At 69.7% G+C, this 114,767-nt stretch carries 94 protein-coding genes, 1 pseudogene and 1 riboswitch (2 of these 96 running past the window's edge); of the genes and pseudogenes, 49 read left to right on the top strand and 46 right to left on the bottom strand.

Annotated features, from left to right (window positions below):
• On the top strand, positions 1–199 hold the 3' end of the coding sequence (gene proC, locus FOZ74_RS08845) for a pyrroline-5-carboxylate reductase (protein WP_146912722.1). It extends 638 nt beyond the left edge of the window; the window shows 199 of its 837 coding nt (coding positions 639–837); the start codon falls outside the window, past its left edge; its stop codon occupies positions 197–199.
• 188 nt (positions 200–387) lie between these two features.
• Here the strand turns inward: proC and ubiA are convergent, their stop codons facing one another.
• From ubiA to recG, 4 genes are all read right to left on the bottom strand, one after another.
• Positions 388–1,260 (bottom strand): 4-hydroxybenzoate octaprenyltransferase, encoded by an 873-nt coding sequence (gene ubiA, locus FOZ74_RS08840; protein ID WP_186764690.1) that lies wholly within the window; start codon positions 1,258–1,260, stop codon positions 388–390.
• Positions 1,261–1,336: 76 nt separating this feature from the next.
• Positions 1,337–1,864, bottom strand: a complete 528-nt coding sequence (locus tag FOZ74_RS08835; RefSeq protein ID WP_146912720.1) for a Dps family protein — start codon at positions 1,862–1,864, stop codon at positions 1,337–1,339.
• Positions 1,865–1,977: 113 nt separating this feature from the next.
• Complete coding sequence (locus FOZ74_RS08830; RefSeq protein WP_146912719.1) at positions 1,978–2,940, bottom strand: LysR substrate-binding domain-containing protein; 963 nt, start codon at positions 2,938–2,940, stop codon at positions 1,978–1,980.
• 66 nt (positions 2,941–3,006) lie between these two features.
• Entirely contained in the window at positions 3,007–5,100 is a 2,094-nt protein-coding gene (gene recG, locus FOZ74_RS08825; protein WP_186764559.1) for an ATP-dependent DNA helicase RecG, read from the bottom strand.
• 83 nt (positions 5,101–5,183) lie between these two features.
• Between recG and FOZ74_RS08820 the strand changes: the two genes are divergently transcribed.
• From FOZ74_RS08820 to queA, 3 genes are all read left to right on the top strand, one after another.
• Complete coding sequence (locus FOZ74_RS08820; protein WP_146914143.1) at positions 5,184–6,449, top strand: HD-GYP domain-containing protein; 1,266 nt, start codon at positions 5,184–5,186, stop codon at positions 6,447–6,449.
• 36 nt (positions 6,450–6,485) lie between these two features.
• Positions 6,486–7,712, top strand: coding sequence for a cyclic di-GMP phosphodiesterase (locus tag FOZ74_RS08815; protein ID WP_146912717.1), 1,227 nt, complete (start codon positions 6,486–6,488; stop codon positions 7,710–7,712).
• A gap of 69 nt (positions 7,713–7,781) precedes the next feature.
• Positions 7,782–8,876, top strand: a complete 1,095-nt coding sequence (gene queA / locus FOZ74_RS08810; protein WP_146912716.1) for a tRNA preQ1(34) S-adenosylmethionine ribosyltransferase-isomerase QueA — start codon at positions 7,782–7,784, stop codon at positions 8,874–8,876.
• On the opposite strand, the gene FOZ74_RS08805 is transcribed toward queA, so the two are convergent.
• The 5 genes from FOZ74_RS08805 to trpE form a co-directional block, all read right to left on the bottom strand.
• Positions 8,877–10,706, bottom strand: coding sequence for a sensor domain-containing diguanylate cyclase (locus tag FOZ74_RS08805; protein ID WP_146912715.1), 1,830 nt, complete (start codon positions 10,704–10,706; stop codon positions 8,877–8,879). It abuts the gene before it with no gap.
• Positions 10,707–11,972: 1,266 nt separating this feature from the next.
• On the bottom strand, positions 11,973–12,773 hold the full coding sequence (gene trpC / locus FOZ74_RS08795) for an indole-3-glycerol phosphate synthase TrpC (protein WP_146914142.1): 801 nt from the start codon (positions 12,771–12,773) through the stop codon (positions 11,973–11,975).
• Positions 12,774–12,778: 5 nt separating this feature from the next.
• Positions 12,779–13,813, bottom strand: coding sequence for an anthranilate phosphoribosyltransferase (gene trpD, locus FOZ74_RS08790; protein ID WP_146912713.1), 1,035 nt, complete (start codon positions 13,811–13,813; stop codon positions 12,779–12,781).
• Between the two features lie 158 nt (positions 13,814–13,971).
• A complete protein-coding gene (locus FOZ74_RS08785; RefSeq protein WP_146912712.1) occupies positions 13,972–14,544 on the bottom strand; it encodes an anthranilate synthase component II in 573 nt (190 codons plus the stop codon).
• An 85-nt stretch (positions 14,545–14,629) separates the two neighbouring features.
• Entirely contained in the window at positions 14,630–16,129 is a 1,500-nt protein-coding gene (gene trpE, locus FOZ74_RS08780; RefSeq protein ID WP_146912711.1) for an anthranilate synthase component I, read from the bottom strand.
• A gap of 294 nt (positions 16,130–16,423) precedes the next feature.
• On the opposite strand from trpE, the gene FOZ74_RS08775 reads away from it, so the two are divergent.
• The 3 genes from FOZ74_RS08775 to FOZ74_RS08765 all read left to right on the top strand — a co-directional run bounded on the left by FOZ74_RS08775 (position 16,424) and on the right by FOZ74_RS08765 (position 22,552).
• A complete protein-coding gene (locus FOZ74_RS08775; protein ID WP_432417455.1) occupies positions 16,424–16,885 on the top strand; it encodes a DsrE family protein in 462 nt (153 codons plus the stop codon).
• A gap of 106 nt (positions 16,886–16,991) precedes the next feature.
• Positions 16,992–18,617 carry a ShlB/FhaC/HecB family hemolysin secretion/activation protein gene (locus FOZ74_RS08770; RefSeq protein WP_186764558.1) on the top strand — a complete coding sequence of 542 codons (1,626 nt, stop codon included), beginning with the start codon at positions 16,992–16,994 and terminating at the stop codon, positions 18,615–18,617.
• A 20-nt stretch (positions 18,618–18,637) separates the two neighbouring features.
• Complete coding sequence (locus FOZ74_RS08765) at positions 18,638–22,552, top strand: two-partner secretion domain-containing protein (RefSeq protein ID WP_146912709.1); 3,915 nt, start codon at positions 18,638–18,640, stop codon at positions 22,550–22,552.
• A 44-nt stretch (positions 22,553–22,596) separates the two neighbouring features.
• Here FOZ74_RS08765 and gph read toward each other — a convergent pair whose 3' ends face one another.
• The gene (gph, locus tag FOZ74_RS08760) at positions 22,597–23,334 is read right to left on the bottom strand and encodes a phosphoglycolate phosphatase (protein WP_146912708.1); all 738 of its coding nucleotides are present in this window, start codon (positions 23,332–23,334) and stop codon (positions 22,597–22,599) included.
• A gap of 84 nt (positions 23,335–23,418) precedes the next feature.
• Here gph and FOZ74_RS08755 point away from each other — a divergent pair, with 84 nt between their 5' ends.
• Entirely contained in the window at positions 23,419–23,775 is a 357-nt protein-coding gene (locus tag FOZ74_RS08755) for a hypothetical protein (protein WP_146912707.1), read from the top strand.
• Here the strand turns inward: FOZ74_RS08755 and rpe are convergent.
• Positions 23,765–24,448, bottom strand: a complete 684-nt coding sequence (gene rpe, locus FOZ74_RS08750; protein WP_146912706.1) for a ribulose-phosphate 3-epimerase — start codon at positions 24,446–24,448, stop codon at positions 23,765–23,767. The two genes, FOZ74_RS08755 and rpe, sit on opposite strands and share 11 nt — an antisense overlap.
• A gap of 64 nt (positions 24,449–24,512) precedes the next feature.
• On the opposite strand from rpe, the gene FOZ74_RS08745 reads away from it, so the two are divergent.
• From FOZ74_RS08745 to FOZ74_RS08730, 4 genes are all read left to right on the top strand, one after another.
• On the top strand, positions 24,513–25,775 hold the full coding sequence (locus FOZ74_RS08745) for a cation:proton antiporter domain-containing protein (RefSeq protein WP_146912705.1): 1,263 nt from the start codon (positions 24,513–24,515) through the stop codon (positions 25,773–25,775).
• Positions 25,772–26,887, top strand: a complete 1,116-nt coding sequence (locus tag FOZ74_RS08740) for a YbdK family carboxylate-amine ligase (protein WP_146912704.1) — start codon at positions 25,772–25,774, stop codon at positions 26,885–26,887. The genes FOZ74_RS08745 and FOZ74_RS08740 overlap by 4 nt, the downstream gene beginning before the upstream one ends.
• A gap of 8 nt (positions 26,888–26,895) precedes the next feature.
• Positions 26,896–27,891: a thiamine-phosphate kinase gene (gene thiL / locus FOZ74_RS08735; protein ID WP_146912703.1), complete on the top strand. Its 996-nt coding sequence runs from the start codon at positions 26,896–26,898 to the stop codon at positions 27,889–27,891.
• Between the two features lie 112 nt (positions 27,892–28,003).
• Complete coding sequence (locus FOZ74_RS08730; protein WP_146912702.1) at positions 28,004–29,029, top strand: helix-turn-helix transcriptional regulator; 1,026 nt, start codon at positions 28,004–28,006, stop codon at positions 29,027–29,029.
• A gap of 15 nt (positions 29,030–29,044) precedes the next feature.
• On the opposite strand, the gene FOZ74_RS08725 is transcribed toward FOZ74_RS08730, so the two are convergent.
• A complete protein-coding gene (locus FOZ74_RS08725; protein ID WP_146912701.1) occupies positions 29,045–30,655 on the bottom strand; it encodes a D-alanyl-D-alanine carboxypeptidase/D-alanyl-D-alanine-endopeptidase in 1,611 nt (536 codons plus the stop codon).
• A gap of 73 nt (positions 30,656–30,728) precedes the next feature.
• On the bottom strand, positions 30,729–33,608 hold the full coding sequence (locus FOZ74_RS08720; RefSeq protein ID WP_146912700.1) for a hypothetical protein: 2,880 nt from the start codon (positions 33,606–33,608) through the stop codon (positions 30,729–30,731).
• A 179-nt stretch (positions 33,609–33,787) separates the two neighbouring features.
• Here FOZ74_RS08720 and FOZ74_RS08715 point away from each other — a divergent pair, with 179 nt between their 5' ends.
• From FOZ74_RS08715 to FOZ74_RS08695, 5 genes are all read left to right on the top strand, one after another.
• A complete protein-coding gene (locus FOZ74_RS08715) occupies positions 33,788–35,395 on the top strand; it encodes a DUF4139 domain-containing protein (RefSeq protein ID WP_146912699.1) in 1,608 nt (535 codons plus the stop codon).
• A 3-nt stretch (positions 35,396–35,398) separates the two neighbouring features.
• On the top strand, positions 35,399–35,920 hold the full coding sequence (locus FOZ74_RS08710) for a phosphatidylglycerophosphatase A family protein (RefSeq protein WP_432417454.1): 522 nt from the start codon (positions 35,399–35,401) through the stop codon (positions 35,918–35,920).
• A 5-nt stretch (positions 35,921–35,925) separates the two neighbouring features.
• Positions 35,926–36,441: a CinA family protein gene (locus FOZ74_RS08705; protein WP_146912698.1), complete on the top strand. Its 516-nt coding sequence runs from the start codon at positions 35,926–35,928 to the stop codon at positions 36,439–36,441.
• 191 nt (positions 36,442–36,632) lie between these two features.
• Positions 36,633–37,433, top strand: a complete 801-nt coding sequence (locus FOZ74_RS08700) for a hypothetical protein (RefSeq protein ID WP_146912697.1) — start codon at positions 36,633–36,635, stop codon at positions 37,431–37,433.
• Positions 37,434–37,489: 56 nt separating this feature from the next.
• Complete coding sequence (locus tag FOZ74_RS08695) at positions 37,490–37,879, top strand: MAPEG family protein (protein WP_146912696.1); 390 nt, start codon at positions 37,490–37,492, stop codon at positions 37,877–37,879.
• Between the two features lie 39 nt (positions 37,880–37,918).
• On the opposite strand, the gene FOZ74_RS08690 is transcribed toward FOZ74_RS08695, so the two are convergent.
• Both FOZ74_RS08690 and FOZ74_RS08685 read right to left on the bottom strand, forming a co-directional pair.
• Positions 37,919–39,109: an ABC transporter substrate-binding protein gene (locus FOZ74_RS08690; RefSeq protein WP_146912695.1), complete on the bottom strand. Its 1,191-nt coding sequence runs from the start codon at positions 39,107–39,109 to the stop codon at positions 37,919–37,921.
• An 86-nt stretch (positions 39,110–39,195) separates the two neighbouring features.
• On the bottom strand, positions 39,196–39,885 hold the full coding sequence (locus FOZ74_RS08685) for a lipoyl protein ligase domain-containing protein (protein ID WP_255437533.1): 690 nt from the start codon (positions 39,883–39,885) through the stop codon (positions 39,196–39,198).
• Between the two features lie 88 nt (positions 39,886–39,973).
• On the opposite strand from FOZ74_RS08685, the gene hemB reads away from it, so the two are divergent.
• Positions 39,974–40,981: a porphobilinogen synthase gene (hemB, locus tag FOZ74_RS08680; RefSeq protein WP_146912694.1), complete on the top strand. Its 1,008-nt coding sequence runs from the start codon at positions 39,974–39,976 to the stop codon at positions 40,979–40,981.
• A gap of 7 nt (positions 40,982–40,988) precedes the next feature.
• Here the strand turns inward: hemB and FOZ74_RS08675 are convergent, their stop codons facing one another.
• Positions 40,989–43,322 carry a hypothetical protein gene (locus FOZ74_RS08675; protein ID WP_146912693.1) on the bottom strand — a complete coding sequence of 778 codons (2,334 nt, stop codon included), beginning with the start codon at positions 43,320–43,322 and terminating at the stop codon, positions 40,989–40,991.
• A gap of 319 nt (positions 43,323–43,641) precedes the next feature.
• Between FOZ74_RS08675 and FOZ74_RS08670 the strand changes: the two genes are divergently transcribed.
• The 10 genes from FOZ74_RS08670 (at position 43,642) to FOZ74_RS08625 (ending at position 60,944) form a co-directional block, all read left to right on the top strand.
• Positions 43,642–45,618, top strand: coding sequence for a multicopper oxidase domain-containing protein (locus FOZ74_RS08670; protein WP_146912692.1), 1,977 nt, complete (start codon positions 43,642–43,644; stop codon positions 45,616–45,618).
• Between the two features lie 119 nt (positions 45,619–45,737).
• The gene (locus FOZ74_RS16465) at positions 45,738–47,462 is read left to right on the top strand and encodes a methyl-accepting chemotaxis protein (protein WP_284698415.1); all 1,725 of its coding nucleotides are present in this window, start codon (positions 45,738–45,740) and stop codon (positions 47,460–47,462) included.
• Positions 47,440–50,316, top strand: a complete 2,877-nt coding sequence (locus FOZ74_RS08660; protein ID WP_146912691.1) for an EAL domain-containing protein — start codon at positions 47,440–47,442, stop codon at positions 50,314–50,316. The genes FOZ74_RS16465 and FOZ74_RS08660 overlap by 23 nt, the downstream gene beginning before the upstream one ends.
• Before the next feature lie 80 nt (positions 50,317–50,396).
• Positions 50,397–50,879: a MarR family winged helix-turn-helix transcriptional regulator gene (locus tag FOZ74_RS08655; protein WP_146912690.1), complete on the top strand. Its 483-nt coding sequence runs from the start codon at positions 50,397–50,399 to the stop codon at positions 50,877–50,879.
• A 95-nt stretch (positions 50,880–50,974) separates the two neighbouring features.
• Entirely contained in the window at positions 50,975–52,228 is a 1,254-nt protein-coding gene (locus FOZ74_RS08650; RefSeq protein WP_146912689.1) for an HlyD/EmrA/EmrK family protein, read from the top strand.
• 303 nt (positions 52,229–52,531) lie between these two features.
• Positions 52,532–54,100, top strand: a complete 1,569-nt coding sequence (locus FOZ74_RS08645) for a DHA2 family efflux MFS transporter permease subunit (RefSeq protein WP_255437532.1) — start codon at positions 52,532–52,534, stop codon at positions 54,098–54,100.
• 59 nt (positions 54,101–54,159) lie between these two features.
• Positions 54,160–56,055: an MASE1 domain-containing protein gene (locus tag FOZ74_RS08640; protein ID WP_146912687.1), complete on the top strand. Its 1,896-nt coding sequence runs from the start codon at positions 54,160–54,162 to the stop codon at positions 56,053–56,055.
• Between the two features lies 1 nt (position 56,056).
• Positions 56,057–56,674, top strand: a complete 618-nt coding sequence (locus tag FOZ74_RS08635; protein WP_146912686.1) for an ANTAR domain-containing response regulator — start codon at positions 56,057–56,059, stop codon at positions 56,672–56,674.
• 261 nt (positions 56,675–56,935) lie between these two features.
• Entirely contained in the window at positions 56,936–59,206 is a 2,271-nt protein-coding gene (locus FOZ74_RS08630; RefSeq protein WP_146912685.1) for a putative bifunctional diguanylate cyclase/phosphodiesterase, read from the top strand.
• A gap of 73 nt (positions 59,207–59,279) precedes the next feature.
• Positions 59,280–60,944 (top strand): methyl-accepting chemotaxis protein, encoded by a 1,665-nt coding sequence (locus tag FOZ74_RS08625; RefSeq protein WP_284698414.1) that lies wholly within the window; start codon positions 59,280–59,282, stop codon positions 60,942–60,944.
• 18 nt (positions 60,945–60,962) lie between these two features.
• Here the strand turns inward: FOZ74_RS08625 and FOZ74_RS08620 are convergent, their stop codons facing one another.
• Positions 60,963–61,652 (bottom strand): dienelactone hydrolase family protein, encoded by a 690-nt coding sequence (locus tag FOZ74_RS08620; RefSeq protein ID WP_146912684.1) that lies wholly within the window; start codon positions 61,650–61,652, stop codon positions 60,963–60,965.
• Positions 61,653–61,750: 98 nt separating this feature from the next.
• Between FOZ74_RS08620 and FOZ74_RS08615 the strand changes: the two genes are divergently transcribed.
• The gene (locus FOZ74_RS08615; RefSeq protein ID WP_146912683.1) at positions 61,751–62,386 is read left to right on the top strand and encodes a MarC family protein; all 636 of its coding nucleotides are present in this window, start codon (positions 61,751–61,753) and stop codon (positions 62,384–62,386) included.
• Between the two features lie 12 nt (positions 62,387–62,398).
• On the opposite strand, the gene FOZ74_RS08610 is transcribed toward FOZ74_RS08615, so the two are convergent.
• From FOZ74_RS08610 to FOZ74_RS08595, 4 genes are read right to left on the bottom strand one after another with little or no spacing between them, the layout of a single operon-like run.
• Positions 62,399–63,100: an ABC-type transport auxiliary lipoprotein family protein gene (locus FOZ74_RS08610; protein ID WP_146912682.1), complete on the bottom strand. Its 702-nt coding sequence runs from the start codon at positions 63,098–63,100 to the stop codon at positions 62,399–62,401.
• A complete protein-coding gene (locus FOZ74_RS08605) occupies positions 63,100–64,089 on the bottom strand; it encodes an MlaD family protein (RefSeq protein WP_146912681.1) in 990 nt (329 codons plus the stop codon). Before FOZ74_RS08605 ends, FOZ74_RS08610 begins: the two co-directional genes overlap by 1 nt.
• Complete coding sequence (locus FOZ74_RS08600; protein WP_146912680.1) at positions 64,089–64,916, bottom strand: ABC transporter ATP-binding protein; 828 nt, start codon at positions 64,914–64,916, stop codon at positions 64,089–64,091. Before FOZ74_RS08600 ends, FOZ74_RS08605 begins: the two co-directional genes overlap by 1 nt.
• Entirely contained in the window at positions 64,913–66,034 is a 1,122-nt protein-coding gene (locus tag FOZ74_RS08595; RefSeq protein WP_146912679.1) for an MlaE family ABC transporter permease, read from the bottom strand. The genes FOZ74_RS08600 and FOZ74_RS08595 overlap by 4 nt, the downstream gene beginning before the upstream one ends.
• A gap of 197 nt (positions 66,035–66,231) precedes the next feature.
• Here FOZ74_RS08595 and FOZ74_RS08590 point away from each other — a divergent pair, with 197 nt between their 5' ends.
• Together FOZ74_RS08590 and FOZ74_RS08585 are read left to right on the top strand one after the other, a co-directional pair.
• Positions 66,232–67,899 (top strand): GMC family oxidoreductase, encoded by a 1,668-nt coding sequence (locus FOZ74_RS08590; RefSeq protein WP_146912678.1) that lies wholly within the window; start codon positions 66,232–66,234, stop codon positions 67,897–67,899.
• A 216-nt stretch (positions 67,900–68,115) separates the two neighbouring features.
• Positions 68,116–68,874, top strand: coding sequence for a sulfite exporter TauE/SafE family protein (locus FOZ74_RS08585; protein WP_146912677.1), 759 nt, complete (start codon positions 68,116–68,118; stop codon positions 68,872–68,874).
• Between the two features lie 5 nt (positions 68,875–68,879).
• On the opposite strand, the gene mrdA is transcribed toward FOZ74_RS08585, so the two are convergent.
• Genes mrdA through FOZ74_RS08565 form a run of 4 tightly spaced genes read right to left on the bottom strand, consistent with a single transcriptional unit; the run spans position 68,880 to position 73,353 of the window.
• Positions 68,880–70,823: a penicillin-binding protein 2 gene (mrdA, locus tag FOZ74_RS08580; protein ID WP_146914136.1), complete on the bottom strand. Its 1,944-nt coding sequence runs from the start codon at positions 70,821–70,823 to the stop codon at positions 68,880–68,882.
• A complete protein-coding gene (gene mreD / locus FOZ74_RS08575) occupies positions 70,823–71,341 on the bottom strand; it encodes a rod shape-determining protein MreD (RefSeq protein WP_146912676.1) in 519 nt (172 codons plus the stop codon). Before mreD ends, mrdA begins: the two co-directional genes overlap by 1 nt.
• On the bottom strand, positions 71,338–72,294 hold the full coding sequence (gene mreC / locus FOZ74_RS08570) for a rod shape-determining protein MreC (RefSeq protein ID WP_146912675.1): 957 nt from the start codon (positions 72,292–72,294) through the stop codon (positions 71,338–71,340). The genes mreD and mreC overlap by 4 nt, the downstream gene beginning before the upstream one ends.
• A 15-nt stretch (positions 72,295–72,309) precedes the next feature.
• Positions 72,310–73,353, bottom strand: a complete 1,044-nt coding sequence (locus FOZ74_RS08565; protein ID WP_146912674.1) for a rod shape-determining protein — start codon at positions 73,351–73,353, stop codon at positions 72,310–72,312.
• Between the two features lie 204 nt (positions 73,354–73,557).
• Here FOZ74_RS08565 and gatC point away from each other — a divergent pair, with 204 nt between their 5' ends.
• The 3 genes from gatC to gatB are packed head-to-tail and all read left to right on the top strand — an operon-like array spanning position 73,558 to position 76,794.
• Positions 73,558–73,857, top strand: a complete 300-nt coding sequence (gatC, locus tag FOZ74_RS08560; protein ID WP_146912673.1) for an Asp-tRNA(Asn)/Glu-tRNA(Gln) amidotransferase subunit GatC — start codon at positions 73,558–73,560, stop codon at positions 73,855–73,857.
• Between the two features lie 4 nt (positions 73,858–73,861).
• The gene (gene gatA, locus FOZ74_RS08555; protein ID WP_146912672.1) at positions 73,862–75,352 is read left to right on the top strand and encodes an Asp-tRNA(Asn)/Glu-tRNA(Gln) amidotransferase subunit GatA; all 1,491 of its coding nucleotides are present in this window, start codon (positions 73,862–73,864) and stop codon (positions 75,350–75,352) included.
• Positions 75,349–76,794 (top strand): Asp-tRNA(Asn)/Glu-tRNA(Gln) amidotransferase subunit GatB, encoded by a 1,446-nt coding sequence (gene gatB, locus FOZ74_RS08550; RefSeq protein ID WP_146912671.1) that lies wholly within the window; start codon positions 75,349–75,351, stop codon positions 76,792–76,794. Before gatA ends, gatB begins: the two co-directional genes overlap by 4 nt.
• 34 nt (positions 76,795–76,828) lie before the next feature.
• Here gatB and FOZ74_RS08545 read toward each other — a convergent pair whose 3' ends face one another.
• Positions 76,829–77,515 carry a DUF4124 domain-containing protein gene (locus FOZ74_RS08545; protein WP_255437530.1) on the bottom strand — a complete coding sequence of 229 codons (687 nt, stop codon included), beginning with the start codon at positions 77,513–77,515 and terminating at the stop codon, positions 76,829–76,831.
• 14 nt (positions 77,516–77,529) lie between these two features.
• The gene (pyrE, locus tag FOZ74_RS08540) at positions 77,530–78,228 is read right to left on the bottom strand and encodes an orotate phosphoribosyltransferase (RefSeq protein WP_146912670.1); all 699 of its coding nucleotides are present in this window, start codon (positions 78,226–78,228) and stop codon (positions 77,530–77,532) included.
• On the opposite strand from pyrE, the gene FOZ74_RS08535 reads away from it, so the two are divergent.
• The gene (locus tag FOZ74_RS08535; protein WP_146912669.1) at positions 78,227–79,039 is read left to right on the top strand and encodes an exodeoxyribonuclease III; all 813 of its coding nucleotides are present in this window, start codon (positions 78,227–78,229) and stop codon (positions 79,037–79,039) included. The two genes, pyrE and FOZ74_RS08535, sit on opposite strands and share 2 nt — an antisense overlap.
• A gap of 32 nt (positions 79,040–79,071) precedes the next feature.
• Here the strand turns inward: FOZ74_RS08535 and FOZ74_RS08530 are convergent, their stop codons facing one another.
• The 16 genes and pseudogenes from FOZ74_RS08530 to FOZ74_RS08460 form a co-directional block, all read right to left on the bottom strand.
• The gene (locus FOZ74_RS08530) at positions 79,072–80,109 is read right to left on the bottom strand and encodes an aldo/keto reductase (protein ID WP_146912668.1); all 1,038 of its coding nucleotides are present in this window, start codon (positions 80,107–80,109) and stop codon (positions 79,072–79,074) included.
• Between the two features lie 25 nt (positions 80,110–80,134).
• Positions 80,135–80,656 carry a hemerythrin domain-containing protein gene (locus FOZ74_RS16315; protein ID WP_255437847.1) on the bottom strand — a complete coding sequence of 174 codons (522 nt, stop codon included), beginning with the start codon at positions 80,654–80,656 and terminating at the stop codon, positions 80,135–80,137.
• Between the two features lie 111 nt (positions 80,657–80,767).
• Positions 80,768–81,448 (bottom strand): annotated as a pseudogene (locus tag FOZ74_RS16310) (ABC transporter ATP-binding protein); the annotation flags it as partial.
• The gene (locus tag FOZ74_RS08520; RefSeq protein ID WP_146912667.1) at positions 81,441–82,193 is read right to left on the bottom strand and encodes an ABC transporter ATP-binding protein; all 753 of its coding nucleotides are present in this window, start codon (positions 82,191–82,193) and stop codon (positions 81,441–81,443) included. The pseudogene FOZ74_RS16310 and the gene FOZ74_RS08520, both read right to left, overlap by 8 nt.
• Positions 82,190–83,239, bottom strand: a complete 1,050-nt coding sequence (locus FOZ74_RS08515; RefSeq protein WP_146912666.1) for a branched-chain amino acid ABC transporter permease — start codon at positions 83,237–83,239, stop codon at positions 82,190–82,192. Before FOZ74_RS08515 ends, FOZ74_RS08520 begins: the two co-directional genes overlap by 4 nt.
• Before the next feature lie 9 nt (positions 83,240–83,248).
• Complete coding sequence (locus FOZ74_RS08510) at positions 83,249–84,103, bottom strand: branched-chain amino acid ABC transporter permease (protein WP_146912665.1); 855 nt, start codon at positions 84,101–84,103, stop codon at positions 83,249–83,251.
• Positions 84,104–84,138: 35 nt separating this feature from the next.
• Complete coding sequence (locus tag FOZ74_RS08505) at positions 84,139–85,317, bottom strand: ABC transporter substrate-binding protein (RefSeq protein WP_146912664.1); 1,179 nt, start codon at positions 85,315–85,317, stop codon at positions 84,139–84,141.
• A 37-nt stretch (positions 85,318–85,354) separates the two neighbouring features.
• Positions 85,355–87,247 (bottom strand): FAD-dependent monooxygenase, encoded by a 1,893-nt coding sequence (locus tag FOZ74_RS08500; RefSeq protein WP_146912663.1) that lies wholly within the window; start codon positions 87,245–87,247, stop codon positions 85,355–85,357.
• A gap of 56 nt (positions 87,248–87,303) precedes the next feature.
• Complete coding sequence (locus tag FOZ74_RS08495; protein WP_146912662.1) at positions 87,304–88,260, bottom strand: Gfo/Idh/MocA family oxidoreductase; 957 nt, start codon at positions 88,258–88,260, stop codon at positions 87,304–87,306.
• Positions 88,261–88,304: 44 nt separating this feature from the next.
• On the bottom strand, positions 88,305–89,177 hold the full coding sequence (locus FOZ74_RS08490) for a class III extradiol dioxygenase subunit beta (protein WP_146912661.1): 873 nt from the start codon (positions 89,175–89,177) through the stop codon (positions 88,305–88,307).
• A gap of 1 nt (position 89,178) precedes the next feature.
• A complete protein-coding gene (gene ligA / locus FOZ74_RS08485; RefSeq protein WP_146912660.1) occupies positions 89,179–89,619 on the bottom strand; it encodes a protocatechuate 4,5-dioxygenase subunit alpha in 441 nt (146 codons plus the stop codon).
• An 11-nt stretch (positions 89,620–89,630) separates the two neighbouring features.
• Positions 89,631–90,548 (bottom strand): amidohydrolase family protein, encoded by a 918-nt coding sequence (locus tag FOZ74_RS08480; RefSeq protein ID WP_146912659.1) that lies wholly within the window; start codon positions 90,546–90,548, stop codon positions 89,631–89,633.
• Positions 90,545–91,477 carry an NAD(P)-dependent oxidoreductase gene (locus tag FOZ74_RS08475; protein ID WP_222434163.1) on the bottom strand — a complete coding sequence of 311 codons (933 nt, stop codon included), beginning with the start codon at positions 91,475–91,477 and terminating at the stop codon, positions 90,545–90,547. Before FOZ74_RS08475 ends, FOZ74_RS08480 begins: the two co-directional genes overlap by 4 nt.
• Before the next feature lie 5 nt (positions 91,478–91,482).
• Positions 91,483–92,166, bottom strand: a complete 684-nt coding sequence (gene ligK, locus FOZ74_RS08470) for a 4-carboxy-4-hydroxy-2-oxoadipate aldolase/oxaloacetate decarboxylase (RefSeq protein WP_146912657.1) — start codon at positions 92,164–92,166, stop codon at positions 91,483–91,485.
• 73 nt (positions 92,167–92,239) lie between these two features.
• The gene (locus FOZ74_RS08465) at positions 92,240–93,268 is read right to left on the bottom strand and encodes an amidohydrolase family protein (RefSeq protein ID WP_146912656.1); all 1,029 of its coding nucleotides are present in this window, start codon (positions 93,266–93,268) and stop codon (positions 92,240–92,242) included.
• A gap of 30 nt (positions 93,269–93,298) precedes the next feature.
• Complete coding sequence (locus tag FOZ74_RS08460; RefSeq protein ID WP_255437529.1) at positions 93,299–94,000, bottom strand: substrate-binding domain-containing protein; 702 nt, start codon at positions 93,998–94,000, stop codon at positions 93,299–93,301.
• 119 nt (positions 94,001–94,119) lie between these two features.
• Between FOZ74_RS08460 and FOZ74_RS08455 the strand changes: the two genes are divergently transcribed.
• Positions 94,120–95,031, top strand: a complete 912-nt coding sequence (locus FOZ74_RS08455; RefSeq protein WP_146912655.1) for a LysR family transcriptional regulator — start codon at positions 94,120–94,122, stop codon at positions 95,029–95,031.
• 18 nt (positions 95,032–95,049) lie between these two features.
• Here the strand turns inward: FOZ74_RS08455 and FOZ74_RS08450 are convergent, their stop codons facing one another.
• Positions 95,050–95,835 (bottom strand): IclR family transcriptional regulator domain-containing protein, encoded by a 786-nt coding sequence (locus tag FOZ74_RS08450; RefSeq protein WP_146912654.1) that lies wholly within the window; start codon positions 95,833–95,835, stop codon positions 95,050–95,052.
• A gap of 134 nt (positions 95,836–95,969) precedes the next feature.
• Here FOZ74_RS08450 and pobA point away from each other — a divergent pair, with 134 nt between their 5' ends.
• Together pobA and FOZ74_RS08440 are read left to right on the top strand one after the other, a co-directional pair.
• Positions 95,970–97,157: a 4-hydroxybenzoate 3-monooxygenase gene (gene pobA / locus FOZ74_RS08445; RefSeq protein ID WP_146912653.1), complete on the top strand. Its 1,188-nt coding sequence runs from the start codon at positions 95,970–95,972 to the stop codon at positions 97,155–97,157.
• Between the two features lie 26 nt (positions 97,158–97,183).
• Complete coding sequence (locus FOZ74_RS08440; RefSeq protein WP_146912652.1) at positions 97,184–97,822, top strand: MBL fold metallo-hydrolase; 639 nt, start codon at positions 97,184–97,186, stop codon at positions 97,820–97,822.
• Positions 97,823–98,065: 243 nt separating this feature from the next.
• On the opposite strand, the gene FOZ74_RS08435 is transcribed toward FOZ74_RS08440, so the two are convergent.
• Entirely contained in the window at positions 98,066–99,010 is a 945-nt protein-coding gene (locus tag FOZ74_RS08435; RefSeq protein ID WP_146912651.1) for a helix-turn-helix transcriptional regulator, read from the bottom strand.
• A 158-nt stretch (positions 99,011–99,168) separates the two neighbouring features.
• Here FOZ74_RS08435 and FOZ74_RS08430 point away from each other — a divergent pair, with 158 nt between their 5' ends.
• The 10 genes from FOZ74_RS08430 to FOZ74_RS08385 all read left to right on the top strand — a co-directional run bounded on the left by FOZ74_RS08430 (position 99,169) and on the right by FOZ74_RS08385 (position 111,739).
• On the top strand, positions 99,169–100,311 hold the full coding sequence (locus tag FOZ74_RS08430) for an ABC transporter substrate-binding protein (protein ID WP_146912650.1): 1,143 nt from the start codon (positions 99,169–99,171) through the stop codon (positions 100,309–100,311).
• Entirely contained in the window at positions 100,308–101,258 is a 951-nt protein-coding gene (locus FOZ74_RS08425; RefSeq protein WP_186764556.1) for an alpha/beta hydrolase, read from the top strand. Before FOZ74_RS08430 ends, FOZ74_RS08425 begins: the two co-directional genes overlap by 4 nt.
• Positions 101,255–102,292, top strand: a complete 1,038-nt coding sequence (locus FOZ74_RS08420; protein WP_146912648.1) for a FecCD family ABC transporter permease — start codon at positions 101,255–101,257, stop codon at positions 102,290–102,292. The genes FOZ74_RS08425 and FOZ74_RS08420 overlap by 4 nt, the downstream gene beginning before the upstream one ends.
• Positions 102,289–103,101, top strand: a complete 813-nt coding sequence (locus tag FOZ74_RS08415) for an ABC transporter ATP-binding protein (RefSeq protein ID WP_146912647.1) — start codon at positions 102,289–102,291, stop codon at positions 103,099–103,101. Before FOZ74_RS08420 ends, FOZ74_RS08415 begins: the two co-directional genes overlap by 4 nt.
• Positions 103,098–103,421 carry a DUF2218 domain-containing protein gene (locus FOZ74_RS08410; RefSeq protein WP_146912646.1) on the top strand — a complete coding sequence of 108 codons (324 nt, stop codon included), beginning with the start codon at positions 103,098–103,100 and terminating at the stop codon, positions 103,419–103,421. Before FOZ74_RS08415 ends, FOZ74_RS08410 begins: the two co-directional genes overlap by 4 nt.
• A 37-nt stretch (positions 103,422–103,458) precedes the next feature.
• A complete protein-coding gene (locus FOZ74_RS08405; RefSeq protein ID WP_146912645.1) occupies positions 103,459–105,636 on the top strand; it encodes a TonB-dependent receptor in 2,178 nt (725 codons plus the stop codon).
• Between the two features lie 61 nt (positions 105,637–105,697).
• A riboswitch (TPP riboswitch) is annotated at positions 105,698–105,808 on the top strand.
• Positions 105,809–105,886: 78 nt separating this feature from the next.
• On the top strand, positions 105,887–107,767 hold the full coding sequence (thiC, locus tag FOZ74_RS08400; protein WP_146912644.1) for a phosphomethylpyrimidine synthase ThiC: 1,881 nt from the start codon (positions 105,887–105,889) through the stop codon (positions 107,765–107,767).
• 77 nt (positions 107,768–107,844) lie between these two features.
• A complete protein-coding gene (gene nadC, locus FOZ74_RS08395; RefSeq protein ID WP_146912643.1) occupies positions 107,845–108,726 on the top strand; it encodes a carboxylating nicotinate-nucleotide diphosphorylase in 882 nt (293 codons plus the stop codon).
• Between the two features lie 4 nt (positions 108,727–108,730).
• Positions 108,731–109,870 carry a quinolinate synthase NadA gene (gene nadA, locus FOZ74_RS08390; protein WP_146912642.1) on the top strand — a complete coding sequence of 380 codons (1,140 nt, stop codon included), beginning with the start codon at positions 108,731–108,733 and terminating at the stop codon, positions 109,868–109,870.
• Between the two features lie 57 nt (positions 109,871–109,927).
• A complete protein-coding gene (locus FOZ74_RS08385; protein WP_146912641.1) occupies positions 109,928–111,739 on the top strand; it encodes a chorismate-binding protein in 1,812 nt (603 codons plus the stop codon).
• A 71-nt stretch (positions 111,740–111,810) separates the two neighbouring features.
• On the opposite strand, the gene nadB is transcribed toward FOZ74_RS08385, so the two are convergent.
• A complete protein-coding gene (nadB, locus tag FOZ74_RS08380) occupies positions 111,811–113,400 on the bottom strand; it encodes an L-aspartate oxidase (protein WP_146912640.1) in 1,590 nt (529 codons plus the stop codon).
• Between the two features lie 290 nt (positions 113,401–113,690).
• On the opposite strand from nadB, the gene FOZ74_RS08375 reads away from it, so the two are divergent.
• Positions 113,691–114,767: the 5' portion of a SulP family inorganic anion transporter gene (locus FOZ74_RS08375; protein ID WP_146912639.1), read on the top strand. It continues 588 nt past the right edge of the window; only the first 1,077 of its 1,665 coding nucleotides appear in the window; it begins with the start codon at positions 113,691–113,693; its stop codon lies off the right edge, out of view.

Raw genomic sequence — 114,767 nt, 5'->3', positions numbered from 1 at the left:
CAGCGGTGCCACCGAATTGGCACGGCGCTCCGACGAAAGCCCCGCCGAGCTGCGCGCGCGCGTGACCAGCCAGGGCGGCACCACGCATGCGGCCATCACGCACCTGCAGCAGCAGCAGGTGGGCGAGCACTTCATCGCGGCGCTCAAGGCAGCGCAGGCAAGGGCCGGGGAGCTGGCCGCGGAATTCGGGAAAGACTGAGCCTGAAAACGGCAGTTGACCGCTTGCTGGTGTCAACAAGGCGTCGTTGACCTAGAGTTTGTCGGCTTCGGCGTGAGGTACCTGTTGGGTGGCAGCGCTCTGCATTCGCCAGCGCCATGCTCGGTGCACCATGTGGCGTTGTTCGTCCTTGCGCACAGGAGGCCAGGAGCTTGCAAGGCCATTGCCGCTCAAGCCAGCGCAAACCCAAGCGCCACCCCGGCAAACAGGCAGGCCCCCATCCAGTGGCTCTGGCTGAAGGCGGTGAAGCAGCCGGCGCGCTCGCGCCGGCGGATCAGCGTGTAGTGCCAGAGCACCTGCGCGGCCGCCGCCAGCCAGCCCAGCCAGAAGGGCCAGCCCAGGCCCAGGGACGCGAGCAGCCAGGCGGTGAGCAGCAGGCAGGCGCTGTAAAAGCCGATGACGCAGGCCACGTCCCAGCGGCCGAAGGTGATGGCCGAGGTCTTGATGCCTATCTTCAGGTCGTCGTCGCGGTCCACCATGGCGTATTCGGTGTCGTAGCCCAGCACCATGCCCATGTTGGCCAGCAGCAGCAGCCAGGCCAGGGCGGGCACGCCGCCCGTCACCGCCGCAAAGCCGATGACGATGCCGAAGCTGAAGGCCACGCCCAGCACCGCCTGCGGCACTGAAAGAAAGCGCTTGGTGAAGGGATAGACCACCGCCACCGCCACGCCGACCGCCGCCCAGGCCACGGCCTCCCGGCGCGTGGTGAGCACCAGCGCCAGCGCCAGCAGCGTGAGCACGACGCCGACCATGCCGGCCTCGGCCACCGGCAGCTCGCCGGTGGTCAGCGGGCGGTGGCGCGTGCGCTGGACGTGGCGGTCGAACTCTCGGTCGGCGATGTCGTTGATCACGCAGCCGGCCGAGCGCGTGAGGATGGTGCCGGCCACGAAGACCGCCAGCAGGTGCCAGCCCGGAAAACCGCCCGCCGCCACCCACAGCGCCACCAGCGTCGGCCACAGCAGCACCAGCCAGCCGGCCGGGCGGTTGAAGCGGATCAGATCGAGGTAGAGCGCCAGCCGCGTGCGGGGCGCACGGGCGGGCAGGGGCAGCGCGGAATCGGTCATGGGGCGAAATTGTCCGCAAAAGCCGCGCCGGCTGCATGCGCAGCAGGGCGCGCGCTCACTCCTGCAGCAGCGCGCGCAGCATCCACGCCGTCTGCTCATGCACCGTCAGGCGCTGGGTGAGCAGGTCGGTGGTGGGCTCATCGTTGGCATCGTCCACCAGATCGAGCATGCCCCGGGCCGTGCGGGCCACCGCCTCATGGCCTTCGACGAGGATGCGCACCATCTCCAGCGCCTTGGGCGGGGCAGCCGGCGCGTCCGGCAGCGAAGACAGCTTGCCGAACGCGGCGTAGGAGCCCGGCGCCACGTGGCCCAGGGCGCGGATGCGCTCGGCGATCGGGTCCACCGCGTTCCACAGCTCGGTGTACTGCTCCATGAACATCAGGTGCAGGGTGTTGAACATCGGGCCGGTGACGTTCCAGTGGAAGTTGTGCGTGGTCAGGTACAGCGTGTAGGTGTCGGCCAGCAGGTGCGACAGGCCGTCGGCGATTGCGGCGCGGTCTTTTTCGCTGATGCCGATGTTGATCGGCAGGCCGGCGCTGCTCTTGCGTGCGGTGCGCGATGAGGGGTTGGGCGTCTTGGCCATGTGGACTGCTCCTTGCTTGAGGTGAAACGACTTGCCGAAGACGATAGCAGCAAGCGCCGATTTTTCAAGGGTTCGCCCATGGTTTCTGACTATCGCCCGGATAGCCATGCGCTTCAGGTGAGCATGCGCACCCCTGGCAGCTTGCAGGCGTAGATGGAATTGCGCAGCGCGGCGATCGCCTCGTAGCGCGTGAAGCTGCGCCGCCAGGCCAGCACCACGCGGCGGCTCGGTACCGGCACGCCCGGCGCGTCTTCCAGCGGCAGGTAGCGGATGGAGGGCTCGTCCGAGCGGCGCCGGCGCACGGGCGAGAGCGCCTCCTGGGGCACGGCCAGGCGCGGCACCAGCGTCACGCCCATGCCGGCGGCCACCATGTGCTTGATGGTTTCGAGCGAGGAACCCTCGAAGGTGCGGCGTATGCCCTCGGCATTGGTGGCAAAGCGCGCGAACTCGGGGCAAACCTGCAGCACGTGGTCGCGAAAGCAGTGGCCCGTGCCCAGCAGCAGCATGGTTTCGTTCTTGAGCTCCAGCGCCGACACCGCCGCCTGGCGCGCAAAGCGGTGGGACGCGGGCACCGCCGCCAGGAAGGGTTCGTCGTACAGCGGCGCCAGCGCCAGGCCGGTGTCCGGGAAGGGCTCGGCCAGGATGGCGCAGTCGATCTCGCCGGTGCGCAGCATCTCCAGCAGGCGCACGGTGAAGTTTTCCTGCAGCATCAAGGGCATCTGCGGCGTGCGCCGGATCGACTGGTGCACCAGCTGGGGCAGCAGGTAGGGGCCTATGGTGTAGATGATGCCCAGGGTCAGCGCGCCGGCCAGCGGGTCCTTGCCGCGCTTGGCGATCTCGTGGATGGCAGCGGCCTGCTCCAGCACGCTCTGGGCCTGGCGCACGATCTCCTCGCCCAGCGCGGTGAGCGTGACGTCGGCGGCGCTGCGCTCGAAGATCTTCACCTCCAGCTCTTTTTCCAGCTTCTTGATGCCAACCGACAGCGTCGGCTGGGCCACGAAGCAGGCCTCGGCGGCGCGGCCAAAGTGGCGCTCGCGCGCCACGGCCACGATGTATTTGAGTTCGGTCAGCGTCATGGGCGGGCCTGCCAGGTGCAATGGGTCGGGGGTCGGGGGTCGGGGGGTCGGGCGCCCGGGGCGCGCTCAAGCCTTGAGATATTCCGATTTTCCCCCGAGCCAGCGTGCAATGTGGGCGCGCGCAAGCTCAGGGTATTCGGCGAGCATGCGCGGCGCGGTCTCGCGCGCCCACTGCAGCAGCGCGCCATCGGTGGCCAGGTCGGCAAAGCGCAGCATCGCGTCGCCCGACTGGCGTGCGCCGAGGAATTCGCCGGGGCCGCGGATTTGCAGGTCGCGCCGCGCGATCTCGAAGCCGTCCTGGCTCTGCACCATGGCCCGCAGCCGCTCGCGCGCGCCCGGGCCGAGCCGCCCGCCCTCGCCCGTGCCGTAGAGCAGCACGCAGGCCGACGCGGCCGCGCCGCGCCCCACGCGCCCGCGCAGCTGGTGCAGCTGCGACAGGCCAAAGCGCTCGGCATGCTCGACCACCATCAGGCTGGCGTTGGGCACGTCCACGCCCACCTCGATCACCGTGGTGCAGACGAGCAGCGCCAGCTCGCCTGCCTGGAAGGCCTGCATCACCGCCTGCTTCTCGGGCGCCGGCATGCGCGAATGCAGCAGGCCCACGCGCACGCCCGGCAGCTCCCCGGCCAGCTCCGTGTGCGTGGCGGTGGCATTGCGCAGGTCCAGCGCCTCGCTTTCCTCGATCAGCGGACAGACCCAGTAGGCCTGGCGCCCGCCCGCGACCTGCTCGCGCAGCCGGGCTATGACCTCATCGCGGCGGCTGTCGGCGATCAGGCGGGTGACGACGGGCGTGCGCCCGGGCGGCAGCTCGTCGATGGTGGAGACGTCCAGGTCGGCGTAATAGCTCATCGCCAGCGTGCGCGGAATCGGCGTAGCGGTCATCATCAGCAGGTGCGGCTCCGCGCCCGCCGCCGCGCCGGGCTTCTGGCGCAGCGCCAGGCGCTGGGCCACGCCGAAGCGGTGCTGCTCGTCGATCACCACCAGGCCCAGGCGCGCGAGCTGCACCTGCTCCTGGATGACGGCGTGCGTGCCCACCACCAGCGCGGCCTGGCCGCCGGCGATCTGCGCGAGCATGGCCGCGCGCTCCTTCTTCCTCTGCCCGCCGGCGAGCCAGGCCACGGCCTGCCCGCGCGCTTCGAGCAGGGGCGCGAGCCACTGCACCAGCTTGGCAAAGTGCTGGCGCGCCAGGATCTCGGTCGGCGCCATCAGCACGCACTGCCAGCCCGCGTCCATGGCCTGGCAGGCGGCCAGCGCCGCCACCACCGTCTTGCCCGCGCCCACGTCGCCCTGCAGCAGGCGGTGCATGGGCTGGGCCTGCGCCAGGTCGGCGGCAATCTCGGCGCCCACGCGCTGCTGCGCCGCGGTGAGCGCGAACGGCAGGCGGGCAAGCAGCGCGGCATGCAGCCCCTCGCCGGCCCGGGGCAGCGCCAGCACCGGCGCATGCTGGCGCGCGCGCTGGGCACGCGCCGTCGCCTGCGACAGCTGCTGGGCCAGCAGCTCTTCGGCCTTCAGGCGCTGCCAGGCGGGGTGACTGTGGTCCTGCAGCGTGGCCAGCGCCACGTCGGGCGTCGGGTGATGCAGGAAAAGGAGCGCTTCGCGCAGGCCCCACAAGCGTTTACCCTCATTTTTGACCTGAAACTGCGGCAGCGGCGGCAGCAGCGCCTCGGGTACGGTGTCGGGCAGCGGCACGCGCGCCAGCGCCGTCGCCACCGCGCGGCGCAGATAGGCCTGGGGCAGCTGCGCGCTGGCCGGATAAACGGGGGTGAGCGCGGCGGGCAGCGGCCCTTGGGCCTTGCGAAACGCCGGGTGCACCATCTGGCGCCCCCAGAAGCCACCGCGCAGCTCGCCGCGCGCGCGCAGGCGCTCGCCCACGGCCATGGTCTTTTGCTGCGAGGGATAGAAACTGAAGAAGCGCAGCTCGCAGCGGCCGCTGCCGTCGTCCAGCACCACCACCAGCTGGCGGCGCGGGTGCAGCTGCACCTCGCTGTGCACCACCACGCCCTCGATCTGCGCCACCTCGCCCTCGCGCGCGCTGCGAATGGCGGTGATGCGGGTTTCGTCCTCGTAGCGCAGCGGCAGATGCAGCGCCAGGTCGATGTCCCTGAGCAGGCCCAGCCGGGCCAGCGCCTGCTGGGCAGGGCTGCGCCGCGCAGTTGACAATTTCGCTGGATTGCGGGGTGCCTCGCTCACCCAAACAGGCTACCATGGCCGCCATCCATTCCAGCCTATCTGCCGCCCGGGGCATGCTCAAGCGCATACACGTCCGCCATCTTGCCGCAGGCATGTATATCCACGAGTTCTGCGGCTCGTGGATGGAGCACCCGTTCTGGCGCACGCGCTTTCTGCTCAGGAGCGCGCAGGACATTGCCCGCATCCGGGACAGCTCCATCCAGGAGGTCTGGATCGATACCGCCAGGGGCCGCGACGTGGCCGAGGCCGCCGAGCCGGTGCTTGCGGACGAGGCCGAGGCACAGATCCAGAGCGCGCTGGCCGAGCTGCAGCCCGAGCTGGCGCCCACGCCGCTGCCGCTGGCCGCGCCGCTGGCCGACCTCTCGCCCACCAGCACCAGCGAAGAGCTGCAGCGTGCGCGCACGATCTGCGACCGCGCGCGCGAGCAGGTACTGTCGATGTTCGAGCAAGCGCGCATGGGCCAGGCGATCAACGCCCAGGGCGCGCAGGCGACGGTGGACGAGCTCGCCGGGTCGCTCGCGCGCAACCCCGGCGCGCTGATCAGCCTGGCGCGGCTGAAGACCGCCGACGAATACACCTACATGCATTCGGTGTCGGTCTGCGCACTGATGATGGCGCTGGCGCGCCAGCTGCAGCTCGACGAGGCCACGGTGCGCATGGCGGGCCTGGCGGGGCTGATGCACGACGTGGGCAAGGCGCGCATCCCCGACGCCATCCTGAACAAGCCGGCGCGCCTGAGCGACGAGGAGTTCGACATCATGCGCAGCCACCCGGCCTTCGGCCTGGAGATCCTGCGCGTGAGCAAGATGCCCATGCAGGTGCTCGACGCCTGCCTGCACCACCACGAGAAGATGGACGGCAGCGGCTACCCGCACCGCCTGATGGGCGCCGACATCCACCTGCTGGCGCGCATGAACGCGGTGTGCGACGTGTACGACGCCATCACCTCCAACCGGCCCTACAAGAACGGCTGGGACCCGTCGGACGCGCTCAGGCGCATGGCCGAATGGACGCGCGGGCACTTTGACAGCCGCATCTTCCAGGCCTTCGTCAAATGCATGGGCATCTACCCCACGGGCTCGCTCGTGCGCCTGGCCTCGGGGCACCTGGCGGTGGTGCAGGAGCAGTCTCCGGGCACCCTGCTGGCGCCGCGCGTCAAGGCCTTCTACAGCCTGCACACGGGCGAGCGCATCACGCCGCAACTGATCGACCTGTCGCGTGCCGCAGCCGGGGACCGGATTGCCGCGCGCGAAGACCCCGCCCGGTGGGGGTTTTCCGATTTGAATACCCTCTGGTCGGGCCTGCCCCTGCCTCCCTGAACGCCGCGGTGCGCAAGCACCCTTTTTTTCTGCGCAATGCTCAAGCGTATTTCCGTTGATGACCTCGCCCTCGGCATGTTCGTGCATGAGTTCTGCGGCTCCTGGATGGACCATCCGTTCTGGCGCTCGCGCTTTCTGCTGGACAGCGCGCGCGACCTCGAACGCATCCGCGCCACGCCCATACGCGAGGTGATGATCGACATCGCGCGCGGCAAGGACGTGCAGCGCGCGCCCGCCAACACCGCTGGCAGCGCGCCGGCAACCGTCCCCGAACCGCCGCCCGAACCCGGCACGGCGCAGCGCAGCCCCACCGGCACGCGGGACGAAATGCGCCGCGCCGCGCTGATCTGCAACAAGGCACGGCAGGCGGTGGTGTCCATGTTCAGCGAGGTGCGCCTGGGCAAGGCGCCCGACACCGTGGTGGCCAGCGGCCTGGTGCAGGAGATTTCGGATTCGGTGATGCGCAACCCCGGCGCGCTGATCAGCCTGGCGCGGCTGAAGACGGCCGACGACTACACCTACATGCACTCGGTGGCGGTGTGTGCGCTGATGGTGGCGCTGGGGCGCCAGCTCGGCCTGGACGAGGCCCAGCTGCGCACCGCCGGCATGGCCGGGCTGCTGCACGACCTGGGCAAGGCGATGATGGACCAAAGCGTGCTGAACAAGCCGGGCCGGCTCACCGACGCGGAGTTCGAGCACATCAAGACCCACCCGCACGAGGGCTGGAAGCTGCTGCACGAGGCCGGCAGCGTGGACGCGGCGGTGCTGGACGTGGTGCGCCACCACCATGAGCGCATGGACGGGCGCGGCTACCCCGACGGCCTGAGCGGCGAGCGCTTTTCGCTGCTCGCGCGCATGGGCGCGATCTGCGACGTGTACGACGCCATCACCTCCAACCGCCCCTACAAGCGCGGCTGGGACCCGGCCGAATCGATACGCCGCATGGCCGAATGGACCAAGGGGCACCTGGACCCGGTGGTGTTCCAGGCCTTCGTCAAGAGCCTGGGCATCTACCCCACCGGCTCGCTGGTGCGGCTGAACTCGGGCCGCCTGGCGGTGGTGCTGGAGCAGTCGCGCGAGACCCTGGTCGCGCCGGTGGTCAAGGCCTTCTATTCGACCAAGTCCGAAATGCGCATCGCGCCCGAAGTCATCCACCTGGCCGCACCCGGCTGCCGCGACGGCATTGCCGGGCGCGAGGAGCCCTCGAAGTGGAATTTCCCCGACCTGGATGAACTCTGGACCGAGGCGGCAGTGAGCGCCTGAGCGCGCGACAATCAGGCTCTTGCACACAGACCATGCGCGGCCCCTTTTCGCGGCAGCCACGCGCCCCCGATGACGTTCCCTGCGGACCATGCCTACACCCTGGGCGACTTCGACTTCGCCCTGCCCCCCGAACTGATCGCCCAGCACCCCGCGCCCGAGCGCAGCGGCTCGCGCCTGCTGGACGGGCGCCGCTGGCCGCCGGGCGAGCTGATCTTCAGGCAGCTGCCCGCGCTGCTGGCGCCTGGCGACCTGATGGTGTTCAACGACACCCAGGTGGTGAAGGCGCGCCTGTTCGGCGAGAAAGGCACCGGCGGCCAGGTGGAGCTCTTGATCGAGCGCGTGCTGGCCGACGGCCAGGTCCTCGCCCACATGAAGGTCAGCAAGAAGCCCGCGCCAGGCGCGAGGCTGCACTTTGCCGGCGGCGCGGCGCAGGGCGGCTTTGACGCGGTGCTGCTTGCGCGCTGGCCCGACGCCCGGGGGCCGCTGTTCCGGCTGCGCCTGCAGGGCGGCGCGGGGGAAACGCCCTGGGAGCTGATGCGCCGGCACGGCCACCTGCCGCTGCCGCCCTACATCCGGCGCGAGCAGGCCGGCGGGCACGACCGCCACGAGGCCGAGGACAACGAGCGCTACCAGACCATCTTCGCGCACACGCCCGGAGCCGTGGCCGCGCCCACCGCCGCGCTGCATTTCGACGAGGGCGTGCTCGCCGCCCTGTCCGAGCGCGGCGTGCAAAGCGCGCAGGTGACGCTGCACGTCGGCGCGGGCACCTTCCAGCCGGTGAAGACCGAGAACATCGCCGAGCACCACATGCACAGCGAGTGGTATTGCATCCCGCCCGAGACGCTCGCTGCCATTGCCCGGTGCCGCGCGCGCGGCGGGCGGGTGCTGGCCATAGGCACCACCACGGTGCGCACGCTCGAATCCTGGGCGCGCACGGGCCTGAGCAGCGCGGACACCGACATCTTCATCACGCCAGGCTTCGACTTTCGCGTGGTCGACCTGCTGGTGACCAACTTTCACCTACCCAGGAGCACGCTGATGATGCTGGTCAGCGCCTTCGCCGGCTACGGGCACGTCATGCGGCTGTACCGCCACGCGGTGGCGCAGCGCTATCGCTTCTTCAGCTACGGCGACGCCATGCTGCTGCAGCGCGCCGCGCCCTGATCAGCCCCCCGCCACCCGGTTGCGCCCCTGCTGCTTGGCCAGGTACAGCGCCCGGTCGGCCTGCGCCACCAGCTGCTGGGCATCGCCCAGCTCGTCGGGCAACTGCGCGGCCACGCCCACGCTGACGGTGACCACGCCGGCCACGTTCGAGCCCTCGTGCACCACCGCCAGGTCCTGCACCGCCTGGCGCAGGGTTTCAGCCTTGCGCAGGCCACCGTCGAGGTCGCACATCGGCAGCACGCAAAGGAACTCCTCGCCGCCGTAGCGGCCCACCAGATCGTGCGCGCGGCTCAGGCCCGCGCGCAGGGCGCCGGCCACCGCCGCCAGGCATTCGTCGCCCTCCTGGTGGCCGTAGAGGTCGTTGAAGGCCTTGAACAGGTCGATGTCGATCATCAGCAGCGCCAGCGGCTGGCCGCTGCGCCGGCAGCGCCCCCACTCGGCCTTGAGCGTGAGGTCGAGCTGGCGCCGGTTGGCCACGCCGGTGAGCGCGTCGATGTAGGCCATCTCGCGCAGCATCTCGCTGCGCGCGTGCTGCTCGGTCTGATCGACGAAGGCCAGCAGGTAGTGCTCGCCGAAGGCCATGCCGCTCACCGACATGATGCGCTGGCCCGAGCTGCGCGTCCACATGCGCGCATCCCCCGGCAGGATGCGCCCCCCGTGCTGCGGCGCATTGGCCTTGGCGTCGTTCCACTGCCGCCACATCTGCGCGCGATAGTCTTCGTCCGGATAGACCTCGTGCCACCAGCGCTCGCGCGTGATCACCTCCTCGGGACCGTAGCCGAAGTACTGCTCGAAAGCGCGGTTGCGGTAGTAGAACAGGCCGTCCTGGTCGACCATGCACAGCGCCACCGGCATCTCGCGCATCAAATGGTCCAGCAGTTGCTGCGCCTCCTGCAGGCGGCTGGCCTGGGCGCGCGCTTCGGTCACGTCCTGGGCATAGCCGTGCCACTGCACCGCGCCGCCTGGCAGGCGCTGGGGCCGCGCCTGGGCGCGCACCCAGCGCTGGGGCTGGCCGGGCAGGTTGACCCGGTAGTCGTGGCTCCACAGCGTCAGGTCGCGCGCGGAAGCGGCGAGCTTTTGCATGCCGCTGTCAAAGTCGGCCCGCTCGAAGCGCGCGAACACCGATTGCGCGTCGCTGCACATCTGCTCGGGCGTCACGCCGTACAGCGCAATCGCGCCCTTGCTCGCATAGGCGAAGTGTTTGCGCCCGTCGGGCTCCAGGCGCGACTGGTAGAGCAGCCCGGGCACGTTCTCGACCAGCATGTCCAGACGCTCGCGCAGCGCGTGCTCCTGCGTCGTGTCCCAGAGATAGCCGCTCCACAGCGTTGCGCCACCGTCCGCGCGCCGCGGCTGCGACATGCCGCTGATCCAGCGCTCCTCGCCGCTGGGCAGGAGCACGCGGTAGGAATGGCGCCAGGGCGTGAGGTTCTGCACCGACACCAGCAGGCTGCGCAGCAGCGGCGCCACATCCTGCGGATGCACGCGCTTGAGCAGGTGGCCGGCGCTTTGCCTGAGCTGCGCCGGCGTCAGCTCCAGCAGCTCGCTGATCTTGTCGGTGCAGAAGGGGAAGCTGTCGCGGCCGTTCGGATCACGCCGGTATTCGAACAGTGCACCGGGCACGCCGGCGCTCAGGCGTTCCAGCCGGGTTTCCAGCTCGCGGCGCTGGCTGATGTCGCTCTGCACCCCGGCGACGCGCAGCGGCCGGCCGGCGTCGTCGCGCTCCACCACGCGCCCGCGCACCTCCACCCACTGGTAGCTGCCGTCCTTGCGACGCATGCGGTGCACGTTCTCGAAGAACACTTCCTCGCGCTGGCGAAGGAACTCGCGCAAGCGCCCCAGCAGGCCCCCCGATCGTCCGGGTGCAGCAGACTCGCCCAGGCATGCCAGCTCGTGCCGAATTCATGTTCCCCGTAGCCCAGCATGGTTTGCACCGCCGGCGAGTAGTACACCCGCCGCGTGCGTTGATCCCAGTCCCAGATGCCGATGTGCGTGGCATGCAGCACCGCGTTCCAGCGCGCCTGCAGGTTGTGCAGCTCCTGCCTCTCGTGCTGGCGCTTCGCCTGGCGCCTGCGCCGGCGTCTGCGCACCCAGAGCAGGCCGCCCAGCGCGGCCATGGTGCTGAACAGATACAAGAGCCCCAGCGCCCTGGCCAGCGCGAGCCAGTTGTCCATGATGGCGCGCGTGCTGCGCGCCACGCTCAGGGTAAGCGGCCGGTCGGTGACCACGCCTGGCAGGCCCAGGCTTTGCACCGCGGCGAGCAGCTCGGGCGACTGCCCGTGGACAGCCACCTGCTGCACGCTGGCAGGCACCCCCAGGGCCCGGTGGCGCATGAGCGCCAGGCCCTGGGCGGTAGGGTCCAGGGCAGCGCCCGCGCTGTCGTCGCCCAGGGGGATGAGCATGGCCTGCTCGCCATAGATGAGCTGCGCCACCGCGTCGGGCGCCATCCGGACCTCGGCGAAACTGCGCTTGAGCAGCGACAGATCGAACGCCGCCGATACGACGCCAAGCAATTGCGCGCGCGGCGAGACGATGGCGCGCGAGAGCACCAGCGCATCGCCCATGAGGCCTTGCCGGTGCGGCGGTCCGAGGTAGAGGGTTTGCGCCGACGGTGCGCGGCGAAGCGGCTCGAAGAAGGGCTCGCCGTCATGGCGCGTGCCGATGAGCGCGCCGTCGCTCGCCGCAAGCACCACGCCCTGCCCGTCGAGCACTGCCACGATGCCGCCCGCCAGGCGGGCCTGCGCCTGCACCTGGCGCAGCAGCCAGCCGCTGCCCGTGGCCGCTTCCTCGCGTGTGTGTTCGGGGGCGTCGGCCAGCACCGCCAGCATGCCGTCCAGCGTCACCATCTGCTGCGCCAGCAGCGAGGACAGCATGCGCGCCTGCTGCGCCAGCAGCGCGCCCTCGCGCTCCTGGACCTGCCCTTTGACCAGCCACAGCACCCCGGCCAGCAACAGACCCACCAGCAACCAGACCAGGGCCAGCCAGCGCAGTTCACCTGCCGGGAGATTCAGCGAGCGGGTGCCAGCATCCGCCATGGCCGGCGCAGGGGAAAGACGAGCGAGTACATGATCGGTCCGCGAAAACGTAACCGATTGCAATTTACCCGAACAATTGCCCCAAAGCCAGACCCGGATCGTCCGAGCGCATCAGCGTTTCCCCTATGAGAAAGGCCTGAATTCCAGCCGCGCGCAGGGTTTGCACGTCCGCGCGCGTGGCAATGCCCGATTCGGCCACCAGCAGGCGGTCGGGCGCTACCTGCGGGCGCAGGCGCAGCGTGGTCTGCAGGCTGACCTCGAAGCTGCGCAGGTTGCGGTTGTTGATGCCGATGAGCGGTGTCTTCAGGCGCAGCGCGCGTTCGAGTTCGGGCGCGTCGTGCACCTCCACCAGCACCGCCATGCCCAGGGCGTGCGCCAGCGCCTCCATGTCGGCCATCTGGCCGTCCTCCAGGCAGGCGGCGATCAGGAGGATGCAGTCCGCGCCCATGGCGCGCGCCTCATGGACCTGCCAAGGGTCGATCATGAAGTCCTTGCGCAGCACCGGCAGCGCGCAGGCCGCGCGCGCCTGCTGCAGATATTCGGGCGCGCCCTGGAAGTAAGGCGCGTCGGTCAGCACCGACAGGCAGGCCGCCGCCAGCGCGCCGTCGCCGCGGGCGTAGCTGCGCGCAAGCTGCGCGGGCTGAAAGTCGGCCCGGATCACGCCCTGGCTGGGGCTCGCCTTCTTGATCTCGGCGATCACCGCCGCCTGCCCCGCGGCGATGCGTGCGCGCAGGCTGGCGACGAAGTCGCGCGCCGGCGCGGCGGCTTCGGCCCGGGCGCGCAGGGTGGTGAGCGGCATGCGCGCCTTGCCGGCGGCCACCTCCTGGGCCTTGGTGGCGCAGATCGCCTGCAGGATGTCGGGCACCGCGCTCATGCCTTGCAGCCCTGGGTGAAGGCCACGAAGGCATCGAGCCTGGCGCGCGCAGCGCCGCTGGCCACCGCCTGCTGCGCGCGGCGCAGGCCGTCGGCGATGCTGTGCGCCACGCCCGCGGCATAGAGCGCCGCGCCCGCGTTCAGGCAGACGACGTCGTGCGCCGGGCCTTCCTCGCCCTGCAGCACGCCCATCAGCATGGCCCGGGATTCCTCGGGCGTCTCTACCTTGAGCGCCCGGGTGCCGGCCATGCGCAGGCCGAAGTCCTCGGGGTGGATCTCGTATTCGCGCACCACGCCGTCCCTGAGCTCGCCCACGCGCGTGCCCGCGCCCAGACTGATCTCGTCCAGGCCGTCGCGCCCGTAGACCACCAGCGCGTGCTCGGCGCCCAGGCGCTGCAGCGCGCGCACCTGGATGCCCACCAGGTCTTCGTGAAACACCCCCATGAGGATGTTGGGCGCGCCCGCCGGGTTGGTCAGCGGCCCGAGGATGTTGAACAGCGTGCGCACACCCATCTCGCGGCGCACCGGCGCGACGTTCTTCATCGCCGGATGGTGGTTGGGCGCGAACATGAAGCCTATGCCCACCTCGGCCACCGAGCGCGCGATCTGCTCGGGCGTGAGCTGCAGGTTCACGCCCAGCTGCTCCATCACGTCCGCGCTGCCCGACTTGCTGGAGACGCTGCGCCCGCCGTGCTTGCTCACCCGGGCGCCGGCGGCGGCAACGACGAAGGTGGCGCAGGTGGAAATGTTGAAGGTGCCGGCACCGTCGCCCCCGGTGCCCACGACATCCACCAGATGGGTGGTGTCGGCCACCTGCACCTTGGTGGAGAACTCGCGCATCACCTCGGCCGCGGCGGTGATCTCGCCTATGGTTTCCTTCTTCACGCGCAGGCCGGTGACGATGGCCGCCGTCATCACCGGCGAGAGCTCGCCGCGCATGATCATGCGCATCAGGTGCAGCATCTCGTCATGGAAGATTTCGCGGTGTTCGATGGTGCGCTGCAGCGCCTCCTGTGGGGTGATGGGGTTCATGATTGCTCCATTTTTCATAGCTCCTTGCGCTTGATGGACAAGCGTTTGAGGCCGATTTGATTCAAATTTTCGTTTTCGCGGCCGATGCCGCTCCCACAGGCCATCCAGGAACCACTCCGATGGGGTGGGAGCGGCCTGGGCCGCCCATGCCCGTCCGATCAGTCGCGCAGCTCCAGGAAATTGCGCAAGAGCGCATGCCCGTGCTCGCTCAGGATGCTCTCGGGGTGGAACTGCACGCCCTCCACGGCCAGCTCGCGATGGCGCACGCCCTGGATTTCGCCGTCCTCGCTCGTGGCCGTCACGATCAGGCATTCGGGCAGGCTGGCCCGCTCTATCACCAGCGAGTGGTAGCGGTTGACGGTGAACTGGCGCGGCAGCCCGGCGAACACGCCCTTCTGGTCCGTGGTGATCACGCTGGTCTTGCCGTGCATCTGCCTGCCCGCGCGCACCACCTGGCCGCCAAAGGCTTCGCCTATGGCCTGGTGCCCCAGGCACACGCCCAGCAGCGGCACCTTGCCGGCAAAGTGGCGGATGGCCGCCACCGAAATGCCCGCCTCGCTCGGCGAGCTCGGCCCGGGCGAGACCACGATGCGCTCGGGCGCGCGCGCGGCAATTTCCTGCAGGCCAATCTCGTCGTTGCGCACCACCTCTACCTGCGCGCCCAGCTCGCCCAGGTACTGCACCAGGTTGTAGGTGAAGCTGTCGTAGTTGTCGATCATCAAGACGTTCATGCTGCCCCCACGCTGCTCACTTGGTGTACTGCGCTGGCCCGTGAGGGGACCGTGCCTTGCCTGGGGCCATGCGGCGCTGCGGCATTCATTGCAATCCCTCCTCGACGAGTTCGGCCGCGCGCAGCAGCGCGCGCGCCTTGGCTTCGGTTTCCTTCCATTCGAGCTCGGGCACCGAATCGGCCACCACGCCGGCCGCCGCCTGCACGTAGAGCACGCCATCCTTGACGATGCCGGTGCGGATCGCGATGGCCACGTCCATGTCGCCGGCGTAACTGAGATACCCGCAGGCCCCGCCGTACAGGCCGCGCTTGGTCGGCTCCAGCTCGTCGATCAGCTCCATCGCATGCACCTTGGGCGCGCCGGTGAGCGTGCCCGCCGGAAAGGTGGCCCTGAGCACGTCCATGCTGCTCAGGCCGTCCTGCAGCAGGCCCTCGACGTTGCTCACGATGTGCATCACGTGGCTGTAGCGCTCCACCACGAAGGCCTCGGTCACCTGGACGCTGCCCACCTGCGCGATGCGCCCGATGTCGTTGCGCGCCAGGTCGATCAGCATCACGTGCTCGGCGCGCTCCTTGGGGTCGGCCAGCAGCTCCTGCTCGGCCGCCTTGTCCTTCTCCGGCGTCGCGCCGCGCGGGCGGGTGCCGGCGAGCGGTCGGATGGTGACCTTGGTGGCGCCCTCCACCCGCTCCTGGCGCACCAGTATCTCGGGGCTGGCGCCCACCACCTGAAAACCGCCGAAGTCGTAGAAATACATGTAGGGGCTGGGATTGAGCGAGCGCAGCGCGCGGTACAGGGACAGGGGCGACTCGGTATAGCGCTTGTGGATGCGCTGGCCCACCTGCACCTGCATGAATTCGCCGGCGGCAATCAGCTCCTTGGCCTGCTGCACCGCGGCGATGTAGTCCGCCTTGGCAAAGCTGCGCTCGGCCGGGTGGCTCTCGCTCGCCCTCACCTGCGGCGCGCTGACGGAATACTTGAGCTGCTCCTTGAGTTCGCGCAGGCGCTTCTTGCCGCGCGCATAGGCCTCGGCCTGCGCCGGGTCGGCCCAGACGATGAGGTAGAGCTTGCCCGAGAGGTTGTCGATCACCGCCACCTCTTCGCACTGCAGCAGCAGGATGTCGGGGCAGCCGAGCTCGTCGGGCGGGCAGGTCTTTTCGAGCTTCTTCTCGATGTAGCGCACCGCGTCGTAGCCGAAGTAGCCCGCCAGCCCCCCGCAAAAGCGCGGCAGGCCGGGGCTGAGCGCGACCTTGAAGCGCCGCTGGTAGGCGGCGATGAAGTCGAGCGGATTGCCGCTGGCGGTTTCCACCACCACGCCATCGGTCACCACTTCGGTCTTTGCCGCGGCGCCAAAGCCGCTCGCGCGCAGCAGGGTGCGCGCGGGCAGGCCGATGAAGCTGTAGCGCCCGAAGCGCTCGCCGCCCACGACCGATTCGAGCAGAAAGCTGTTGGCGCCGTCGCCGCGCCCGCGCGCGAGCTTGAGGTAGAGCGAAAGCGGTGTTTCCAGGTCGGCGAAGGCTTCCGCGATCAAGGGAATGCGGTTGTAGCCCGAGCCGGCCAGGCTCTTGAATTCCAGTTCCGTAATCACGGGGATCTCCCAGTTCCGGCGGCGTACCTGCACGGGCCGCCGGGTTCATCTCGTGGGGAGGACCCCGCCCTTCAGGGCAAGGTCCGCGGGCACCCTGGGAGGTGTGCCCGGGGTGCGTTCAGCACAGGTGCATGCAGTTGCGCCAGGGCCAGGCTCCCCGGTCGCTCAGACCTGCAACGAACGCGCGATGGATGAACATGCGCGCCAGTGTAGCAAAGCCGCGCCGCGGGACGCGGGCCGACGGGGCCGGCCATTCGGCGCCACGCTGTGGCCTCAACGACACCAGGAGCCTCCATGCAACAGCTACCCACCCGATCGTCCGTGCGCCGCACCCTGCTGGCTTCGGGCATTCTGGCCGCCGCGGCCGGCGCCATGGCCCAGGACGCCAAGGACGGCCAGGACAAGGTGCTCTACCACATCGACGATACCGCCGCCCAGGCCACCAAAGGCCTGCGCAACATCCGCAACCACCTGGACGTCGCACCGCAGACGCGCATCGTCGTGGTGACGCACGCCAATGGCGTGGACTTCCTGATGGAAGGCGCCAAGGACGCGAAGAACGCCGACATCGACTACGCCGCGCTGGTCAGCGCCCTGAAGGCGCGCGGCGTGCGCTTCGAGGTGTGCGAGATCACGCTGCGCAACCGCAAGCTCAAGAAGGAGCAGTTCATCATGGATGCGGACTTCACGCCCTCGGGCGTGGTGCGCATAGCCCAGTTGCAAAACCGCGAGCAGTTCGCCTACATCAAGCCCTGAGACCAGGCCCTGAAGGCTGCCGGCGCACGCTGCGGCCGATGGCTTGCCCTGGACGGGCAGCTCCGTGAGAATGCATGACACGAGGGCACACACGGAGGGAGACCGCATGGGCAGTGCTGAGACGGCGCACACGGCCGCAGGCGCATTCTGGCGGGCGCTGGCCGCCGCGGCGATGCTGGCCTGGGCGGGCGCGGCGCATGCCGAAGGCGAGGCCACGGCCATAGAGCGCTTTGAGGTCGGCGGCAATACGCTGCTGGAGAGCGCCGCCGTCGCTCGCGCGCTGGGCCCGGCGCCGGGCAGCATGACGGTGGCGCAGATGCAGGCCGCCGCCCAGCGCCTGCAGGACGCCTACCGCGCGGCCGGCTGGGGCGCGGTGCTGGTGCTGCTGCCCGAACAATCGCTGAGCGACAAGGTGCTGCACCTGCAGGTGGTCGAGGGCAAGCTGCGCCAGGTCAACGTGACCGGCCAGCAGCGCTATTCGCGCGAGAACGTGCTGCGCAGCCTGCCCTCGCTGCAACCGGGCACGACGCCCTCGCTCGCCGACCTGGACCGCGAACTGCTCATGGTCAACGACAACCCCGGCAAGTTCGCCCGCGTGGTGCTGCAGCCGGGCGAGGCCACGGGCGAGGTGGATGCGCTCGTGAGCGTGCAGGAACGCCCGCTGCTGCCCTGGCAATGGAGCCTGGACAACACCGGCGCCCCCGGCACGGGCGCGCTGCGCGCCACACTGCTCTACCAGAACGCCAATGTCGCCGATCGCGACCTCGTCTGGGGCGTGCGCGCCGCCACCTCGCCCACGCACCCCTCGCGCGCCAGTGCGCTGGGCACCACGCTGCGCTTGCCGCTGTACGCGCAAAAGCTCGCCATCGAGGGCGCGCTGATCGCCTCCAACACCAGAAGCGCCAGCAACCTCACGCCCGCGGGCGAGCTGCGCTTTTCCGGCTCCGGCTTGTCGGCGGGCGCGCGCGCGGTGTGGATGCTGCCCTCGCTGGGCGAGACCAAGTCGCAGCTGGCGCTGGGGTTCGATGCCCGCGTCTATCGCACACGCTGCGGCCTGGGCGAATTCGGCGCGGCCGGCTGCGGCGACACGCTGAACAACACCATGCACGCGCTGCCGCTGACGCTGTCCTGGACCGCGCACAAGCTCGGCAGCTACCTGCTGCGCGCGCAGTGGGTCGCCAACCTGCCCGTGGGCAGCGCGGGCCGCGACGCCGACTACGAGGCCAACCGCCCCGGCGCGCGCAGCCGCTACCAGCTCTTGCGCCTGGACGGCGAGGCGCAGGCGCGCCTGGCCCCGCGCTGGGCGCTGGGCGTGCGCGCCAGCGCCCAGTACGCCCCGCGCGCGCTGGTGGCGGCCGAGCAGTTCGGCATCGGCGGCATGGGTAGCGTGCGCGGCTACGCCGAGCGCGAACTGGTCGGCGACGCGGGCCTTGCCGCCTCGCTGGAGCTGCGCAGCCCCCTCGGGGCCTGGGTGTCGGGCGGCGCCAGCGGCAGCGAACTGCTGCCGGTGCTGGCGCTCTTCGTCGACGCCGGCCAGGTCTCCAACCACCTGGACACCCAGTGCCTGGCCGCTCGCACGCGCTGCAGCCTGTGGTCGGCCGGCGCCAGCGCGCAGTGGTCGCTGAACCAGCGCGGCCTGCTGCGCATCGACCTCGCCCGCGCGGGTGCCGACGCGCGCGACACCCGCAAGGGCGACTGGAAGCTGCACTTCAGTCTGTCCTATTCGCTGTGATTTCCCCGGAGGGCCACACCATGGCGCAATCCACCACCCCCCTGCCCCGCTCCCCGCTCTGGCTGGCGGTCCAGGCGCTGTGCCTGATGGCGCTCGCGCCCGCCGCCGCGGCGCAAGCCGGCGCGCCGCTGCCCACCGGCATGAGCGTGCAGGCCGGCCAGGCCAGCAGCAGCACGCTCGGAAACACCTTGCAGGTCAACACCGGCAGCGAACGCACGGTGCTGAACTGGCAGAGCTTTTCCATCGACCGCAGTTACGGGGTGAACATCGTGCAGCCCGGCGCCGGCAGCCAGACGCTCAACCGCGTGACCGGGCAAGACCCCTCCGCCATCTACGGCACGCTGCAGAGCAACGGCCGCGTGTGGCTGCTCAACCCCAATGGCGTGCTCTTTGGCCCCGATGCGCGGGTGGACGTGGGCGGCTTGGTTGCCTCGACGCTGACGCTCGATACCGCCGACTTCCTCGCTGGCCGCCTGCAGTTGCGCGCAGACCCCGCGCACCCGGGCGCCAGCGTGGTCAACCAGGGCCAGTTGCGCAGCAGCTACGGCGGCAGCATCCACCTGATCGGCGATGCGGTCAGCAACAGCGGCAGCGTGCAGGCCCCCGGCGGCCATGCCGCGCTGCTGGCCGCGCGCGAGGTGGACCTGGTCGATTCCGCCCTGCCCTACGTCACGCTGCGCGTGGTCGCCAGCGAGGGCGCGGTGGTGCACGATGGCAACCTGCTGGGCGCGCGCCTGGACCTGCAGGGCGCCGTCGTCAACCACAGCGGCCTGATCGACGCGAGCCAGCTGGAGCGCGGCGCCAACGGCGAAATCACGCTGCGCGCCACGCGCAGTGTGCAGACCGCGGCAGGCAGCAGCACGCAGGCCGAAGGCGGACGCATCCGAATCGACGCGGGCGGCGACGCCACGCTGGCCGGCCGGCTCGACGTGTCTTCCGCCGACGGCACGGGCGGGCAGATCGACGCGAACGCCGCGCAGACCCTGCATCTGGCCGACACCGCCGAGCTGCGCGCCGACGGCGCCCGTGGTGGCGGGCAGATCGCGCTCGGCGGCGAGCCGGCGCGCGGCGACACCCTGAGCAGGCGCCTGTGGATGGATGCCGGCGCCCAGGCCAGCGCCAATGCCACAGTGCAGGGCGACGGCGGGCGCATCACCCTGTGGTCCAGCGAGAACACCACCGTGCTGGGCCGGCTGCAGGCGCGCGGCGGGACGCAAGGCGGCGACGGCGGCTTCATCGAAACCTCGGGGCTGCGCGGCCTGCAGGTGGCCCATGCGGCGGATGCCAGCGCCCCCATGGGTCAGGCTGGCACGTGGCTGCTGGACCCCGCCAACGTCACCATTCAAGCGGCGGGCCCCGACACCAAAATCTCGGGCACTCCCAACCACGTGGCCAACGGCGAGAACGCCATCGTCACCACCAGCACGATCGAGACGGCACTAACTGCCGGCACCAGCGTGCGCATCGCCACGGGCGGATCCACTGTCGGAGCCCAAGACGGCGACATCACGTTGGTGGACCCCATCGCGGTCAGTCCACCCACCACCGGCACCACACTGACGCTGGACGCGGACCACGACATCGTGCTGAACGCCGACATCACCGCCAGCGACAACCCGCTGGGCTTGGTGCTCAACGCCGGGCTGAGCGGCACCGGCGGCAACGTGAACCTCAATGCAAGAACGCAGCTCAATGGCGGCACGCTCGCCATCGACGGCAACCTCGTGCAGATGGGGTCCACCAGCGAAACCTATGTCGATGCAGTCACCATTGCCAACGCCACGTCAATGGAAAACCTGGGAACGATCCACGCCAGTCAAATCACCTTGGACAGCGCTACGAACCTGAACAACTTCGGGACGATCGCCCTGGTGGCTGGTGCGGGCAGCGGCATCACCGGGGGGGCGAACATCTTCAACGGAGGGACGCTGAATTTCAACGGGGTTAATGCGCCCGTCGATGCACCCGTCCACAACTACGCCAGCGGCCAGGTGAACCTCAACGGGTCAACGGCACAGTTCAATGCACCATTCACCAACGAAGGCACCATCGCCGTCGATTCCGGCTCTTTTGCCGAATTCCAGGCGGACTACACGCAACAGAGCGGGTCGATCGCCATCGATGCCACGTCGACCGCCATGTTTTACGGCAATTACACGCAGAACGACGGCGCTTTGAACCTGGGCGGCAGCAGCGCCCGGGCGGAGGCTGCCACCTTCACCATCAATGACGGCACGGTAAGCGGCAGCGGCGTGCTCGAAGGCGATGTGATGGTCTACGGTGGCACGATTGCGCCTGGTCTGTCCCCGGGCAAGCTTGAGATCCAGGGCGGCCTCCTCATCGGCCCGGACGCGCGGCTCGAGATCGAAGTCGGCGGCGCCAATCCCGGTATTGATCTGGACGCCATTGAGGTCAGCGGCGCTGTCACGCTCAACGGCGGCTATGTGGATTTCACCCAGAGCGGTGGCTACGTGCCGCCCGCAGCCAACACGCCCCACACCTTTCTCACCGGCGGATCCGTCAGCGGCACGCTCAACCCGGGCTACGCCCCGCCGGTAGACACCTGGACGCCCTCGCTGGCGCATGGCTCCACGGACGTGACGCTGATGGCCGGGCCGCCAGTCGTCACACCGCCCGTGACACCGCCGGTCACGCCCCCCGTGACACCGCCGGTCACTCCGCCACCTCCCCCGCCGCCGCCACCACCCCCGGCGCCCGAGCCGCCACCGGCGCCCGCCCCGACGCCTGAGCCGCCGCCACCGGCACCCGAACCACCCCCCACGCCGGAGCCCGGCAGCGCCGCCAGGGACCCGGGCTGGTCCGACTGGGAGCAGGCCGTGGCTGCCGCCGGCATCCCCGTGGACCGCCGGGGGCCGATGCGGCTGCAGGGCGCGTCCGCAGCCATCCTGGACACGGTGCCCCAGCCGCCCGCGCCCGCGGGCGACAAGACGGGCTGGAGCGACGGCGGCTTTCTCACGCCCCAGGCCGATGGCACGCAGTACTTCCGCGTGCTGCCGGTGGCCGAGCTCTCGCGCCCGCAGCTGGGCGAGCTGCTGCGCGCGCGCACGAGTTACAAGGACGCGGTGTTCTTCGACGCCATGCGCGCCTTGCAGGTCAACCCGGCGCTGGCCGACCTGCCCGCCTGCGACGGCGGTGGCGCGGACGCGGGCGACTGCCTGCTCGGTCCGCGGCCGGATACCGGCGACGCCGACCGCCCGGCACGCCGCATGGCCGTGCTCTTCGGGCTGGACCGCTATGGCGACGCGCGCATTCCGCAGCTGACCAACCCGGTGGCCGACGCCCGCGCGGTGGCCCGCGTGCTGGAGCGGCACATGGGCTACGAAGCCCGGGTGATTGCCAACGCCGACAAGGCCGACATGGTGCGCGCGCTCAACCGCCTGATTGCCGAAGCCGGGCCGCAGGACAGCATCGTGGTGTACTTCGCCGGCCACGGCATGGTGGGCCAGGACGGCATGGGCTACTGGCTCGCCTCGGACGCCAGCAGCAGCGAGCCACGCGGCTGGATCTCCAACGCCGACGTGAGCCGCGCGCTCTCGCACACGCGCAGCCGCCAGATCCTGGTGCTGGCCGACAGCTGCTATTCGGGCACGCTGGCCAGTGAAGCCTGGGTGGGGCAACTGGGCAGCGACGCCGACGTGCAGGCGCTGCTGCGCCAGCGCGCGGTGACGGTGATGGCCTCGGGCGGCAACGAGCCGGTGGCCGACGGCGGGCGCGAAGGGCATTCGCTGTTCGCCTGGAGCCTGGCGCGCCAGATCGAGGGCGCGCGGGGCTGGCTGCCCGCGTCCTGGGCGTACAACGCGGTGCGCGACGAGGTCACGCGCGAGATGCCGCAGACGCCGGTCTATGGCGGCGCGCTCAGCGCCGGCCACGAGGAAGGGGCCGAGTACCTGCTGCGCGGCGGTCAGGGGCAGTGAGTCTCGGCGCACGGCCCGCGCAGCTGCGGCGGGCGCCGGCGTGCCTATGGGCCAAGCAACTGCGTGAGCGAATCGAGGTAGCCGTCGGCCGGCACCTCGCGCACCGGCCGGCCGTGGTTGTAGCCGTAGCCGAGCAGTACCACCGGGCAGCCCGCGGCCCGCGCGGCCTGGGCGTCGTTGCGCGAATCCCCCACCATGAGCGTGCGCCCAGGCAGGGTGCCCAGCCATGCGCAGGTCTCGAGCAGCGGCAGCGGGTCGGGCTTCTTGCGCGCGAAACTGTCGCCGCCGAACACCGCCTCGAACGACGCCTGCAAGCCCTTGGCCGCAAGCAGCGCCAGGGCATGCACGCGCGGCTTGTTGGTCAGGCAGACCAGGCGCAGGCCGCGGCGGCGCAGCCCCGCCAGGCCCTGCTGCACGCCCGGATAGAGCGTCGCGCGGCTGCCGTTGACAATGCCGTAGTGGTGCTGGTAGCGTAAATGGGCCCGGGCGTAGAGCGCCTGGGCGCGCGCTGCGGCGTCGACGTGCCCGGCGCGGCTGCAGGCCCAGAGCAATACCGATTGCAACAGATGTTCCGAGCCCTTTCCCACGCGCAGCGCGATTTCGTCCGCGGGCATGGCGGGAAGTTCCAGCTCGGCCAGCGTGTGGCCGAGGGCCAGGGCAAAGTCGCCCAGCGTGTCGACCAGGGTGCCGTCGAGGTCCAGCATCACCGCGTCCACGGTGGCAAGGGAGATCCGGGGCGCAGGCAGCGCCGCGCCCGTCGGGGCGGTTACGTTCGTTGACATGCTGCGGCACCCCGATTGCCGGCGAGGCATCCAATGCATTCATCCGGCCGGAACTGGTTCCGGAGCACTAGAAGGAGTTTGAACATGCGCAATTTTCGTCTTTCGGTTTTTGTCGGTAGCGCCCTGCTGGTCTGGGGCGCACAGGCCCAGGCTGCCGGCCCGAGCGCGGCCCAGCAGTGCGCCGACAGCACCCAGGTCAGCCACGCCGCCTGCGTGCGCGAGGTCGGGGCCGCCGCCCAGGCCGCACGCCGGGGCCAGTTGACCAGCGAGGATGCGGCCACCTACGAGCGCAACGCCATGGCGCGCTGCTCGGTGTTCAAGAACGCGCAGGACCGCGCGGATTGCGAAAAGCGCATGGGCCCGTCGGCGCGGCTCAGCGGCTCCGTGGACGGCGGCGGGCTGCTGCGCGAGGAAACCACCACCTACACCATCACGAAGTAAGGCGGGCACGCATCGCGCCTATCACGGCGGCGTAGTCGGGCTGGCCGAAGATCGCGCTGCCGGCCACGAAGGTGTCGGCGCCCGCATCCGCGACGGCGCGGATGTTGGCCGCCTTGATGCCGCCATCGACCTCCAGGCGGATGTCCCGTCCTGAGGCATCAATCCGCTTGCGCGCCTCTTGCACCTTGCGCAAGGCGCTATCAATAAAGGACTGGCCGCCAAATCCCGGATTCACGCTCATGATGAGCACGAGGTCGATGTCCTCGATCACCCAGTCCAGCACGTCCAGGCCGGTGGCCGGGTTGAAGGCCAGTCCCGCCTTGCAGCCCGCGGCCTTGATGGCCTGCACGCTGCGGTGCACGTGGGCGCTGGCCTCGGGGTGAAAGCTGATCAGATCGGCACCGGCGCCGGCAAAGGCGACGGCCAGCGCGTCCACCGGCTGTACCATCAGGTGCACGTCGATCGGCACGGCGCTGCCGTCGCTGCGCCGTGCGTGGGGCCTGAGCGCCTGGCACACCATGGGGCCGAAGCTGAGGTTGGGCACGTAATGGTTGTCCATCACGTCAAAATGGATCCAGTCGGCGCCGGCGGCGATGACGCTGCGTACTTCTTCGCCCAGACGGGTGAAGTCGGCCGAGAGGATGGACGGGGCAATGCGGTAGACGGGATTCATGGCGGCGATTGTCGCAGCGCCGCCGCCCGCAGTACGACTGGCCCCGCCAGAACAAGGACAAACGATGGTTGGATGGAGAGAATGGTGGGCGCAGTGGCTGCCCGCCGCAACCGGGCTGGCCACGGTGCAGTGGGCCCTGCTGCTGGCGCTGGCCGCGGCGGCGGGCTATCTGGTGCAGCGGCGCATCGGCCTGCCCAAGGTGGTGGGCTATGCGCTGGTGGGTTCGATCGCCGGGCTGCTGGGCTTTGATGGCAGCGCCTGGCCGCTGCAGGGCACGGGCCTGTTCGTGGTGGAGCTGGCGGTGGCGGTGGTGCTGTTCGAATGCGGCGGGCGCCTGCCGCTGCGCTGGCTGCGCCACAACCCCATGGTGCTGGTGCAGAGCCTGGCCGAATCGGCACTGACCTGGGGTGCGGTCTATGCACTGATGCTCTGGCTCAAGGTGCCCGAGCAGGCGGCGGGGCCGCTGGCGCTGGTGGCGGTGGCCGCCTCGCCCACGATCCTGATGCGCGTGGTCACCGATTCGCGCGCGGCCGGGGCGGTGACCGAGCGCGCCATCGTGCTGTCCACGCTGTCCACGCTGTACGTGCTGGGCCTGGGTGCGGCGCAGGCGCAATGGCTGGGGCGCCCCGAAGCCGGCGCGGGCGCGGTGGCCGAGGCGGTGCTGGCTGTGCTCGGCGCTTCGGTGCTGATCGGCGCGGTGCTGGCGCTGGCGCTGCGCGCGGCGCTGCGGGTGATGAGCCCGCTGAGCGAAAACACGGCCATCGTGGTGCTGGCACTGATTGCCGCCACCACCGCGCTGGCGGCGCGCGTGGGCGGCTCGGCGCCGCTGGCGGCGCTGCTGGCGGGCATGCTGCTCAAGCACTTCTACCCGCGCCCCTGGGCCTGGCCGCGCCAGGCGAGTTCGGCTTCGACCATGCTGGCGATCGCGATGTTCGTGCTGGTTTCCACCGTGGCCGCACAGACTCCCTGGAACGTGGGCGTTGCGGCGAGCGTGATCGCGCTGGTCCTGGCGCGGCTGCTGGCCAAGGCGGTGGGCGTGGGCCTGGGCAACACCGGCAGCGGCGCGAGCTGGCGCCAGGCGCTGTGGACCAGCGCGGCCATGGCGCCGATGGCGGGCGTGGCGCTGCTCGTGGCCACGGGCTTTGCCTCCGCGGCGCCCGAAACCGGCGCGCTGGTTGCGCAGGTGGCGCTGCCCGCCATCCTGCTGATGGAGCTGCTGGGTGCGGTCATTGCCACCTTTGCGCTCTTTGGCGCGGGCGAGAGCATCCGGCCGCTGGCGCACCAGATGCGCGCGCGGGCGGCCGAACAGGTCAAGGAGCAGCCATGAGCCTGGAAGCCTTTCACGACTCCGAAGCGCTGACGCTGGGCGTGGAGCTGGAGCTGCAGCTCGTCAACACCCACGACTACGACCTCGCGCCCTATGCCGAGGACATGCTGCGCCTGATGAAGAAGACGCCGCTGCCGGGCTCCGTGGTGCCGGAGATGACCAGCGGCATGATCGAGGTCTCCACCGACATCTGCCGCTCCAGCAGCGAGGTGCTGAGCCAGCTCACCCCGATCCGCGACGCGCTGGTGCGTAGCGCCGACAAGCTCAACATCGCGGTGCTCGGCGGCGGCACGCATCCCTTCCAGCAGTGGCACGAACGGCGCATCTACGACAAACCGCGCTTTCACGAGCTGTCACAGCTGTACGGCTACCTGTCCAAGCAGTTCACCATCTTCGGCCAGCACGTGCACGTGGGCTGCCCCGACGCCGACGCGGCGCTCCTGATGCTGCACCGCCTGAGCCGCTACATCCCGCATTTCATCGCGCTGTCGGCCTCCAGCCCCTACGTGCAGGCGCACGACACCCAGTTCGACTCGGCGCGGCTCAATTCGGTGTTCGCGTTTCCGCTCTCGGGGCGCGCGCCCTGCGTGCTCACCTGGGCCGAGTTCGAGCAGTACTTCGACAAGATGACCGGCACCGGCGTGGTCAAGAGCATGAAGGATTTCTACTGGGACATCCGGCCCAAGCCGGGTTTCGGCACGGTGGAGATCCGCGTCTTCGACACGCCGCTGACCATAGAGCGCGCGGCGGCGCTGGCCGGCTACGTGCAGTCGCTCGCGGCCTGGTTCCTCGCCGAGCAGCCCTTCACGCCGCAGGAGGACGACTACCTCGTCTACACCTACAACCGCTTCCAGGCCTGCCGCTTCGGGCTGGAAGGCGAGTACGTGGACCCGGTGAGCGGCGAACACCTGCCGCTGCGCGAGCACATCCTGCGCACCATGGACCGCATCGCGCCCTTCGGCGAGGCACACGGCGCCACCAGCGCGCTGCAGCTGCTGCGCGCGGAGACCCTGGACGGGCAAAACGACGCGCGCTGGCTGCGCGAGCTGATGGGGCGCGAGCAGCTGCTGGCCGAGGTGACGCGCCGGGCGGCGCTGCGCTTTCGCGGCTGAGGCCTGCCATGGGCGAATTCGAGCTGATCCACCGCCATTTCACCCGCCCCGTGCGGCGCGCGGCGCTGGGCGTGGGCGACGACTGCGCGCTGCTCTCGCCCGCGCCGGGCATGCAGCTGGCCATCTCCAGCGACATGCTGCTCGAAGGCCGGCACTTCCTGCCGGGCACTGACCCCGAGCGGCTCGGGCACAAGGCGCTGGCCGTGAACCTGTCGGACCTGGCCGCCTGCGGCGCGCGGCCGCTGGCCTTCACGCTGGCACTGGCGCTGCCGCAGGCGCACGAGGCCTGGCTGGCCGCATTCGCGCGCGGCCTGTTCGCCCTGGCGGATGCGCACGGCTGCGAGCTGATCGGCGGCGACACCACCCGGGGCCCCTTGAACATCTGCATCACCGTCTTCGGCGAACTGCCCCGGGGCGACGCGCTGTTGCGCAGCGGCGCCCGCGCCGGCGACGACCTCTGGGTGAGCGGCGCACCCGGCCAGGCGCGCCTGGCGCTGGGCGCGCTGCGCGGCGAATGGCCGTTGCCGAGCGCCGTGCTCGCCGCCGTGCGCGCACGACTTGAGCGCCCGACGCCGCGCGTGGCCCTCGGACTGGAGCTGCGGGGTCTGGCGACGAGCGCGATCGACGTCAGCGACGGACTGCTGGGCGACTTGGTGCACGTGCTCAACGCCTCGCAGGTGGGCGCCACGATCGCTGCCGATAAAACTTCACATTTGATAGCTGCCAACACTTGTCAGCAAAGCCCTGATGCCGTATTTGAACTGAAAACCCTGGCGCTTTCCGAAGCGCAGCGCCAGCGCTGCGTGCTGGCCGGGGGCGATGACTACGAGCTGGTGTTCACCACGCCGCCCGCGCGCCTGGATGCGGTGCACGCCGCTGGCGCGCGAAGCCGCACGCGCGTGACGCGCATCGGCCGCATCGACGCCGCACCGGGCCTGCGTCTGGTCGACGGCGGCGGCCAGCCACTGCAAGGCGATTTCGCATCGTTCGATCATTTCGCCTGAGTGCGATGCGGCGGGGCGCGGCGGCCACCGGGCCGCTGCAATTTCCCCACAGATGTGTAACACTTTTGCCAAGCGCGGCGGCAGGGCTGCCACGCTTGACGAAGGGGTTCTCATGGTCAGGCACACGCCCATTCCCGACACGCCTCGGCGCACCTGCACGCTGGAGCATCTGTCCACCGACGAGATCGAGCCGCGACTGCGTTTTGAGGCCTGGCGCACCCGCGCGCATCGACTGGTCGATCTGCAGCCGCCGCGCTCTGGCAGCACGCTGAACGCCGAGCTGACCACCCTGCGCGACGGCCAATGCGACTTTGGCGCCGCGCGTTCCAGCGACTACGCCACGTTGGCCGACCCGCGTCACCATCCGGCATGCGCGGGGATGACGGTCATGACCTTCATCGTGGCCGGCACGGTACGGGTGTGCGATGCCAGGGACCACCGCCAGCGCATTGCGCCGGGCTCGCTGGCCTTGTATGACGTGACGCGCCCCGCGCGCTACGACTGGAACGGCCCCTCGCGCGAGCTTTACCTGGCCTTGCCGCGCGCCGACGCCATGGCGGCCATGGGCGGCGGCCGCCGCCCCCTGATTGTGCCGCTGGACCAAGGCGCGCTGGCGCCTGCGCTGCGCAGCCAGTTGGCCGTGCTGGCGCGGCTGGCCTTGACCTCTTCGCCCGAGGAATGCGCGGGTCTGCTGGTGGGCGCGCGTGCGCTCGCGCTTCTGGCCCTGCACCAGGCAGCCAGCCAGGAGGCCTGCGACGACAGCGCCGACGATGCCTTGGACAGCCTGGCGGCAGGGCGGCGCGCGGCGGCCCTGCATTTCATGGCGCAGCAGGCCCACCGCCCGGGGCTGGACGCCGACGACATCGCGCGCGGCACGGGCTGCTCGCGCACGCGCCTGTATGCGGCCTTCGCCGAGCACGATGAAACCGTCATGAGCGCGCTGCGCGAACTGCGCCTGCAACGCGCGCGAGCCGCGCTCGATGAAGGCCAACGGGTGCACCTCGGGGCGCTGGCCTGGCGTTGCGGGTTTGCCGATCCATCCCAATTCAGCCGCGTGTTCAAGGCCCGTTTTGGCCTCACGCCCACGGCATGGGCGCGGCGGGCGCAGGCGGCGCGGCGGGCGTCGGTGCCCCGCTGAACCCGCCTGGCTTCGTCAATAGTCACGCCAGAGCATGGCGGAAATCAGGCCCTCGTCCTGGAACACCTGCGCCACCCCATCGATGTCCGCCGCCCGCGCATGGTTGACGACCACGGTGTAGATCAGCTCGCGGCCGCTCCTGGCGTGGATGTAGCCGCCAAAAGCCTGGCCCTTCACCAGCAGACCCGCCTGCGTGCCCTCGACGTTGGTGCCGGTCTTGGCGCGCACCTGCCCCGTGGCACCGGCCAGCGTCGGATCGGGAGCGTAATCCCTCACGAAGGCCAGCGACCCGTCCGTGCCGAGGATGGGCAGCGCATCGAAATAGGTGTCGAAATGGGTGCTCTCGCGCATGCGCGCGAGGAAGGTGGTGACCGCACGCGTGCGCGCCTTGGTGTCACCGCCGCCGCTGCCGTTGAAAAATTCGTATTCACTTTCCGGCACGCCGTAGTGGCGCGCCAGATGCCCGCGTTCGACGGCCAGCGTCGCGTCCATGTTGTCCACGCCTTGCGTCTTGCCCCACAGCAGCAGGCTGGTGTCGGCGCCCAGGTTGTAGCTCACCTTGAGGATGAGCCGGGCGTAATCCGCATAGGGCATGCCCACGAGCTGCGCCACCCTGGAACTGGCCGGGTACACGCCCTGGGGCGGCAGCAGCTGCACCGGGTTTTCCTTGACCGCTGGGGCATCCACCGCCACGCCGGCCGCTTGCAGCGCCTCGATGAATACCGTGCGGGCATAGTTGTCCGGCCGGGTGATGCGGATCGACCGGGTCAGCGGGAAGACACCCGTGAACTGCGGCTTGAAATCAACGGGAATGGTGCCCGAGACCTGCGCGGCGCAGCCCGGCACGCCGATGCACGGCAGGAATTCCGGCGCCAGATCGAACGAAAAAACACTGCCCGCCACGCCCGTCAGCAGCCCGTTGCCGACGCCCAGCGCCGCCGATTTCGGCCGCCAGTCCAGCGCCGCCGGCTGCCCTGGCTGCGTCGGGTTGATCGTCAGGTCGATCACGTCGTCATTGACGAAGATCGGCCGCAGGTCGAACTCGCCGCGGTAGGGGAAGGGCTGGAACAGACGGTCGTCGATGACCACGTCGCCCGCGACGCGGGTGATGCCCGAGCGGGCGACCTGCGCCGCCAGCGACCGGTAGCCCGCCAGGGGGTCGGGGCGGGTCTGCACCGCATTGCCCAGGCTGTTGGCCTCGTTGTGGTCGTAGTCGCTGATGGCGATCGAGCCGTCCGGATTGGTGCGTCCGCCCATCGTCAGATCGCCCGACGCCACCAGAACCAGGTTGCCCTGCAGCACCCCGTCCGCCACCGTGCCCTGCGCATGCACGGGGGTGTCGTCGTGGTGGTCGGGGCCGACCTGGTCGAGCCGCTCGCCAACCGAAAAGAGCTTGCGCACCGAGCCGATGAAGAACGCCTCATCGGGCCGTTCGTCCAGCACGACGTCGCCCGTGCTCGCATCCACCACGCGCAGGCCCCAGGTGGCTCCCGCGTAGCGCGGCTGGTTCATCACGGCGCGCACGTCGGCGGAGATGCCGCCATCGGCGCTGCTTCCCGCGCCGCAGCCCATGAGTGCACCGACCGCAGCCAGCACGGAGAAGGCGACGCGTACCGAAGATTTCATGAACGCGCTCCCGCCCGCCGCGGGTCCATGTTCTTGGCGAACGAGTCTGAAAAAGGCCGCGGGAATGAGGTTGTCATTGTTGTTTGCCGTAGTAATCGACCGGCTCCGGAAAGCTCAGGAAATTCTTGATGACCTGCGCCTCTTTTTTCTCTCGTTTCTGGTTCGGATTGGCACCGCGGCACCATTCTTTTGATTTTGACGCTTCCTTGCCATTGCGGTCGATCACGATGCAGCTTTCCTGATCGACGATGCGCTCCTTGTTCGTCGGACATTTTGAATCGTCCAGATCGGCCGGGCACGTCGCGAAGGGTTCGTTGACGCGCAAGGTGTATACGTTGTCGTCCAGGTCGGTAAAGCGGATTTTCAAGGGGTATCCGCTGTGCGCGCCCGACTTCACGGTCCCGACCCGGAACCCCGAAATCTGGCTGTTGCCCGGCATGATCACGTCCTGATGGATGTTCTCGCATTGCGGGTCGCTCGCCGATCGGTTCAGTACGCACACGCCATAGCGTTTGAGCAAGGGCTGGGTGGGGTTGCGCTCGAGCAGGGCCGTGACGCCGATGGCCACCGAGAATCCATCGGAATAATTGAACTGCTCCTGATTTTCCAGCCCATTGGGGCTGCCGACCGCAAAGATCAGGCCATCGCCCAGCTCGGACATGAAGCCCACGGCGTCATCGACCGAGAAGCTGTAGGCGCTCATGCCCAGATCCTCGTGAATCAGCCTGACATAGGGATTGAACTGCCACTCGGGATGATTTGCGTAGGCGGGATTCAGGTAGTTGTATTGCAGATCATGGATGTACATGAACTGTATTTTTGCGTGATCCCATCCCGCGATTTTGGTGTGCACCAAGGGATTGGCGTCCGCGCCGCAACCTTCATTGAACGGCACCCAGCCGTAGATGTGCCTGATGGCGTCCCAAAAATTGAACACCGGTTTCTCTGGCGTCGCTCCGCTGCATTTCCCCTGGCGGTACATCTGCAGGTAATCGGCATGGTTTTGCGCGAAAAACCGCTGCACCGCGCCCATCTTATCGAGCAAGTTGCGCAACTGCGGCTTGCTGCAATCGATGCGGGCCGTCACATACTGCGTCATATCCTCGGCGCCCCAGTCCAGGCACGAACCCCACAGGTTCTGCATGTTTTGCACGGCAGCGCCGAAACGAAGCGTGGTCTTTTGCCCATCCGTGCACTTGCCCTGAAAGCATTCCAGCACGGTCAGCACGGGGGGAGAGCCCGCAGCCGGCAGCACCGGCAGATCGGCATTGGGCGCCAGCACGTCTTTGCGCTCTTCAAAGATGTTGTAGCCGCCGGGCAGGCGCAACTGGTTCATGTTGTACACCGGCCAGCCCTGCCCGGCCGGGCTGGCCAGGAACGCATGCAGCGTGTTTCTGAAACTCTCCAGCGAGCGGGCGGAGCCGCTGTAGCCGATGTAGGGATTGTTCTTGACCCCTATGGCCACCGGCATGTAGACGTGGTCGACGTACGAAATGTTGTACCCCACGTTCTCCGGCTTGAGCAAGCGCTGCGCCTGGCCCGACACTTCGACCGAATCGCCGAAGGTGTATTCGGACAGTTGCGCGTAGATGTTGACGGGCAACCCCGCCGCGTTCGAGTACGTGCTCAGGCGGCAAGTGGTGGCGCGGCCCTGGCACGACACGCCCTGTGGCGTGGCCTGCAGCTTGTGGTCGGAGGCCTGTTGCAACCTCGTGCTGTCGTCGGCCAGGATGACGCGCCCTCCATTCCACCACGTGATGTGGCCCTGCTCGGGCGCCGCCAGCTCGCTGTACAGCGGCAGCGTGATCGTGACCGACGTCTGGGGCGCAAGGCCCGTGCCTTCATTGACGAACAGTTTGTAGACATGGCTCTCGGCATGGGGTTGGCTGGTGCGCAAGCACCCCTGCAACCATTGATCCACGGTGGACTTTGCGCCCACGGTCAGCACGGGGTAGATCACGCCTGGCGAATTGTTGTAGAGCGTAATGGTCTTCGGGGGCACCGCCACGGGTTTGCCGTTGTAGTCCTTGCACTGGACGGACGCGCCTGCGTCGAAGGGCGCCGAGTCGATGTTGAGCGTCACCTGCTCCAGGGCCAGCGCCTGCGCTGGCCCGCCACCACCCAGGACGGTGGCGGCGTAGCTCAGGGTGCGGGTGGAGGCGTCGTACTGCGGCGCCCCGAGGGTGAGGAAGTACAACTGCACCTGCCCCGTTCCGGTGCTGCCGTAGTACGCGGTGTTGGGCGCGCTGCCTGCAAAGCTCTCATTCCACGCGGCGCTGAAATCGGCCGTGGAGCGTCCCTCGCTGTAGCGGCTCGGGGCGCTGGCAACCAGCAAGGTGGTGTCGACGACCCCATCGAGCACCAGCCGGTATTGGCCGCTAGCCCCTTCGGGCTGCAGCGACGCCTGCCCAGCGTGCTGCAGGTAGAACGCCGCGCCCTGGTCGTCCACGGCGTTGTTGAGCACCTGCAGGAACAGGTTGGCGATGTTCAGCGCCCCACCGTCGGTCTGCACCGAATTGGCATGGATGGTGAGCGGCACCCGCAGCTGCCGCGCCGCCGCGTCGTAGGCGGGGCGCCCCAGGGCCGCGTAGAGGGCCTGCAGATCGGCATCGCCCGACTTCTGGAAGTGCAGCGTGGCGTGCGGCGCGATCGAGCCATAGACCCGTGCCCAAGTCGTGCCGACGTAATCCGCCAGGGCCTGCTCGCCGCTGCCTCGCAGCGGCCGGTCCTCGAACCAGAATGCCGAGGGCTCGGGCTGATCGAGCACCAGCGTCCACTGCGTGGGTGAATCGCCGGGCTGCAGTTGCCCCGACGCAGCGGCCAGCATGTAGATGCGGCTGGACTCGTTCCCCGCCGGAGCCGGGGTGCTCGGTCCGTCACCACCGCCGCAGGCGGCGAGCAGCAGGGCCGCCATCGCCACCGTCATCCCGCGCATCCATGTCAGGGGCTTCATGGCTCTCTCTCCTCCGGTGTTTCCCACGCGCATCGCGCAATACCGATTCAGTCTAGGCCTGCGCCCCGGCGACCGGACGGCGTTTTCATGTCCAGGCGTCCCAGGTCTCGGCCCCGCGTCCCGCTCTGGTCTTTCATCGCTTTTCCCCGGCCAACGGCCTCTGGTGCACACTCGCGGCCATGAAACACCACACCCTGCTCACCCTCGCGGGCGCGCTGCTGGCGGCGCCCGCATTCGCCCAGACCAGCGCGCCGGCGCCGGCCTCACGCATCAGCGCGGTGACGCTGTACCCGGGCAGCGCCACGGTGGAGCGCGTGCTGCACCTGCCCGCGGGCGCCACGCGAGCGGTCTTCGGCTGCCTGCCGGCGCAGCTCGATGCGCGCACGCTGCAGGTGAGCAGCCCGGCCGAGGTGCGCATCGGCGACGTCAACGTGCAGACGATGGAGCGTGCCGTCGCCAGCGGCTGCGCCGGCGCGCTGGACGAACGCATCCGCGCGGCCGAGGACGAACTGGCGCGCGCGCGCGCCGAGACCGACGCTCTGGAACTGGCCCAGACCTGGCTCAACACCCAGGCCGGCACGCCGCCGGTGCACACGCGCGACAGCCTGGCCCCGGCGCAGATCGCCGCCACGCTGCAGGCGCTGCGCCGCTCTTCGCTCGACACCCTGACCGAGCTGCACCGCGCGCGGCGCGCGCTGCAGGAGCGCGAGCTGGCGCTCAAGCGCCTGCAGGCCGAACAGGGCAGCGCCCAGGCGGCCAAGGTGGCGGTGGTGCGCGTGAGCCTGGCCACGCGCAGCGGCGGCGAGCTGCGCCTGAGCTACCAGGTGCGCGGCCCGAGCTGGTCGCCGAGCTACCGCGCCAGCCTGGACAGCGACAGCCGCCAGGTGCAGCTCGAGCGCCTGGCCCTGGTGGCGCAGACCACCGGCGAGGACTGGAGCGGCGTGCAGCTCACGCTCTCCACCGGCCAGCCGCTGGCGGCCACGCAGGGGCCGCTGCCCCGCCCCTGGACGCTGGACGTGCAGCCCAAGGAGCCGCCCCCCGTGCCCAAGATGGCGCGCAGCGAGGGCGTGGCGATGATGGCCGCGCCGGCGCCGCCGGCACCGGCGCTCGCCGCCGAGCCCGATGCCGAGCCGCTGCCGAGCTTTGAGGCAAGTACCCGGCAGGGCACCTACGCCACGCAGTTCGTGCTGCCCCAGCGCGTGAGCGTGCCCTCGGGCGGCGAGCGCGTGACCCTGTCGCTGGGCGCGCAGCAGCTCGCGGCCACGCTGCTCACGCGCACCACGCCGGCGCTGGATGCGCACGCCTGGCTCGTCGCCTTGCTCGGGCCGCTGCAGGGCAACTGGCCGGCGGGGCCGATCGCGCTGCAACGCGACGGCGCCAGCGTCGGCCAGGGCCGCTTCGATCCCATGGCCAGCGACTTCGCCCGCCTGGGACTGGCCTTCGGGCGCGACGAGAGCGTGCTGGTGAGCAGCGAGCCGGTCAAGGAATTTACCCAGAGCGCGGGCTTCACCGGTGCCCGCAGCGAACGCAGCGTGGAGCGCAGCTACCGCGTGGAAAACCGCCACCGCCAGGCGATCACGCTGCAGGTGCTCGACAGCGCCCCCGTCTCGCGCAACGAGGCCATCACGGTGCAGTCGCGCTACGAGCCCAAGCCGCAGGACGACAACTGGGGCGGCAAGGGCGGCGTCGCCTGGCAGCAGGAACTCGACGCGGGCGCCAGCGCCGTCTTCAGCGCGCGCCACGTGATCGGCCACGACAAGGACGTGCGCGTGCGCGAGGGCCACTGAGCCATGGTGCAGGCCGGCCCCGCAATGGCGCGCCCCGACGTGCGCTTCATGCTCGCCCACCCGGCGCACCTGCTGGCGCTGGGTTTCGGCAGCGGCCTCTCGCCCGTCGCGCCGGGCACGGTGGGCACGCTCTGGGGCTGGCTCGCCTTCGTGGTGGCGCAGCAGTGGCTCACGCCGCTGCAGCTGGGCCTGGCCACGCTGGCGGCGCTGCCGCTGGGCTGGTGGGCCTGCACGCTCACCGCGCGCCACCTGGGCGTGGCCGACCCGGGCGCGGTGGTGTGGGACGAGATCGTGGCCATCTGGCTCATCCTGCTGCTCATCATGCCCACGGGCCTGTGGGGCCAGGGCATCGCGTTCGCACTGTTTCGCTTTTTCGATGCGCTCAAGCCCGGCCCCGTCGCCTGGGCCGACCGGGCCTTCAAGGGCCTGGGCTGGCGCGGCGGCTGGGGCATCTTGTTCGACGACCTGGTCGCGGCGCTGTGCACCGTGGTGGTGATCGCGCTGTGGCGCCATTTCGCGGGTTAATGGCCATGTCACTCTCAAAACTGGAGCTGCCAGCGCTGGACACACAAGGGCTGGAGCCATTTTTGTTGCATATTTCCCAAGCCTTGCCGGCGCGCGCTCAGATGCTGGCCACGGCGGAAAGCTGCACCGCCGGCTGGATCGCCGCGGCCTGCACCGCGCTGGCCGGCTCGAGCCGCTGGTTCGAGCGCGGCTTCGTCAGCTACTCCAACGCCGCCAAGAGCGAGATGCTGGGCGTGAACGCCGCGCTGATCGAGGCCGAAGGTGCCGTCAGCGAACCCGTGGCCCGCGCCATGGCCGAGGGCGCGCTGCGCCACGCCCACGCGCAGGTCAGCCTGGCGGTGACCGGCGTGGCCGGGCCCGGGGGCGGCAGCGCCGACAAGCCCGTGGGCACGGTCTGGTTCGCCTGGTGCGTGGACGGGCGCACCCACAGCCAGGTGCGGCACTTTGCCGGCGACCGCGCCGCCGTGCGCGCGGCCACGGTGCGCCACGCGCTGGCGCAACTGGCGCACCATCTGGCCTGACACGGTTTTGCCTGCGCGCGCGCGACAAGGCGCGAAGCCGCAGAGCGCGCTGCAGCGCAGGCCCACGCAGCCATCCGCTTGAAGGCGAAGCCCCGGGAGAGCGCCGGCGCGCGCAAGACCCCGGCGCCCTTGCGGTGGCCGCGGGCGGCGCCAGCCGGCCGGGCGGCGCTGCACTACCATCGCCTGCGAACATGACCCCGGTCGCCACCGATCCCGCCGCCTTCCTCGCCCGCCAGCTGCCTGCACAGCAGCTGCCGCTGGCGCGCTACCGGCTGGGCGAGGAGTGCACCGTCTGGCTGCGCCGCGCCCGCCCCGGCGCGCACCCGCTGCAGCGCCGGCTGTGGGCGCTGGCGGCGCGCCTGTCGCGCGTGCCCGCGCTGCGTCCCCTGCCCATGGCCGGCGCTGCGGCCTGCGCCGCCGCCCAGGCGGCGCGCCTGCGCGAGTTTGCCGGGCAAGGGCTGCCCGTGGCCCAGGTGCTGGCGCAGCAGGGCGACGGCCTGCTGCTGGGCGATGCGGGCACCACCTCGCTGGCGCAGGAGCTCGCGCAGGCGCCGCACGCCGAGGCGCTGCTCACGCTGTGGCAGCAGGGCCTGGCGCTGATCGACGGCGTGCATGCCCACGGGCTCAGCCTGGGCAGCGCCCTCCCGCAACACATGGTGCGCGGCCCTGAGGGTGCGCTCACCCTGGTCTATTTGCCGCCCGACCCGGCCGCGCTGCTGCCGGCACCGCTGTGCCAGGTGCGCGACGCGCTCAGCTACCTCTACGCCAGCGCCATGCTGCTGCACGCCGGCGGCGCGCGCGAGGCGGCGCGCCCGCTGTGGCAGGCCTGGCTCGATGGGCCGGCGCGCGCGCCGGGCTTTCGCCAGGCGCTGCAGGCGCAGCTCACGCGCCTGAGCTGGCTGCGCTACCTGCCCCCGGACGCCCGCTGGGGCCATGCGGCCTGGCAGCTGCGCGCGGCCTATGAACAGGCGGTTTCACTACAATACAAGTAGCTGTCCGCGCTTGATGGACGGGCGTTTGATCGACTTTTTACTTGAAAGGAGCAGGCATGAACGCGATCCACACCGTGGCCCTGCTGGCCGTGGCTGAGTACGTCGCCTTCAGTGCGCTGGTCGGGCGCGCCCGCATGCGCGGCCGCGTGATGGCGCCGAGCACCAGCGGTGACGAGGCCTTCAACCGCGCGTTTCGCGTGCAGCAGAACACGCTGGAGCAGATCGTCGCCTTCCTGCCGGCGCTGCTGCTGGCGGGGCGGTACTTCCCGCCCGCGCTGGTGGCCGGCATCGGCGCGGTCTGGCTGGCGGGGCGCCTGCTCTACCGCCAGCAGTACGTGAGGAACCCCGCGAGCCGCGCGCCGGGCTTCATCCTCACGCTGCTGCCCACGGTGGTGCTGCTGCTGATGGCGCTGTGGGGTGCGCTGGGCGCTCAGGCAGCGCCCTGAGCGCGCCGCGGCGCCCGCGCGCCACGGCGGCCTGCGCTCTTACTTGACCAGCGGGCACTTGCTCTCGGACAACGGGCGCGTCACCAGGCTTGCGGGCAGCGTGGAGACGACCTTGTAGTAGTCCCAGGGCTGCTTGGACTCTTCGGGTTTCTTGACCTGCACCAGGTACATCTCCTGCTCGACGCGACCGTCCTTGCGCACGGTGGCGCCGTCGGCAAAGAAGTCCTTGACCGGCATCTCGCGCATCTTGTCGGCCACCTTGGCGCCGTCGGTGCTGCCCGCGGCCTTCACCGCCTTGAGGTAGTGCAGCACGCCAGAGTAGGTGCCAGCCTGCACCATGCCGGGCATGCGTCCGGTCTTCTCCATGAAGCGCTTGCCGAAGGCACGGCTTGCGTCATCGCGGTCCCAGTAGTAAGGGGTTGCGGCCACCAGGCCGTGGGCGGTCTTGAGGCCCAACGAGTGCACGTCGCTGATCACCATGGCCAGGGCCGCGAGCCGCTGGCCGCCCGCCATGATGCCGAACTCGCCGGCCTGCTTGATGGCGTTGGTCATGTCGGTGCCGGCGTTGGCCAGCGCAATCACATCGGCCTTGGAGGATTGGGCCTGCAGCAGAAAGGAGGCAAAGTCGGAGGTGCCCAGCGGCGCGCGCGCGGCACCCACCACCTTGGCGCCCTTCTTGTTGATGGTGTCGGTCAGGTCCTGCTGCATCGCGTGGCCAAAGGCGTAGTCGGTGGCCAGGATGAACCAGTTCTTGGCGCCGTCGTCGATCATGCCGGTGGCCACGCCGCGCGGCGCCGCGTAGGTGTCAAAGGTCCAGTGAAAGCCTGTGGGCGAGCACGATTCATTGGTCAGCGCGGACGAAAACGGCCCGGTCGCAATGGTGATCTTGCCCTTGTCCTTGGCCAGGTTCTGCACCGCCAGCGCCACCGCCGAGTTGGTCAGGTCGGTGATCATCTCCACGCCCTCGGTGTCGAACCACTTGCGCGCGACCGAGGCCGCGACGTCGGGCTTGTTGGTGTGGTCGGCATCGATCACCTCGATCTTGCGGCCCAGCACCTCGCCGCCAAAGTCCTCCACCGCCATCTTGGCTGCGGTGACCGAAGTCTTGCCGCCAAAGTCGGCGTAAATGCCCGACTGATCGTTCAGCACCCCGATCTTGAGCGTGCCCTGGGCGTGGGCGATCTGACAGGCGCCGAAGACCAGCGCGGCGACCAACCATGGTGTTTTCATATCGTGTTTCCTCCGGGTTGAAAAAACCGATCATGGCAGCGCGTGGGCGCGCAGGCAATCGGTTTTCGCCCTGAGAGAGCCGCGCGTCAGACCGCGAGGGCCTCCGCCAGCGCCTCGCGCAGCAGCGCGGCGTAGCGCGGTGCAGCGACAAAACCCGGCGCGAGCTGGCTGCACGCGACGGTGCGCCGGCGCATGGCCTCTTCGTCCGGTGCGTGGCCCATCGCGGTGCACAGCAGCGCCCAGTCGGGCGGCGCCACCAGCGTGCCCGCCACCAGCAGCACGCCGCTGCGCTGGCGCCGCTGCGCCAGACCGACGAGCTTGCGCCCGCCGCCCGCATCCACCACTTCCCAGGAGGCGAGCGAGCCAAAGCAGGCCCAGGGCAGCTTGGGGCCGAGCAGCGCGTCGGCCTGGGCCACCTGCTCGGGCGCCAGCGCGCGCGCCGCCACGCCAAGACGGGCGAGCAAACCCACGTACAAGCGCCCCAGGCCTTCGTAGCTGGCGTTGATGCGTCCGCTCACCCACGGGTGTTCGAGCGGCAGCGCCACCGAGCTGCTGACCATCCACGGCCCGGTGAGCACCGCCCCGCCGCCCGACGCGCGCACCAGCGTCGCTACGCCCGGCGCTGCCGCCTGCAGCCCGGCCAGATACTGCTGCTGCGAGCAGCCGAGCACGATGGCTGGTGCCTCGTGCGCCCAGACGGCAAAGGCCGGCTGGCGCACCGGCTCGGCCAGGTGGGCCAGGTTCCACTGCTGTTCCTGTTGGGCGATGGTGGGCATGCGTTGCGCTCAAGAAAACGCCGGCTTCGGCGCAGGCGCAAGCCTAACAGCGCAGCAGGGGGCGCGGGGCTGTCGCACAATCGGCGCCATGCACCTGTCCAGCCCCACCCCGTTTCCCCAGAACCGCCCGCGCCGCCTGCGCCGCGACGCCTTCTCGCGCAACCTGGTGCGCGAGTCGCGCCTGTCGGCGCACGACTTCATCTACCCGGTGTTCGTGCACGAAGGCACAAACCGGCGCGAGGCCGTGCCCTCCATGCCCGGCGTCGAGCGCCTGAGCCTGGATCTGCTGCTGCCCGTGGCCGAAGAATGCGCAAAGCTGGACATCCCGGTGATGGCGCTCTTCCCCGCCATCGACGCGGAACTGAAAACCCCCGACGGCAGGGAAGCGGCCAACCCCGACGGCCTGATCCCGCGCGTGGTGCGCGCGCTGAAAAAGGAATTCCCGCAGCTCGGGGTGATGACCGACGTGGCGCTGGACCCCTACACCAGCCACGGGCAGGACGGCGTGCTGGACGACACCGGCTACATCCTGAACGACGAGACGGTGCAGGTGCTGGTGCAGCAGGCCCTGGCCCACGCGCGGGCGGGCGTGGACATCGTCGCGCCCAGCGACATGATGGACGGGCGCATCGGCGCGGTGCGCCGCGCGCTGGAGGCCCAGCAGCTGATTTACACCCGCATCATGGCCTACAGCGCCAAATACGCGAGCAGCTTCTACGGGCCGTTTCGTGACGCGGTGGGCACGCGCGGGGCGCTGGGCAAGGCCGACAAGAACGTCTACCAGATGGACCCGGGCAACAGCGACGAGGCGCTGCGCGAGGTGGCGCTCGACATCGCCGAGGGCGCGGACATGGTGATGGTCAAGCCCGGCATGCCCTACCTGGACGTGCTGCGCCGCGTGAAGGACGAGTTCCGCATGCCCACCTTTGCCTACCAGGTGAGCGGCGAGTACGCCATGATCAAGGCGGCATCGGCCCAGGGCTGGCTGGAGCACGACGCGGTGATGATGGAGGCGCTGCTCGCGTTCAAGCGCGCCGGCGCCGACGGCATCCTGACCTACTTCTCGCTGGACGCCGCCCGCCTGCTGCGCGGCTGAACACGCTTCAGTGCACGCCGGCGCGCAAGGCGCCGATCTGCTCCTCGTACACGCGCCAGGGCAGCAGGGTCTTCTGCAGGGCCACGGGCACGTCGGCCACCGGGAAGAAATGCGGCACCGGGTAGTGGGGGTTGTTCTTGCCGATGTATTCCAGCGCGGTGTAGCTGCTTTGCAGCGTGCCCAGGTCGTACTGGGCGGCGCGGAAGGTCCAGGTGGCGATCCAGCTGCCCACAGCCCTCGGACCCATGTCGTTGCGCAGGATCACCGCCAGCGGCGTGCGCGGCGCGTCCTCGCGGAAGAAGCACACCACGCTGGGGATGGCGCAGTGCTCGGCGAAGGCGTGCCAGTTGAAGTACCTGGTCGGGCTGTTGAACTCCGCCAGGTAGCCGTGCTTGATGTAGTCGCCGAAGGAGTCGTCCATGTTCTTCTTCGTCGGCAGCCGCCATTCGAAGGCCTGCACCAGCGCGTCGGTGATGCTGGCGTCGGCCAGCGCGCTGGCGCTGTCCACGCAGGGCGCGTCGTACTGCACCCGCATCAGCCGGCCCAGCTTGAAATCGCGCGGCCCCCAGGGCACGTCGCGCGGGTACCAGACGTCCTCGGGCACCATCTCGGGCAGGCGCGCGGGCTGGTTGCAGCCGCCCACCCAGGCCAGCTGGAATTGCACGTCGATGAACAGCTTGGCGCTGAGCAGGCGCTGCGGGCGCAGGCGCTCTATGGCCAGCGTCTGGCGCTGCAGCTGCTCGCGCATGAGCGCGACCTGGTCGGCGTCGCGCTGCCCGCCCAGCTGCTGCACGGTGGCGTAGGCGTCGAACAGGTAGTTGCAGATCCGGGCATTCCACAGTGCGTACCAGTCCAGCAGGTCGTTGTACTGCTTCTCGACCACCGCGGTGTAGTACTTCTTCTTGCGAAACACCGTGCACCAGCGGTAGAGCACGCCATCGTTGCCCACGGGCCCGAGGCCGACGAACAGCTGGTGGGCTTCCATGAGCCGGGGGTAGAGCACGATCAGCCTGCGGCTTTGCTCCAGCACGTAGTCCTTGTAGAGCTGATCCTGCTCGGCGGTGGTGGCGCCCACGTGGCGCCGGCGCCGCTCCTGGATCAGCTCGATCAGCGCATTGAACTCGGTGAACACGCCGATCACCCGGTCGAGCGCGCGCTTGTGCTCGGCCATGGACACCATGGAGGCGATCTCGTCCACCTTGGAGGCGATGCGCGAGAGCTCCACCTGCATGGTGGCGAGCGCCTTCTGCACCGGGTCGTCGGTGGGCAGCGCGCGGTCGAGGATGAAGTTCAGCCCCGGCTCCAGGAAGTCGGTCCCGGTCAGCGCCATCGCCTTGGCAAAGGCCATGCCCAGCACGGCCTTGCCCGCGGCGGACCAGAATTCCGCCAGCTCGCGGCCCACCTCGATGGGGATTTCCTGTGCCCAGGGGCCGAAGTCCGGCGGCGGCGGGCAGGCGCTCGTCGCCTTGCGCACCAGGGCCTGGCCCTGGAGGGCGGGTGTCGGCGCGAGCGCCTCGTCGCCTTCTTCTGCGTCGAGCATTCGCACGACCGCATCGGCCAGGCGGTCCAGGTAGTCGGCCACGCGCAGGCCAGAGTCCCGCGCCTGCTGGCGCAGGGCTTCCTGGTCCAGGCCCGTGTCGAAGGGATCGATGTCGCTCAGGTTGGTGCTGTATTCCAGACCCAGGAAGTCGTTGATCACGAACTCCACCTGGCTGGTATCCACCGACAGCCGCTGGAACACCTTGTAGAGCAGCGTGCCCGCCAGATTGACGTCGATGACGGGGTTGATCTTGACGCCGCCGTTGTATTCGAGCCCGTAGAGCAGGCCCTCTGCGGTCCGGGCCTCCGCCAGCAGGAAGCGCCGTCCGGTCTGCGCCGACGCGTACACGCCATCGGCGTCGGTGCTGCCTTCGTCCACCTGGGCACCGTGGATGTCGAGCACCCGCACCGGCGCGCTCGCCAGCAGCTCGGCGCCCATGGCCACGCGCACGCGAAAGCTCAGGCCCTCGGTGGGCTGGGCCAGCAGTTCGTTGCTGCGCGGCTGCACCGGCGGCAGGGTATGGCGGCCCTGCTGGTGCTGGTAGCCGTCCTCGTCGTGGCCGATCTCGGGGTCCAGCGGCTGCAGCGCGCGCGGGTCCGAGAGGCTGTCGCCGCCCTCCTGGCCATCGCTGCCACCACCGCAGGCGGTGGCCACGCTGGCGACCGCGCCCAGCAAGGCGCCGCGCAACAGGGTGCGGCGCGCCAGCGGCAGGCGGTCCGCCATCGGGGCAGGGGCGGGCGACGCGGGCAGCGTGCGGGTCAGGGCGTCGGTGTGGCCGGCATCGCGATCAGAGCGGGGCATGGCGGTTCCCTTGAAGGGCAGCGCGGTCGCGCGGCCCCAGGCAATGGGGTTTGAAGAAAGAGGGGGGCCGCGGCGCGGGGCTCGCGGCGGCGGGGGCCGGCACGCGACGCGGCGCAGCAGGAAACCCGGCTGCGCATCCTGCCACAAATGTTTGCAATTCGTTGCGCCTGCGCGGGAAAAAACCGGCGGGCAGCGATGGCGAAGGGGTGCGCCGGCCGCGGCGTCCGGCTTGCCATGCCCCTTGCCGCCGCAGGCCCCTACACTATGGCCTGTCCTTGAAGTCGCAGGCCCCGGGCCTGCTCCGAGTCAGGAAGCATTCATGAGTACCCAAACCCCAACCAGTCCGGCTCCAGATACCTGGCCGGCGCTTTCCACCGCGGCGCTGCGCGTCGCCTTCGGCATCATCTGGATCGTGAACGCCGCGTTCACCTGGATGCCCAGCTTCGCCGACAACTACGCGGGCTATCTGCGCAACGCCGCCGACGGCCAGCCCGCATGGTCGGCCTGGTGGTTCGACACCTGGATCGCCATCGTCGAGCCGCGCGCCGACACCTTTTTGTGGCTCACGCGCATCGCCACCACGCTGCTGGCGCTCGCCCTGCTCTTCGGCTTCGCGCGACGCACGGTGTACGTGATCGGCGCGCTCTACAGCCTGCTGATCTGGAGCACCGCGGGCGGCTTCGGCGGCCCCTACACCATAGGCGCATCCAACACCGGCGTGGGCATCATCTACGTGCTGGTCTTCGCGGTGCTGATCGCCATCAACCACCGCAGCGGCACCAGCCCCTACAGCGTCGACTACTTCATCGAGCGCAAGTGGCCGGCCTGGAGCTGGATCGCCGAATGGCGCGAACGGCGCCTGTCGGACGCGCCGCGCGTCGCGTGGTGGGCGCAGACCGGCATCCTGCTGGGCGTGGCCGCCGTCGTCTTCTTCCTGGTGGCCGGCCTGCAAAGCAGCATGAACGTGAAGGCGCCCACCCCCGCTGCAGCGGCCGCGGCGGTGTCGCCGCTGCAGCTGATGAGCAAGGAGCCGGTCAAGAAGGCCTTCGACGCGACGCTGCCGCCGCTGACCAGCGACAAGGAAGTGCTGGTCACCATCGACGTGACCGACGAGGCGGTGGAAATCGCCAGCGGCGTCAAGTACCAGGCCTGGCCCTACGGCGGTACGGTGCCCGGCCCGGTCATCCACGTCAAGCAGGGCCAGATGGTGCGGGTGGTGCTGGCCAACAAGGCTTCGATGCACCACTCCATCGACTTCCACTCGGCCTTCACCCCGCCCAACACCAGCTTTGCCGACATCAACCCGGGCGAGCAGATCGAGTTCACCTTCGAGGCCAAGGTGCCCGGCACCTTCGTCTACCACTGCGGCACGCCGCCGGTGCTGCTGCACATGGCCAACGGCATGTACGGCGCCATCATCGTCGACCCTGCCGACGACCCGCGCCCCAAGGCCGACAAGGAATACGTGCTGGTGCAAAGCGAGTGGTACACGCGGCAGATTTCGGGCAACCTGATGGGTCCGGATTTCGGCAAGATGGAGAGGATCCAGCCCGACATCGTCGCCTTCAACGGCGTGGCCTTCCAGTACCAGGACCATCCGCTCACCGCCGAACCCAATGAGCGCGTGCGCCTGTACGTGGTCAACGCCGGCCCGAGCCTCTGGAGCGCCTTCCACGTGATCGGCGCGATCTTCGACAAGGTCTATCCGGACGGCAACCCGAAGAACGCGCTCAGCGGCGTCTCCACCTACAGCGTGGGGCCGGGCGAGGGCATCGTCTTCGACGTGGTGATTCCGGACGTGGGCAACTACGTCTTCGTGGACCACTCCTTCGCCCACCTTGAAAAGGGCGCGGCCGGCTCGCTGCGCATCGGCAACCCGGACAACTTCGTCAAGCCCAAGATTTCCAAGATCGAAGGCCACGCCAGCGCCGCCGCGGCAGCGCCACCCGCGGCCGCGGCCGGCCCCTACAAGTTCGACGCAGAGCGCGGCGCGCAGCTCTACACCAGCACCTGCGCGGCCTGCCACCAGGCCAATGGCGAAGGGCTGCCGGGCGCCTTCCCGCCGCTGATCAAGAACCCGGCGGTGCTGGCTGCGGACGGCACCAAGCACATCCGCGCCATCCTGCACGGCGTGAGCGGCGAGGTCATCGACGGCGTGAGCTACCCCAGCCCCATGCCGCCGTTTGGCGGCGCGCTGTCGGACGCCGACGTGGCCGACATCGCCAACCATGAGCGCACCCAGTGGGGCAACAAGGCCAAGCTGGTGACGGCCGACGAGGTCAAGGCGCAGCGCTGAACGCCCTCTCTCGCAAAGGCCACCCCAGCGGTGGCCTTTTTCGAGCCGATTCATTGTCATGTCAGACATTTCGTTCGCGATTTGTCAAAACTATCGAAAATCCAACAGGGGAGACCTGCATGAGAGACATGAAAATCACCACCCGCCTGGCCCTGGGCTTTGCACTGATGGCGCTGCTGCTGGTGGTCACCGGGCTCGTCGCGCTGTGGAAGGCCACGCCGGTGGAGCAGAGCTTCAAGGCGGTGACGCAGGAGCGCGTCCCGCGCGTGCTGGCGCTGCATGAGGTACAGCAGCAGATCAATCTGATCGCCCTGGCCATGCGCGACATGCTGCTGGAGAGCGACATCGAGGCCTTCCAGGACGCCAAGAACCAGGTGCCCGCATCGCGCCAGCGCATCGCCGAGATACTGGACGAGCTCAAGCAGCAGATGCGCGCCCCGCGTGCGCAGGAGCTGCTGAATGCGGTCTTCGCCCAGCAGGCGCGCTACGCCCAGGCGCAGGAGCAGTTCTTCGAGGAATACACCAAGGCCGGCGCCGGCGCGGCCCAGGGCTTCCTGTCGGAGCAGGCCAAGGCGGTGCGCAGCGACTACCTGAAGGCGATTGCCGACCTGCAGGCCTTCCAGCGCCAGGTGCTCGAGGGCGACAGCCGCGCGGCCGGCGAGAACGTGCGCGCCATCCAGACCGCCGTGGCCATCACCCTGCTCATCGGGCTGCTGGCAGCGGTGCTGCTGGCGCTGTGGATCATCCGCGCCATCACCCGCCCGCTGAACCAGGCGGTGCGCGTGGCCGAGGCCGTGGCCGCGGGCGACCTGTCGCTGCAGATCGAGGCGCGCGGCCGCAACGAGACCGCACAGCTGCTGCGCGCGCTCGCGCAGATGCTCGACGGCCTGCACCAGGTGGTCGCACGGGTGCGCGGCAATTCGGAAAGCGTGGCCACCGCAAGCGCCGAAATCTCCCAGGCCAACCTGGACCTGAGCGCGCGCACCGAAGAGCAGGCCAGCGCCCTGGAGCAGACCGCCGCTTCGATGGAGCAGCTCAACGCCACGGTGCGCCAGAACGCGGACAACGCACGCCAGGCCAACCAGCTGGCGCAGGGCGCTTCCACCGTTGCGCGCGAGGGCGGCGACGTGGTGGGCAACGTGGTGCAAACCATGCGCAGCATCAGCGGCGACAGCCAGAAGATGGCCGAAATCATCACCGTCATCGACTCCATCGCGTTCCAGACCAACATCCTGGCGCTCAACGCGGCGGTGGAGGCGGCACGCGCGGGCGAACAGGGTCGGGGTTTTGCGGTCGTCGCGAGCGAGGTGCGCCAGCTCGCCGGCCGCTCGGCCGCCGCGGCCAAGGAGATCAAGCAGCTCATCGACGACAGCACCCGGCGCATAGGCGAGGGCACTGCGCTGGCGGACAAGGCCGGCGCCACCATGGAGCAGGTGGTCTCGGGCATACAGCGCGTCTCCGACCTCATGGGCGAGATCAGCGCCGCCAGCCAGGAGCAGAGCCAGGGCGTGACCCAGGTGGGTGAGGCCATCGCCCAGATGGACCAGGTGACGCAGCAGAATGCGGCGCTGGTGGAGGAGATGTCCGCCGCTGCGGCCAGCCTGCAAAGTCAGGCGCAGGAGATGGTCGGCTCGGTCGCCACCTTCAAGCTGCAGCCAGGCAGCGCCTCCGCGCCTGCGGTGCGCATGCAGCGGCCGGCCACTGCGGCTCCCGTTCAGGCGCCCGTGCAAGTGCCGATGCCAGCGCCCGCGCCCTCTGCCCGACCGCTTGCCGCGCCCGCCCCTGCGGTGCGCCCCAAGGCCTTGCCGGACAAGGGCAGCGATGCCGAATGGGAAAGCTTCTGAGCCAGCGGCGCGCAGGCGCCTGAGCCTGCCCGCGAGTCTGCGCGGCAAGGCGCTGCTCGCGCTCGCGCTGATCGGCCTGATCGCGCTGGCCAACGTGTTGACGGTGCACGCGTTGCTGCGCCGCTCGGAGAACATTGCCGCCACGCTGAATGTGGCCGGCAAGCTGCGCATGCTGGGGCAGCGCGCCGCCCTGCAGGCCCTGGCCGCCCCCGGCGCCGATCGGGCGGCGGCGCTGCGCGAACACGAGCGGGAGTTTGCCGCTGCCTGGGGCGCGCTGCGCTCGGGCGGCAGCGCCTTTGGCCTGCAGGTGCCCGCGCTGCAGGGCGCGCTGCAGCCGGCGCTGGCGCAACTGCAATCGGCCTGGCAGGACTACCGGCGCCTGATGGCCGAGGTCGTCCCGGCCCCGCGCGCGAGCGGCGCGCAGGCCGCGCAATTGCTGCAGGCCAGCAGCCTGATGCTGGCGCACAACGAGGCGCTGATGGACGCGCTGGTGCAGGAATCGGCGCGCGTGCAGCGCAACGCCATCGCCGCCAGCGCGCTGCTGTTCGCGCTTGATCTGCTGCTGCTGGCGCTGGGCTACGCGCTGTTCATGCGCCATGTGCTGGCGCCCATCCGCGCGCTCACCCGCCAGGCGCGCGCCATGGGCGAGGGCCGCTACGTGACCGAGGTGGTGGTGCCCGCCGGCGCCGAATTCACCGAGCTGGCGGGCGCGCTCAACGCGTCCTCGCAGCGCATCGCCGAGCTGCTGGAAGAAGTGCGCGGCGAGCGCGCGGCGCTGGCCCAGATGCAGGCCATGTTCGAAGGCCTGGCGCAAAACGACGTGGCCGGCATCTACATGGTCAACGCCGACATGCGGCTGACCTACGTCAACGCACGCTTTGCCGAGCTCACCGGCCATGCACGCGAGACGCTGTGCGCGCATTTCGAGGTGCGGCGCCTGTACACCGACGCCACCTGGCCGCAGGCTGCGCGCAGCATGGCGCAGCGCCTGAACGGACAGGCGCGCAGCACGCGCTACGAAAGTCGCATACGGCGCGCCGACGGCCGCGACATCGAGGTCGAGATCTTCGGCTCGGCCATGCGCCTGGGCGACGCCCCCGCCACCATAGGCCTGCTGATCGACATCAGCCAGCGCAAGCGCGCCGAAGCCTCGATGCGCCGCGCCAACATCGTCTACCAGAGCACGCGCGACGCCATCGTCGTAACCGACGCCGACGGCGTGGTGCAGGACGTGAACCCCGCCTTCACCGCGATCACCGGCTATGCGCCGGCGGACATCATCGGGCGGCGCATGAATCTGCTGAGCTCGGGCAAGCAGGACCGGGCCTTCTACCACGCGATGTGGCAAAGCCTGCACGACAGCGGCAGCTGGAGTGGCGACATCCACAACCGGCGCAAGAGTGGCGAGGAGTTCATCGAGCACCTGGAAATCTCCACCGCATACAACGACGACGGCAGCGTGAACTGCCGCGTAGGCCTGTTTTCCGACGTGACCGAGGAGCGCGTGCGCGAAGCGAGCATCTGGCGCCAGGCGCACTTCGACCACCTCACGGGTCTGGCCAACCGCCAGATGTTCGAGCAGCGCCTGGCCACCGGCATGGAGCATGCGCGCACCACCGGCCTGCCGATGGCGCTGGTCTTCCTGGACCTGGACTTCTTCAAGGAGGTCAACGACACCTTCGGCCACGACGAGGGCGACGCGCTGTTGCAGGAGGTGGCGCGCCGGCTGCTGGCCTGCGTGCGCTCATCCGACCATGTGGCGCGCCTGGGCGGCGACGAGTTCACGCTGATCCTGCAGGACGTGCAGCACGAGAGCGACGTTGCGCTGGTGTGCGAGAAAGCGCTGCACAGCATCGTGCAGCCTTACGCGCTCAAGCAGAACACGGTGCACATCTCGGTGAGCGCCGGCATCGCCTTCTACCCGCAGGACGCCAGCGACAGCGCCCAGCTGCTGCGCCATGCGGACCTGGCGATGTACGCCTCCAAGGAAAAGGGGCGCAACCGCTTTTCCCGCTTCGCGCCCGAGATGCTGCACGAGGAGCAGTGGCGCCTGCAGCTGCTGCACGAGCTGGAGAAGGGCCTGGCGCGCGAGCAGTTCATGCTGCATTACCAGCCCATCGTGGACATGGCCAGCGGGCGCACCGTCAAGGCCGAGGCGCTGCTGCGCTGGGAGCACCCGCTGCACGGCGTGCTGAGCCCGGGGGAATTCATCCCGGCGGCGGAGGAATCGGGGCTGATCGTGGCGCTGGGCGACTGGGTGTTTCGCGAAGCCACGCGCCAGCTGGCCGAATGGCGCCACCTGGCTGCGCCGGCGTTCGAGCTCAGCGTCAACGTCTCGCCGCGCCAGTTGCACGCGAGCGAGCATGCGGTGCAGGACTGGCTCGACTGGCTGCAGCAACTGGCCCTGCGCAGCGACAGCCTGACCGTGGAAATCACCGAGGGCGTGCTGCTCGACGGCGACCAGGCCACGGGCGCGAAGATGCTGGCGCTGCAGGGCGCGGGCCTGAAGGTGGCGCTGGACGACTTCGGTACCGGCTATTCGTCGCTGTCCTACCTCAAGCGCTTCCCCATCGACTTCCTCAAGATCGACCGCAGCTTCGTCAGCAAGCTGCCCCAGTCCCAGGAAGACCGCGTGCTGTGCAGCGCCATCATCGCGATGGCGCACCAGCTCGGCATCGAAGTGGTGGCCGAAGGCGTGGAGACGCGCGAGCAGCACATCTTCCTGCGCGGCCAAGGCTGCGACTACGGCCAGGGCTACTGGTACGGGCGGCCGATGAACGCGCGCTCGCTGGGCGAGCGCCTGCAGGCCGAAGCGGGGCAAGCGGACCCGCTCGGCGCAGCACCGGGCCAATGAGCGGCGCGCCAGGCGCCCCGCTCGCGCTGCGAACCCATTCCTTGCAACGGCAATTACTGCCAGCGCAAATATAATCGGGCATGCCTTGCCATCCGCCCTCCGACGCAGCCGCGCCCGTGCGCTACGACAGCCGCGCCAGCCTGGGCATGCAGCTGCGCCGCGTGGTCACGCAGCTGGTGGCGCGCATAGAGCGGCGCATGGAGCCCCTGGGACTGACCGACGCGCAGTGGCGCCCGCTGCTGTGCCTGAGCGAGGGCTCACCCGTCACCGCCACGGACCTCGCGCGCCGCTGCAACCTGGACACCGGCGGCCTCACCCGCCTGGTAGACCGCCTCGCCGCCAAGGGCTTGTGCGTGCGCGAGCGCTCGGAGCTGGACCGGCGCGTGGTGCATGTGTCGCTCACCACCGAAGGCCTGCGCGTGGCCGAGCAGCTGCCCGCCGTGCTCTGCGCGGTGCAGCGCGAACTGCTGGCCGGCTTCAGCAGCGAGGAAGAAGCCCAGGTACGTGCGCTGCTGCGGCGCATGGAGTGCAACGCCGCCGCGCCGGACGACCCGCTGCATTGAGATAGAAATCCGCCTCAAACGCTTGCTGCACAAGCGCCAAAAGCTTCTTTTTTCATAGTCACTTCGGTACCCGGATCACCGGATGCCACCCCGCCATGACCGCTCCTGAAATTTCCACCGCCGCGGTGCACGCCAAGGCCCGGCGCCGCAAGCGCCTTGCTGCACTGGTGCTCGTCGCCCTGGTCGGCCTGATCGCCTGGGGCGGCTACGACGCGCTGATCGCCAGCCACGAGGAAAGCACAGACAACGCCTACGTGCAGGGCAACATCGTGCAGATCACGCCCCAGGTCGGCGGCACGGTGATGGCCATCTTCGCCGACGACAACGACTTCGTGCGCGCCGGCGCGCCGCTGGTCAAGCTGGATCCGGCCGACACCGGGGTGGCGCTGCATCAGGCCGAGGCGGCGCTGGCGCAGACCGTGCGCCAGGTGCGCCAGCTCTACGCCAACAACGCCACGCTGGCCGCGCAGGTCAAGCTGCGCGAGACCGACGTGGCCAACGCCGACGCGCTGCAGGCCCAGGCCAGGGCCAATCTGGAGCGCGCCGAGCAGGACGTGCAGCGCCGCCTGCAGCTGGGCGCCAGCGGCGCGGTATCGGGCGAAGAGCTCAAGCACGCGCAAAGCGCGGTGGACACGGCGCGCACGCAGCTGGCCGCCGCCAGGGCGGGCCAGGCCGCCGCCAAGGCGGGCGTGGCCGCGGCGCGCGAGCAGCTGGCCAGCAACCAGGCCCTGACCCAGGGCGTGCAGGTGGCCGGGCACCCCAGCGTGCAGGCCGCCGCCGCCCAGCTGCGCCAGGCCTGGCTGGCCGCGCACCGCACCGAACTGCCCGCGCCGGTGGACGGCTACATCGCCCGGCGCAGCGTGCAGCTGGGCCAGCGCGTGGCCGCGGGCACGCCGCTGATGGCCGTGGTGCCGCTGCACGGCGTGTGGGTGGACGCCAACTTCAAGGAAACCCAGCTGCGCAATCTGCGCCTGGGCCAGCGCGCCACGCTGACGGCCGACCTCTACGGCAGCCAGGTGCGCTACACCGGCACCGTCGCCGGCCTGGGCGTGGGCACGGGCGCGGCCTTTGCACTGCTGCCGCCGCAAAACGCCACCGGCAACTGGATCAAGGTGGTGCAGCGCATTCCGGTGCGCATCGCGCTGGATCCCGAACCGCTGGCCCAGCACCCGCTGCGCCTGGGGCTGTCCATGCTGGTCACGGTCGATACGCGCGAGCACGGCGGCGCCACGCTCACCACTGCCGCTCGCACCGAGCCGCTGGCCGAGACCAGCGTGTATGCGCTGCAGGACGGCGACGCCGACGCCGAAATCGCGCGCATCATCGCCGCCAACGTCGGCACGCCATGACCCAGCCGCACGAGCTTCGGTTTTCTCCCCTTCCCCCTTTGGGGGAAGGCCGGGATGGGGGCTTGGGCCTCGATGAGGCACCGCCCTTGGCCACGCCCGTCGCCCCCACCCCAACCCTCCCCCAAAGGGGGAGGGAGCACCCGCCCCGCCACGCGATCCGCCTTCCTCTCCTTCCCCCTTTGGGGGAAGGCCGGGAGGGGGGCCAGCGCCCGACCGCATGAAGACCTGCCTTCTGCGCAGCCCGTCGGCCCCCGCCCCCACCCTCCCCCAGCGGGGGAGGGAGCAATCACACCAGCCACCAACGTGACCTCCGCCGCCCATACCCCTCCCGCCGAACAGCAACCCCTGAGCGGCTCGGCACGCGCCTGGGGCACGCTGGCGCTGTCGGCGGCCACCTTCATGAACGTGCTGGACACGTCGATCGCCAACGTGTCCCTGCCCGCCATCGCGGGCGATCTGGGCGTCAGCCCCAACCAGGGCACCTGGGTCATCACCAGCTTTGCCGTGGCCAACGCCATTTCGGTGCCGCTCACCGGCTGGCTGGCGCAGCGCTTCGGGCAGGTGCGCCTGTTCGTGGCCAGCGTGCTGCTGTTCGTTGCCGCCTCCTTCCTGTGCGGGCTGGCGCCCAGCATGCCACTGCTGATCGCCGCGCGCGTGCTGCAGGGCTTCGTCGCCGGGCCGATGATTCCGCTGTCGCAGGCGCTGCTGCTCTCCAGCTACCCCAAGGCGCTGGCGGGCCTGGCGATGGCGATGTGGTCCATGACCACGCTGATCGCGCCGGTGATGGGGCCGCTCCTGGGCGGCTGGATCACCGACAACATCAGCTGGCCGTGGATTTTCTACATCAACATCCCCGTGGGCATCGTTGCCGCCATCGGCACGATGGCGATCTACGCCGAGCGCGAGACCGCCACACGCAAGCTGCCCATAGACGCCATGGGCCTGGCGTTGATGATTCTGGGCGTGGGCAGCCTGCAGATCATGCTCGATATCGGCAAGGAGCACGACTGGTTCTCGTCGGGCCTGGTGATCGGCTTTGCGGCGGCTGCGGTTTTCGGCCTGGTGGCCTTCGTGTTCTGGGAGCTGGGCGAAGAGCACCCCATCGTTGATATCTCGCTCTTCAAAATTCGCAATTTCTGGGCCGGCACCATCGCCACCGCCGTGGGCTACGGCATCTTCTTCGGCAACGTGGTGCTGCTGCCGCTGTGGCTGCAGCAGTACATGGGCTACACCGCCACGTCGGCGGGGATGCTGATGGCGCCGGTGGGGTTCCTGGCGATGGTCCTCTCGCCCATCGTGGGCAAGAGCATAGGCAAGGTGGACCCGCGGCGCTACGCCACCGTGGCCTTCTTCGTCTTCGCGCTGGTGCTGTGGCTGCGCTCGCGTTTTGCCACCACGGCGGACTTCGACACCATCATGATTCCGACCATCGTGCAGGGCGCGGCGGTGGCCTTCTTCTTCGTGCCGCTGGTCACGCTCACGCTCTCGGAGATTCCGGCGCACCGCATCCCCGCCGCCTCGGGTCTGACCAACTTCGTGCGCATCACGGCGGGCGCCGTGGGCACCTCGGTCACCACCACGCTGTGGGAGCGGCGCGCGACGCTGGCGCACGCCAACCTGATCGAGCACCTGCACGACGGCAACGGCCCGCTGGCGCAGACGCTGACCCTGCTGCACTCGCTCGGCCTCACGCCCGAGCAGGCGCTGGCGCAGGTGGAGCGCCTGGTCACCCAGCAGGCCTTTACGCTGGCAGCCAACGACGTCAACTGGGCCTCGGCGCTGCTGTTCCTGCTGCTGGTGCCGCTGGTGTGGCTGGCCGACGCACCCCGGCGTGGCGGCCCCGGCACGGGTGCAGCGGCGGGCGCGCACTGAGGACATTCTGGGGGGGGCGGCTTCGCCCCCTATGATGGACGCAGCACGCCCTGCGCTCCATGACCGAAGCCACCGCCCTGCCCAGCACTGCCCCGCAGCCTTCTGCGCTGCATCTGGCAGCCGCTGCTCTGATGGTGTTGCTTGCGGGCCAGTTTGTCGAGCGCATCCTGCCCGGCCCCGGCCCCATCCTGCTCTTTCTGCCGGCCAGCGGACTGGCGCTCGCGCTGGTGCAGATTGGCGGTGCCAAATGCCTGCCGGCCATTTTCGTCGGCATGCTCGTGAGCAGCCTGCTGACGGGTCAGCCGCTGGTGCAGGCTTTGCTGCAGGCGGCAGGCCTCGTTGCCATGGCGGGTTTTGTGGGCTATCGGCTGCAGCGACACCCGGACTTCCACCTCAATCAGCCTTCGCTCAATGTATTGCCCCAGTTCCTGTTCTGGGGCTGCCTGGTCGGCGGCGGCATAGCTGCTCTTTTCTGGCTCTGCGCCGGCTTGCTGTCCGGTGCGTGGGCGGGCGGCCATGCCATGCCGATGTTCTGGCAGGCCTGGATGGGACATGCGCTGGGCCTGCTGCTCGTGGCGGTATGGGTGCTTTCGTGCCGGCTCGCCCTGCAGACCAGGCAAGCGCCCGCGCGCTGGACCGAAGGCGCACTGGTCTGGCTGCTGAGCATCGCTTTCAGCCTGTTCATCTTTGGCCGAGACAGCAGCGAGTTCGCGCATACGCCGCTGGCCAATGCCTACTGGATTTTTCTGTTCATCGGCTGGTCCAGCCTGAGGCTGGGGCTGCTCTCGACCTCCAGCCTGCTGTGCCTCGTGGCGCTGCTGGCGCTGCGCGGCACTCTGCTTCAGCAAGGCTACTTCAGCCGCGATCTGGCCGATGCCAATGGCTTCGGCTACGGGTCTTACATGACGATTCTGGGCACGATGGCGCTGGCGCTGTCCGTCTACGTGCATGAGCACCGGCGCCAGCAGACGGGGCTGCGCATTGCGGCAACCGCCTTCGAAACCCAGAAGGGGCTGTTGATCACCGAGGCATCGGGCCGCATCCTGCGGGCCAACGCGGCGGCCCGGCAAATGACGGGTGCGCCGCTGCAGGAGCTCGTCGGCAGGCGGCCGCACTTTCTGTATCTGCGCGGCGGCGGCGCGGTAGACCCTGCCTGGTTCACGCCCGGCGACTACCGCCAGGGACCACTGCAGGTGGTGCATGCGGACGCATCGGTGACCGCCGTCTGGGCGATCGTCTCGCCCGTATGGGATGAGCACGGGGCCATAGGCCACTACGTGATTTCACTGGTGGACGTCAGCGACTTCGAGGCAGAGCAGCAGCGCCTGCGTAAAGCCGAATGCGCGCAGCGCGACGCCCTGGTACGCGAGGTACACCACCGCATCAAGAACAACCTGCAAGGCATCGTCGGCATGCTGCGCGCGCTGGTGCACGAGCATCCGCAACTGGGCGACGCCATAGGGCAGGTGGCCGCGCAGGTGCAAAGCATTGCCATCGTCCATGGCCTGCAGGGCAAAGACGCGCGCGAACAGGTTTGCCTGGCGCAACTGCTGCTGGCGATTGCCCATGGTCTGAAGCAGACGCGCAACGCAGACATCGAGATCAGCGCAGACGCCGCCAGCGCCCGCCTGCAACTGGCAGCGGCGGAAGCGGTTGCGGTGGCCCTGGTACTGCACGAGCTCATGACCAATGCGATCAAGCACAGCCCGCCGGGGCAGGATACGGTGCGGGTCGCACTCGCGGGCGATGCAAACGGCGCGGACATCACCATCACGAACCGCGGGGACTGGCCCACGGCAGGCGCGGACACCGCAGCGCCGCCGGGCCAGGGCCTGGATCTGGTGCGGCTGCTGCTGCCGCGCGAGGGCGCTGTGCTCACGCACAACACCCACGGCGGCTGGGTGTTTGCGCGCCTGGCGCTGTCTGCGCCCGTGGTATACATCACGAATGACTGATATGAACGCTGCCCTACCCCGGCTGCTGCTGGTGGACGACGACCGCCTGGTGCTTGCCACCCTGGCGCGCGGCATGGCGGCGCAGGGCTGGCAGGTGAGCTGCGCGGATTCGGCGGAGGACGCGCGGGCGCAGCTTGCGGCGGGCCTGCGCCCCGACATCGCGCTGCTGGACGTGCGCCTGCCGGGGGACGATGGCGTCACGCTGGCGCGCGAGCTTGGCCAGCGCTACCAGTTGCCCTGCCTCATGCTCAGCGCCTGGGGCGACGAGGCCACCGTGGCCAGCGCGAGCGACAGCGGCGCCCTGGGCTACCTGGTGAAACCGCTGGACCCGCTGCAGCTCGGCCCCATGCTGCGCACCGCGCTGGCGCGTGCGCGCGAGCAGGCGAACCTGCGCCAGAACAACGAACAGCTCGAGCAGGCACTGCAGCAAACCCGCGAGATCAATGTCGCGGTCGGCATTCTCATGGTGCAGCACCGCCTCAAGCGCGACGCCGCCTTCGAGCTGCTGCGCAAGGCCGCGCGCTGCCAGCGTCGTCGGCTGGCAACGCTGGCACAGGAAGTGATCCAGGGCAGTGAGCTGCTGCATGCCCCGTCGGCGCGCGCGCTGGCGGATTCCTAGTGCTACCCGGGGTTTACCCGGGTTGCCGTCCACCCACAGGCAGGATTAACTTTCCCGCTCCTGCCGCGGTGGTGCCTCTGCCCCGCCCCGCTGCGGCCCCGGGCCTCGAACACGCCCCATGCCACGCACCCGCCTTTGCGCGCGGGTGCCGTTTTGGTCATTGGATTTCGTGTTGCAGCGCCCCACCACTTCGATTGAGACGTTTTTCGGGCATGGGCCGCGCGCCCCGCTGAGGCCAGCAGTCCGGGAGCCCGGCCTTTGATGCCTTGGCCGCATTTGGGCGCCGGCGCGGCGCCGGCCGGGCGCGCGCCGCTGCCGGCCCGCGCGCCGCGCCGCTGGCCGGGCCGTCTGCTGGTGCGCTGGACCATAGGCACACGCTTGCTCGCGCTCATGGCGCTGGCCGCTACCATCGGTATTACGCTGACGGCCAGCGGGCTGCGCGGCATGGCCGACACCGCCGCCGAGCTGCAGCGCGTGCACGACGAGCGCATGGTGCCGGTGCGCACGCTCTCGCAGATCGCCCAGTTGATGCTGCACAACCAATACCAACTGCAACTGGTCCTGGCCCGTGCTTCCATCGCGTCCGATGCCCGCTCGCATCAGCCGGCGCTCGACGCCGCAGCCGCCCGCTCTGCAGCCGAGGCCATTGCCGGCAACGCCAGGCAGATCACCGCCTTGTGGGAGGGCTATGCCGCTGTGCTCGCGCCCGATGGAGCGGAACACGCGGCAGCACGGGCATTTGCGCTCGAACGCGACGCCTACCTGCGCGAGGGCATCGCCCCGGCGCTCAAGGCGCTGAACGATCTGGACGCAGCCCAGGCAAGCGAGCGCGCGCAAGCAGCGCGCCGGTTGTACACGCAGGCACAGAGCCGCTTGCAGACGCTGGTGGCGCTGCAGTTCAGCCATGCACAGGCCGCCTATGAGCTGGGCATGCAGCGCTATCGGCGCACGCGCAACTGTGCCCTCCTGGCGCTGCCCGTCGCCATCGTGTTGCTGGGGCTGCTCGGCTGGGGACAGATACGGGCCATCACCGCACCGCTGCGCGTGGCGCGCTCGGTGTTCAAGCGCATCGCCCGGGGACAGTTCAACACGCCGATCGACATCAGCGGACGCGACGAGATCAGCGCGCTGCTGCGCGACCTCTCAGGCCTGCAGGCGCGGCTCGCCGACAACGAACGCGAGCTCGATCACCTGGTGCATTACGACCAGCTCACCGGCCTGCCCAATCGCCGGCTGCTGCGCGAACGCATTGCTCAGGCGCTCAATCCGCGCGCACACGCCAGCGGCCAGCGCGCGCTGCTGCTGCTCGATCTGGACCACTTCAAGACCATCAACGACACCATGGGCCACGAGGTGGGCGACCGCTACCTGCAGGAGATGGCCAGGCGCCTGGATTCGGTGGCGCAGCCGCGGCACTTCGTGGCGCGCATCGGCGGCGACGAGTTCGTGGTACTGAGCGGGCCGCTGGGCAGCGACGCCGGCGCCGCGCTGGCACAGGCGCGCGAACTCGCGCAGGAGCTGTTGCAGCGTCTGGGCGCGCCCTGGCAGGCCCGCGAACAAGTCCACCACGGCAGCGCCAGCATGGGCATGTACCTGTTTGGACCAGGCCAGGGCGACACCACCGAACTGCTCAAGCGCGCGGACCTGGCGATGTACCAGGCCAAGGCCCAGGGGCGCAACCAGTGGTGCCTGTTCGACCCACAAATGCAGATACAGCTTGAGCACCATGCGGCGCTCACGGCGGCGCTGCGCGACGCGGTAAGGCTGGAGCAGCTGGCGCTGCATCTGCAGCCGCAGATGAACGCCGCCGGGCAACTGGTGGGCGCCGAGGCGTTGCTGCGCTGGCGGCACCCGGTGCACGGCCAGGTGGCGCCCGACCTCTTCATCGCGCTGGCCGAAGCCGCCGGCACCATCGTGCCGATAGGCAACTGGGTCTTGCAGCAGGCCTGTCTGCAGCTGCAGGCCTGGAGCCGGCAGCCCGAATTGCGCGGACTGAAGCTCTCGGTCAATGTCAGCGCACGGCAATTCAAGCAGGCGGACTTCAGCGCGCGGGTGCTGCGGCTAATGCAGCGCCACGGGCTCGATGCCTCGCGCCTGGTGCTGGAGCTGACCGAGAGCATGCTGATCGACGACATCGACGACACCGTCGCCAAGATGCGCGCCCTGCACCGGCACGGCGTGCGCTTTGCGCTCGACGACTTTGGCACCGGCTATTCCTCGCTGTCGCTGCTGCGTGAGCTGCCGCTGCAGGTGCTCAAGATCGACCGCAGCTTCGTGCGCGACGTGGCCGGCGACGAGGGCAGCGCCACTCTGGTGCGCGCCATCGTCGCGCTCGCCGGCAGCCTCGGTCTGCAGACCATCGCCGAAGGCGTGGAAACCAGCGCGCAACAGGCCGCGCTGCTCGCCCAGGGCTGCCACGGCTACCAAGGCTATCTGTTCGCGCGGCCCATGCCGGCCCTGCGTTTCCTGCGCTGGGCACGACTGCGGGCAAGACGGGCCGCGGCTGCACCCGACAGCTCCACGGCAGCCTAAGGCACAGGCCCGCCGCCGCTGAACATCCCCAATGAACGATTTTTCAATTGCCAACCGTCAGGAGAACACCCCCATGAGCAACACGCAAGCCGCCCGCATGACGGTGGGCAAATCCCTCGCACTGGGCTTTGCCCTGGTCATCGTGCTGGGCGCCTTGATCGCGCTGGCGGCCAGCCTGCGCCTGAACAGCGTCACCGAGGCGGTGCGCGTCCTGGTGGACTTTCGCATGGTCAATGTCACGCTCGCCAACCAGATCAAGGACAACATGAACCTCCAGGCGCTCAGCGTGCGCAACATGCTGCTGCTGCACGAAGCGGCAGAGCTGCAGGCGCAAAAACAGCGCATCGACGAGGTGCGCGCCGACACGGCGGCGCTGTTTCAGCAGCTGGACGCGGCCCTGGTGATACCGCAGGTGCGCGACATCCTCAAGGCCGCGATCGAGGCGCGCGACAGCTACAACGCCGCGGCCAACCAAGCCATTGCGCTGGCGCTGGAGAACCGCGACGACGAAGGGCGCGAGGTGCTGATGGTGCAGATGCGCCCGGCCCATGAGGCGATCTTCAAGGCGCTCAACGCCTTGGTGGCGGCGCAGCAGAAGCTCATGCAGGAGTCGGCGCAAGAGGTGCGCCAGACGGCGCTCAGCACGCAGGTGCTGATGCTCGCGCTGGCCGCCGTGGCGCTGTCCCTGGGCATTGCCATCGCCTGGTGGCTCACGCGTTCCATCACGCGCCAGCTCGGCGGGGAGCCAGCCTACGCCTCCTACATTGCGCACGAGATTGCCGAGGGCAACCTGGCGGTGCCGGTCACGCTCAAGGACGGTGACAGCACCAGCCTGCTGGCCTCCATGCGCGCCATGCGCGACAGCCTGGCGAGGGTAGTTGCCCAGGTGCGCGGCGGCAGCGAGTCGGTGGCCGCCGCCAGCGCGCAGATCGCCCAGGGCAACCTCGACCTGTCCGCACGCACCGAGGAGCAGGCCAGCGCGCTGGAGGAAACCGCGGCGTCGATGGAAGAGCTCAGCTCCACGGTGCGCCAGAACGCCGACAACGCCCAGGAAGCCAACGGCCTGGCGCAGAGCGCAAGCGCCGTGGCCACGCGCGGCGGAGCGGTGGTGACTCAGGTCGTGCAGACCATGGACGGCATCAGCGCGGCCAGCCGCAAGATCGCCGACATCATTGGCGTGATCGACTCCATCGCCTTTCAAACCAACATCCTGGCGCTGAACGCGGCGGTGGAAGCGGCGCGCGCGGGCGAGCAGGGCCGCGGTTTCGCCGTAGTGGCCAGCGAGGTGCGCAGCCTGGCCGGGCGCGCGGCCGAGGCGGCCAAGGAAATCCACCAGCTGATCACCGACAGCGTTGCGCGCGTGGACGAGGGCAGCGCACTCGTGAACCAGGCCGGCGACACCATGCAGGAGGTGGTGGCCAGCATTCGGCGGGTCAACGACATCATGGGCGAGATCAGCGCCGCCAGCCACGAGCAGAGCGCCGGCGTAAGCCAGGTGGGCGAAGCGGTGATCCAGATGGATCAGACCACGCAGCAGAACGCCGCGCTGGTCGAGGAAATGTCTGCGGCCGCCAGCAGCCTGAACAGCCAGGCGCAGGATCTGCTGCAGGCGGTGTCGGTATTCCGGCTCGAACAGGGCGCGCACGCGTCCGGCGCCGCATCCCGGCCGCTGCCGGCCGCCTCTGCTCCGGCATCGGGGCGGCTCGCGCACGCAGCTCTGGCCCGCTTGCCGGCGTAGTCGCGCGCGCAGCCCGATTCAGCGCAGGTGCCGGTCAAAAAAGGCCAGCGTGCGATCGCGCGCGCGCACCGCGCTGGCTTCGTCGTAGCTGGCGCGCATGTCGCAGTTGAAGCCGTGGTCGGCGTCGTACAGATGCACCTCGGCCTCGGGGTGGGCCGCGGCCAGCTGCTGCACGCCGCTGAGCGGGATGTGCTTGTCGCGCCGGCCAAAGTGGGCCAGCACCGGCACGCGCGGCTGGCGTGCGATTTCTGCTGCGCTCGTCATGCCGCCGCCGTAATAGGGCGCTGCGGCCGAGAGCCCCGAGCACAGCGCCGCCGCGCGCCAGGCCAGCAGTCCGCCCCAGCAGAAGCCGACGATGCCGACCTTGGGGCCGCTGGCGCTGGCCGCATGGTCGATGGCGGCCTGGATGTCGGCCATCACCCCGGGTGCGGGCAGTTGCTCGATCTGGGCCTTGAGCGCCATGCCGACGCCGACGTCCGAGGCGCCATAGCCCAGATCCACCCCCGGGCGCACCCGCTCGAAGGTGGCCGGCGCGATGGCCCACCAGCCGCGCGCGGCCAGGCGCTCGACGATGGCGCGGATGTGCGCGTTCACCCCGAAGATCTCCTGCAGCACGACGATGGCGCCGCGCGCCGGCGCATCCGGCGCGGCCTGCCAGGCCGGCAATGCGAAGCCGTCGTGGCTCTTGAGCGTGGTCCATTGCCCCATGCGGTCTCCTTTTTCCTGAAAATGACGGTCCCGCCGAGTTTGCCGCCTTCTGCCGCCGGATGCCAGAAGCGCCGCGGCCGACGGCGCAAGGAGCATCGATGGAATTTCTCAAGCCCCTCATCGCCCTGCTGGCGATCGTCAACCCGCTGGCGGTGGTGCCTTTCTTCATCCACTACACCGAGGGTTTCAACACCGCGCAGAAACGGCGCACGGTGCAGGTGGCCGCGTTCACCGCGTTCTGCGTGATCGCCGTCTGCGCCATGGTGGGGCTGCAGATCCTCGCTTTCTTCAGCATTTCGCTGGCGAGCTTCCAGGTGGGCGGCGGCATGCTGCTCTTGATCAGCGCGCTGAACATGCTCAACGCCCACCCGGCCGAGGCCAAGCCGCACACCCAGGAGCTCGAAGACGCCGCCGACAAGGCCGCGCAGGGCGACAGCATCGCGGTGGTGCCGCTGACCATTCCGCTGCTCACCGGGCCGGCGGCCATGTCCACGGTGGTGATCTATGCCGACCGTGCGAGCAACGTCTGGCAGCACCTGGCGCTGGTGGGTTATGGCGTGGTGGTGGCCGGGGCCACGGCGCTGTGCTTTGCGCTGGCCACGCCGATCTCGCGCGTGCTCGGGCGCACCGGCATCAACGTGATGACGCGGCTCATGGGCCTGATCCTCGCGGCCCTGGCGGTGGAGGTGATGGCCAACGGCCTGGGTGGACTGTTTCCGCCGCTGCGCGGCTGAGAGCGCCCGCCGTCAGCGCCGGGGGGCCGCCAGGCCCGGTGCGGCAGGCGCCGGCAGGCCGTCCAGCCACTGCGCCAGCTCGTCGGCCAGCTGCGTCGCCGCTGCGGCCAGCGCCTGCGCGCCGCCGGCCGCGTCGGGCGTGGCCGCGCCGTGCTGCACCACGAAGAGCCGCTGCGCGCGCAGCTCGGTATCGCCCGCGCGGCTTGCAAACAGCGAAGCGCGCACACGCACCAGCGCGTGGCTCGTCTGCGGGGCGTCGAACACCTGGCTGAATTCCTCGAGCTCGACCTTGAGCAGCTCGGGCTCATCCATGCCGCCGCCGACCAGCGGCACGCCGGGGGACAAGACCGCGCGCTCCTGCCCCAGGCGGGTGCGCAGGCTCTGCGCGAGCAGCGCCGCGGGGCTCTGGCTCCAGCGCGCCAGGCTGTAGGGGCGCAGCTGCTGCGCGTCGGCATAGGCCAGGCGGTAGTAGAGCGCGTTGTCGTTGACCGGCACGCCGCCGCTGGCCGCGCTGCTGAGCACGATGGCCGGCTGGCGCGCACCCTGCACGGCGCTGGTGGGGCCAGGGCCGGGGCCGAAGTCGTAGACGGCGCTGCGCACCGGCGGCTGCGGCAGGGCGGAGCAGGCCAGCAGCAGCAGGCTGATTGCAATGCCAAAAACGGCTCTGGCGCCCGTCCTGCAAGCGTCTACAGCAATGGTTTTGATAGTAATCATCAGCGGTTTCCTTGCGTGGCGGCAGGGGGCGGCACGAAGCCGGGTTCGCCCGGCCCTGGAGCGGCGCGCGGCGCGCCATAGACCAGGCCTTGCGGGTTCTCGCTCACCGCGTCGGCCGCGCGCGTGAGCGCCCGCGCGGCCTGGGCGGCGTCGTCGGCCACGCGGTCGATCTGCGGCAAGGTGCGCCGGCTCGCGCGCTCGGCCAGGCCGCCGTAGCTGCGCACGCCGCTGCCCATGTCTTCCAGCAGGCCGCCCGGGGCATTGATGCGGCGCGCCACCGCACCCACGTCCTGCACGGCCTTCGCGGTCTGGCTGCCGGCCTCGCGCAGCGTGCGCAGGGTCTGGCGCGCTTCACCGACGAGCGCGGGCAGCTGGGCGAGCGCCGGGTCCACCCCGGTCTTGACGGTGTGCTCCAGGCTCAGCGCCAGCCGGTCCATGCTTTGCGCGGTGGCATTGATGCGCCCGAACATCGTGTGCACCAGCGCCAGGTTGTCGTCGCCCAGCAGACGGTTGAGCCGGTCGGCCGCATCCTGGATCTTGCTCAGCAGCAGCGGCCCCTGCTCGGCCAGCTGGCTGAAGGGCGATTCCTTCATCGGGATGCGCGGCAGGCCGCTGGCGCCGCGCGCCTGTTTTTGCAGCGGCTCGCGTGCATCGCTCAGCAGGATGTGGGCCAGGCCGGTGATGCCCTGGTAGCCCAGCGTAGCGTAGGTGGTGGCGCTGATCGGGGCGTTGTTGTCCACGTCGATGTGGATGATCACGCGTCCGGCTTCGCGCGGATCGAAACCGATGGAGAGCACGCGCCCGGCGGGCACGCCCTTGTAGCGCACCGCCGCCTGGGGCTGCAGGCCGCTGACGTTCTCGGTGGTGGACAGCTCGTAGGTGGTATGGGCGACCTCGTCGCTCGAAATCCAGTAGCCCAGGGCCACCAGCAGCGCGCCCACCACCAGCACGAACAGACCGGCTGCCATGGCATGTGCTTTGTTTTCCATCAGGACTCCTCGGCCCGCGTCGGGGCGGTTGGCGCAGGCGCCATCGCGCGCAGCCCCCGCTGCCCGCGAAAGAAATGCTCGACGAAGGGGTGCTCGAGCTGCGCCACCTCGACCGCCGGCGCGTGCGCGATCACGTGCTTTTCAGCCAGCACCGCCACCTTGGTGGACAGCGCGTACAGCGTATCGAGGTCGTGCGTGACCATGATCACCGTCAGGCCCAGGGTGGCGTGCAGCTCGCGCAGCAGATCGCAGAATTCGTCCGAGCCATTGGGGTCCAGCCCGGCGGTGGGTTCGTCGAGCAGCAGCAGCGGCGGGTCCATCACCAGCGCGCGCGCGAGCGCCACGCGCTTGATCATGCCACCGGAGAGGTCGGCCGGCATGCGCAGCGCGTGCTCGGGCTTGAGGCCCACCATGCGCAGCTTGACCATGGCCACCTCCTGCGCCAGCGCGCGCGGCAGGGTGCGCAGCTCGTAGAGCGCGAAGGCGACGTTGTCCAGCACGCTGAAGGCGGTGAACAGCGCACCATGCTGGAACAGCATGCCCACGCGGCTGCTCGCGCCGTCGCCGCCGAGCTCGCGCGCCGGGCGCCCGAGCACCGTGACCGTGCCGCGCGTGGGCTCGGTCAGACCCAGGATGTGGCGCAGCAGCACCGTCTTGCCGGTGCCCGAGCCCCCCACCAGGGACAGCAGCTCGCCGCGCTGCACCGTGAGGTTCAGGTGCTCGTGCACGCTGAACGCCTGCGCGCCCGTGCCGAAGACGGTGGCCAGGTCGCGGATCTCGACCACGGGCGTGGCGGGGGCGGCGGGCGCGGCGACAGGGGCGCTCACTGGAACCCCACGTTGCGAAACACGATGGCAAACAGCGCGTCCACCAGGATCACCATGGTGATGGCGCTGACCACCGACGCGGTGGTGCCCTCGCCCAGGCTCTGGGTGTTGGGTTCGACGCGCATGCCCCAGACGCAGGCAATCAGCGCGATCAGCACGCCGAACACCACCGACTTGGCCGTGGCCAGCACCAGCGTGCTGCCCTGCACCGCCAGCGGCAGCGCCTGGAAAAAGTAGCCGGGCGTGATGTGCAGCACCACGTCCGAGGCGAGGATGCCGCCGGCCAGCGCCGCCGCCGTGGTCCAGGCCGACACCAGCGGCATCGCCAGGCCGAGCGCGATCGCCCGCGGCATCACCAGCCGATAGCTGTGCGAGATGCCCATCACGCGCATCGCATCCAGCTCCTCGGTCACGCGCATCACGCCGATCTGCGCGGTGATGGCCGAGCCCGAGCGCCCGGCCACAAGGATGGCCGCCAGCATGGGGCCGAGCTCGCGGATCAGCGAGATGCCCAGGATGTTGACGATGAAGGTCTCGGCGCCAAAGCGCTGCAGCTGCAGGCTCATCAGGTAGGCCAGCACCACGCCGATCAGAAAGCCCACCAGTGCGGTGATCGGCAGGGCCGTCGCCCCCATCTGGTAGAGGTGGCCCGAGATGTCGCGCCAGGGCCCGCGCCGCGGCGCGCGCAGCAGGCGCAGCAGGTCCAGCACGAGCTGGCCCACGACCTGCACCAGCTGCATGAAGAATTCCACGGCCGCCAGCACCATCACGCCCAGCCGCTCCCAGGCCTCGCCCCAGCTGCGCGGCGCGCGCGGGGTGGCGGCGGGCGTGAGCGCGGCCACGCGCTCGAGCAGCTGGCGCTGCGCGGCGCTGGCGTGCAGCACTTCGGGCCAGCGCCCGCCCCAGTGGTGCCAGAGCAGCTGCGCGCCCACGTGGTCCATGTGCTGCACCGCCTGCAGGTCCCAGGCGAGCGGCCGCGCGGCGGCGCGCAGCTGCGCCGCCAGCGCGCTCCAGTGGGCGCGCTCGGCCAGGGCCGCGGCCACCCAGTCGCCGCGCGCACGCGCCAGGGGCGCGGCGCCCTGGTCTGTCGTCACGGTGGGAGCGGTCAGGGCTTGCATGGCTGCGGGCAGGAAACCGATAGTTTCACACAGAGCATCGCGAAGCTGGCCACGGTACATGGCCTGCACAGGCAAAACAGGCTCCAGCGCTTGCCCGCATTGCGCCGACAGCTATCGTGTTTGAGGATCATGGTCTTTTGCCAAAGCGCCGGGGCGTGTTGCACAATGCCCCGGTGCAGGGCAGCCGGTCCAGAGCCATGAGCGACACCACCTTCGACACCATCATCATCGGCGCCGGTACGGCCGGCTCGCTGCTGGCCAATCGCCTGAGCGCCGACCCCCGGCGCCGCGTGCTGCTGCTGGAAGCGGGCGGGCGCGACAACTACCACTGGATCCACATCCCCGTCGGCTACCTGTACTGCATAGGCAACCCGCGTACCGACTGGCTCTACCAGACCGAGCCCGACGCCGGCCTGAATGGCCGCCAGCTGCGCTATCCGCGCGGCAAGGCGCTGGGCGGGTGCTCCAGCATCAACGGCATGCTCTATCTGCGCGGCCAGGCGCAGGACTACGAGCATTGGGCCGATGTGACCGGCGAAGACGCCTGGCGCTGGCCCAATGTGCTGCAGACCTTCCGGCGCCACGAGGACCACTGGCGCCTGGACCGCCCCGATGGCGTGCCCGAAGACTTCAAGCGACTGCACGCCAACTTTTCCACCGGCAGCAGTGGCGAATGGCGCGTGGAGCGCCAGCGCCTGCGCTGGGAGATTCTGGACGCCTTCGCGCGCGCTGCCGTGCAGGCCGGCATCCCGGCAACGGGCGACTTCAACACCGGCGACAACGAGGGCGTGGGCTACTTCGAGGTCAACCAGCGCCGCGGCTGGCGCTGGAATACCGCCAAGGCCTTCTTGCGCCCCACCTGCGAGGGGCGCCCCAACTTCACGCTGTGGACCGGCGCGCAGGCGGCGAAGCTGATCACCACCGTGGACGCCCAGGGACGCAAGCGCTGCAGCGGCGTACAGCTCGTCAAGGACGGCCAGCAGGTGACGGTGCATGCGGTGCGCGAGGTCATCCTGAGCGCGGGCGCGGTCAACTCGCCCCAGTTGCTGCAGCTGTCGGGCATAGGCCCGGCGGCGCTGCTGCAGCAGCACGGCATCCCGCTGGTGCACGAGCTGCCCGGCGTCGGCGCCAACCTGCAGGACCACCTGCAGATCCGCGCGGTGTTCAAGGTGCAGGGCGTCAAGACGCTCAACACCCTGGCGAGCGACCCCTTCGGCAAGGCCTGGATAGGCATGCAATACCTGTTCAGCCGCAGCGGCCCGATGAGCATGGCGCCGTCGCAATTGGGCGCATTCACGCGCTCGGACCCGGGGCGCGAGCGCGCGAACCTGGAGTTCCACGTGCAACCGCTCTCGCTGGACGCCTTCGGCGAGCCGCTGCACGACTTCCCGGCTTTCACCGCCAGCGTGTGCAACCTGCAGCCCACGAGCCGGGGCAGCGTGCGCATCAAGAGCGCCCACTTTCGCGATGCGCCGGCGATCGCGCCCAACTATCTCTCGACCGATGAAGACCGCCTGATCGCCGCCAGCAGCCTGCGGCTGACAAGGCGCATCGCCTCGCAGCCGGCGCTGGCGCGCTACCGGCCCGAGGAATACAAGCCCGGCGTGCAATTCCAGAGCGATGAAGAACTGGCGCGCCTGGCCGGCGACATCGCCACCACCATCTTCCACCCGGTGGGCACCACGCGCATGGGGCGCGCGGACGACGCACAAGCCGTGCTCGATCCGCACTTTCGCGTGCGCGGCATCGAAGGCCTGCGCGTGGTGGACGCCGGCGCCATGCCCACCATCACCAGCGGCAACACCAACAGCCCCACGCTGATGATGGCCGAGATGGCGGCCGGCTGGATAGCCGCGGGGCAGTAGACCCGGCCCCCGGGAAAGTCCCGATGCGCGGCGCCCGCGCCAGCCCTTACATTGCGGGCACTCAAGGCACGCAGCCGCGCGTCCAGCGAGGGGCCGGGGAGACACCGCCGACAACAACAGCAACAGACAAGGCGCCCATGAAGAGGCGCCACTTTTTTGACAGCGCCCGCGCAGCGGGTGCTTTTTTTTGTCCCGGCCGATGGGAAAATCCGCGCAATGGATTCCGTCATCGTTGCGCTGGCCTCGCTGCTGGCCGGTTTCATCGATTCGATCGTCGGTGGCGGGGGCCTGATCCTCGTGCCCGCGCTGTTTGCCACCTACCCGAGCGCGGTGCCGGGCGACCTGCTGGGCACCAACAAGAGCGCCTCCATCTGGGGCACGGGCGTGGCCACGCTGCAGTACGCGCGGCGCGTGCGCATCCGCTGGCAGGCCATGCTGCCCGCGGCGCTCACCAGCTTTGCCGCCGCGCTGCTCGGCGCCTGGACGGTGACGCAGGTGTCGGCCGAGCTGCTGCGCAAGCTGCTGCCGCTGGTCCTGCTGGCGCTGCTGCTCTACACGCTGGCGCGCAAGGAACTGGGCCGCGTGCACGCGCCCACGCTCAGCGCGGCGCGCGAACGCCTGGCGGCCTGCGCAATCGCGCTGGTGATCGGCTTCTACGACGGCTTTTTCGGCCCGGGCACCGGCAGCTTCTTCATCTTCTTCTTCGTGCGCTTTCTGGGCTACGACTTCCTCAACGCCTCGGTCTCGGCCAAGCTGCTCAACCTCTCGACCAATGCCTCCTCACTGATGCTGTTCGCGGCCATGGGACATGTGTGGTGGCAGCTCACGCTGTGGCTGGCCGCGGCCAACATCGTCGGCAGCGTCCTGGGCGCGCGCCTGGCGCTGCGCCATGGCGCGGGCTTCGTGCGCGGCATCTTCATCATCGTGGTCGGCGCACTGATCCTGAAGACGGCGCGCGACGCCTTCCTCGGCTGAGCGCGTCAGCGCGCTGGGGCCAGCGGCACGTCGTCGGCGCGCCGGGGGGTGCCGATGGGCACCGAGGCCTGGCCACGCGCCACCGCGGCAATGTCTTCCTCGCTCGGGTACTGGCCCAGCAGCCAGTAGTCGAAGACGCGGCGCACGATGGGGGCCGCGGCGGCCGCGCCGAAGCCGGCGTTCTCCACGATGGCGGCAACCACGATGCTCGGCTCCTCCAGCGGCGCAAAGGCCGCGAACAGCGAGTGGTCGCGCTGGTGCTCCTCGAGCAGCTTGGCGTTGTACTTCACGTTCTGCCCCAGGCTCACCGCCTGGGCCGTGCCGGTCTTGCCTGCCGAGGCATAAGGCGCGCCGGCAAACACCCGCCGCCCGGTGCCCGCCTCATTCACCGCCGCCAGCGCATTGCGCACGATGGCGATGTCCGCCGGGCGGTAACCCAGGTGCTCGCCGGGCGGCTGCGCCACCGCGCTGACCTGGCCGCTGACCTGGTCACGCACCGCCTTGGCCACGTGCGGGCGGTAGCGCGTGCCGCCGTTGGCCAGCACGCTCTCGGCCACCGCCAGCTGCAGCATGGTGAAGTTGTTGTAGCCCTGGCCTATGCCCAGCGACACCGTCTCCCCCGGGAACCAGCGCTGCATGTCGGGGCGCTTGTAGGCGTGCTTCTTCCATTCGGTGCTCGGCAGGATGCCGCGCACCTCGCCGCCCAGGTCGATGCCGGTGATCTGGCCAAAGCCCAGCGGCGCCATCACGTCGTGGATCGCGTTGACGCCCATCTCCACCGCCAGCGAATAGAAGTAGGTGTTGCTCGAATACTGGATGGCGCGTGTCATGTCCACGCCGCCCAGCCCCCCTTCGTGGCTGCGGAAAGTGCGCCCGCCGAAGTTGTAGTAGCCAGGGTCGTTGACCACAAGCTTGGGGTCGCGCTTGCGCAGCTGCAGCGCGCCCAGAGCCATGAAGGGCTTGTAGGTGGAGCCCGGCGGGTAGGTGCCGCGCAGCGCGCGGTTGAGCAGCGGCTTGTTGATCGATTCATTGAGCGCCTGCCAGTTCTCCTGGTCTATGCCCTCGACGAAGAGGTTGGGGTCGAAGGTCGGCATGGACACCAGCGCCAGCACTTCGCCGTTCCTCGGGTCCAGCGCCACCAGCGCGCCGCGGCGCTCGCCATAGAGTTCTTCGACGAGCTTTTGCAGCTTGATGTCCAGGGACAGCATCAGCGTGTCGCCCGGCGTGGCCGAGTGGTGCTCCAGCCGGCGCACCGCGTAGCCGCCGGCCGAGGTCTCGAGCAGCTCGAAGCCCGTCTGCCCGTGCAGCCGCGCTTCATAGCTCTGCTCCACGCCAAGCTTGCCGATGTAGTCGGTGCCGCGGTAGTTGGCCGCCTCATCCGCGTCTTCGATGCGCTCCTTCTCCTTCTGGTTGATCCGCCCGATGTAGCCGATCGCGTGGCTGCCCACCGCCCCCAGCGGGTAGGTGCGAAACAGCCGCGCCTTCACCTCCACGCCGGGAAAGCGCCAGCGCTGCGCGGCAAAGCGCGCCACCTCCTCGTCGCTCAGGCGGGTGCGCACCGGCAGCGAGTCAAAGCGCCGCGACTCGTCCATCAGGCGCTTGAAGCGGCGCTTGTCGCGCGGCTGGATGTCCACGATCTGCGCGAGCTGCTCTATCGTGGCGTCGACGTCGAGCGCACGCGAGGGCGTGATCTCCAGCGTATAGGCCGAGTAATTGGTCGCCAGCACCACGCCGTTGCGGTCCAGGATCTGTCCGCGCATCGGCACGATGGGCACGACCGCGGTGCGGTTGCTCTCGGCCTGCTCGGCCAGGTCATCGTGGCGCTGCACCTGCAGCACGTACAGCCGCCAGGCAATCAGCGCAAACGCCAGCAGCACCATGAGGGCGACCGCCCACAGGCGCAGGCGAAAGCGCCCCGCCTCGGCCTCGGCGCTACGCAGTTCGTTGATCACAGCGGTCGGTTCTCATCCTGATCGGGCGGGCGGCGCTGCGGCGCCAGCAGCAGCCAGCTCGCCAGCGGCCACAGCAGCGCCTCCAGCAGCGGCGCAAGCAGCGTCTCCCAGCCTGGCACCACGCCCGAGCCGGCCAGGCGCAGCAGCAGCTCCAGCAGGTGGGCTGCGGCGAACAGCGGCAAGAGCTGCAGCGCCTGCCAGAGCACGCCGAACCACAGCAGGCGCCGCTGCAGCAGCTGCACCGCGAACACCAGCAGGCAATAGACCAGCGCATGCTGGCCCAGCAGCGTGGACTGGTCCACGTCGATCGCCAGGCCCAGCACGAAGGCCGCGCCCATGCCCACGTCGCGCGGCTGATGCAGGCCCCAGAAGGCGAGCAGCACCATGAGCCAGTCGGGCGTCCATGTCACGCGGCCCAGCGGCAGCAGGTTCAGCGCCAGCGCCAGCACCAGGCTGGCCAGCATGAAGGCGGGGTTGACCGGCAGCAGCAGCTGCTGGCCCTTGGGCAGGATCATGGCGCCCCCCGCTTGCGCTCGCGCCGCGCACCCGCCGCCCCGGCACCGGGCTGGGCCGGCGCGGCCGCGGGCGGCGCCTGCTCCTGGGCACCCGGCTGCGGCAGGGGGCCGAGCACCAGCACCTGGCGCGCGCCATACATCTGCGCCAGCGGCGCGCAGTAGATGCGGGCAAAGGTGGAGTCGGCGCGCCGCTCGATGTGCACCACGCGCGCCACCGGCAGGCCGCCGGGGTAGACGCCGTCCACGCCGCTGGTGATGAGCAGGTCGCCCTCCTGCACGTCGGCGTTGCCCGGCGTGAAGCGCAGCTCCATGCCGCCGCCGTGGCTGGTCAGCGGGTCGCCGAAGGCGATGCTGCGCGCGCCGGTGCGGGCGTTGAGCACCGGTATGGTCTGGTCGCGGTCGATCAGCAGCGTCACCTCGCTGAGCGTGGCGAACACCCGCGTGACCTGCCCGAGCACGCCGCGCGCATCGAGCACCGGCGAGCCCGCCTGCAGCCCGGCAAGCTGCCCCTTGTCCAAGGTCACCTTGCGGCTGTAGGGGTCGGCGGTGTCGTAGAGCACCTGCGCGGCGATCGACGGCGGTTCGATGCGCGCCCGCAGCGCCAGCAGCTCGCGCAGCTGCCCGTTCTCGCGCTGCAGCAGATCGGTCGCGCTGGCGCGCACCGCCATCTGGGCCATCTGCCGGCGCGCCTCCTGCAGCGCCTCCTGGGCTTCGTCCAGCGACTGGAAGTAGCCCGCGCCGCGACTGGCGAACTCCACCGGCTGCAGCATCAGCCATTGCAGGGGGTAGATCACCACCGCCATCGCCTGGCGCAGCGGTTCGGTGACGTGAAAGCGCGCGTCGGCCACCATGAAAAACAGCGCCAGGGCGCTGTAGATGACGAGGCGCGAGAGGGCCGACGGCCCCTGCCGAAAGAAGGAAGGGGCCTTGCGCTCCAGGGTGCCCAGCGGCATGCGCGCGGCCCGGCGTCAGTCGCTGGTGAAGATGCTGCCCTGGCGGTCGAGCCGGTCGAGCGCCATGCCGCAGCCGCGCACCACGCAGGTCAGCGGCTCTTCGGCCACCAGCACCGGCAGGCCGGTCTCCTCGGCCAGCAGGCGGTCCAGGTCGCGCAGGAGCGCGCCGCCGCCGGTCAGCATCATGCCGCGCTCGGCAATGTCGGCACCGAGCTCGGGCGGGGTCTGCTCCAGCGCGTTCTTGACGGCCGAGACGATCTGGTTGAGCGGCTCGGTCAGCGCCTCCAGCACCTCGTTGCTCGATATCGTGAAGCTGCGCGGCACGCCTTCGGAGAGATTGCGCCCACGCACCTCCATCTCGCGCACCTCGCTGCCGGGAAAGGCGCTGCCGATGTTCTTCTTGATGGCCTCGGCCGTGGGCTCGCCGATCAGCATGCCGTAGTTGCGCCGGATGTAGTTGACGATGGATTCGTCGAAGTTGTCCCCGCCCACGCGCACGCTGCCCTTGTAGACCATGCCGCCGAGCGAGATCACGCCGACTTCGGTGGTGCCGCCGCCGATGTCCACCACCATGGAGCCCGAGGCTTCGGACACCGGCAGCCCCGCGCCTATGCCGGCGGCCATGGGTTCCTCGATCAGGTAGACGGCGGTGGCGCCGGCGGCCTCGGCCGCGTCCTTGATGGCGCGCCGCTCCACCTGGGTGGAGCCGCAGGGCACGCAGATGATGATGCGCGGGCTGGGCGTGAAGACGCTGCGCGGGTGCACCATGCGGATGAACTGCTTGATCATCTGCTCGGTAATGACGAAGTCGGCGATCACGCCGTCCTTCATCGGGCGGATGGCCTCGATGTTGCCCGGCACCTTGCCGAGCATGGCCTTGGCTTCCTTGCCGACGGCCTGGATCACCTTCTTGCCGTGCGGGCCGCCCTCGTGGCGGATGGCGACGACCGAGGGCTCATCGAGCACCAGGCCCTTGTCGCGCGCAAAAATCAGGGTGTTGGCCGTGCCCAGATCTATGGCCAGGTCGGTGGAGAAATACCGACGAAATGCTCCGAACATGCGGGTATCCTTTCGGCACGGCATGCGCGTCGGCCTGCCATCGCCGCGAACTGATAGGGGGTAGGGGGTCTTTTTCGCTCAATGACCAGCGCGGCGCGGGGTATTGCGGCAAAGCTCGGATAATACTGCATCCCCTGTGAACAACTCGAGGTGGCACGCAGCCGTTTGCAGCGTTTGCAAGTCGTTACGGCGCCGCCCGCTCCCATGGCCCTGACACCTGAAGACATCACCCGCATCGCGCGCCTGGCGCGGCTCGAGCTGGCCGAGCCCGAAGCCGAACGCATGCGCAGCACGATCAACGACTTCTTTGCCATCGTGCAGCAGATGCAGGCGGTGGACACCGCCGGGGTCAAGCCGCTGGCGCACCCGCTGGCGGCCGTCCAGCCCGTGGCGCTGCGCCTGATGGCCGACGAGGTGAGCGAGCCCGACCAGCGCGATGCCTGCCTGGCCAATGCGCCCGCGGCCGAACGCGGCCTTTTCCTCGTGCCGCGCGTGATCGAGTGACGCCATGACCGAACTGCACCACATGGGCGTGGCCGCGCTGGCCGCGCAATTGCGCGACAGGCGCATCAGCAGCGTGGAAGCCGCGCAGCACTTTCTGGCGCGCGCGCGCCGCCACCAGCATCTGGCCGCCTTCCTGGCCATCGACGAAGAGGTCACGCTCGCCCAGGCGCGCGCGCAGGACGCGCTGATCGCGAGCGGCCAGGGTGGGCCGCTGGCGGGCGTGCCGCTCGCGCACAAGGACGTCTTCGTCACGCGCGACTTTCCCACCACCGCGGCAAGCCGCATGCTCGCGGGCTACCGCTCGCCGTTCGACGCCACCATCGTCTCGCGGCTGGCCGAGGCCGGCTGCGTCACGCTGGGCAAGCTCGCCTGCGATGAATTCGCCATGGGCGGCGCGAGCGAGAACGTGGGCATTGCCGCGCTCGGCTTCGACGCGCCGCAGCCGGTGCGCAACCCCTGGGATGCGGCGCGCGTGCCCGGTGGCTCCTCGGGCGGCTCGGCGGCGGCAGTGGCCGCGCGCCTGGCGCCCGCCGCCACGGGCAGCGACACCGGCGGCTCGATCCGCCAGCCCGCGGGCTTTTGCGGCATCACCGGCATCAAGCCGACCTATGGGCGCGCCAGCCGCTACGGCATGATCGCCTACGCCTCCAGCCTCGATCAGGCCGGTGCGATGGGCCAAAGCGCCGAAGACTGCGCGCTCATCCTCTCGGCCATGTGCGGCCCGGACGTGCTGCACGACGCCACCAGCGTCGACAAGCCGGCCGAGGACTACACGCGCGCGCTGAATCGATCGCTCGACGGCCTGCGCATCGGCATCCCCGAAGAATTCTTCGGTGAGGGCCTGGCGCCGGATGTGCGCGCCGCCATCGACGCGGCGCTGGCCGAATACGAAAAGCTCGGCGCCCGGCGGGTGCCGGTGAAGCTGCCGCGCACGCAGCTCGCCGTGCCGGTCTACTACGTCATCAGCCCGGCCGAAGCGAGCTCCAACCTCTCGCGCTTCGACGGCGTGCGCTACGGCCACCGCGCAAAGCACTACGGCGACCTGCTGGACATGTACCAGAAGAGCCGCGCCGAAGGTTTTGGCGAGGAGGTCAAGCGGCGCATCATGATCGGCACCTACGTGCTCTCCGAAGGCTATTACGACGCCTACTACCTGCAGGCGCAGAAAGTGCGCCGCCTGATCGCCGACGATTTCCAGCAGGCCTTTGCCCGGTGCGACGTGATTGCCGGACCCGTCGCCCCCACGGTAGCCCCCGCCATCGGCGCGCAAGACGACCCGGTGCAGAGCTACCTGGCCGATGTCTATACCCTGCCCGCCTCGCTCGCCGGCCTGCCGGGGCTGTCGCACCCAGCGGGCTTCGGCGCACACGGCATGCCGGTGGGCCTGCAGCTCGTCGCCAACCACTTCCAGGAAGGCCGGCTGCTGGCCGCGGCGCACCGTTTCCAGCAGGCCACGGACCACCACCTGCAGCAGCCGGAGGGCTACGCGGCATGAACGCACCATTGATCGGCGGCTACGAAGTCGTGATCGGCTTCGAGACCCACGCGCAACTCGCCACGCAATCGAAGATCTTCAGCCGCGCCAGCGCCGCCTTTGGCGCCGAGCCCAACACCCACGCGAGCCCCGTGGACCTGGCGCTGCCGGGCACGCTGCCGGTGATGAACCGCAAGGCCGTCGAGTGCGCCATCAAATTGGGCTTGGCACTCGGCTCGCGCATTGCGCCGGAGAGCATATTTGCGCGCAAGAACTACTTCTACCCCGACCTGCCCAAGGGCTACCAGATCAGCCAGTTCGAGATTCCCGTGGTGCAGGGCGGCAGCGTCTCGTTCTACCTGGGCGAGGAAAGGAAGACCGTGCGCCTGGTGCGCGCGCACCTGGAGGAGGACGCGGGCAAGAGCCTGCACGAGGACTTCGTCGGCCAGTCGGGCATCGATCTGAACCGCGCGGGCACGCCGCTGCTGGAGATCGTGACCGAGCCGGACATGCGCTCCTCCGCCGAAGCCGTGGCCTATGCCAAGGCGCTGCACCAGATCGTCACCTGGATAGGCATCTGCGACGGCAACATGCAGGAGGGGTCGTTCCGCTGCGACGCCAACGTGAGCGTGAGAAAGCCCGGCGCAGCCCTGGGCACGCGCCGCGAGATCAAGAACCTGAACAGCTTCAGGAACATGCAGCAGGCCATCGACTACGAGATCCGCTGGCAGATCGAGCAGCTCGAGGACGGCCACGCGATCCAGCAGGCCACGGTGCTGTTCAACCCCGACACCGGCGAGACGCGCGCCATGCGCAGCAAGGAGGACGCGGCCGACTACCGCTACTTCCCCGACCCCGACCTGCCGCCGCTGGTGATCGCGCCCGAGTGGATTGCACAGGTGCAGGCGGACATGCCCGAGCTGCCGCAGCAGATGGCCGCGCGCTTCGTGCAGCAGTACGGCCTGCCCGAGTACGACGCCACCACGCTCACGCAAAGCCGGGCCATGGCGGCCTATTTTGAAGAGACGGCCCAAGCCTGTGGCCAAGCCAAGCTGGCGAGCAACTGGGTCATGGGCGAGATCTCGCGGCGCCTGAACCAGGAAGAAATCGGCATGGAGGCGGTGAAGGTCGGCAGCGGGCAACTGGGCCGGCTCATCGCCCGCATCCACGACGGCACCATCTCCAACAACGCCGGCAGGCAGGTGTTCGAGGCGCTGTGGAATGGAGAAGGCGCCGAGGTGGACAAGATCATCGAAGCCCGAGGCCTCAAGCAGATGAACGACAGCGGGCTGCTCGAGAAAATCATCGACGAGGTGATCGCCGCCAACCCGGCCAACGTCGAGCAATACCGGGCCGGCAAGGACAAGGCCTTCAACGCGCTCGTCGGCCAGGTGATGAAGGCCAGCCGTGGCAAGGCCAACCCGCAGCAGGTCCATGAGATTTTGAAGTCCAAATTGGCCTGAAACGTTTGCCAGTCAAGCGCTGACAGCTATCAAATCAGGGTTTTTCTGCCTTGGGTGACAAGGCCTTTTGCGCGGCCCGCTGCTGCGCCCAGAGCAGGCGCAGCTTGGCGAGCTCTTCGTCAAAGCGCTCGTTGATGCGCTTCTTCTCTTCCTGCTTGGAGACGATGAAGCGCCGCTGCTCGGCGCCCGCCTGCTCGTTGTCGGCAAACTGGCGCTGCAGCTTCACCGGTGCCTGGTAGAGCGCGCCGTTGTAGAACTCCAGCTCTTCATCGAGGCGCTTGCGCTCGGTGCGCAACTCGTCGATGCGCCCCTGGGCAACCTCGATTACCTCGTCCACCTGGCTCAGCGTCAGTTCGCGCTGGGCGCGGTGGCTGGCCTCGTCGGGGTAGCGCGTGATCAGCACGCGTTCGGCGCGGCGCTCGGCGATCTCCTGGGCGCGCGCCTGCGCGCGCTGGCGCCGCTCGGCCTCCTGCGCGGCGCGCTCGTGCTCCGTGAGCACCGGGCCTATGCGCCGGCGCTCGGCGCCCGAGGCGTCGAGCACGCGCTGCTCGCGGTCGCTGCATTCGGCGATGAAGCGGTCGGAAGTGAGCTTGCGCCCACTTCTGTCGATGCAGGTGTAGACCTCCAGGCCCGCGCCGCCGCCCGCCTGGGCCAGTGCCGACGTGGCCACGGCCGCCGCAAGCACCATTGCCGCTCCGGCCACGCTGCGCACTGCTGTCACGCCCTCTTCCTTGTTCAGCCGGCCACGCCGTAGCGCGCCCGGTATGCCAGTACCCTTTCGCGGTGCTGCCGCAACTGCGCGTCACCACTGCCTGCGGACAGATAATGCAGCAAATCCTGCAAGTTGGCGATAGCGCAAACCTTGAGGCCGAGCACCTCGCGTACGTACTGCACCGCGCTGTGCGGCACGTCCTGACCGTTTTCCGTGGCCATCTCCTGGCGGTCCAGCGCGATCGCCATCGCGTACGGCGTCGCACCGGCGCCACGGATCAGCGCGATCGATTCGCGCGCCGCCGTGCCCGCACTCATCACGTCGTCCACGATCAGCACCCGGCCCCTGAGCGGCGCGCCCACCAGCGCGCCGCCTTCGCCATGGTCCTTGGCCTCCTTGCGGTTGTAGGCGAAGGGCACGTTGCGCCCCTGGCGCGCGAGCTCCACGGCCACGGCCGCGGCCAGCACGATGCCCTTGTAGGCCGGGCCGAACACCATGTCGAACTCGATGCGGCTGGCCAGCAGCGCCTGTGCATAGAATTGCGCCAGCCGCCCCAGCCGGGCGCCATCGTCGAACAGCCCGGCGTTGAAGAAGTACGGGCTCATGCGCCCGGCCTTGGTCTTGAATTCACCAAAGCGCAGTACGCCGCAGTCCAGCGCGAAGCGCACGAAATCCTGCGCCAGCGCATCCGAGCCCGCAGGCGTCACCGTTTGATCCGTCATGCCAAAACCCTCTTTCACCCTGACCAGCCTCAACCTCAACGGCATCCGCTCGGCCACCTCCAAGGGGCTGACTCGGTGGCTGGAGGCACAGCGTCCGGATTGTATTTGCGTGCAGGAGCTCAAGGCCCAGGCGGCCGACGTGCAGGGGCGCCTGGACGTGCTCGCGGACCTGCGCGGGCACTTTCACTTCGCCGAGAAGAAGGGCTATTCGGGCGTGGGCATCTACACCCGCCATGAACCGAGCGAGGTGCGCACCGGCTTCGGCAGCCCCGAATTCGACAGCGAGGGGCGCTGGGTGGAGCTGCGCTTCGACACCCCGGCGCGCAAGCTGTCCATCATCAGCAGCTATTTCCCGAGCGGCTCCTCCAGCCCCGAGCGCCAGGAGGCCAAATACCGCTTCCTCGCGGCCATGGCGCCGCACCTGGCGCGCCTGAAGGCCGAGCGCGAGCTCATCGTCTGCGGCGACCTGAACATCGCCCACCAGAACATCGACCTGAAGAACTGGCGCAGCAACCAGAAGAACAGCGGCTTCCTGCCCGAAGAGCGCGCCTGGATGACGCAGCTGCTCTCGGGCGAGGGCGCGGCGCCGCTGGTGGACGTCTACCGGCTGCTGCACCCCGAGACCACCGCCGAGTGCTACACATGGTGGAGCAACCGCGGCCAGGCCTGGGCCAACAACGTGGGCTGGCGCATCGACTACCACGTGGCCACGCCGGCACTGGCGGCGCTGGCGCGCTCGGCCACGATCTACAAGGACGAGCGCTTTTCCGACCACGCGCCGCTGACCGTGCACTACGAGCTCGGCCTGTAGCGTCCGGCCGGGCGCGCGCAGATGGCGGCGCTTCAGGCGCTTTCGAAGGGGAATTTTTCCGTATCGACCTCGCGCTGCGCCGCCAGCGCATAGCGCTCGCCGGCGACGCGTTCGGGCGCGAACAGCGCGTCGAGCTCGGCCAGCGTGGCCGCATCCAGCGCCAGCGCCGCCGCCCCCAGGCTTTCGTGCAGGTGCGCGGCCTGCGTGGTGCCGGTGAGCGCGATCACTTGATCACCCTGGTGCAGCAGCCAGGCCAGTGCCAGCTGCGCCGGCGTGCAGCCCAGGCGCTGCGCAAGCGCCTGCAGCGGCGCGAGCAGATGCTGGCGATTGCGCGCGAAGGCGTCGGGCGCGAAGCGCGGCATCCGGGTGCGCAAGTCGCCCGCCTGCAGGCTGCCCGGGTCTTGCAGCGCACCGGCGAGAAAACCCCGTCCCAGCGGGCTGAAAGCCACATAGGCGATGCCCAGTTCCTTGCAGGCCGCCAGCGTGCCCAGCTCGGCATTGCGCGACCACAATGAATACTCGCTCTGCAGCGCGGCGATGGGATGCTCGCGCTGGGCACGGCGCAGCGTCGCCGCAGCCACCTCGGACAGGCCCAGCGCGCGGATCTTGCCCTCCTGCTTGAGGCGCGCCATCGCGCCCACCGACTCCTCGATCGGCACGCGCCGGTCCCAGCGGTGCAGGTAGTACAGGTCGATCACCTCGGTGCCCAGGCGCCGCAGGCTGGCCTCGCAGTCGCGCCGGATGGCCTCGGGGCGCCCGTCCATGCTGCGGCGCAATACCCCGTCTTCGGGGTCGGGCACGCCGGCGAGCCCGCCCTTGCTGGCCAGCGTGATGCGCGCACGGTGCGCGCGCAGCAGCGGCCCGAGCAGCGATTCGTTGGCACCAAAGCCGTAGAGTGCCGCGGTGTCGAACAGGGTGACTCCGGCGTCCAGCGCCGCGTGCACCAGCGCCTTCGCGCCGGCGGCGTCCGGCCGCTGGCCATAACCGTGGCTCAGGCCCATGCAGCCGAGCGCGATCGCGCTCACGCTGAACGGTCCCAGAGGGCGATGGGGCAAGAGGCTGGCGGGCATGGCGCGTTCCTTGCGGCGCAAAGCCTCAGCGTGCCTCACCCACGCCGATCGGCGCCGGCGCCAGCTGGGTGATGCGCTTGAACAGTTCGGCGTAGCGGTTGCCCTCCCCCGCCCAAGGATCGCCGTTGCGCGCGAAGTCGGCGTTGATCGCTTCCCACTCGGCGGGCGTGAACAGGCGCCGCGCCACGGGCAGGATCTCGCGCTCTTCGGTGCCCACGTGCGCCCATTCCTCGGCCACGTAGCGGCGCGCCGCATCACGAAAGCCGGCAAAGCCCGCCGCCCCAGCCTGCACGTAGCTGACCAGCGCGCGGTCGAGCCGGCCGGTCATCGCCACCGCGTCGCGGTGCTCGGCCTCCAGCCGGTCCAGCTGCGCATCCAGCTCGCGCGTCTTGCTGCGCAGCAGCGCGAAGATCTGGTTCTCCTTGGGGTGGTGCACCTTGTCGGGCATCTCGGCGATGTATTCGATCAGGCTGGCAAGCAGAGTGAAGTTGGGCTCGATCTTTCCGGCCTCTATGCCCTGCACGATGTGGCTCAGGCCGTGCAGCACGGCGGCGATCGCGCGATGCTCGTTCTGGATCACGTCGATGGCCGCGATGCGCTCGCGCTCCGGCCTGGCGGCGGGCCGGGCCTCGGCGCCCGAACCCGCGCCCAGCCAGCCGTCGAGCCTGTCCCGGTCGCGCAGCAGCGCGGCGCTGTCGCCCGCGTAGACGATGCGCCCGCGCTCGAGCACCAGCGCGTTCTCGGTGATCGGCAGGATCTGGCGCGCGTGCTGCTCCACCAGGATCACCGCCATGCTGGCCTGCTGCACCATGCCCTGGATGATGTGCAACAGCTCCTGCGCGATCAGGGGCGCCAGCCCCTCCAGCGGCTCGTCGAGCAGCAGCATGCGCGGGTTGAGCATGAGCGCGCGACCGATGGCGAGCATCTGGCGCTCGCCGCCCGAGAGCTGGTTGCCCATGTTGGCGCGGCGCTCGCGCAGGCGCGGGAACAGCGCGTACACGCGCTCCAGGCTCCATTCGCCAGGGCGCTGCACCACCGTCAGGTTTTCTTCCACGGTGAGCGAGGGAAAGACGTCGCGCTGCTGCGGCACCCAGCCCAGGCCCAGACGGGCGCGCTGGTGGCTGGGCATGCGCGTGATGTCCACGCCATCGAAGACGATGCGCCCGCGGCGCAGGCGCGTGGCGCCCATCAGCGTGGTCAGCAGCGTGGTCTTGCCCATGCCGTTGCGTCCGAGCAGCGCCAGGCTGCCACCCGCGGCGACACTGAAGCTCTGCTCTTCGAGCACGATGGCGTCGCCATAGCCGGCCCAGACGTCCTCCACCTGCAGCAGCTCAGGCATGGGCTTCTCCCAGATAGACCTCGCGCACGCGCGGGTGGTTGGCGATGACCTCAGGCGTGTCCTCCAGCAGCAACGCACCCGAGACCAGCACCGAGATGCGCTCGGCGAAGCGGAACACCAGGTCCATGTCGTGTTCGATCAGCAGGATGGTGACCTCGCGCGGCAGCTGCGCGATCACCTCGAACAGCTCGCGGCTCTCGCTCGTGGGCACGCCGGCGGCCGGTTCGTCCAGCAGCAGTACCTTGGGGCGTTGCGCCAGCGCCAGCGCGATCTCGATCAGGCGCTGGCGGCCATAGGCCAGGTTGCGCGTGAGCTCATAGGCGTCGGCCAGCAGCCCCAGGCGCTGCAGGATGGCGGCCGCCTCGTCCAGCGCCTCGCCGCGGGCTGCCAGCGGCTTCCACCAGCGCCCGCCCAGCCCCTGGCGTTCGGCGGCCGACAAGGCGACGGACTCGAGCACCGTCATGTCGCCGAACAGCTGGTTGATCTGGAAGGTGCGCACCAGACCGCGGCGGCAGCGCGCCCACTGGGCCATGGCGCTCACGTCCTCGCCCAGCAGCGTGACGCGGCCCTCGGTCGGCGTGAGGTAGCCGGTGAGCAGGTTGATCAAGGTCGTCTTGCCCGCGCCGTTGGGCCCGATCAGCGCATGGCGCGCGCCGGCCTGCACGCACAGGTTCACGTGGTCGGTGGCGACGAAGCCGCCGAAGCGGCACACCAGCTCATGGGTCTGCAGTACCGGGGTGCTCATGCCGCGCCCTCCTGGCTGCGCTGCTGCGTGCGCTGGCGGCGTGCGCGCAGCCACTGCGCGGCCGTGCCCAGGATGCCGCCGCGCGCGAACATCACCAGCAGCACCAGCGCCAGGCCGAGCCAGAACTGCCAGTACTGCGGATTGATGTCCGAGAGCAGATGCTTGGCGACGATGAAGACGATGGCGCCGATCAGGCCGCCGTACAGGCGCCCGGTGCCGCCCAGGATCAGGATCAGGAGCAGGTCGGCCGAGTTCTCGAAGCCCAGCACCGAGAGCGAGACGAACTGGTTGGTCTGCGCCAGCACCGCGCCGGCCACGCCCGCGTAGGCCGCGCCCAGCGTGTAGACCGCCACCAGGCGGCGATGGACCGGCACCCCGAGTGCCGGCATGCGCTGCGCGTTCATCTGGATGCCGCGCAGGCTCTGGCCGAACGGCGAATGCACGATCCGCCGCGCGATCCAGAACAGCACGAACAGCACCACCACCGCATAGACATAGCCCACGCGGCCGTACATGTCGAACTCGAACAGGCCCAGGATGGGCTTGATCTCTATGCCCGGTATGCCGTCCACGCCGCCGGTGATGCGGGTGAACTTGTTGGCCAGTTCATAGAGCATCAGCGCCACGCCCAGCGTGACCATGAGCCGCGCCAGATCGCTGCCGCGCAGCACCAGGAAGCTGCTCAGAAACCCCAGCACCGCGGCGAACAGCGCCGCCAGCAGCAGCCCGGTGAGCGGGTCGCCCATGCCCCTGAGGCCAAGCAGGCCCACGGTGTAGGCGCCGACCCCGAAGAAGGCCGCATGGCCGAGCGAGATGATGCCGGCATAGCCGAAGATCAGGTCCAGCGAGAGCGCAAACAGGCTGGTGATCGCAATCTGGCTGAGCAGCAGGTAGTTGCCGGGAAACAGGAAGTAGGCCAGCACCGGCAGGCACCAGAACAGGTATTCGAGCGCATGCCAGCGGGCCGAGCGGCGCTGGCGCTGCAGCGTCTCGTGCAGCGCCGCGCGGGCGTCGTTGGCGGACTGGGGCACGACGGGAGAATTCATGGGCGCGCCTCAGTGGTGGGGACGGCCGAACAGACCTTGCGGGCGCAGGATCAGGATGACGACCATGATGGCGTAGATGATGAAGGCGCCGACCTGCGGCACGTAGTACTTGCCCGCGACATCGGCCACGCCCAGCAGCAGCGCCGCCCAGAGCGAGCCGAGAATGTTGCCGCCGCCACCCACGGTGACGACGATGAGGAAGTACACCAGGTACTTGACCGGGAACTCCGGGTCGAGCCCGAGCATTTCCACGCCGAGCGCGCCGCCCAGGCCCGCCAGCGCCGAGCCGAGCGCGAAGGTGAGCATGAACACCCGGTTCACGTCGATGCCCAGGCCCCGCGCCGTGCCCTGGTTGTCCACCGCCGCGCGCAGGCGCGCACCGAACGGCGTGCGGATCACCGACCACTGCAGCAGCGCCGCGACGATGAGGCCCGCGACCACGAGGAACAGCCGGTACACGCCGATGTCCACGCCCGGCAGGTGGATCTGCCCGGTGAGAAAGTCGGGCAGGTGCAGCGGCTGCTGGCGCGCGCCGAAGAAGTAATGCGTCGCCGCCACCGCCATGAACACCAGGCCGAGGGAGAACAGCACCTGGTCGAGCGCCGAGGCCTCGTACAGGCGCCGGTACAGCAGCCGCTCCAGCACCACCCCGAGCACGCCGGGCACGACGATGGCAAACGGGATGGTCGCGAGGAAGGGCAGCCCCCAGTCATTGAGCAGCACCACGCAGACATAGCCGCCCACCATGGCGAACACCCCGTGCGCGAGGTTGACGAAGTTCATCAGCCCGAGCGTCACCGACAGGCCGACGCTGATCAGAAACAGCAGCATGCCGAAGGCGATGCCGTCAAAAATGATCGTCATGGTTCAAGGGGTGCGGGTGGGCGGGCGGCGTCGGCTTACTTGGCGGCCTTGCCCGGGTCCTTGACCGCCTGCAGCGTGGCGAATTCGACGTTCTGCAGCTCGCCGTTCACCTCCTCGAGCTTGCGGATGTACTCGTTCTGGACCACGTCGCGCGTCTCGGGGTCGATCTGCACCGGCCCGCGCGGGCTCGTCCACTGCATGCCCTTGGCCGCGGCCACGAAGGCGTCGCCCGTGGCGTCGCCCTTGGTCTTCTCCAGCACCTGGTAGATCAGGTGCATGCCGTCGTAGCCGCCCACGGACATGAAGTTGGGGCGGTCCTTGGGAAAGGCCTTCTTGTAGGCAGCGACATAGGCCTTGTTCTCGGCGGAATCGTGCGCCTGCGAGTAGTGGAAGGCGGTGATCAGCCCGAGCGCCGAATTGCCCATGGCCGCCAGTTCGTTCTCGTCCGTCAGGTCGCCCGGGCCTATGGCCTGGATGCCCGCCTTGTCCAGGCCAAGCTCGCGAAAGCCCTTCATCAGCGCCACCATGGAGCTGCCCGGCGGCACGAAGGTGAACATGGCGTCGGGCTTGGCGTCCTTCACGCGCTCCAGGTAGGCGGCGTAGTCGGCGGTGTTCACCGGGGTGCGCACCTGGCCGACGATCTTGCCGCCGAGCTCGGTGAAGGTCTTCTTGAACTGGGTCTCGGCGTCGTGGCCGGGGCCATAGTCGGCCACCAGCGTGTAGGCCGACTTGATGTTGTTCTCCGCCGCCCACTTGGCCATGGCCCACGAGCCCTGGGGCAGCGTCATCGAGACGCGCACGATGTAGGGCGACTTTTCGGTGATCGAGGAGGTGGCGGCGTTCATCACGATCATAGGCACCTTGGCCTGGGTGGCCAGGGGCGCGACGGAGAAGGCGTTGGGCGTGAGGTCGAACCCGGCCAGGATGTCCACCTTGTCGTTGACCAGCAGCTCCTGCGCGGCGCGCTTGGCCACCTGCGGCGCCATGCCGGTGTCGTCCTTGACGATGAGCTTGACCTTGCGCCCGGCCACGGTGTCGCCATGCTCGGCCATGTAGACGTCGATGCCGTGCTTGATCTGCTTGCCGTAGGCGGCGAACGGGCCGGACACCGAAAGCACCAGGCCGATGGTCAGGTCCTTGGCCTGGGCCAGCCCGGCGCTGGCCAGCGCGGCGGCCACCAGCGTGGCCTGGATGGCGGTTTTGACGGGTCGCATGAAAGTCTCCTTTGGGGTGGTGAAAGCGAAAAGCGGCTCAGCTGCGCGGGCGCAGGAAACCGCGCAGGAAGGCGGCCAGCTCGGCCCTTGCGGCCAGCGGCAGCACGTGCGCGACGTATTGGTCCGGGCGCACCACGACGATGGCCCCGGCGCGGTCGATGCCGCGCAGCGCGAAGATGTCCTCCCCCGGCAGCGTGGCGAACACGTTCTCGTAGTCGACCAGCTGCCAGGGGCCCACGCGCGGCTTGTAGGCCAGCGGCACCTGCTCGATCGCAACCGCCTCGTGCGGCTGCTGGTAGATGATCTTGATGTCGAACCAGGCGTTGTCGTCCCGCCCCACGGGCGTGTGGGCGCGCACGGGCGACTCCGGCGCATCCGCCAGCCAGCTGCCCAGCGCGGCGGCCGGCGAATCCTCGTGCGCGCGCGCCGCGTCGGCAAACACGTACAGGCGCCAGCGCCCGTCGGCGCGCGCCTGATGGCCCAGGTGCAGCGGCCGCGCGTCGGCCACGCGCACCACGCGCGCCGACTTGAAGCGCCTGCCGATCGGGAAACCCGTGGCCAGGTGCTGGTACGTGGCCTTGCCGGTGATGGACGAGGGTGCGTACTGCGTCATGAAGCCCTGGGCGAACTCGGTGATCTGCGCGTAGGCCGCCTCGACCTCCTCGGGGCTGCCCAGCTGCTCGGGCGGCGTGGCCATCATCGTGGCCCAGCGCCTGTCGAAGTCGATGATGTCCTGCCCGATCACCTGGCGCTCGGCCGAATAGCTGGCCAGCAGGCTCTCGGGGCTGCGCCCTTCGAGCACGTGCGCCAGCTTCCAGCCGAGGTTGAAGCCGTCCTGCATGGACACGTTCATGCCCTGCCCGGCCTTGGCGCTGTGGGTGTGGGCGGCGTCGCCGGCGATGAACACGCGCGGCGTGCGCGCACCGCGCTGCTGCGCCGGCACGTCGTCGAAGCGGTCGCACACGCGGTGGCCGACCTCGTACACGCTGTACCAGGCGACGTGGCGCACATCGAGCGCATAGGGGCGCAGGATGGAGCGGGCGCGCGCGATAGTCTGCTCCACCGTGGTCTGGCGCACCGCGCCGCCGGCGCCCGGCTCCACCTCGCCCAGATCCACGTAGAGCCGGAACATGAAGCCGCCTTCGCGCGGAATCAGAAGGATGCTGCCGCCCTCGCCCGACTTGATCACGCACTTGGTGCGCACGTCGGGAAAGTCGGTCACCGCCAGCAGGTCGATCACGCCCCAGGCGTGGTTGGAGGCGCTGCCCTGAAATTCGCAGCCCACCGCGCGGCGCACGCGGCTGTGCGCGCCGTCGGCGCCCACCACGTAGCGCGCGCGCACGGTGCGCATCTGGCCCTCGTGCTCCCCGGCGGTGTGCCGCAGCAGCGCGCTGACCGGGTATTGGCCGTGTTCGGCCAGCCGCAGCTCCTGCAGCTCCAGCCCGTAGTCGACCTGCATGCGCGTGGGCGCGCGCCGCATGACCTGGCCAAAGTAGTCGAGCACGCGCGCCTGGTTGACCAGGATGTGCGGGTACTCGCTCACGCCGTGCTCGTCCTCGGGCTCGCGCGAGGCGCGCACGATGCGCGCGGGATCCAGCGGGTCGGGCTTCCAGAACACCGTCTGCGTCACCTCGCAGCCTTCGGCGACGATCTCGTCGGCGAAGCCGAAGGCCTCGAAGGTCTCGACGCTGCGCTTCTGGATGCCGTCGGCCTGGCCAATCTCCAGGCGCGAAGCCCGCCGGTCGATGATGCGCGTGTGGATGCCGGCGAACTGCGACAGCTGCGCCGCGACGATCATGCCGGCCGGCCCGGCGCCGACGACGAGCACGTCCACCTCCCCGGGCAACTGCGTGGGGCGGTCCAGCCCCGTCCCGGCGGCGGGCTGCACGCGCGGGTCGCTGGAGACGTAGCCGTGGTGGTGAAACTGCATGGAAGTCTGGCTCCGGGTCAGGGCGGGCGCTGGCGGGGGCGGCGCGATGAAAGGCCTCAGGCGGCGAGCTGGCGCTCGAGCTGGTCGAGCACCTCGTAGCAGGGCAGCACCTGGGCCACGCTGGCATTGGGCTCGCGCCCCTCGCGGATGGCGGCGAAGAATTCGCGGTCCTGCAGCTCGATGCCGTTCATCGAGACGTCCACCTGGCTCACGTCGATCTTCTCGTCGCGCCCGTCGGCCAGGTCGTCGTAGCGGGCGACGTAGGTGCCGCTGTCGCCGATGTAGCGAAAGAAGGTGCCCAGCGGCCCGTCGTTGTTGAACGACAGCGAGAGCGTGCAGATCGCGCCGTTGGCCGCCTTGAGCTGGATGCTCATGTCCATGGCGATGCCCAGCTCGGGATGGATCGGCCCCTGCAGCGCATGGGCCTGCACGATGGGGCTGCCCGCCTGCCAGGCGAACAGGTCCACGGTGTGCGCCGCATGGTGCCAGAGCAGGTGGTCGGTCCAGGAGCGCGGCTGCCCCAGCGCGTTGGTGTTGCTGCGGCGAAAGAAGTAGGTCTGCACGTCCATCTGCTGGATGCGCAGCGCGCCGGCGGCCACGCGCCGGTGCACCCACTGGTGGCTCGGGTTGAAGCGGCGCGTGTGCCCGACCATGGCCACCTTGCCGCTCTGGCGCTGCGCCTGCGCTACCCGCTGGCCGTCGGCGAGCTTGTCGCACAGCGGGATTTCCACCTGCACGTGCTTGCCCGCCTCCAGGCACTGGATGGCCTGGGCCGCGTGCATCTGCGTGGGCGTGCACAGGATGACCGCGTCCACCTCGGGGCGCGCAAGGGCCTCGGCCAGGTCGGTGCAGGCGTGGGCAATGCCGTACTTGCGCGCCACCTCCTCGGTGGGCGCCAGGCGCCGCCCGACGAGCGAGACCACCTGCACGCCGTCGATGTGGCGCATGCCGTCCAGGTGCTTGATGCCGAAGGCCCCGGCGCCGGCCAGGGCGACCTTGATGGGAGTACTCATTTCTTTCCTCTATTGATAGCTGTCACCGCTTGCCCAGCAAGGGTTCAGGCCGGATTTTCCAGTATGAGATGGCCTACCGCGGTATTGGACGCTGGCACATGGTAGAAGCGGTGCAGCACCCGCGGCAGCGGCCGGGCCTGGTCCACGTCGGCCATCGCGCCGCGCGCGATCAGCCACATCACCAGTTCTATGCCTTCGCTGCCCGCCTCGCGCACGTACTCGATGTGCGGCACCTGCGACAGGCCCACGGGGTTCTCGACCAGCAGGTCGAGAAAGCGGTTGTCCCAGGCCTTGTTGATCAGCCCGGCGCGCGCGCCCTGCAGCTGGTGGCTCATGCCGCCGGTGCCCCAGATCTGCACCTTCAGGTCCTGGTCGAAGGTCTCCACGGCCTTGCGGATCGCGCGCCCCAGGTTCAGGCAGCGCTGCCCCGAGGGCACGGGGTATTGCACCACGTTCACCGCCAGCGGAATCACCGGGCAGGGCCAGGCGTCCTTGAGCGGGTCCTTCTCGCCGCACATCAGCGACAGCGGCACGGTCAGGCCGTGGTCCACGTCCATCTTGTTGACGATGGTCAGGTCAAAGTCCTGCTGGATCACGCTCTGGGCGATGTGGCTCGCAAGCTCCGGGTGGCCGAGCACCCTGGGCACGGGGCGCGGGCCCCAGCCTTCGTCGGCCGGCTGGTATTCGGCCGCGGTGCCCAGCGCAAAGGTCGGAATCACGTCCAGGCTGAAGGCCGTGGCGTGGTCGTTGTAGACCATGAGGATCACGTCGGGCGTGTTGTCCCTGAGCCATTGGCGCGAGAAGTCGTAGCCCGCGAACATCGGCTGCCAGTAGGGCTCGTGCGTCTTGCCCAGGTCCATGGCGGCGCCGATGGCCGGCACGTGCGAGGTGTAGACGGATGCGGTGATGCGTGCCATGTCAGTGTCCCCTGGTGGCGGCGTGGCCTTGCGGCTGACGCTGCGGCTGGGCGTCGCCGTCTTCGCCCAGGTAGCGGTTGCCCTCGGGCGAGCGCCCGCCCGCGACCATCATGGCGCGGTATTCGTCCTCGCTCATGCCGGTCATGGAGCCGGCCATCTGCTGGAAGCTCAGGCCGTCGGTGGCGCCGATGCGCGCAAGGAAATAGATGTTGCCGCCGGTGCGCATGCACCAGTTGAGGTCGCGCGCCAGCACCGCCTGCTTCTGCTCCTCGCTCATCGGCCATTCGTCCAGGTAGGCGCGCTCGTCGGCCTTGAAGCGCGCGCGGTTCTCGGCCTTCATCAGCGAGACGCAGAACTGGTTGAGCCAGTAGCCCTTGCGCGCCTGCTCGGCGTCAAAGATGATGGTGCCGGGCACGTCCAGATAGGGTTTTTCCAATGCCATGGGAAGCTCCTTCAGTGCTCTTCAGGCCAATAGAGGCGCATCGGGTTGTCCACCAGAAGCTGGCGTTGCAGCTCGGCCGTGGGCGCGATGTGCGCGATGAAATCGACCAGCAGCCCGTCGTCGGGCATGTGCTTCTTGAGGTTCGGATGGGGCCAGTCGGTGCCCCAGAGCACGCGTTCGGGAAACTCCTGCACCACGCGGCGCGCGAAGGGCACCACGTCGCGGTAGGGGGCCTGCTCGCCCTGCAGGGCCGGCGGGCCGCTGAGCGACAGGCGCTCGGGGCAGCTCACCTTGCTCCAGATGTTGTCGTGCTCGCGCATGAACTTGAGGAACAGGGCGAATTCCTCGCTGTCCACGCCTTTGCTCACGTCGGGGCGGCCCATGTGATCGACGACCACCGTGGTCGGCAGCGCGGCGAAAAAGTCCCGCAGCTCGGGCAGGTCCACCGCCTCGAAGTAGACCACCACGTGCCAGCCCAGCGGCCTGATGCGCGCGGCAATCTCCATCAGCTCGTCCCTGGGCGTGAAATCGACCAGGCGCTTGACGAAGTTGAAGCGCACGCCGCGCACGCCGGCCGCGTGCAGGCGCTGCAGTTCTTCGTCGCTCACGCCGCGGCGCACGGTGGCGACGCCGCGCGCCCTGCCGCCCGCGGCCTGCAGCGCGTCGACCAGCGCGCGGTTGTCCGCACCGTGGCAGGTGGCCTGCACGATGACGTTGCGCGCAAAACCCAGGTGATCGCGCAGCGCGAAGAGCTGCGCCTTGCCGGCGTCGCAGGGCGTGTACTTGCGCTCGGGCGCGTAGGGGAACTGCTCGCCCGGGCCGAACACATGGCAGTGCGCATCCACCGCGCCCGCCGGGAGCTGAAAGCGCGGCCTGGACGGGTTCTGGTACCAGTCGAGCCAGCCGGGGGTTTTCTCGAACGTGCTCATGCATTGCCTCTCTTGAGATGGGCGAGCAACCGGTCGGCCTCGACACGCCAGTCGGCGCTGCGCGCAAAACCGGGGGTGCCACGTTCGCCGAACACACCGTCCTGCGCGAGGTCGGCGATCCACGCCTGGCGCTCGGCCGCGCCCTGCGCGATGGCCGGTGGCAGACCCGCGTCGCGCACGGTGCGCGCGGATTCAAACATCTCCTCGCTGCGCCGCCGGCCATGCTCGATCACGCGCTGAAAGAAGTACGCGCCCTGCTTTTCCCAGTCGATGCCGGGAAAGGTCTCGGCGAGCGAGGCGAGCACCGCGTCCTCGACGCCGTAGTGGCGCGCGGCGGTGAAGCTCTCGATGACCATGGCTTCCAGCCCCTTGATCATCACGCTGCGGCACATCTTGGTGGCCGAGGCGACGCCGATGCGCTCGCTCGCCACCTTCGCGGCAAAGCCCAGTTGCTCGATGTCCTCGGCCAGTACCGCCGCGTGCCTGCCGCCCAGCAGCAGCGGCACCCGGATGCGATAGGGCGGCACGCTGGTCATCACCGCGCCCTCGACGTAGCGCGCACCGGCGCCGTCGATCAGGGCGGCGGCCTGCTGCTTGGTGGCGGGCGAGGCGGAATTGAAGTCGAGATAGAAGGCGCCCGCGCGCACCGCCGCAGCACAGGCCTGGGCCGCGGCCAGGGTCTGGCTCGCGGTGACGGCGCAAATAATGAAATCAGCACCCGCGGCCAACTGCGCGGGGCTGCCCGCCAGCGCCACGCCATGCTGCGCGGCGTGTGCGCGCAGCGGCGGCGCCTCGGTACTGGCGAGCTTGAGGTCGTAAGCGGCAACAGCCACGCCCTGCGCGCGCAGATCCTCGGCCAGGATGCGGCCCACCTCGCCATAACCAACGAGGCCGATCTTCCAGTCGCGGGACGATGCGGGCATGGTCATGGCGCTCAGTCGATGTAGCGCAGCCCGGCCTTGGCCAGGCCCTCGCGCATCTTGTAGTAATCGAGCCCGAGCACGCCGCTGGCGAAGATTTCACGCTTGCCGGTTTCGTTGTCCTCGCGCTTCTTCGCCGCCGCCAGGGTGGCCTCGGCCTTCTCGCGCGGCACGCAGACGATGCCGTCGTCGTCGGCCACGATCACGTCGCCCGGGCGCACCCACATGCCGGCGCAGACCACCGGGATGTTCACCGAACCCAGCGTCGCCTTGATCGTGCCCTTGGACGAGATCGCGCGGCTCCAGACCGGGAAGTTCATCTCGTGCAGCGTGCGCACATCGCGCACCCCCGCATCGATGATGAGGGCGCGCGCACCCTGCGCCTTGAAGCTGGTGGCCAGCAGGTCGCCGAAGTAGCCGTCGGTGCATTCGCTGGTCACGCCGGCGACCACCACGTCGCCCGGGCGGATCTGCTCGGCCGCGACGTGCAGCATCCAATTGTCGCCCGGCTGCAGCAGCACCGTCACCGCCGTGCCCGAGACCCGCGCGCCCGGGTAGATGGGCCGCATGTAGGGCTTGAGCAGGCCCACCTTGCCCAGCGCCTCGTGCACCGTGGCGCTGCCGTAGTGCGCCAGCGCATCGGCGGCGGCGCGATCGGCACGCTCGATGTTGCGATAGACCACACCCAGTTCGTACATCTCAAACCCCGCAAAACACTTTCAATTCAATAGCTGCTTGCGCCTGATGGCAAAGCGTTCAAGCCACTTTTTATTACAAACCCCGCGCCTTCAACCGTGCATCCAGGCGCGTGAAGACGCGCCGCGCGTTGCCTTCATAGACCTGGTGCTTCTCCTCGGCCGTCAGGTTCTGCGTGGCCTCCACATAGCGCTTGGTGTCGTCGTAGTAGTGCCCGGTTTCGGGATCGATGCCGCGCACCGCACCTATCATTTCGCTGGCGAACAGGATGTTCTTGACCGGGATCACCTCGGTCAGCAAATTGATGCCAGGCTGGTGGTAGACGCAAGTGTCGAAGTAGAGGTTGTTCAGCAGGTGCGTGTCCAGCAGCGGCTTCTTTAATTCCTGCGCCAGGCCCCGGTAGCGGCCCCAGTGGTAGGGCGCGGCGCCGCCGCCGTGCGGAATGAGGAACTTGAGCGTGGGGAAATCCTTGAACAGATCGCCCTGGATGAGCTGCATCACCGCCGTGGTGTCGGCGTTGATGTAGTGCGCGCCGGTGGTGTGAAAGCAGGCGTTGCAGCTCGTGCTCACGTGGACCATCGCGGGGATGTCGTGCTCCACCATCTTCTCGTAGATCGGGTACCAGTGGCGGTCGCTCAAAGGCGGGCTGTTCCAGTGCCCGCCCGAGGGGTCGGGGTTGAGGTTGATGCCGACGGCGCCGTACTCGCGCACGCACTTCTCCAGCTCGGGAATGCAGCTGGCCGGGTCGACGCCGGGCGACTGCGGCAGCATCGCGGCGGGCACGAAATGGTCCGGGAAGAGCTCGCTCACGCGGTGGCAGAGCTCGTTGCAGATCGCGGCCCAGGTGCTCGACGTCTCGAAATTGCCGATGTGGTGCGCCATGAAGCTCGCGCGCGGGCTGAAGATGGTCAGGTCGCTGCCGCGCTCCTTCATCAGGCGCAGCTGGTTTTCTTCGATGCTCTCGCGGATCTCGTCGTCGCTGATCTTCAGCTCCGAGGCCCGGGGCTGAAGGCTTGCATCCGCAAGCGCGGCAATCTGCCGCTGGCGCCACTCGCCCAGCGCCGCGGGGGCGGTGGTGTAGTGGCCGTGCACGTCGATGATCATGGCTCGCTTTCCTGTTGAAGATGTCCCGCCTCACAGCGGCTGCATGCCGTGGCGGCGCTGGGCCGGCGCGCTGGCGGGGCTGGCCAGAAAATCCAGAAACTGCCGCGCCGCCTCGGCGTCCTGGCAACCACAGACCAGCGCGCCGGAAAAGACGGTGTCGATCGCCACCGCCGCCGGCAGCGCGCCCGCCACGCTGACGCCCGGCGCGTGCAGCAATTCGCTCAGTTGCTGAAAGCCCAGTGCCGCCTCGCCGCGCGCAAGCAGCTGCGCCACCGGCACGCCAGGGCGCGCCTGCACCAGCCGGCCTTCGAGTTCGTCGGCAACGCCCCAGCGCGCGAACAGGCGCAGCAGCGCCGTGCCGCTGGGCCCGGTGGAACAGGCGATGGCTGGCGACGCCAGCACCGCCGCCCGCAGCGCGGCCTCGCTGGAAATGTCGGGCAGCGGCGCGCCGGCGGGCACGGCCACGGCGGTGGCGCAGCGCACCCAGTCCACCTTGCTGCCCGGCTGCGCGTGGCCGCTGGCCACCAGCCGGTCGATGGCGTCGCTGGCCAGCAGCACCACGTCCAGCGCCTCGCCGTCCCGCACGCGGCGCGCGGCATCCACGCCGCCCACCGACTGCAGCGCCAGCGCCGCACCGCCCTGCTGGCGCCAGGCCTGCGCCAGCTCAGCCAGCACGGCGCGCGTGGCCATCGAAGAGATGGCGCGCAGGCTGGCGGGGGCGGCGGGGTGCATGGCAGGGGCAAAAAAATGCTTTGCCAGGGATTGTGGACAGCTAGACTCTGGTGAACAAGGCGATATCGGCACTAGCAGTTAGAACAAAACGGCATGGCTTGGCCGGGAGCGACGCGGACATGGACCTGAAACAGCTGGAATACTTCGTGCGCGTGGCCGAGCTGGGCAGCTTCACCCGCGCCGCGCAGGCGCTGGAGGTGGCGCAGCCCGCCCTCAGCCGCCAGGTGCGCGCGCTGGAGCTGGAGCTGCGCGAGACCCTGCTTGCGCGCACCGGCCGCGGCGTGGTGCCGACCGATGCGGGGCTGCGCCTGCTGGAGCACGGCCACGCCATCCTGCAGAGCGTGGCGCATGCGCGCGACGATCTCAAGAGCCGCCGCGGCGAGCCCGTGGGCCGCGTGACCGTGGGCCTGCCGCCCAGCCTGGCGCGGCGCCTCACGCCGCTGTTGATCGAGCGCTTCCGCCGCGAGATGCCCAAGGCGCGGCTGGAGATCGTCGAGGCCTTTTCCGTCACCATCGCGGAGTGGCTGGGCAGCGCGCGCATGGACCTGGGCCTGGTGTATTCACCCGCCAGCCACCCGCAGATGGAGGCCGAGCCGGTGCTGGAAGAGCGCCTGTGCCTGATCGGCCCGACCGGCAGCCTGCCGCTTGCGGGCGGCGTCGCCTTTGCCGAGCTGGCGCGCTACCCGCTGGTCATGCCCCAGCGCAACCAGATCTTTCGCAAGCTGATGGAAGCCCAGGCAACGCTGGCGCACGTCAAGCTGGACGTGGTCTGGGAGGTCTCCAGCGTACCTGTCATCCTCGACCTGGTGCGCGCCGGCTACGGCTACGCCGCGCTCACCGACAGCGCGCTGCGCGGCCAGGGCTCGGCCGAGGGCCTGATGGAGGCACCGCTGCACTCACCGCACGTGGTGAGCACGCTGTGCGTGGTGCAACCCGCCACCAAGGGCGCGACGCCGCTGGTGCAGCGCACCGCCGAGCTGCTGCGGCGCCTGAGCCTGCGCGTGTGCGCGCTGGAAAGCGGCCACCTGTAGCGCGGCCGCGCCCGCCGCTCACAGCAGCGGCCGCAGCAGGCGCGCGGACTCCTGCAGCAGCGGCAGCACCTGGCGCACGAGCCAGGGCGCCTCCACGCGGTGCGTGGCCGTGACCACGTTGATCGCCGCCAGCGTGCGCCCGCGCATGTCGCGCAGCGGCACGGCCAGCGCCTGCACGCCCAGTTCGTGCTCCTGCGCCTCGATGCAGTAGTCCAGCCGGCGCACCTCGCCCAGCACGCGCGCCAGCGCGGCCGCGTCGCTCACGGTGTGCGCGGTCAGGCGCTGCGGCTCGGCCTGGGCGAGCCAGGCGGCGCGCTCGGCCTCGGGCAGGGCCGCCAGCAGCACGCGGCCGGTGGAGGTGGCGTGCACCGGCAGGCGCGAACCCAGGTGCACGCCGTGGGCCAGCAGCCGGTCGCCGCTCTCGCGCACCGCGCTGCGCGCCACGATCACGACGAAGTCGCCGTCGCGCACCGCGCAGGAAAACGACAGCCCGGTGCGCGCGGCCAGGCTGTGCAGCTCGGGCTGCACCACGCGCGGCAGCCGCGCCGTGGCCATGTAGGCGCCGGAAAAGCGCAGCACCTTGGGCGCCAGCCAGTAATAGGCGCCGTCCGATTCGAGATAGCCCAGGTGCGCCAGCGTGAGCAGGTGGCGGCGCGCGGCCGCGCGCGTGATGCCCGCACGCTGCGCGGCCATGGTGGCGTTCAGGCGCTGGCGTTCGGTGTCGAAGCTCTCCAGCACCGCCAGGCCCTTGGCCAGGCCGGCGATGTAGTCGGCATGGGCGAGCGCGGCCGGGGTGTCGTGCATTTCGTGCGATCAGCGGGCGTTTTGCGCGATGATCGCACAAGGTCTGCGGCAGGTGGCTGGCCACACGGGGCCTGCGTCGCTAGTCTCACGCCATGGCGCCTTGGCGCGCCGAACGCAGCCACCAGGAGACTTGCATGCCCAGCCCGAAACACGTGCCCGTCGTCATCGTCGGCGCCGGCCCCGCCGGCCTGCTGCTCGGCCAGCTGCTCTACCAGGCGGGCATAGACAACATCATCCTGGAGCAGCGCAGCCCCGACTACGTGCTCGGCCGCATCCGCGCGGGCGTGCTTGAACAGGTGTCCATGGACCTGCTGCGCGAGGCCGGTGCCGGCGCCAACATGGATCGCCACGGCCTGCACCACCACGGCATCGAGCTGCTGTTTGCCGGCCAGCGCCACCGCATCGACCTGCACGGCCTCACGGGCGGCAAGTACGTCATGGTGTATGGCCAGACCGAGGTCACGCGCGACCTGATGCAGGTGCGCGCCGAGGAGGGCCTTGCCACGGTGTACGAGGCGGCGCACGTGCAGCCGCGCGACTACGACGGTGAGCAGCCGCGCGTGCGCTGGGAGAAGGATGGCGAGCTGCACGAGGTCCGCTGCGACTTCATCGCCGGCTGCGACGGCTTTCACGGCGCCTGCCGCGCCAGCATCGCGCCCGAGCGCATCCGCCACTACGAGAAGGTCTATCCCTTCGGCTGGCTCGGTCTGATGAGCGACACGCCGCCCGTGAGCAAGGAACTGATCTACGTCAACAGCGAGCGCGGCTTCGCGCTGTGCAGCCAGCGCAGCCTCACGCGCAGCCGCTACTACCTGCAGGTGCCACTGTCCGACAAGGTCGAGGACTGGAGCGACGAGGCGTTCTGGGAAGAGCTGCGCCGGCGCCTGGATCCCGAGGCGCGCGAGCGGCTCGTCACCGGAGCCTCGATCGAAAAAAGCATCGCGCCGCTGCGCAGCTTCGTCTGCGAGCCGATGCGCTTCGGCCGCATGTTCCTCGCGGGCGACGCCGCGCACATCGTGCCGCCCACCGGTGCCAAAGGGCTGAACCTTGCGGCCTCCGACGTCGGCTACCTCTCACGCGCCTTCATCGATTACTTCAAGAACAAGAGCACGCACGGCATCGATCACTATTCCGAACAGTGTCTCAAGCGCGTCTGGAAGGCCGAGCGCTTTTCCTGGTGGATGACCTCGCTGATGCACAACTTCCCCGAAGAGGGAGCGTTTCACACCAGGGTGCAGGAGGCCGAGCTCGACTACCTGGTGCACTCGCGCGCCGCGTCCACCAGCCTGGCGGAAAACTACGTCGGCCTGCCCATGGCCTGAAGCGGCGGCGCGGCACAATCGCCGCCATGCTGCACTACCACACCATTCCCGTCACGCCGTTCGCGCAGAACTGCTCGCTCGTCTGGTGCGCGCAGAGCCTGCAGGCGGCCGTCATCGACCCGGGCGGCGACCTGGAACACATCCTCGGGGAGGTGCGCGCGCGCCAGCTCAAGCTGCAGGCCATCTGGCTCACCCATGCGCACATCGACCATGCGGGCGGCGCGGGCGAGCTCAGCGAACGCCTCACCCTGCCCATCATCGGCCCGCACGAGGGCGACCAGTTCTGGATCGATGGCCTGCCCCAGCAAAGCGCCATGTTCGGCTTTCCCCAGGCCAAAATCTTCACGCCCACGCGCTGGCTGCACGACCTGGACACGGTCACGATCGGGCGGGAAACGCTGAACGTGCGCCACTGCCCCGGCCACACGCCGGGGCACGTGGTGTTTCACGCACCGCAAATCCAGCGCTGCTTCGTCGGCGACGTGCTGTTCGCCGGCAGCATCGGCCGCACCGACTTTCCCCAGGGCAACCACGCGCAGCTCATCGCCAGCATCACCGAACGGCTGTGGCCCATGGGCGACGAGACGGTATTCATCCCCGGCCATGGGCCCGAGAGCAGCTTTGGGCGCGAGCGGCGCAGCAACCCCTATGTGGGAGGAACTTGACGTATTGGCGGCTGAAATGCTAGCTGCCAGCGCTTTCCGGACAAGCGTTTGAGGCATATTTGACGTTTGAAAACCAGCCTAGGGCGACGCTGAACAAGTCGCCGTGATGGCGCGCGCCCAGCCTGGGGATGGGCTGCAAGGCGCAAAGCGCAGCCATAGCCGAAGCTATGGCGAGGATTTGCAACGCCGCAGACCGCCGCCGGCTGGGATGTGCGACGCGCGGGGGGCTTGTTCAGCGTTGCCCTAGATCCGCGTTCGTGCCTGATTGGGCGACAACCCAAATCTGCGCCGATAGGCCGTCGCGAAATTGGCCGCGCTGACATACCCCGCGACCAGCGCTGCCTGGCCGACAGTGATGCCGTCACGCTCCAACGCCTGGCGTGCGCGCTGCAAGCGGCATTCGCGCAAATGCTCGACCACCGTGGTGCCATAGACTGCACGGAACTGGCGTTGCAGGGTGTTGGCGTTCACACCCGCGTGGCGCGCGATCTGAGCCAGCGTCAGTGCGTCCGCCTGGCCTGAGGCCAGAAAGGCATGCAGCTCGCGCAGGCGCTGGTGCTCCCGCGGGCGCAGCGCCGACGTACCCGGATGCACCGGCGCACACAGGCACAACGTGCCCAAGGCCTCGCCCACCAGCTCCAGCACCCGGCTTTCCAGATAGATGTGCTGCAGCAGCGGCGTCAGCGGCGGCGGGCGCACGATCTGCTCGGCCATGGCTGCCGCGCGTGGCGTAGGCTGCCAATGGTGCAGTGCCAGGTGGTGGCGCATGAAGTGCGCCAGCTCGGGCGTGGCTGCGTCTTCGCCCGTCTGGGCCAGCCAGTCGCGGTCCAGCCCCAGGCTCACGCGGCGTGAATACACGCCCCGGCGGGCGCGGCGCGTGAAGCGTTCGGACTTGGCCACCGCCACCAGCGCGGCGCTGACCGTGCCTTTGCGCCCCGGCGAAAGCTGCACACGCGTGCCGCCGTAGGAGACGTCCACCGCTCCCTCCAGCACCACCACCAGCCGCAAGCCGGCACCGATCTCGGCCTGCGCGACCAGGTCGCAGGGCTCGTGCCCGTCCTCGCCGTGCATCTGCAGGCCGGGGCGCAGCTCGCGCAGGCGCGCCAAGTGGCTGCGCAGCGCCTGGTCGGCGGACACGGGAGATGCAGGCACGCGGTCATTGGGGCCAAAGCCGGAATACGTGGACATGGAGGTTCGGGCGAGCGCCCGCAAACGTTTTTGTTGCTGCCGCAAACGTGGACGACAACCATCCGTGCGATCCTAGCGCCCAGTCAACGTTAATGCAAATCATTCTCAATAGAATTCCCTGCGCTTCACGATTTCGATTCTGATTCCGGATTCCTTTCATGTTCCGTTTCTCGCACTGCGTGCGCCGCTGGCTGGGTAGCGCCCTGTTTCTCCTGGCCGCCGCGGCCCAGGCCCAGCCGGGCGCCATCACCGTCACCGACCTTGCCGGGCGCAGCGTGCAACTGCCCGCCAAGGTGCAGCGCATCCTGCTGGGCGAGGGGCGCCTGCTGCCCGCGCTGGCAGTACTGGACAAGGACGACCCCACGCGCCGCCTCGTCGCCATGATGGGCGAGTTCGAGAAGCTCGACGCGCCCGGCTATGCGCAGTGGGCGCGGCGCTTCCCGCAACTGGACCGCGTCCCGCGCGTGGGCCGGGCCAGCAGCGGCAGCTTCAGCGACGAGCAGGCGCTGGCGCTGCGACCCCAGGTGGCCATCCTCGGCCTGGCCGGTGGCCACGGCCCCAGCGAGCGCGACCGTGAAACCCTGGCGCGCCTGGAGGCGGCCGGCGTGGCCGTGGTCTTCGTCGACTTGCGTCACGACCCGCTGGCGAACACCCCGCGCAGCATGCTGCTGCTGGGCGAGGTGCTGGGCCGGCGGGCCGAGGCCGAGGCCTTCGTCCGCTTCTGGCGCGCCCAGCTGGCCGTGGTGACCGAGCGCCTGGCCAACGCCCGCCCCGAACCCCCCACGGTGTTCCTGGAAAACCGCGTCGGCCTCTCCGAGGGCTGCTGCGACACCATGGTCGGCCTGGTGGGCAAGCTGCTGCAAGCCGCCGGTGCGCGCAACGTGGCCGAGGGGTTGATTGCGGGCGAGTTCGGCACGCTCAACCCCGAGTTTCTGATTGCGCGCCAGCCAGACCACTACATCGGCACCGGCATAGGCGCGCTGGCCACGGCGCAGCAGACGCCGCTGCGCATCGTGCTGGGCGCGGACGCCACGCCCGAAGCCGCACGCGAGTCGCTGGCCCGCGCCGTGCAGCGCCGCGGCATCACCCCCCTGCAGGCAGTGCGGCAGGGGCGCGCGCACGCCATCTGGCACCACTACTACAACTCACCCTTCAACGTGGTGGCCGTGCAGGTGTTCGCCAAATGGCTGCACCCCGAGCTGTTTGCCGACCTCGATCCGCGGGCCACGCTGCAGACGATGTACGAGCGTTTTCAGCCCATCCCGCTGCAAGGCGTGTACTGGACCTCGCTCACGCCATGATGCCCATACCCACCCGTCGCGCCCTGCTGAAACTGGGCACATTGCCCGTGTCGTCGGCGCTGTCCGGCTGCGCCGTGCAACCCGGCGGACAAGCCGCCGCGGATCTGGAACACGCCCCACCCGTGGCGCTGCCCGGCACACGGCAGATCGATCTGGCCGCGGGCACCCGCAGGCACCGCATCATGCTGGCCGTGCCGCCCGCGCCGCCGCCCGCCCAGGGCTGGCCGGTGCTGTACCTGCTGGACGGCGACCTGCTGTTCGCGCTGGCCGCGCAGCTCATGCGCAACCGCTACGCGCGCGGGCCGGGCGGGGCCGCGCCGGGCGTGCTCATCGTGGGCATGGGCCATGCGGGCGGGCAGGCGGCAGGGCAGGTGCTGGACCTGGACGCGCGCAGCCAGGACTACACCCCGCCGGCGCCCGGTCCCGCGACAAGCGAACGCGGCCGCCCCGAAGGCGGAGCCGATGCCTTCCTCGACTTCATCGACGCCGTGGTGCGGCCCATGGTGGCGCGCGCCGCGCCGGTGGATGCCGCGCGCCAGACCTTCTTCGGCCATTCCTACGGCGGGCTGTGCGTGCTGCATGCGCTGTTCACGCGGCCGGGCGGCTTTCAGACCTATGTCGCGGCCAGCCCCTCGGTGTGGTGGCGCGGCGGTTTCATCGTGCAGGAGCAAGAGCGCTTCACCGCCCGCCGGCGCGCCGATGCTTGCGCGCTGCGCCTGCTGCTCACCCAGGGCGCGCGCGAGGCGGCCCCCCCCGCCGACCCAGCCCGCGCCGCCATCGCCCGCGAGCGGCACGCTGGCGAACACCTGCAAGCCCTGATCCGGGGTCTGCGCGGCACACCCGGCCTGGCGTTGCAATTCACCTCCTTTGCCGGTGCCGACCACGGCAGCAGCATGGCCCCCGCAGTGCAGCAGGCGCTGGCCTGGGCCGCCGGAGACCAGGCATGAGCACGCTGGCCGCACGCTACCGGCGCTTTGCCGCGCTGCGCCTGTGGCTGCTGGCGGGCATGGCGCTGCTGCTGTGCGCCATGCTGGCGCTGGACCTGGCCACCGGCCCCGCGGGCCTGCCGCTGGCCACGGTGCTGGACGGGCTGGTGCGCCCCGCCGACCTGGCACTGGAGCAGCGCATCATCCTCTGGGAGGTGCGCCTGCCCTACGCGCTGATGGCGCTGCTGGTGGGCGCGGCGCTGGGCCTGGCCGGGGCGCAGATGCAGACGGCGCTGAACAACCCGCTGGCCAGCCCGTTCACGCTGGGGGTCTCGGCCGCCGCGGCGGTGGGCGCGGCGGTGGCCATGGTGGGCGGGCTCACCGTCATGGTCTGGGGCGAGAACCTGGCCGTACCGCTGTGCGCCTTCGCCTTCGCGGCGGTGGCCACGCTGCTGATCCAGTGGCTCGCCTGGCGCCACGGCGCGACGGTGGACACGGTGGTGCTGTTCGGCATCGCGCTGCTGTTTTCCTTCGAGGCGCTGCTGTGGCTGATGCAGTACGTCGCCGACAGCAACGCGCTGCAGCAGATCGTGTTCTGGACCATGGGCAGCCTCGCGCGCGCCACCTGGAACAAGATCGCCATCGTCGCCGGCGTGCTGGCGGCCTGCGCCGCCTGGTCGGCGTGCAACGCCTGGCCACTCACCGCCCTGCGCGCGGGCGAGGAGCAGGCGCGCAGCCTGGGCATCGCCGTGGAGCGCCTGCGCCTCATCACGCTGCTGCGCGTGAGCCTGCTGGCGGCCACCGCGCTGGCCTTCGTCGGCACCATCGGTTTCGTCGGCCTGGTGGGGCCGCACATCGCCCGGCTGCTGCTGGGCGAAGACCACCGCAGCTACCTGCCGGGCAGCGCGCTGGCCGGGGCGGTAATGCTCTCGGGCGCATCGATTCTGAGCAAGACGCTGGTGCCCGGCGTGGTGCTGCCCATAGGCATCATCACCGCGCTGGTGGGCGTGCCCATGTTCATGGCGCTGGTGCTCTCGCGCAGGAGGGGCGCATGAACGCGGGCCTGATGCTGCAGCAAATCAGCACCGGCTACGCGCGCCGCCCGGTGCTGCATGACTTGAGCCTGGAGCGCATCGCGCCGGGCACGCTGGTCGCGCTGGCGGGGCCGAACGCCGTGGGCAAATCCACCTTGCTCAAGGCCATCGCCGGTTTGCACCCGGTGCAGGGGCGGGTGCTGCTCGACGGCATCGATCTGGCCCGCCTGCCCCCGCGAGAGCGCCTGCGCCGCGTGGGCTATCTGCCCCAGGCGCTGCCCCAGGCCAGTTCACTCGTGGCCTATGAGGCCATGCTGAGCAGCCTGCACGCCAGCCGCCCCGGCCTGGGCCGCAGCCAGGCCGAAGCCGCCATCGAACACACCTTCGCCACCCTGGGGCTGAAGGCGCTGGCGCTGCGCCCCTTGAACCAGCTCTCCGGCGGGCAGCGCCAGATGATCGGCCTGGCCCAGGTGCTGGTGCGCGCGCCGCGCCTGTTGCTGCTGGACGAACCCACCAGCGCGCTGGACCTGCGCTGGCAACTGCTGGTGCTGCAGGCCGTGCACGCGCTGGTGGCTCAGGGGCAGACGCTGGCCCTGATGGCCGTGCACGACCTGAACCTGGCGCTGCGCTTTTGCCAGCAGGTGGTGGTGCTGGGCCCGGGCCGGCCACACGCCCGAATGCTGGCCGCCGGCCGCCCCGCCGGGGTGCTGACCCCCGAGCTGCTGCGCGCGGCCTACGGCGTGCAGGCGCGCGTCGAGCGCTGCTCGCGCGGCCATCCGCTGGTGCTGGCCGACAGCGCCCTCGCCATTCCCGACGAAGACCCACGATGAACCACACCCACGGCCATGTCGCCACCACCGAAGCCAGCCGCTGGCTGCAGCGCCTGTGCTACCACTTCAACCGCAAGATCAGCGTGCAGTACAGCGCCTTCCAGGGCCATGCCCGGTTCCCCTGGGGGCAGTGCGAGCTGCGTGCCGACGATGAGGCGCTGCACTTCGCCTGCAGCGCACCCGACCCCGAGGCGCTGGCGCGCGTGTGCGCGGTGATCGACGAGCACCTGAGGCTGTTCTCGCGCAAGAACCCGCTGGCCGTGCAGTGGCAGGAACTGCCGCCCACCTCCGACACCCTCGACATCCCCGATGCGCACTGATTCCCGCCTTTGCAGCTTTCAAGAAAAGGACCTCACCATGAGCACGAAAACCCCCGCCCGCACATGGCGGCTGAACACCCTGATGGCGCTGCTTCTGGCCGCCGGCACCAGCTCCGCGCTGCAGGCCCAGACGGCGGTGCCTGCGCCGCGCCAGGACGCTGCCCAGACCCCGGCGCTGCCCGCGCTCACCGTGCGCAGCAAGTACGAGCGCGAAGACCTGCCGCTGCGCGCACCCGGCCACAAGGCCGCCTCCGGCGCGCGCCTGGGCATCCTGGGGGCCACATCCATCATGGAGGCACCCGTGCACGTCAACGCCTACACGCGCGAGCTGGCCGAGGACTGGTCGGCGCTGACGCTGCAGGACGTGCTGGAGAACGACCCCGCCGTGGTCTTCACCACCAACAAGTACCACCTGCTGCAGAACTTCAACCTGCGCGGCCTGGACATGGGCGCGATGGACATCGCCACCAACGGCCTGTACGGCATTGCCCCGGCCAATGCGGTGCCGGTGGAGATGTTCGAGCGCATCGAGGTGCTGCGCGGCCCCAACGTGCTGCTTTCGGGCATGCCGCCGGCTTCCAGCGTGGCGGGCACGGTCAACATGGTGACCAAGCGCGCACTGGCCGAACCGGTGGCCGACCTGACGCTGACCTACGGCACGCACGCGTACTTTCAGGCCCATGCCGACGTGGGCCGGCGCTTTGGCGAGGAGCAGCGCTGGGGGCTGCGCTTCAACGGCGTGTATGGCGCGGGCGAGATGGGCGCCCGGGACGAGACGCAAAAGCGCCGCGTCGGCGCGCTGGCGCTGGACTACCTGGGCGAGCGCGCGCGCTTCTCGCTGGACGTGTACGACAGCGAGAACCAGATCGACAACGGCAGCCCCGGCATGTTCAACTTCCTGGGCAACGCGGCGATTCCCGGCGTGGGCCGCCTGCTCGCTGCGCCCCAGGGCGACACCAACATGTTCCGCGGCACGCACGGCAAGTACGGCAACCGCGGCGCGCTGGCCCGCGCGGAGTTCGATTTCACGCCCGACTGGCAGGGCTATCTGGCCGTGGGCGGCTCCGAGGCCGATGGCCAGGGCCTGCTGTTCGGCACCCGCGCCTTCGTCACCGGCGCCGACGGCGGCACGCGCGGCGCGATCTACCACGTGCACGCCGCATCCGAAAGGCGCACGGCAGAGGCCGGAGTCATCGGCAAATTTGACACCGGCGCCGTGCGCCACCGCCTGCAGCTTTCGGCCAACGTGCTCAAGCACGAAGAGGGCTCGTACAACACCGCCTGCAACTACTGCTACGACACCAACCTGTACGACCCGGTGACGCCGGTCTTCCCCGCCGCGCCGGCCTGGGGCGGCTACACGACGAAGAACGCGTTCCGCTCCTTCGCCGTGGCCGACACCATGGGCTTTGCACATGACACTGTGCAGCTGACCGTGGGCGCACGCCACCAGGGCGTGAAGACCCCGCTGGTTGGCGGCAAGGCTTCCGATTACGGCAAAAGCCGCTTCTCCCCCATGCTCGCGGCCGTGGTGCAGCCCTGGGGCGATGGCGTCTCGCTGTTCGGCAACTACACCGAGGGGCTGGAGCCCGGCCAGGTCGTCGGCCCCACCTACGCCAATGCGGGCGAAGCCCTGGCTCCCCGGGTCACCAAACAGATGGAGCTGGGCGTGAAGCTGCAGGCCGGCGAGCTCACGCACACCATCAGCGCCTTCCGGATCAAGCGTCCCTCCTTCATCAGCGTGGATGCGGGCGCGGCCCTGCCCCTGCTGGCCGACGCCGGCGTGCAGCGCCTGCAGGGCCTGGAATGGAGCGTGTACGGCATGCTGACCCAAAACGTCTCGCTGCTCGGCGGCATCACCCACATCCGCTCGCAGCAGCGCAACACCGGGCGTGACACCTTCGGCACCCCTGAATGGCGCGCGCGCATCGGCCTGGACTGGCAAACCCCCGTGCAGGGCCTCAAGCTCGGCGCGCGCGTGATCCACACCGGCGCGCAATGGGCCGATTCGGGCAACAAACTGCGCATGCCCGCCTGGAGCCGGCTGGACCTGAACGCCAGCTACGCGACCAGGCTGTCCGGCATGCCCCTGCGCCTGAACGCCAGCGTGCAAAACCTGGCCGACCGCAACTACTGGATAGGCACCTTTGGCGACGGCTTCGTGATGCCTGGCGCACCGCGCACCTTCCGACTGTCGGCAACGGTGTCGTTCTGATCGGCCCGGCAGGCGGTGCGCAACCGGCGGGGGCAGGAACTGCCCGCCGTCGCCTATACTCGCGCCCGCTCCGGGGTGCACGAGACAGGCGTGCTGAGATGGTGGGCCTACCCACTGGAACCGCGAACTTGATCTGGTTAGTACCAGCGTAAGAAGAGCTGCAGTGAACATGTACCGTGCGCCTTGGGCGCATGCGCGCATGCCCACCGATTGCGGAGCATTCCATCCATTTTTGAGGAATGCACCGCCCATGAACGCTCCCGATTCTTTCCCGCAATTGCTCGCCCGCGCACGCGAGCCCTTTCCCTCCTCCAGCAAGGCCTACATCCCCGGCAGCCGTGCCGACCTGCGCGTGCCGGTGCGCGACATTCGCCTGACCAATGGCGAGACCGTCAGCGTCTATGACACCTCCGGGCCGTACACCGACCCGGCCGTGACCATCGACGTGAGACGTGGCCTGCCCAGCGTGCGCGGTGCCTGGATCGCCGAGCGCGGCGACACCGAAAGCTACGCGGGCCGCGCGCCCGAGGCGATCGATGATGGGCGCAAGGACGAGACCGCCGGGCAGCTTGCCGCGCTGCGCGAGCAGGCCGCGGGCTTGCAGCGCCAGCCCCGGCGCGCAAGGAGCGGCGCCAATGTCACGCAGATGCACTACGCAAGGCGCGGCATCGTCACGCCCGAGATGGAATACGTCGCGCTGCGCGAGAACGGCAAGCGCGAATGGATGCGCGCCTACCTCTCGGACGCCGCGCGCGAGCGGCGCCTGGCCGGCCACCCGCTGGGCGCGAGCCTGCCGCCAGTGATCACGCCCGAATTCGTGCGCGATGAAGTCGCGCGCGGCAGAGCCATCATCCCGGCCAACATCAACCACCCCGAGGTCGAGCCTATGGCCATCGGGCGCAACTTCCTCGTGAAGATCAACGCCAACATCGGCAACTCGGCCGTCACCTCCAGCATCGAGCAAGAGGTGGAAAAACTCGTCTGGGCCACGCGCTGGGGCGCGGACAACGTGATGGATCTTTCGACCGGCAAGAACATCCACACCACGCGCGACTGGATCGTGCGCAACAGCCCCGTGCCGATCGGCACCGTGCCGATCTATCAGGCGCTGGAGAAAGTGGGCGGCATCGCCGAGGACCTCACCTGGGAGGTGTTTCGCGACACGCTGGTAGAGCAGGCCGAGCAGGGCGTGGACTACTTCACCATCCACGCGGGCGTGCGCCTGGCGTTCATTCACCTGACGGCGCGCAGGCGCACCGGCATCGTCTCGCGCGGCGGCTCCATCATGGCCAAGTGGTGCATGGCGCACCACCAGGAGAGCTTCCTCTACACGCACTTTGAAGACATCTGCGACATCATGAAGCGCTACGACGTGGCCTTCAGCCTGGGCGACGGCCTGCGCCCGGGCTGCACCGCCGATGCCAACGACGAGGCGCAGTTCGCCGAGCTGCGCACGCTGGGCGACCTGACGCACATCGCCTGGAAGCACGACGTGCAGACCATGATCGAGGGCCCGGGCCACGTGCCCATGCACCTGATCGAGGCCAACATGAGCGAGCAGCTCAAGACCTGCCACGAGGCGCCGTTCTACACGCTCGGGCCGCTCACCATCGATTGCTCGCCGGGTTACGACCACATCGCCAGCGCCATCGGCGCGGCGATGATCGGCTGGATGGGCACGGCCATGCTGTGCTACGTCACACCCAAGGAGCACCTGGGGCTGCCCGATCGCGACGACGTCAGGCAGGGCATCATTGCCTACAAGATCGCGGCGCACGCGGCCGACGTGGCCAAGGGCCACCCCGGCGCGCGCTCGCGCGACGATGCGCTCTCCCAGGCGCGCTTCGAATTTCGCTGGCTCGACCAGTTCAACCTCTCGCTCGACCCCGAGACGGCGCTGGCCTTTCACGACGAGACGCTGCCCAAGGATTCAGCCAAGGTGGCGCACTTTTGCAGCATGTGCGGCCCCAAGTTCTGCTCGATGAAGATCACGCAGGAGGTGCGCGAATACGCCGCCGCCAAGGGCCTGGCCGATGGCGAGGCGATCGCCGACGGGCTGGCCGCCAAGGCCGACGAGTTCAAGCGCGGCGGCGGCTCGCTCTACGTGCCCGCGCCTGAAGCGGGGAGTTGAGCCGCCCTCACGGCCTTGCCCGGGAGCGAGGCACAATGCCCGCCCTTGGGGAACGGCCCCGCCATGATCCATCCGACATGAACGATACACCGCACTGGCGCTTGAATCCGGCCGAACTGACCGATCTGGCCGCAAGCGACGCCCGCCGCGCGCTGGCCGAGGACGTGGGCGGCGGCGACCTGACCGCCGCGCTCATCGCCCCCGACCAAACCGCCACCGCGCGCGTGCTGCTGCGCGAAGACGCGCTGCTCTGCGGCCTGCCGTGGTTCGAGGCCGTGGTGCGCCAGATGGAGCCGCAAGCGCGCATCACCCGCCTGGCAGGCGAAGGCGCGCGCTGCCGCGCAGGCAGCTTCGTGATCGAAGTGACTGGCAATGCGCGCGCACTGCTCACGGCCGAGCGCACGGCGCTGAACTTCCTGCAACTCTTGAGCGGCGTGGCCACGCGCACCGGGCAATACGTGGCGGCCGTCAAAGGCACGGCGGCGCGCATCGTCGATACGCGCAAGACCCTGCCCGGCCTGCGCCTGGCGCAGAAATACGCGGTGGGCGTGGGCGGCGGGGTGAACCACCGCATCGGGCTGTTCGACGCCATCCTGATCAAGGAGAACCACATCGCCGCGGCCGGTGGCGTGGCGCAGGCGCTGGCGACCGCGCGCGCGCAGGGCGAGCAAGCCAAGTTCATCGAGATCGAGGTCGAGACGCTGGCGCAACTGGACGAAGCCCTGGCTCACGGTGCGCAAATGGTGCTGCTGGACAACATGGACCTGCCCACGCTGCACGAGGCGGTGCGGCGCAACCGGGCGCTTGGCACGCGCGCGGCGGTGCTGGAAATCTCCGGCGGCGTGACGCTCGGCGGCCTGCGCGCGCTGGCCGAGACCGGGGTCGATCGCATCTCGATCGGCGCGCTGACCAAGGACGTGAAGGCGACCGATTTTTCCTGGCGCCTGATGAAGGATTGACGGCATGAGCGAACACCTGATCGACGTGGAATACGAGCAGCCCGTGGCGCTCGACGTGCAACGGGCGACGGAGGCGCTTTCCGCCTGCGACACGCGCCGCGCCTGGGCGCGCGTGCCACCCGAGCTCACGCCCGAGGAGCGCGATGCAACGAAGGAGCGCATCCGCCGCCTGCTGCGCGAGAAGAACGCGGTGATGGTCTCGCACTACTACGTGCACCCCGACCTGCAGGAACTGGCCGAGGAAACCGGCGGCATCGTCAGCGATTCGCTGGAGATGGCGCGCTTCGGGCGCGACCACGCCGCGCAGACGCTCGTCGTCTCGGGCGTGCGCTTCATGGGCGAGACGGCCAAGATCCTCTCGCCGGACAAGCGCGTCTTGATGCCCGACCTGGACGCCACCTGCTCGCTCGACCTGGGCTGCCCGATAGACGCATTTTCCGAATTCTGCGACGCGCACCCCGAGCGCACCGTGGTGGTCTACGCCAACACCAGCGCGGCGGTGAAGGCGCGCTCGGACTGGCTGGTCACGTCAAGCTGCGCGCTCGACATCGTGCGCGCGCTCTCGGCGGCCGGGCAGAAAATCCTCTGGGCGCCCGACCGGCACCTGGGCGAATACATCCGCCGCGAAACCGGCGCCGACATGGTGATGTGGAACGGCGCCTGCATCGTGCACGACGAATTCAAGGCCGTCGAGCTTGAACTGATGAAGGAGCAGCACCCGCGCGCCAAGATACTCGTGCATCCCGAGTCGCCCCCCGCCGTCATCGCGCTGGCCGATGCGGTGGGCTCGACCTCGGCCATCCTCGCGGCCGCCGCGCGCATGCAGGCGCCCGAGTTCATCGTCGCCACCGACATCGGCCTGATGCACCAGTTGCGCGCACGCAATCCGGGCAAGGTCTTCATCGAGGCGCCGACGGCGGGCAACGGCGCCACCTGCAAGAGCTGCGCGCACTGCCCGTGGATGGCGATGAACAGCCTGGCGGGCGTGGCGCGGGCGCTTCAGACGGGCAGCGGCGAAGTCCACGTCGACCCGGCGCTGGGCCTGCGCGCGCGCGTGCCCATCGACCGCATGCTGGCCTTCACCGCCGGGCTCAAGCAGGGCCATGCGCCCGGCGCGCTCGTCGCCGGTATCGGCGCGGCTTGATTTTTACTCTGTTATTAATAGCTGTTCGCGCTTGATGGGCAAGGGCTAGAGGCCGATTTGACTCAAAATTTTCCGTCCGCACGCATCGACTTCACCCAGCCTTTGGTGCCCGATGCGCCGCGCCTGCGCGCCGCGTTCGGCCCGCCGCGCGAGGTGCTGGTGGCGCACGCGCCGGGCGAGGTGCGCGCGCTGCTGCGCGCGGTGGACGCGGCCGCGCGCCAGGGCCGCTGGTGCGTGGGTTACCTGCGCTACGAAGCCGCAGCGGCCTTCGATGCGGCGCTCACGGCGCATGCGCCCGACGGGCCGCTCGCCTGGTTTGCCGTGCACGACGGGCCGCAGTCCTGGCCCGACGAGGCCGCATCCGGCGACGCATCGGCGCCGTACCAGATTCAATGGGCAAACGAGAGCGAGCGCGCCGCGTTCGACGCCGCCATCGCCCGCATCCACGCCGCCATCGCGGCAGGCGAGCTCTATCAGGTCAATCACACCGCGCCGCTCGTCGGGCGCCTGCAGGGCAGCCCCGCCGCGCTGTTTGCCGCGCTGCACCGCGCGCAGCCCGGCGGTTACGGCGCGCACATCGACGCGGGCGATGAACAGGTGCTCAGCGTCTCGCCCGAGCTGTTCTTCGACTGGCGCGATGGCCAGCACGGCGGCGAGATCCTCGCGCGCCCGATGAAGGGCACGGCCGCGCGCGGCGGCACGCCCGAGGAAGACGCGGCGCAGGCCGCACACCTGCGCGCCTCGCCCAAGGAACGCGCCGAGAACGTGATGATCGTCGACCTGCTGCGCAACGACCTCTCGCGCATCGCCACGGCGCACGGCGTGCGCGTGCCCGTGCTGTTCGCCACGCAGGCGCTGCCCACGGTCTGGCAGATGACCTCGGACGTGCGCGCGCGAACGCGAGCGGGGCTCGATCTGGTGCAGGTGTTCGCGGCGCTTTTCCCGTGCGGCTCGGTCACCGGCGCGCCCAAGGTGAGCGCGATGCGCATGATCCGCGCGCTCGAACCCCGGCCGCGCGGCGTCTATTGCGGCGCTGTCGGCGTAGTGCGCCCGCACGGCGCGGCGGACGCGCAAGGGCACTACCGCATCGCCGCCACGTTCAATGTACCCATCCGCACCGTGGAGCTGCGCGAGCCCTCAAACGGCGGCTGGGCGGTGCGCTGCGGCATTGGCAGCGGCATCACGGCGGACGCGAGCGCCGAGGCCGAATGGCAGGAGTGGCGCCACAAGCGCGCCTTCCTCGCGCGGGCCAGCCAACCCTTCGAACTGCTGCAAACGCTGGCGCTGCGCGGCGGCCAGTGGGGCCACGCGCAGCGGCACGTGCGGCGCATGGCCGAGGCCGCGGCGCACTTCGGCTTTGCCTGGCGCGAGGACGCGCTCTGGCGCGCGCTCGATGCCACCGCGCAAGCGCACCCGCTGGGCCACTGGCGCGTACGCCTGCTGCTCGATGCGCAGGGCCGGCCGCGCACGCAGGCCGCCCCGCTCGCGCCCACCGCCGAGCCGGTGCGCCTGGCCCTGGCCGATCGCCCCTTCCTTGCCGCGCACGACGAATTCACGCGCCACAAGACCACGCGGCGCGAACCCTACGCAGCCTTCGCGCCAACAGCGCCGGGCGTGTTCGACACCGTGCTGTTCAACGAAGCGGGCGAGATCACCGAGGGGACGTTCGGCAACCTCGCCGCGCTGATCGACGGCCGCTGGATCACCCCGGCGCTGGCCTGCGGCCTGCTGCCCGGCGTGGGCCGCGCGCTGGCAATCGAACAGGGGCGGGTGGTGGAGGCCGTGCTGCGCGTGCAGGACGTGCCGCGCGTGCAGGCCTGGGCCTTCGTCAACAGCCTGCGCGGCTGGCTCGCGGCGACGCTGGACTGATCCGCTTGTTGACGAACCTCTTTGAAATTCGCGCGAATTCTGGGCACGGCTTCAAATTTCATCGAAACGAATCAAGCATCCGCGCCGGGCACGAGGATGGTGGGCGCCGCCGGCGCGGCCCGCTCGGGCCAGTCGCGGCTGAAGTGCAGGCCGCGGCTTTCGTGGCGCCGCCGCGCCGAGCGCACGATGAGCTCGGCCACCTGCACCAGGTTGCGCAGCTCCAGCAGGTCGCGCGTGACGTGAAACTGGCCGTAGAACTCGTGGATCTCGCTCTTGAGCAGGCTGATGCGGTGCATCGCGCGCTCCAGCCGCTTGTTGGTGCGCACGATGCCGACGTAGTCCCACATGAAGCGGCGCAGCTCGTCCCAGTTGTGTGAAATCACCACGGCCTCGTCGGCATCCTGCACCCGGCTGTCGTCCCAGCCGGGCAGCGCCAGGCGCTCGCCCGCGGGCGCAGCCGCGATGCTTTGCGCCGCCGCCTGCGCGAACACCATGCATTCGAGCAGCGAATTGCTCGCCAGGCGGTTGGCCCCGTGCAGCCCGGTGCAGGCCGCTTCGCCCACCGCGTACAAGCCCTGCAGATCGGTGCGCCCGGCCAGGTCGGTGAGGATGCCGCCGCAGGTGTAGTGCGCCGCGGGCACCACGGGAATGGGCTCGCGCGTGATGTCGATGCCCAGGCTCGCGCAGTGCGCGAGGATGTTGGGAAAGTGCTCGCGCAAGAACTCCGGGCTGCGCTGCGAGATGTCCAGGTAGACGCAATCGAGGCCGTGCTTCTTCATCTCGAAGTCGATCGCGCGCGCCACCACGTCGCGCGGCGCGAGCTCGGCGCGCTCGTCGTGGCGCGGCATGAAGCGCTCCCCGCCCAGCGCGGCAGGCAGCACCAGGCGCCCGCCCTCGCCGCGCACCGCCTCGCTGATCAAAAAGGACTTGGCGTGCGGGTGGTACAGGCAGGTCGGGTGAAACTGGATGAATTCCATGTTGGCCACGCGGCAGCCCGCACGCCAGGCGGCCGCGATGCCGTCACCCGTGGAGGTGTCGGGGTTGGTGGTGTACAGATAGACCTTGCCCGCGCCGCCGGTGGCCAGAATCGTGTGCGGCGCGCGGAAGGTGCGCACCGTGTCGCTCGCCTCATCGAGCGCGTACAAGCCCAGGCACGTCTGCCCCATGCGGCCGAGCTTGCGCGCGGTGATCAGGTCCACCAGCGTGTGCTGCTCGAACACCGTGATGCCGGGCGTGGCGCGCACCACGCCGATCAGCGTGCGCTGCACCGCCGCGCCGGTGGCGTCCTGCGCGTGCACGACGCGCCGCTCGCTGTGCCCGCCCTCGCGCGTCAGGTGCAACCGCCCCTCTTCGAACGAGAACGGCACGCCCAGCGCGCGCAGCCAGGCGATGCACTCGGGCGCCTGCTCGACCACCAGACGGGTGGCGTCGGGCGCGCACAGGCCCGCGCCCGCGACGAAGGTGTCCTGCACGTGTGATTCGAAGCTGTCGCCCTCGCCCAGCACGGCGGCGATGCCGCCCTGCGCCCACTGGCTCGATCCGTCCTCGATCGCGCGTTTGGTGAGCACCGCCACGCGGTGCGTGGGCGCCAGGCGCAGCGCCGCGCTCAGGCCCGCCAGGCCGCTGCCCACGATGAGTGCGTCAAAGTCAAGTTCCTGCACGAGATGTCTGCCCCGGATTGCGTTGTCGAAAACACCCCCGATGCGTGGCACGCCGCGCGGGCCGCGCGACTTTACGCCCGGCCCGTTCCGGCGCCGCGCATACCCATATGCCCGAATCCGGATCGGCCCCCGCGACGCGGGATACCGGGGCGTACACTCGCGCCACTTGTCACGCTCCACCATGTTGACGCACCAGTTACCGACCCGTCGGCGCCGCTTCATCACGCGGCTGCGCCACTGTGGCCCGCCTCAGGGATGTTCTGGTCGTCATCCCTCGTTTGCCTGGAGCCGTGCCCGTGACCTTCTCCTTTCGCCCCCGTCTCATCGATGCCCTCAAGGGCTATGACCGCGCGCGCCTTCTCGCCGACATCGGCGCGGGCCTGACGGTCGCCGTCGTCGCGCTGCCGCTGGCGATGGCGTTTGCCATCGCCTCCGGGCTCAAGCCCGAGGCGGGCATCTTCACCACCATCATCGCGGGCTTTCTGGTGGCGCTCTTGGGCGGCAGCCGGGTGCAGATCGGCGGGCCGGCGGGCGCCTTCATCGTCATCGTCTACGGCATCGTGCAGCAGTACGGCGTGGGCAATCTCATCCTTGCCACGGCGCTGTCGGGCGTGCTGCTGTTCCTGATGGGGCTGTTCAAGCTGGGCACGCTGGTGCGCTTCATCCCGGTGGCGGTGATCATCGGTTTCACCAACGGCATTGCGGTGCTGATCGCGCTGTCGCAGGTCAAGGACTTCCTCGGGCTGGAGGTGGCGAGCATGCCGGCGGACTTCTTCGGCATCCTCGCCACGCTCTGGGACAACGCGCATGCGGTGAACGGCTGGGCGCTGGGCATCGCACTGGCGTGTCTCGCAATCATCGTGCTCTGGCAGCACGCGATGCCGTCGCTGGGCGCACGCGCGCCGTTTTCCGGCAAGCTCGCCGCGGTGCCGGGTGCCATCATCGCGCTGGTGCTCTCCACCGTGGCGGTGGCGCTGCTGAAGCTGCCGGTGGAAACCATAGGCAGCCGCTTTGGCGGCATTCCGGCGGCGCTGCCCGCGTTCACGCTGCCCGACTTTTCCTGGGAGTCGGCGCGCTTCCTGTTGATGCCGGCGATCACGCTGGCGCTCCTGGGCGCGATCGAGTCGCTGCTGTGCGCGCGCGTGGCCGACGGCATCATCGGGGACCGGCACGACCCCAACCAGGAGCTGATGGCGCAGGGCGTGGCCAACTTCGTCGTGCCGTTCTTCGGCGGCATGCCCGCCACCGGCACCATCGCGCGCACCGTCACCAACGTCAAGAGCGGCGCCACCAGCCCCGTGGCCGGCATGGTGCACGCGCTGGCGCTGCTGGCGGTGATCCTCGTCGCGGCGCCGCTGGCAAGCTCG

It is taken from the genome of Comamonas flocculans, from assembly GCF_007954405.1.
GTDB classification, from domain to species: Bacteria; Pseudomonadota; Gammaproteobacteria; order Burkholderiales; family Burkholderiaceae_C; genus Comamonas_C; species Comamonas_C flocculans.
The sequence above is the reverse complement of the archived record's forward strand: the minus strand, read 5'-3'. Positions and strand labels throughout refer to the sequence as shown.

Bases quoted from the DNA above. Each gene is read 5' to 3' on its own strand.
- FOZ74_RS08715 (WP_146912699.1), top strand. From the start codon at position 33,788: ATGAAACACCACACCCTGCTCACCCTCGCGGGCGCGCTGCTGGCGGCG.
- mreC (WP_146912675.1), bottom strand. From the start codon at position 72,294: ATGCCGCTGGGCACCCTGGAGCGCAAGGCCCCTTCCTTCTTTCGGCAG.
- pobA (WP_146912653.1), top strand. From the start codon at position 95,970: ATGCCCAGCCCGAAACACGTGCCCGTCGTCATCGTCGGCGCCGGCCCC.
- FOZ74_RS08700 (WP_146912697.1), top strand. From the start codon at position 36,633: ATGACCCCGGTCGCCACCGATCCCGCCGCCTTCCTCGCCCGCCAGCTG.
- FOZ74_RS08835 (WP_146912720.1), bottom strand. From the start codon at position 1,864: ATGGCCAAGACGCCCAACCCCTCATCGCGCACCGCACGCAAGAGCAGC.
- ligA (WP_146912660.1), bottom strand. From the start codon at position 89,619: ATGGCATTGGAAAAACCCTATCTGGACGTGCCCGGCACCATCATCTTT.
- FOZ74_RS08605 (WP_146912681.1), bottom strand. From the start codon at position 64,089: ATGGAAAACAAAGCACATGCCATGGCAGCCGGTCTGTTCGTGCTGGTG.
- FOZ74_RS08505 (WP_146912664.1), bottom strand. From the start codon at position 85,317: ATGCGACCCGTCAAAACCGCCATCCAGGCCACGCTGGTGGCCGCCGCG.
- FOZ74_RS08495 (WP_146912662.1), bottom strand. From the start codon at position 88,260: ATGAGTACTCCCATCAAGGTCGCCCTGGCCGGCGCCGGGGCCTTCGGC.
- FOZ74_RS08820 (WP_146914143.1), top strand. From the start codon at position 5,184: ATGCTCAAGCGCATACACGTCCGCCATCTTGCCGCAGGCATGTATATC.
- FOZ74_RS08745 (WP_146912705.1), top strand. From the start codon at position 24,513: ATGGTTGGATGGAGAGAATGGTGGGCGCAGTGGCTGCCCGCCGCAACC.
- FOZ74_RS08460 (WP_255437529.1), bottom strand. From the start codon at position 94,000: ATGCACCCCGCCGCCCCCGCCAGCCTGCGCGCCATCTCTTCGATGGCC.
- trpD (WP_146912713.1), bottom strand. From the start codon at position 13,813: ATGAACCCCATCACCCCACAGGAGGCGCTGCAGCGCACCATCGAACAC.
- FOZ74_RS08690 (WP_146912695.1), bottom strand. From the start codon at position 39,109: ATGAAAACACCATGGTTGGTCGCCGCGCTGGTCTTCGGCGCCTGTCAG.
- FOZ74_RS08565 (WP_146912674.1), bottom strand. From the start codon at position 73,353: ATGTTCGGAGCATTTCGTCGGTATTTCTCCACCGACCTGGCCATAGAT.
- FOZ74_RS08615 (WP_146912683.1), top strand. From the start codon at position 61,751: ATGGAATTTCTCAAGCCCCTCATCGCCCTGCTGGCGATCGTCAACCCG.
- FOZ74_RS08775 (WP_432417455.1), top strand. From the start codon at position 16,424: ATGCAACAGCTACCCACCCGATCGTCCGTGCGCCGCACCCTGCTGGCT.
- FOZ74_RS08785 (WP_146912712.1), bottom strand. From the start codon at position 14,544: ATGAACGTCTTGATGATCGACAACTACGACAGCTTCACCTACAACCTG.
- FOZ74_RS08435 (WP_146912651.1), bottom strand. From the start codon at position 99,010: ATGTCCACGTATTCCGGCTTTGGCCCCAATGACCGCGTGCCTGCATCT.
- gatC (WP_146912673.1), top strand. From the start codon at position 73,558: ATGGCCCTGACACCTGAAGACATCACCCGCATCGCGCGCCTGGCGCGG.
- ligK (WP_146912657.1), bottom strand. From the start codon at position 92,166: ATGTACGAACTGGGTGTGGTCTATCGCAACATCGAGCGTGCCGATCGC.
- FOZ74_RS08725 (WP_146912701.1), bottom strand. From the start codon at position 30,655: ATGAAATCTTCGGTACGCGTCGCCTTCTCCGTGCTGGCTGCGGTCGGT.
- FOZ74_RS08740 (WP_146912704.1), top strand. From the start codon at position 25,772: ATGAGCCTGGAAGCCTTTCACGACTCCGAAGCGCTGACGCTGGGCGTG.
- FOZ74_RS08705 (WP_146912698.1), top strand. From the start codon at position 35,926: ATGTCACTCTCAAAACTGGAGCTGCCAGCGCTGGACACACAAGGGCTG.
- FOZ74_RS08635 (WP_146912686.1), top strand. From the start codon at position 56,057: ATGAACGCTGCCCTACCCCGGCTGCTGCTGGTGGACGACGACCGCCTG.
- FOZ74_RS08640 (WP_146912687.1), top strand. From the start codon at position 54,160: ATGACCGAAGCCACCGCCCTGCCCAGCACTGCCCCGCAGCCTTCTGCG.
- FOZ74_RS08625 (WP_284698414.1), top strand. From the start codon at position 59,280: ATGAGCAACACGCAAGCCGCCCGCATGACGGTGGGCAAATCCCTCGCA.
- FOZ74_RS08455 (WP_146912655.1), top strand. From the start codon at position 94,120: ATGGACCTGAAACAGCTGGAATACTTCGTGCGCGTGGCCGAGCTGGGC.
- thiL (WP_146912703.1), top strand. From the start codon at position 26,896: ATGGGCGAATTCGAGCTGATCCACCGCCATTTCACCCGCCCCGTGCGG.
- FOZ74_RS08420 (WP_146912648.1), top strand. From the start codon at position 101,255: ATGAGCACGCTGGCCGCACGCTACCGGCGCTTTGCCGCGCTGCGCCTG.
- FOZ74_RS08515 (WP_146912666.1), bottom strand. From the start codon at position 83,239: ATGAATTCTCCCGTCGTGCCCCAGTCCGCCAACGACGCCCGCGCGGCG.
- FOZ74_RS08670 (WP_146912692.1), top strand. From the start codon at position 43,642: ATGAGTACCCAAACCCCAACCAGTCCGGCTCCAGATACCTGGCCGGCG.
- FOZ74_RS08610 (WP_146912682.1), bottom strand. From the start codon at position 63,100: ATGATTACTATCAAAACCATTGCTGTAGACGCTTGCAGGACGGGCGCC.
- FOZ74_RS08585 (WP_146912677.1), top strand. From the start codon at position 68,116: ATGGATTCCGTCATCGTTGCGCTGGCCTCGCTGCTGGCCGGTTTCATC.
- FOZ74_RS08410 (WP_146912646.1), top strand. From the start codon at position 103,098: ATGAACCACACCCACGGCCATGTCGCCACCACCGAAGCCAGCCGCTGG.
- FOZ74_RS08595 (WP_146912679.1), bottom strand. From the start codon at position 66,034: ATGCAAGCCCTGACCGCTCCCACCGTGACGACAGACCAGGGCGCCGCG.
- FOZ74_RS08650 (WP_146912689.1), top strand. From the start codon at position 50,975: ATGACCGCTCCTGAAATTTCCACCGCCGCGGTGCACGCCAAGGCCCGG.
- FOZ74_RS08530 (WP_146912668.1), bottom strand. From the start codon at position 80,109: ATGCCCGCCAGCCTCTTGCCCCATCGCCCTCTGGGACCGTTCAGCGTG.
- FOZ74_RS08590 (WP_146912678.1), top strand. From the start codon at position 66,232: ATGAGCGACACCACCTTCGACACCATCATCATCGGCGCCGGTACGGCC.
- FOZ74_RS08830 (WP_146912719.1), bottom strand. From the start codon at position 2,940: ATGACGCTGACCGAACTCAAATACATCGTGGCCGTGGCGCGCGAGCGC.
- FOZ74_RS08440 (WP_146912652.1), top strand. From the start codon at position 97,184: ATGCTGCACTACCACACCATTCCCGTCACGCCGTTCGCGCAGAACTGC.
- gatB (WP_146912671.1), top strand. From the start codon at position 75,349: ATGAACGCACCATTGATCGGCGGCTACGAAGTCGTGATCGGCTTCGAG.
- hemB (WP_146912694.1), top strand. From the start codon at position 39,974: ATGCACCTGTCCAGCCCCACCCCGTTTCCCCAGAACCGCCCGCGCCGC.
- FOZ74_RS08695 (WP_146912696.1), top strand. From the start codon at position 37,490: ATGAACGCGATCCACACCGTGGCCCTGCTGGCCGTGGCTGAGTACGTC.
- nadC (WP_146912643.1), top strand. From the start codon at position 107,845: ATGAACGATACACCGCACTGGCGCTTGAATCCGGCCGAACTGACCGAT.
- FOZ74_RS08655 (WP_146912690.1), top strand. From the start codon at position 50,397: ATGCCTTGCCATCCGCCCTCCGACGCAGCCGCGCCCGTGCGCTACGAC.
- FOZ74_RS08490 (WP_146912661.1), bottom strand. From the start codon at position 89,177: ATGGCACGCATCACCGCATCCGTCTACACCTCGCACGTGCCGGCCATC.
- queA (WP_146912716.1), top strand. From the start codon at position 7,782: ATGACGTTCCCTGCGGACCATGCCTACACCCTGGGCGACTTCGACTTC.
- FOZ74_RS08710 (WP_432417454.1), top strand. From the start codon at position 35,399: ATGGTGCAGGCCGGCCCCGCAATGGCGCGCCCCGACGTGCGCTTCATG.
- mreD (WP_146912676.1), bottom strand. From the start codon at position 71,341: ATGATCCTGCCCAAGGGCCAGCAGCTGCTGCTGCCGGTCAACCCCGCC.
- FOZ74_RS08685 (WP_255437533.1), bottom strand. From the start codon at position 39,885: ATGCCCACCATCGCCCAACAGGAACAGCAGTGGAACCTGGCCCACCTG.
- FOZ74_RS08520 (WP_146912667.1), bottom strand. From the start codon at position 82,193: ATGAGCACCCCGGTACTGCAGACCCATGAGCTGGTGTGCCGCTTCGGC.
- pyrE (WP_146912670.1), bottom strand. From the start codon at position 78,228: ATGACGGATCAAACGGTGACGCCTGCGGGCTCGGATGCGCTGGCGCAG.
- FOZ74_RS08510 (WP_146912665.1), bottom strand. From the start codon at position 84,103: ATGACGATCATTTTTGACGGCATCGCCTTCGGCATGCTGCTGTTTCTG.
- FOZ74_RS08720 (WP_146912700.1), bottom strand. From the start codon at position 33,608: ATGAAGCCCCTGACATGGATGCGCGGGATGACGGTGGCGATGGCGGCC.
- FOZ74_RS08660 (WP_146912691.1), top strand. From the start codon at position 47,440: ATGCCGAATGGGAAAGCTTCTGAGCCAGCGGCGCGCAGGCGCCTGAGC.
- FOZ74_RS08475 (WP_222434163.1), bottom strand. From the start codon at position 91,477: ATGACCATGCCCGCATCGTCCCGCGACTGGAAGATCGGCCTCGTTGGT.
- FOZ74_RS08430 (WP_146912650.1), top strand. From the start codon at position 99,169: ATGTTCCGTTTCTCGCACTGCGTGCGCCGCTGGCTGGGTAGCGCCCTG.
- FOZ74_RS08415 (WP_146912647.1), top strand. From the start codon at position 102,289: ATGAACGCGGGCCTGATGCTGCAGCAAATCAGCACCGGCTACGCGCGC.
- FOZ74_RS08425 (WP_186764556.1), top strand. From the start codon at position 100,308: ATGATGCCCATACCCACCCGTCGCGCCCTGCTGAAACTGGGCACATTG.
- FOZ74_RS08730 (WP_146912702.1), top strand. From the start codon at position 28,004: ATGGTCAGGCACACGCCCATTCCCGACACGCCTCGGCGCACCTGCACG.
- FOZ74_RS08500 (WP_146912663.1), bottom strand. From the start codon at position 87,247: ATGCAGTTTCACCACCACGGCTACGTCTCCAGCGACCCGCGCGTGCAG.
- FOZ74_RS08765 (WP_146912709.1), top strand. From the start codon at position 18,638: ATGGCGCAATCCACCACCCCCCTGCCCCGCTCCCCGCTCTGGCTGGCG.
- FOZ74_RS08480 (WP_146912659.1), bottom strand. From the start codon at position 90,548: ATGAGCACGTTCGAGAAAACCCCCGGCTGGCTCGACTGGTACCAGAAC.
- rpe (WP_146912706.1), bottom strand. From the start codon at position 24,448: ATGAATCCCGTCTACCGCATTGCCCCGTCCATCCTCTCGGCCGACTTC.
- gph (WP_146912708.1), bottom strand. From the start codon at position 23,334: ATGTCAACGAACGTAACCGCCCCGACGGGCGCGGCGCTGCCTGCGCCC.
- FOZ74_RS08620 (WP_146912684.1), bottom strand. From the start codon at position 61,652: ATGGGGCAATGGACCACGCTCAAGAGCCACGACGGCTTCGCATTGCCG.
- FOZ74_RS08405 (WP_146912645.1), top strand. From the start codon at position 103,459: ATGAGCACGAAAACCCCCGCCCGCACATGGCGGCTGAACACCCTGATG.
- FOZ74_RS08770 (WP_186764558.1), top strand. From the start codon at position 16,992: ATGGGCAGTGCTGAGACGGCGCACACGGCCGCAGGCGCATTCTGGCGG.
- gatA (WP_146912672.1), top strand. From the start codon at position 73,862: ATGACCGAACTGCACCACATGGGCGTGGCCGCGCTGGCCGCGCAATTG.
- FOZ74_RS16465 (WP_284698415.1), top strand. From the start codon at position 45,738: ATGAGAGACATGAAAATCACCACCCGCCTGGCCCTGGGCTTTGCACTG.
- FOZ74_RS08535 (WP_146912669.1), top strand. From the start codon at position 78,227: ATGCCAAAACCCTCTTTCACCCTGACCAGCCTCAACCTCAACGGCATC.
- FOZ74_RS08815 (WP_146912717.1), top strand. From the start codon at position 6,486: ATGCTCAAGCGTATTTCCGTTGATGACCTCGCCCTCGGCATGTTCGTG.
- FOZ74_RS08630 (WP_146912685.1), top strand. From the start codon at position 56,936: ATGCCTTGGCCGCATTTGGGCGCCGGCGCGGCGCCGGCCGGGCGCGCG.
- FOZ74_RS08465 (WP_146912656.1), bottom strand. From the start codon at position 93,268: ATGATCATCGACGTGCACGGCCACTACACCACCGCCCCCGCGGCGCTG.
- FOZ74_RS08755 (WP_146912707.1), top strand. From the start codon at position 23,419: ATGCGCAATTTTCGTCTTTCGGTTTTTGTCGGTAGCGCCCTGCTGGTC.
- FOZ74_RS08675 (WP_146912693.1), bottom strand. From the start codon at position 43,322: ATGCCCCGCTCTGATCGCGATGCCGGCCACACCGACGCCCTGACCCGC.
- FOZ74_RS08450 (WP_146912654.1), bottom strand. From the start codon at position 95,835: ATGCACGACACCCCGGCCGCGCTCGCCCATGCCGACTACATCGCCGGC.
- nadA (WP_146912642.1), top strand. From the start codon at position 108,731: ATGAGCGAACACCTGATCGACGTGGAATACGAGCAGCCCGTGGCGCTC.
- thiC (WP_146912644.1), top strand. From the start codon at position 105,887: ATGAACGCTCCCGATTCTTTCCCGCAATTGCTCGCCCGCGCACGCGAG.